General features: G+C 46.9%; 99 protein-coding genes, 3 tRNA genes and 1 pseudogene (2 of these 103 running past the window's edge). 58 read left to right on the top strand and 45 right to left on the bottom strand.

What is annotated here, in order from left to right; translation table 11 throughout:
* The 4 genes in view from pdhA to fliG are tightly spaced (at most 21 nt apart) and all read left to right on the top strand, a layout consistent with a single transcriptional unit that may run on beyond the window.
* Positions 1 to 744, top strand: partial view of a pyruvate dehydrogenase (acetyl-transferring) E1 component subunit alpha gene (gene pdhA / locus EHQ17_RS05985; protein ID WP_135590415.1) — the 3' portion only. The gene continues 240 nt to the left of window position 1, outside the view; the window shows 744 of its 984 coding nt (coding positions 241-984); its start codon lies beyond the left edge, outside the window; its stop codon occupies positions 742 to 744.
* A complete protein-coding gene (locus tag EHQ17_RS05990; RefSeq protein WP_135590414.1) occupies positions 744 to 1718 on the top strand; it encodes a pyruvate dehydrogenase complex E1 component subunit beta in 975 nt (324 codons plus the stop codon). The genes pdhA and EHQ17_RS05990 overlap by 1 nt, the downstream gene beginning before the upstream one ends.
* A gap of 21 nt (positions 1719 to 1739) precedes the next feature.
* Positions 1740 to 3176 carry a dihydrolipoamide acetyltransferase family protein gene (locus EHQ17_RS05995; protein ID WP_135590413.1) on the top strand — a complete coding sequence of 479 codons (1437 nt, stop codon included), beginning with the start codon at positions 1740 to 1742 and terminating at the stop codon, positions 3174 to 3176.
* A 13-nt stretch (positions 3177 to 3189) separates the two neighbouring features.
* Entirely contained in the window at positions 3190 to 4209 is a 1020-nt protein-coding gene (fliG, locus tag EHQ17_RS06000; RefSeq protein WP_135590412.1) for a flagellar motor switch protein FliG, read from the top strand.
* Positions 4210 to 4266: 57 nt separating this feature from the next.
* Here the strand turns inward: fliG and EHQ17_RS06005 are convergent.
* Positions 4267 to 4340: transfer RNA gene (locus EHQ17_RS06005), tRNA-Asp, on the bottom strand.
* 146 nt (positions 4341 to 4486) lie between these two features.
* Here EHQ17_RS06005 and EHQ17_RS06010 point away from each other — a divergent pair.
* The 6 genes from EHQ17_RS06010 to lysS all read left to right on the top strand — a co-directional run bounded on the left by EHQ17_RS06010 (position 4487) and on the right by lysS (position 11212).
* On the top strand, positions 4487 to 5161 hold the full coding sequence (locus EHQ17_RS06010; RefSeq protein WP_135590411.1) for a CDP-alcohol phosphatidyltransferase family protein: 675 nt from the start codon (positions 4487 to 4489) through the stop codon (positions 5159 to 5161).
* Between the two features lie 53 nt (positions 5162 to 5214).
* Positions 5215 to 5297, top strand: a tRNA-Leu gene (locus EHQ17_RS06015).
* A gap of 434 nt (positions 5298 to 5731) precedes the next feature.
* Positions 5732 to 6559 carry a polysaccharide deacetylase family protein gene (locus EHQ17_RS06020; RefSeq protein ID WP_425460682.1) on the top strand — a complete coding sequence of 276 codons (828 nt, stop codon included), beginning with the start codon at positions 5732 to 5734 and terminating at the stop codon, positions 6557 to 6559.
* Positions 6560 to 6666: 107 nt separating this feature from the next.
* Entirely contained in the window at positions 6667 to 8895 is a 2229-nt protein-coding gene (locus EHQ17_RS06025) for a glycosyltransferase family 2 protein (protein WP_135590410.1), read from the top strand.
* Positions 8896 to 9057: 162 nt separating this feature from the next.
* Positions 9058 to 9708 (top strand): hypothetical protein, encoded by a 651-nt coding sequence (locus EHQ17_RS06030; RefSeq protein ID WP_135590409.1) that lies wholly within the window; start codon positions 9058 to 9060, stop codon positions 9706 to 9708.
* A gap of 7 nt (positions 9709 to 9715) precedes the next feature.
* A complete protein-coding gene (gene lysS / locus EHQ17_RS06035; protein WP_135590408.1) occupies positions 9716 to 11212 on the top strand; it encodes a lysine--tRNA ligase in 1497 nt (498 codons plus the stop codon).
* Between the two features lie 10 nt (positions 11213 to 11222).
* Here lysS and EHQ17_RS06040 read toward each other — a convergent pair whose 3' ends face one another.
* The 3 genes from EHQ17_RS06040 to EHQ17_RS06050 all read right to left on the bottom strand — a co-directional run bounded on the left by EHQ17_RS06040 (position 11223) and on the right by EHQ17_RS06050 (position 13590).
* Entirely contained in the window at positions 11223 to 11915 is a 693-nt protein-coding gene (locus EHQ17_RS06040; protein ID WP_135736156.1) for a DUF1640 domain-containing protein, read from the bottom strand.
* Between the two features lie 149 nt (positions 11916 to 12064).
* Positions 12065 to 12889: a WecB/TagA/CpsF family glycosyltransferase gene (locus tag EHQ17_RS06045; protein ID WP_135590406.1), complete on the bottom strand. Its 825-nt coding sequence runs from the start codon at positions 12887 to 12889 to the stop codon at positions 12065 to 12067.
* A gap of 44 nt (positions 12890 to 12933) precedes the next feature.
* Positions 12934 to 13590, bottom strand: coding sequence for a thiamine phosphate synthase (locus EHQ17_RS06050; protein ID WP_135590405.1), 657 nt, complete (start codon positions 13588 to 13590; stop codon positions 12934 to 12936).
* Between the two features lie 152 nt (positions 13591 to 13742).
* Between EHQ17_RS06050 and EHQ17_RS06055 the strand changes: the two genes are divergently transcribed.
* Positions 13743 to 14027 carry a hypothetical protein gene (locus tag EHQ17_RS06055; protein ID WP_135590460.1) on the top strand — a complete coding sequence of 95 codons (285 nt, stop codon included), beginning with the start codon at positions 13743 to 13745 and terminating at the stop codon, positions 14025 to 14027.
* Here the strand turns inward: EHQ17_RS06055 and EHQ17_RS06060 are convergent.
* From EHQ17_RS06060 to guaB, 3 genes are read right to left on the bottom strand one after another with little or no spacing between them, the layout of a single operon-like run.
* Positions 13990 to 14715 (bottom strand): 16S rRNA (uracil(1498)-N(3))-methyltransferase, encoded by a 726-nt coding sequence (locus tag EHQ17_RS06060; RefSeq protein ID WP_135590404.1) that lies wholly within the window; start codon positions 14713 to 14715, stop codon positions 13990 to 13992. The two genes, EHQ17_RS06055 and EHQ17_RS06060, sit on opposite strands and share 38 nt — an antisense overlap.
* Positions 14716 to 14725: 10 nt before the next feature.
* Positions 14726 to 15508, bottom strand: coding sequence for an outer membrane lipoprotein-sorting protein (locus EHQ17_RS06065; protein ID WP_135590403.1), 783 nt, complete (start codon positions 15506 to 15508; stop codon positions 14726 to 14728).
* A gap of 2 nt (positions 15509 to 15510) precedes the next feature.
* A complete protein-coding gene (guaB, locus tag EHQ17_RS06070) occupies positions 15511 to 17037 on the bottom strand; it encodes an IMP dehydrogenase (protein WP_135590402.1) in 1527 nt (508 codons plus the stop codon).
* 80 nt (positions 17038 to 17117) lie between these two features.
* Between guaB and EHQ17_RS06075 the strand changes: the two genes are divergently transcribed.
* On the top strand, positions 17118 to 18281 hold the full coding sequence (locus EHQ17_RS06075) for a DUF1577 domain-containing protein (protein ID WP_135590401.1): 1164 nt from the start codon (positions 17118 to 17120) through the stop codon (positions 18279 to 18281).
* 65 nt (positions 18282 to 18346) lie between these two features.
* Here EHQ17_RS06075 and EHQ17_RS06080 read toward each other — a convergent pair whose 3' ends face one another.
* Positions 18347 to 19633, bottom strand: coding sequence for an EAL domain-containing protein (locus tag EHQ17_RS06080; RefSeq protein ID WP_135590400.1), 1287 nt, complete (start codon positions 19631 to 19633; stop codon positions 18347 to 18349).
* A gap of 117 nt (positions 19634 to 19750) precedes the next feature.
* Here EHQ17_RS06080 and EHQ17_RS06085 point away from each other — a divergent pair, with 117 nt between their 5' ends.
* From EHQ17_RS06085 to EHQ17_RS06095, 3 genes are all read left to right on the top strand, one after another.
* Complete coding sequence (locus EHQ17_RS06085) at positions 19751 to 21538, top strand: hypothetical protein (RefSeq protein ID WP_135590399.1); 1788 nt, start codon at positions 19751 to 19753, stop codon at positions 21536 to 21538.
* A 111-nt stretch (positions 21539 to 21649) separates the two neighbouring features.
* Positions 21650 to 23641 carry an O-antigen ligase family protein gene (locus tag EHQ17_RS06090; protein ID WP_135590398.1) on the top strand — a complete coding sequence of 664 codons (1992 nt, stop codon included), beginning with the start codon at positions 21650 to 21652 and terminating at the stop codon, positions 23639 to 23641.
* A 4-nt stretch (positions 23642 to 23645) separates the two neighbouring features.
* Complete coding sequence (locus tag EHQ17_RS06095; RefSeq protein ID WP_135590397.1) at positions 23646 to 25271, top strand: LA_3751/LA_3752 family putative glycosyltransferase; 1626 nt, start codon at positions 23646 to 23648, stop codon at positions 25269 to 25271.
* 212 nt (positions 25272 to 25483) lie between these two features.
* Here the strand turns inward: EHQ17_RS06095 and EHQ17_RS06100 are convergent, their stop codons facing one another.
* From EHQ17_RS06100 to EHQ17_RS06120, 5 genes are read right to left on the bottom strand one after another with little or no spacing between them, the layout of a single operon-like run.
* Positions 25484 to 26617 (bottom strand): glycosyltransferase family 2 protein, encoded by a 1134-nt coding sequence (locus EHQ17_RS06100; RefSeq protein WP_135590396.1) that lies wholly within the window; start codon positions 26615 to 26617, stop codon positions 25484 to 25486.
* A gap of 19 nt (positions 26618 to 26636) precedes the next feature.
* Positions 26637 to 28112 (bottom strand): glycosyltransferase family 39 protein, encoded by a 1476-nt coding sequence (locus EHQ17_RS06105; RefSeq protein ID WP_135590395.1) that lies wholly within the window; start codon positions 28110 to 28112, stop codon positions 26637 to 26639.
* Between the two features lie 4 nt (positions 28113 to 28116).
* Positions 28117 to 29670: an FAD-binding oxidoreductase gene (locus tag EHQ17_RS06110; RefSeq protein ID WP_135736157.1), complete on the bottom strand. Its 1554-nt coding sequence runs from the start codon at positions 29668 to 29670 to the stop codon at positions 28117 to 28119.
* 32 nt (positions 29671 to 29702) lie between these two features.
* Complete coding sequence (locus EHQ17_RS06115) at positions 29703 to 30431, bottom strand: SDR family NAD(P)-dependent oxidoreductase (protein ID WP_135590821.1); 729 nt, start codon at positions 30429 to 30431, stop codon at positions 29703 to 29705.
* A gap of 57 nt (positions 30432 to 30488) precedes the next feature.
* On the bottom strand, positions 30489 to 31256 hold the full coding sequence (locus EHQ17_RS06120; RefSeq protein ID WP_135590820.1) for an arginyltransferase: 768 nt from the start codon (positions 31254 to 31256) through the stop codon (positions 30489 to 30491).
* A 127-nt stretch (positions 31257 to 31383) separates the two neighbouring features.
* Between EHQ17_RS06120 and EHQ17_RS06125 the strand changes: the two genes are divergently transcribed.
* The 6 genes from EHQ17_RS06125 to EHQ17_RS06150 all read left to right on the top strand — a co-directional run bounded on the left by EHQ17_RS06125 (position 31384) and on the right by EHQ17_RS06150 (position 36193).
* Positions 31384 to 31701, top strand: coding sequence for a hypothetical protein (locus EHQ17_RS06125; RefSeq protein WP_135590826.1), 318 nt, complete (start codon positions 31384 to 31386; stop codon positions 31699 to 31701).
* Positions 31698 to 32084, top strand: coding sequence for a ribonuclease HI family protein (locus EHQ17_RS06130; RefSeq protein ID WP_135590819.1), 387 nt, complete (start codon positions 31698 to 31700; stop codon positions 32082 to 32084). The genes EHQ17_RS06125 and EHQ17_RS06130 overlap by 4 nt, the downstream gene beginning before the upstream one ends.
* Positions 32085 to 32247: 163 nt before the next feature.
* A complete protein-coding gene (locus EHQ17_RS06135; RefSeq protein ID WP_135590818.1) occupies positions 32248 to 32586 on the top strand; it encodes a hypothetical protein in 339 nt (112 codons plus the stop codon).
* Positions 32579 to 33922, top strand: a complete 1344-nt coding sequence (locus EHQ17_RS06140) for a CCA tRNA nucleotidyltransferase (RefSeq protein ID WP_135590817.1) — start codon at positions 32579 to 32581, stop codon at positions 33920 to 33922. Before EHQ17_RS06135 ends, EHQ17_RS06140 begins: the two co-directional genes overlap by 8 nt.
* A 346-nt stretch (positions 33923 to 34268) precedes the next feature.
* Positions 34269 to 35912, top strand: a complete 1644-nt coding sequence (locus tag EHQ17_RS06145) for an outer membrane beta-barrel protein (RefSeq protein WP_210412880.1) — start codon at positions 34269 to 34271, stop codon at positions 35910 to 35912.
* Positions 35913 to 35989: 77 nt separating this feature from the next.
* Positions 35990 to 36193 (top strand): hypothetical protein, encoded by a 204-nt coding sequence (locus tag EHQ17_RS06150; protein ID WP_135590815.1) that lies wholly within the window; start codon positions 35990 to 35992, stop codon positions 36191 to 36193.
* A gap of 357 nt (positions 36194 to 36550) precedes the next feature.
* Here the strand turns inward: EHQ17_RS06150 and EHQ17_RS06155 are convergent, their stop codons facing one another.
* From EHQ17_RS06155 to EHQ17_RS06195, 9 genes are all read right to left on the bottom strand, one after another.
* Complete coding sequence (locus tag EHQ17_RS06155) at positions 36551 to 39883, bottom strand: efflux RND transporter permease subunit (protein ID WP_135590814.1); 3333 nt, start codon at positions 39881 to 39883, stop codon at positions 36551 to 36553.
* The gene (locus EHQ17_RS06160) at positions 39880 to 40578 is read right to left on the bottom strand and encodes a hypothetical protein (RefSeq protein WP_210412879.1); all 699 of its coding nucleotides are present in this window, start codon (positions 40576 to 40578) and stop codon (positions 39880 to 39882) included. Before EHQ17_RS06160 ends, EHQ17_RS06155 begins: the two co-directional genes overlap by 4 nt.
* Positions 40579 to 40621: 43 nt before the next feature.
* Entirely contained in the window at positions 40622 to 41620 is a 999-nt protein-coding gene (locus EHQ17_RS06165; RefSeq protein ID WP_135590812.1) for an efflux RND transporter periplasmic adaptor subunit, read from the bottom strand.
* Position 41621: 1 nt separating this feature from the next.
* The gene (locus EHQ17_RS06170; RefSeq protein ID WP_135736158.1) at positions 41622 to 43040 is read right to left on the bottom strand and encodes a TolC family protein; all 1419 of its coding nucleotides are present in this window, start codon (positions 43038 to 43040) and stop codon (positions 41622 to 41624) included.
* A 139-nt stretch (positions 43041 to 43179) separates the two neighbouring features.
* A complete protein-coding gene (locus tag EHQ17_RS06175) occupies positions 43180 to 43545 on the bottom strand; it encodes a hypothetical protein (protein ID WP_135590825.1) in 366 nt (121 codons plus the stop codon).
* Between the two features lie 95 nt (positions 43546 to 43640).
* Positions 43641 to 44072: a hypothetical protein gene (locus EHQ17_RS06180; RefSeq protein WP_135590824.1), complete on the bottom strand. Its 432-nt coding sequence runs from the start codon at positions 44070 to 44072 to the stop codon at positions 43641 to 43643.
* A gap of 41 nt (positions 44073 to 44113) precedes the next feature.
* Positions 44114 to 46834, bottom strand: a complete 2721-nt coding sequence (gene secA, locus EHQ17_RS06185; RefSeq protein WP_135590810.1) for a preprotein translocase subunit SecA — start codon at positions 46832 to 46834, stop codon at positions 44114 to 44116.
* A 114-nt stretch (positions 46835 to 46948) separates the two neighbouring features.
* Positions 46949 to 47689: a type 1 glutamine amidotransferase gene (locus tag EHQ17_RS06190; RefSeq protein ID WP_135590809.1), complete on the bottom strand. Its 741-nt coding sequence runs from the start codon at positions 47687 to 47689 to the stop codon at positions 46949 to 46951.
* Entirely contained in the window at positions 47686 to 48264 is a 579-nt protein-coding gene (locus EHQ17_RS06195) for a TlpA family protein disulfide reductase (RefSeq protein ID WP_246057426.1), read from the bottom strand. The genes EHQ17_RS06190 and EHQ17_RS06195 overlap by 4 nt, the downstream gene beginning before the upstream one ends.
* Before the next feature lie 239 nt (positions 48265 to 48503).
* Between EHQ17_RS06195 and EHQ17_RS06200 the strand changes: the two genes are divergently transcribed.
* The 8 genes from EHQ17_RS06200 (at position 48504) to EHQ17_RS06235 (ending at position 54334) form a co-directional block, all read left to right on the top strand.
* Complete coding sequence (locus EHQ17_RS06200) at positions 48504 to 49073, top strand: DNA primase (RefSeq protein ID WP_135592300.1); 570 nt, start codon at positions 48504 to 48506, stop codon at positions 49071 to 49073.
* Positions 49074 to 49238: 165 nt separating this feature from the next.
* Positions 49239 to 50522 carry a 6-hydroxymethylpterin diphosphokinase MptE-like protein gene (locus tag EHQ17_RS06205; RefSeq protein WP_167881239.1) on the top strand — a complete coding sequence of 428 codons (1284 nt, stop codon included), beginning with the start codon at positions 49239 to 49241 and terminating at the stop codon, positions 50520 to 50522.
* 109 nt (positions 50523 to 50631) lie between these two features.
* Positions 50632 to 51120 carry a response regulator gene (locus EHQ17_RS06210; RefSeq protein ID WP_135592496.1) on the top strand — a complete coding sequence of 163 codons (489 nt, stop codon included), beginning with the start codon at positions 50632 to 50634 and terminating at the stop codon, positions 51118 to 51120.
* A complete protein-coding gene (locus EHQ17_RS06215) occupies positions 51056 to 52357 on the top strand; it encodes a HEAT repeat domain-containing protein (RefSeq protein ID WP_135592498.1) in 1302 nt (433 codons plus the stop codon). Before EHQ17_RS06210 ends, EHQ17_RS06215 begins: the two co-directional genes overlap by 65 nt.
* Positions 52358 to 52392: 35 nt before the next feature.
* The gene (locus EHQ17_RS06220) at positions 52393 to 52860 is read left to right on the top strand and encodes an LIC_11959 family protein (RefSeq protein WP_246057434.1); all 468 of its coding nucleotides are present in this window, start codon (positions 52393 to 52395) and stop codon (positions 52858 to 52860) included.
* The gene (locus EHQ17_RS06225; RefSeq protein WP_135592502.1) at positions 52844 to 53461 is read left to right on the top strand and encodes an acyltransferase; all 618 of its coding nucleotides are present in this window, start codon (positions 52844 to 52846) and stop codon (positions 53459 to 53461) included. The genes EHQ17_RS06220 and EHQ17_RS06225 overlap by 17 nt, the downstream gene beginning before the upstream one ends.
* 56 nt (positions 53462 to 53517) lie before the next feature.
* Positions 53518 to 53591: transfer RNA gene (locus EHQ17_RS06230), tRNA-Ile, on the top strand.
* A 260-nt stretch (positions 53592 to 53851) separates the two neighbouring features.
* On the top strand, positions 53852 to 54334 hold the full coding sequence (locus EHQ17_RS06235) for an LIC11966 family lipoprotein (protein WP_135592504.1): 483 nt from the start codon (positions 53852 to 53854) through the stop codon (positions 54332 to 54334).
* Positions 54335 to 54396: 62 nt separating this feature from the next.
* On the opposite strand, the gene EHQ17_RS06240 is transcribed toward EHQ17_RS06235, so the two are convergent.
* The 4 genes from EHQ17_RS06240 to EHQ17_RS06255 all read right to left on the bottom strand — a co-directional run bounded on the left by EHQ17_RS06240 (position 54397) and on the right by EHQ17_RS06255 (position 59077).
* Positions 54397 to 56079, bottom strand: coding sequence for a nitric oxide reductase activation protein NorD (locus EHQ17_RS06240; RefSeq protein WP_246057428.1), 1683 nt, complete (start codon positions 56077 to 56079; stop codon positions 54397 to 54399).
* A 94-nt stretch (positions 56080 to 56173) separates the two neighbouring features.
* Positions 56174 to 56995, bottom strand: a complete 822-nt coding sequence (locus EHQ17_RS06245) for a CbbQ/NirQ/NorQ/GpvN family protein (RefSeq protein ID WP_135592508.1) — start codon at positions 56993 to 56995, stop codon at positions 56174 to 56176.
* A complete protein-coding gene (locus EHQ17_RS06250; protein WP_135592510.1) occupies positions 56992 to 58359 on the bottom strand; it encodes a cbb3-type cytochrome c oxidase subunit I in 1368 nt (455 codons plus the stop codon). Before EHQ17_RS06250 ends, EHQ17_RS06245 begins: the two co-directional genes overlap by 4 nt.
* A gap of 31 nt (positions 58360 to 58390) precedes the next feature.
* Positions 58391 to 59077: a c-type cytochrome gene (locus tag EHQ17_RS06255; protein WP_135592512.1), complete on the bottom strand. Its 687-nt coding sequence runs from the start codon at positions 59075 to 59077 to the stop codon at positions 58391 to 58393.
* 167 nt (positions 59078 to 59244) lie between these two features.
* On the opposite strand from EHQ17_RS06255, the gene EHQ17_RS06260 reads away from it, so the two are divergent.
* From EHQ17_RS06260 to EHQ17_RS06290, 7 genes are all read left to right on the top strand, one after another.
* Positions 59245 to 59931 (top strand): Crp/Fnr family transcriptional regulator, encoded by a 687-nt coding sequence (locus tag EHQ17_RS06260; protein WP_135592514.1) that lies wholly within the window; start codon positions 59245 to 59247, stop codon positions 59929 to 59931.
* A gap of 89 nt (positions 59932 to 60020) precedes the next feature.
* Complete coding sequence (locus EHQ17_RS06265) at positions 60021 to 61292, top strand: ankyrin repeat domain-containing protein (RefSeq protein WP_135592516.1); 1272 nt, start codon at positions 60021 to 60023, stop codon at positions 61290 to 61292.
* Between the two features lie 151 nt (positions 61293 to 61443).
* Positions 61444 to 61782 carry a DUF6968 family protein gene (locus tag EHQ17_RS20380; protein ID WP_425460680.1) on the top strand — a complete coding sequence of 113 codons (339 nt, stop codon included), beginning with the start codon at positions 61444 to 61446 and terminating at the stop codon, positions 61780 to 61782.
* Between the two features lie 411 nt (positions 61783 to 62193).
* On the top strand, positions 62194 to 64065 hold the full coding sequence (locus EHQ17_RS06275) for an alpha/beta hydrolase (RefSeq protein WP_135592518.1): 1872 nt from the start codon (positions 62194 to 62196) through the stop codon (positions 64063 to 64065).
* Positions 64066 to 64127: 62 nt separating this feature from the next.
* Positions 64128 to 64700 (top strand): bifunctional nuclease family protein, encoded by a 573-nt coding sequence (locus EHQ17_RS06280; protein ID WP_100783932.1) that lies wholly within the window; start codon positions 64128 to 64130, stop codon positions 64698 to 64700.
* A gap of 100 nt (positions 64701 to 64800) precedes the next feature.
* Entirely contained in the window at positions 64801 to 65157 is a 357-nt protein-coding gene (locus EHQ17_RS06285) for a phasin-related domain-containing protein (protein ID WP_135592520.1), read from the top strand.
* A 92-nt stretch (positions 65158 to 65249) separates the two neighbouring features.
* Complete coding sequence (locus EHQ17_RS06290) at positions 65250 to 66557, top strand: MFS transporter (protein ID WP_135592522.1); 1308 nt, start codon at positions 65250 to 65252, stop codon at positions 66555 to 66557.
* Between the two features lie 145 nt (positions 66558 to 66702).
* Here the strand turns inward: EHQ17_RS06290 and EHQ17_RS06295 are convergent, their stop codons facing one another.
* The 7 genes from EHQ17_RS06295 to EHQ17_RS06325 form a co-directional block, all read right to left on the bottom strand.
* Positions 66703 to 67314, bottom strand: coding sequence for a hypothetical protein (locus tag EHQ17_RS06295; RefSeq protein WP_135592524.1), 612 nt, complete (start codon positions 67312 to 67314; stop codon positions 66703 to 66705).
* 253 nt (positions 67315 to 67567) lie between these two features.
* On the bottom strand, positions 67568 to 68722 hold the full coding sequence (locus EHQ17_RS06300) for an Lsa36 family surface (lipo)protein (protein WP_135592526.1): 1155 nt from the start codon (positions 68720 to 68722) through the stop codon (positions 67568 to 67570).
* Positions 68723 to 68764: 42 nt separating this feature from the next.
* Positions 68765 to 69895 (bottom strand): acyl-CoA dehydrogenase family protein, encoded by a 1131-nt coding sequence (locus EHQ17_RS06305; RefSeq protein ID WP_135592528.1) that lies wholly within the window; start codon positions 69893 to 69895, stop codon positions 68765 to 68767.
* Between the two features lie 17 nt (positions 69896 to 69912).
* Positions 69913 to 72072: a cAMP/cGMP-dependent 3',5'-cyclic-AMP/GMP phosphodiesterase gene (locus tag EHQ17_RS06310; protein WP_135592530.1), complete on the bottom strand. Its 2160-nt coding sequence runs from the start codon at positions 72070 to 72072 to the stop codon at positions 69913 to 69915.
* A 17-nt stretch (positions 72073 to 72089) separates the two neighbouring features.
* Complete coding sequence (gene trxA, locus EHQ17_RS06315) at positions 72090 to 72404, bottom strand: thioredoxin (RefSeq protein WP_100747069.1); 315 nt, start codon at positions 72402 to 72404, stop codon at positions 72090 to 72092.
* A gap of 50 nt (positions 72405 to 72454) precedes the next feature.
* Positions 72455 to 73267, bottom strand: coding sequence for a hypothetical protein (locus EHQ17_RS06320; protein ID WP_135592532.1), 813 nt, complete (start codon positions 73265 to 73267; stop codon positions 72455 to 72457).
* A 130-nt stretch (positions 73268 to 73397) separates the two neighbouring features.
* Complete coding sequence (locus EHQ17_RS06325; RefSeq protein ID WP_135592534.1) at positions 73398 to 73583, bottom strand: hypothetical protein; 186 nt, start codon at positions 73581 to 73583, stop codon at positions 73398 to 73400.
* 337 nt (positions 73584 to 73920) lie between these two features.
* Between EHQ17_RS06325 and EHQ17_RS06330 the strand changes: the two genes are divergently transcribed.
* From EHQ17_RS06330 to rktP, 3 genes are read left to right on the top strand one after another with little or no spacing between them, the layout of a single operon-like run.
* Positions 73921 to 74181, top strand: a complete 261-nt coding sequence (locus EHQ17_RS06330) for a Sec-independent protein translocase subunit TatA/TatB (protein WP_135592536.1) — start codon at positions 73921 to 73923, stop codon at positions 74179 to 74181.
* A gap of 11 nt (positions 74182 to 74192) precedes the next feature.
* Positions 74193 to 74987: a twin-arginine translocase subunit TatC gene (tatC, locus tag EHQ17_RS06335; RefSeq protein ID WP_167881238.1), complete on the top strand. Its 795-nt coding sequence runs from the start codon at positions 74193 to 74195 to the stop codon at positions 74985 to 74987.
* A gap of 1 nt (position 74988) precedes the next feature.
* On the top strand, positions 74989 to 76086 hold the full coding sequence (gene rktP, locus EHQ17_RS06340) for an Arg-Lys translocation region protein phosphatase RktP (protein ID WP_135592540.1): 1098 nt from the start codon (positions 74989 to 74991) through the stop codon (positions 76084 to 76086).
* 45 nt (positions 76087 to 76131) lie between these two features.
* On the opposite strand, the gene EHQ17_RS06345 is transcribed toward rktP, so the two are convergent.
* The 4 genes from EHQ17_RS06345 to EHQ17_RS06360 form a co-directional block, all read right to left on the bottom strand.
* Positions 76132 to 78096 carry a TRAP transporter large permease subunit gene (locus EHQ17_RS06345; protein WP_135592542.1) on the bottom strand — a complete coding sequence of 655 codons (1965 nt, stop codon included), beginning with the start codon at positions 78094 to 78096 and terminating at the stop codon, positions 76132 to 76134.
* Between the two features lie 21 nt (positions 78097 to 78117).
* Entirely contained in the window at positions 78118 to 79125 is a 1008-nt protein-coding gene (locus EHQ17_RS06350; protein WP_135592544.1) for a putative solute-binding protein, read from the bottom strand.
* 46 nt (positions 79126 to 79171) lie between these two features.
* Positions 79172 to 80059 (bottom strand): hypothetical protein, encoded by an 888-nt coding sequence (locus EHQ17_RS06355; protein WP_246057429.1) that lies wholly within the window; start codon positions 80057 to 80059, stop codon positions 79172 to 79174.
* A gap of 784 nt (positions 80060 to 80843) precedes the next feature.
* Positions 80844 to 82430, bottom strand: a complete 1587-nt coding sequence (locus EHQ17_RS06360) for a BTAD domain-containing putative transcriptional regulator (RefSeq protein WP_135592546.1) — start codon at positions 82428 to 82430, stop codon at positions 80844 to 80846.
* A gap of 620 nt (positions 82431 to 83050) precedes the next feature.
* On the opposite strand from EHQ17_RS06360, the gene EHQ17_RS06365 reads away from it, so the two are divergent.
* The 5 genes from EHQ17_RS06365 (at position 83051) to EHQ17_RS06385 (ending at position 88055) form a co-directional block, all read left to right on the top strand.
* Complete coding sequence (locus EHQ17_RS06365; RefSeq protein WP_100765185.1) at positions 83051 to 83326, top strand: RNA recognition motif domain-containing protein; 276 nt, start codon at positions 83051 to 83053, stop codon at positions 83324 to 83326.
* 130 nt (positions 83327 to 83456) lie between these two features.
* Positions 83457 to 84566 (top strand): AraC family transcriptional regulator, encoded by a 1110-nt coding sequence (locus EHQ17_RS06370; RefSeq protein ID WP_246057430.1) that lies wholly within the window; start codon positions 83457 to 83459, stop codon positions 84564 to 84566.
* Positions 84567 to 84682: 116 nt separating this feature from the next.
* Complete coding sequence (locus EHQ17_RS06375) at positions 84683 to 85762, top strand: fatty acid desaturase (protein WP_135592548.1); 1080 nt, start codon at positions 84683 to 84685, stop codon at positions 85760 to 85762.
* 100 nt (positions 85763 to 85862) lie between these two features.
* Positions 85863 to 86729 (top strand): DMT family transporter, encoded by an 867-nt coding sequence (locus EHQ17_RS06380; RefSeq protein WP_135592550.1) that lies wholly within the window; start codon positions 85863 to 85865, stop codon positions 86727 to 86729.
* 663 nt (positions 86730 to 87392) lie between these two features.
* A complete protein-coding gene (locus EHQ17_RS06385; RefSeq protein WP_135592552.1) occupies positions 87393 to 88055 on the top strand; it encodes an MORN repeat-containing protein in 663 nt (220 codons plus the stop codon).
* An 18-nt stretch (positions 88056 to 88073) separates the two neighbouring features.
* Here the strand turns inward: EHQ17_RS06385 and lsa20 are convergent, their stop codons facing one another.
* Together lsa20 and EHQ17_RS06395 are read right to left on the bottom strand one after the other, a co-directional pair.
* Positions 88074 to 88679 (bottom strand): LIC11469 family lipoprotein adhesin Lsa20, encoded by a 606-nt coding sequence (gene lsa20, locus EHQ17_RS06390; protein WP_135592554.1) that lies wholly within the window; start codon positions 88677 to 88679, stop codon positions 88074 to 88076.
* Positions 88676 to 90163: an NADase-type glycan-binding domain-containing protein gene (locus tag EHQ17_RS06395; RefSeq protein ID WP_135592647.1), complete on the bottom strand. Its 1488-nt coding sequence runs from the start codon at positions 90161 to 90163 to the stop codon at positions 88676 to 88678. The genes lsa20 and EHQ17_RS06395 overlap by 4 nt, the downstream gene beginning before the upstream one ends.
* 412 nt (positions 90164 to 90575) lie before the next feature.
* On the opposite strand from EHQ17_RS06395, the gene EHQ17_RS06400 reads away from it, so the two are divergent.
* Both EHQ17_RS06400 and EHQ17_RS06405 read left to right on the top strand, forming a co-directional pair.
* The gene (locus EHQ17_RS06400; protein ID WP_135592558.1) at positions 90576 to 92105 is read left to right on the top strand and encodes an RCC1 domain-containing protein; all 1530 of its coding nucleotides are present in this window, start codon (positions 90576 to 90578) and stop codon (positions 92103 to 92105) included.
* A gap of 51 nt (positions 92106 to 92156) precedes the next feature.
* A complete protein-coding gene (locus EHQ17_RS06405) occupies positions 92157 to 93593 on the top strand; it encodes a di-heme oxidoreductase family protein (protein ID WP_425460681.1) in 1437 nt (478 codons plus the stop codon).
* A gap of 44 nt (positions 93594 to 93637) precedes the next feature.
* On the opposite strand, the gene EHQ17_RS06410 is transcribed toward EHQ17_RS06405, so the two are convergent.
* A complete protein-coding gene (locus tag EHQ17_RS06410) occupies positions 93638 to 95077 on the bottom strand; it encodes a M20/M25/M40 family metallo-hydrolase (RefSeq protein ID WP_246057431.1) in 1440 nt (479 codons plus the stop codon).
* A gap of 304 nt (positions 95078 to 95381) precedes the next feature.
* Here EHQ17_RS06410 and EHQ17_RS06415 point away from each other — a divergent pair, with 304 nt between their 5' ends.
* The 4 genes from EHQ17_RS06415 to EHQ17_RS06430 all read left to right on the top strand — a co-directional run bounded on the left by EHQ17_RS06415 (position 95382) and on the right by EHQ17_RS06430 (position 97963).
* Entirely contained in the window at positions 95382 to 96008 is a 627-nt protein-coding gene (locus EHQ17_RS06415; protein ID WP_135592563.1) for an adenylate/guanylate cyclase domain-containing protein, read from the top strand.
* Between the two features lie 125 nt (positions 96009 to 96133).
* Positions 96134 to 96442, top strand: a complete 309-nt coding sequence (locus EHQ17_RS06420; protein ID WP_135592565.1) for a hypothetical protein — start codon at positions 96134 to 96136, stop codon at positions 96440 to 96442.
* 66 nt (positions 96443 to 96508) lie between these two features.
* Positions 96509 to 96871: a hypothetical protein gene (locus EHQ17_RS06425; RefSeq protein WP_135592567.1), complete on the top strand. Its 363-nt coding sequence runs from the start codon at positions 96509 to 96511 to the stop codon at positions 96869 to 96871.
* A gap of 144 nt (positions 96872 to 97015) precedes the next feature.
* Entirely contained in the window at positions 97016 to 97963 is a 948-nt protein-coding gene (locus EHQ17_RS06430) for an alpha/beta hydrolase (RefSeq protein WP_135592569.1), read from the top strand.
* Between the two features lie 8 nt (positions 97964 to 97971).
* Here the strand turns inward: EHQ17_RS06430 and EHQ17_RS06435 are convergent, their stop codons facing one another.
* The 5 genes and pseudogenes from EHQ17_RS06435 to EHQ17_RS06455 all read right to left on the bottom strand — a co-directional run bounded on the left by EHQ17_RS06435 (position 97972) and on the right by EHQ17_RS06455 (position 105564).
* On the bottom strand, positions 97972 to 98529 hold the full coding sequence (locus EHQ17_RS06435; RefSeq protein ID WP_135592571.1) for an NADPH-dependent FMN reductase: 558 nt from the start codon (positions 98527 to 98529) through the stop codon (positions 97972 to 97974).
* A gap of 51 nt (positions 98530 to 98580) precedes the next feature.
* Positions 98581 to 100806 (bottom strand): sensor histidine kinase, encoded by a 2226-nt coding sequence (locus tag EHQ17_RS06440; protein ID WP_135592573.1) that lies wholly within the window; start codon positions 100804 to 100806, stop codon positions 98581 to 98583.
* A gap of 237 nt (positions 100807 to 101043) precedes the next feature.
* Positions 101044 to 103797, bottom strand: coding sequence for a PAS domain-containing protein (locus tag EHQ17_RS06445; protein ID WP_135592575.1), 2754 nt, complete (start codon positions 103795 to 103797; stop codon positions 101044 to 101046).
* Between the two features lie 346 nt (positions 103798 to 104143).
* A pseudogene (locus EHQ17_RS06450) lies at positions 104144 to 105062 on the bottom strand (catalase); the annotation flags it as partial.
* Positions 105063 to 105252: 190 nt separating this feature from the next.
* Positions 105253 to 105564, bottom strand: a complete 312-nt coding sequence (locus EHQ17_RS06455) for a hypothetical protein (RefSeq protein WP_135736160.1) — start codon at positions 105562 to 105564, stop codon at positions 105253 to 105255.
* Positions 105565 to 105711: 147 nt separating this feature from the next.
* On the opposite strand from EHQ17_RS06455, the gene perRA reads away from it, so the two are divergent.
* The 8 genes from perRA to EHQ17_RS06495 form a co-directional block, all read left to right on the top strand.
* Positions 105712 to 106149 carry a peroxide-responsive transcriptional repressor PerRA gene (gene perRA / locus EHQ17_RS06460; RefSeq protein ID WP_135592579.1) on the top strand — a complete coding sequence of 146 codons (438 nt, stop codon included), beginning with the start codon at positions 105712 to 105714 and terminating at the stop codon, positions 106147 to 106149.
* A 283-nt stretch (positions 106150 to 106432) separates the two neighbouring features.
* Entirely contained in the window at positions 106433 to 108628 is a 2196-nt protein-coding gene (locus EHQ17_RS06465) for an Lcl domain-containing protein (RefSeq protein WP_135592581.1), read from the top strand.
* 14 nt (positions 108629 to 108642) lie between these two features.
* Positions 108643 to 109239, top strand: coding sequence for an Lcl C-terminal domain-containing protein (locus tag EHQ17_RS06470; RefSeq protein WP_167881237.1), 597 nt, complete (start codon positions 108643 to 108645; stop codon positions 109237 to 109239).
* Positions 109240 to 109287: 48 nt separating this feature from the next.
* The gene (locus EHQ17_RS06475) at positions 109288 to 109746 is read left to right on the top strand and encodes a hypothetical protein (protein WP_135592585.1); all 459 of its coding nucleotides are present in this window, start codon (positions 109288 to 109290) and stop codon (positions 109744 to 109746) included.
* Positions 109747 to 109929: 183 nt separating this feature from the next.
* Positions 109930 to 111975, top strand: a complete 2046-nt coding sequence (locus EHQ17_RS06480) for an acyltransferase family protein (RefSeq protein ID WP_135592587.1) — start codon at positions 109930 to 109932, stop codon at positions 111973 to 111975.
* 268 nt (positions 111976 to 112243) lie between these two features.
* Entirely contained in the window at positions 112244 to 113452 is a 1209-nt protein-coding gene (locus EHQ17_RS06485) for a hypothetical protein (RefSeq protein WP_135592589.1), read from the top strand.
* A gap of 397 nt (positions 113453 to 113849) precedes the next feature.
* Positions 113850 to 114137 (top strand): hypothetical protein, encoded by a 288-nt coding sequence (locus EHQ17_RS06490; RefSeq protein ID WP_135592651.1) that lies wholly within the window; start codon positions 113850 to 113852, stop codon positions 114135 to 114137.
* Positions 114138 to 114904: 767 nt separating this feature from the next.
* Positions 114905 to 115343, top strand: the 5' portion of a protein-coding gene (locus EHQ17_RS06495) for an LA_1841 family salt-regulated protein (protein WP_135592591.1). The gene runs 26 nt beyond the window's last position; only the first 439 of its 465 coding nucleotides appear in the window; its start codon is at positions 114905 to 114907; its stop codon lies off the right edge, out of view.

Raw genomic sequence — 115343 nt, forward strand, 5'->3', positions numbered from 1 at the left:
GGATTGGATCCCAAGGCTCTCATGGCGGAACTCTTCGGGAAAAAAACCGGAATCTCCAAAGGATACGGTGGCTCCATGCACTTCTTCGACAAGGACAAACATTTTATGGGAGGCCACGGAATCGTAGGAGGTCATATTTCTCTCGCGGCAGGAATCGCCTACGCGGCCAAATACAAAAAAACCGACGCGGTCACGATCTGTTTCTTCGGAGAAGGTGCGGCCAATATCGGCTCCTTTCACGAAGGAATGAATCTCGCCGCGATTTGGAAACTACCTCTCGTGATGATCTGCGAGAACAATCACTACGCGATGGGAACCCCCGAATACCGCGCATTGTCCGTAAAGGACGTATCGGTCCGAGCGGCAGCCTACGACATAGCGAGGGACCATATCGAAGGAGACGAGGTTCGCAAAGTACGCGATCATGTACACGTCGCGGTGGAGCGGGCGCGGAGGGGTGAAGGCCCTACTCTTATGGAAATTTCCACGTATCGCTTCCGAGGCCATTCCATGTCCGATCCGGCAAAATACAGAACCAAGGAAGAATTGGATCGTTACAAAGAAAGCGATCCGTTGTTGCGCGCCAAAAACGATCTTCTTCACGCGGAATGGACGGAAGAAGAATTAGAAAAACTAGATACGAATTTATTGACTCAGGTGGAAGAAGCGATCGCGTTTGCCGATGCAAGCGACGAACCGCCGTTAGGTTGGTTGTACAAAAACGTCTATGCGGAGGATGTCTGATGGCGATTCTCACATACCGGGAAGCTCTCAACAGAGCGATGTGCGAGGAAATGGATAAGGACCCGAATATCTTCCTCATGGGAGAGGAAGTCGGTCACTACGACGGGGCCTATAAGGTTTCTCAAGGAATGCTCGCCAAATACGGAGAAAGAAGAGTGATCGATACTCCGATTTCCGAAAACGGTTTTGCAGGCGTGGGAATCGGTGCTGCCATGGTCGGCCTTCGTCCCATCATAGAATTTATGACCTGGAATTTTTCTCTCGTAGCGATCGATCAGATCATCAACTCCGCGGCTAAGATGAATTATATGAGCGCCGGACAATTCCCGATTCCGATCGTGTTTCGAGGAGCCGGGGGCGCCGGTGGAAGATTGGCGGCTCAACATTCTCAGTCGTTCGAAAGTTGGTACGCGCATATCCCCGGTTTGAAAGTGATCGCTCCGTATACGCCCGCGGACGCGTGTGGTCTTCTCAAAACGGCGATCCGAGACAACAACCCGACGATCTTTATCGAAAGCGAGGTTTTATACGGAACCAAAGGAGAAGTTCCCGATCAGGAATACTCGATTCCGTTCGGAAAAGCGGATCTCAAACGGGAAGGTTCGGATATAACGATTGTTAGCTGGTCGAGAGCGTTGCAATACGTTTTACCCGCCGCCGAACGGCTCTCACGAGAAGGAATCTCCGCGGAAGTTTTGGATCTGCGTTCGATCCGTCCCTTGGACGAGGAAGCAATCTACGCGTCGATTCGTAAAACCAACCGAGCTTTGATCGTAGAAGAAGGTTGGGAAGTGGCCGGTTTCGGTTCTCAGATCGCGTATCTGATCCAAAAAAACGCGTTCGATCACCTGGACGCCCCCGTGGAACGCGTCACGCAAGAAGACGTTCCGATGCCCTACGCCGCCAATTTGGAAAAGGCGTCCCTTCCGAGCGAAGAGAAAATCATCGCGAAGGTTCGGGAGATGTTGGAATAACGCACGCGAGGAACATTCAAAATGGCTAAAATTGCAGAGATGACTCAGCTCAGCCCGACGATGTCGGAAGGGAAAATCGTCCGTTGGCTCAAACAAAAGGGAGACGCGGTTTCTCCCGGAGAAATCATCGCGGAAGTGGAAACGGACAAAGCCGTGATGGAAATGGAAGCCTTTGAAACAGGAATCCTTTTGGAAGTCCTCGCACCAGAAGGAAGTCTACTTCCGGTCGGGGCACCGGTCGCCATCATCGGAAAATCGGGAGAGGACGTTTCCGCGTTAGTCGAAACCGCAAAAAAATCCATTCCTGTAAAAAAGGAAGGTTCGGCTGCGCCCAGCCAAACCCCGACCTCTGCACCGGGCTCGTCGTCCGCGACAACTCCGACTTCTTCCGCACAAACGCAAAGCGGAACCTCCTCCTCATCCGCAACATCGAGCGTAGGCGCAGGAAAAATTCCCGAAACGAAAACGAACGTTTCTCTTTCGCAAGGCGCGGAAAACAAAGGTATAACAGCAAACGAAGAACGATCTTCCGGATTCAAAACGCCCTCTTCGTTCGGCGCGGAAGAATCGGAGTATTCTCCCGTTCGAACCGCACGCGACGGGCGTCCGATCAAGGCTTCTCCGTTGGCGAAAAATCTCGCGATTCAAATGGGAGTGGATTTGGGAGAAGTGATCGGCTCCGGACCCGGCGGAAGAATCATCAAACGCGACATTCTTTCGTATCAGGAATCCGGCGGAGGCAAACAAGGTTCTTTGGGAGCGCGACAAGACCGAAAACTCGAAATCACAGGAATGCGCAAAACGATCGCCTCCAGACTCGCGCATTCAACTTCGACGATCCCTCACTTTTATCTTACGATGGAATTGGACGCAGGTCCGATCAGCGATCTTCGAACTTCCTTCAACAAGGATCTGGGGCTCGAGGGTCACGAAAAAGTCAGCGTCAACGATCTGATTCTCAAGGCTTGTGCATTCAGTTTATCGCAAGTTCCGGAAGTCAATTCCTCCTGGAGAGAGGATCATATTCTCCAGCATGGAAGAATCGACGTGGGCGTCGCGGTTTCGATCGAAGGAGGTTTGATTACTCCGTATATCCGCAACGCAGATCGGAAAACCGTACTCGAGATCAGCTCTGAAATAAAAGAACTTGCTTCCCGGGCAAGAGACAGAAAACTCAAACCGGGGGAATACACGGACGGAACCTTTACCGTTTCCAACCTCGGAATGTATGGAATTTCTTCCTTCACCGCGGTTATCAATGAACCGGAAGCCGCCATCCTTGCGGTGGGAGCGCTCGTCGAAAAACCGGTTCTTAAAAGTGGAAACGTCGTTCCCGGAAAAATTCTGAACGTCACTCTTTCCTGCGATCACAGGGTGATCGACGGAGCGACGGGTGCGAGATTTCTTTCGATCTTCCGTGATTTTATAGAACATCCCCTTCGCCTACTTACAGGCTAAGGATTTTATTTTTGTGGAAAAAGATTCAGCGTCCGCCACTCGAAAAGAAAAAATTAGAAAATCGGCACTCCTCCTTCTCTCTTTAAACAAAGAAGACGCAGCGAAAGTCTTATCGAAGTTAGACGATTCCATGATCGAGGAGATCATTTTGGAAATGGCTCAGATTCGGAGCGTTTCCAAAAAAGAAAAAGAGGACGTACTTCTCGAGTTCAAGAATTCGCTTCGACCCGAAGACGGTGAAATCAAAGGTGGAATGGACGCGGCTCGGGAAATTCTGCAACATTCCCTGGGAAGAGAAAAAGCGGAGAATATCTTAGGCAAACTTTCCCGCAAAGACATAGAAGACGATTTTTCTTTTTTGAGCGAAGCGGAACCCGGTGTTTTGGCCGGTCTTTTACAACACGAATCCCCGCAGACGATCGCGGTAACTCTCGCGTTTATGACTCCGAAAAAAGCGGCGGACATTCTGAAATTTTTTCCCGGCGAATTACAAGCCAACGTCGCTTATCGTTTGGCGAACACGACCAAGACACATCCCGACGCGATCAAGGAAATCGCGAGAGTTCTCAAGAAAAAATACGAACAACGAGACCGCTCCGAATACAGCGAAGCGGGAGGCGCGGAAGCTCTTGCGAACATCCTGGGGCATATGGATAAATCCCAAGAGGAAAATATTCTGAAAGAACTCGAGGCGAATTCTCCGGAGCTGGCAAAACAGGTAAAGGAAAAGTTATATACGTTCGAGGACGTTCTCGGATTGGATCAAAAAGAGATGAGGATTTTGATCAACCGATTGAACGACGACGAATGTTTGGGCGTCGCCCTTCGGGGAGCGGGAGAGGAATTGAGAAGTCATTTTTTAAACGCGATGTCCCGCAACCGAGCCGCGGAAATTATGGATTCGATGGACATCCGCGGAAAACTAACGTTACGCGAAATCAGCGACGCAAGAAATGGAATACTCAAACTCATTCGCGAGTTGGAGGAAGAAGGTACGATTTTCGTCAAAAAAGACGGAGAGGAATACATTTAACCGCTTATAGTCAAATTTTCCGAACTTGAATGTTATTGATTTAGAAAGGGAAACAACCGGAGCTGACGGGACTCGAACCCGCGACATCCTGCGTGACAGGCAGGCACTCTAACCAGCTGAGCTACAGCTCCTTGTTTGATAGATACTTTTTCAAAGGAACTCGTACGGTCAATCCCTTTCAAACAAATTAGTCCGAAAAATTCTGTTCCGGAAATCGTTTCTTTCATTTCTTGGAATACGGAATCATCTTTCTAAAAATATTGGAACCCGCACACGAATGATCGTACAGGAAAAAAAACCGAAGGAACTTTTGGAAGACCGTATCTTTACCGTTTCCAATTTCCTTTCCGTAAGCAGGGTTTTTCTTTTGCCCTTCTTTATCACGTTTACGAAAACATACATGGAAAATCCGGAACGAACCGAATTTCTTTTGTACGCAATTTTAACCTGTTTGGGAGCGGTTTTGACCGATTACCTGGACGGCTTCCTCGCCAGATTATTGGATCAAGAATCGGTACTCGGTCGTTATTTGGATCCTGTTTGCGACAAGATCGTTACGGTCGGCGGTCTTTCCGTTATCGTTCATTATTTTCGATTTCCGATTTGGATCTTAATCGCCTACATCATCCGCGAGATTTTAGGGATTTGGCTCGGGAGCTTTTTGTATTTGAAACGGGGAATTCAAGGGAAACCGAATTGGTGGGGAAAGTTCGGAGTCGGCTTGGTTGCAATCGTCGTCCTTTGGTATATGTGTATTCCTCTAATAGAACGCAATATCGTCGGAGAAAGCCTCTTGAAAAAACCGGAATTATCGGGTTACGTTCTGGTTTTTATTCTTTGTATCGGAATCTTCGCCTATTCCAAACGTTATTGGAATATCGTATTTCATCCGGAAACAATCCAAATCGATCCTGAGGATAAAAAGACGAAAAAGAAATACGAACTTGTATAAACGTAACTTCCTTGACGTGCAAACCGGGTTTCACATCCTGTCTTATGCAACCCGCTCGGGTGGTGGAATTGGTAGACACGCAAGCTTGAGGTGCTTGTGCCGTTTAGGTGTAGGGGTTCGAGTCCCCTCTCGAGCAAAATCCTTCCTTTTTTAAATCTTTCCCCGCCAAAACAAAACCGACTCGAAGCGAGAGCTGAAAGATCGTTCTAAGCGACTCCGTCCAGAAGCGTAAAGAACGTTGACCGGAAACCGGGATTGACGTTTCTCGTAGGAATTACGACGGAAGAGGGAAATATTTCGCTGGCAATGAGCGTGATTTTGTGATAGGAAAAAAACATCCGATTTTTTCCCGCCACCTCTCCTCCACCACCCAATCAGGGTGGGGCGCGCGTTTCACGGACGGATCGCCGGAATTACGACAAGACACCGATTACAAACAAAACAGCTCCGAAAAAGTCTTCCTTCCGTACGGCTCCCTTCGATTTTATGAAATTAACCCCTATGACCGACCCGAAAACCAGGCTCCTCTCCTTCTTCATTTTCCTGTTTTGTCTTTTTTCATTCGGTTGGATCCTATCTTTCGAAAATTCCGCAGAAACGGTAAAGCCGATCTCGGAAGCTCCGGACGCAAACGGTATCCCCGTTTTGATCTATCATGAAATCGTAATGGATGAACGTGCACCCGGCGAAACGGTGATTTCTTTGGAGAAATTCCAAGAGCAGATGCACTACCTTCATACCCACGGATATCAACCGGTAACGATGAAGGATCTCCTTCAATACATGCGCGGCCAAAAACGACTTCCTCAGCGTTCCGTCGTACTCAACTTCGACGACGGATGGAAAAACGTCCTCAATGCGGTCCCGGTCTTGAATCGTTATTCCTTTCCGGCTTCCTTCTGGATCATCTCCGGACCGAAGGGAATCGGCAACGGAGAATATCTGGAATGGTCCGATATACGAGAACTCGCTCGCAATCCACGTTTCGAAATCGGATCACATACTTACAGTCATCCTTGGGATCCGAAAAATAATTTGGTGACTTGGGTGGACGGACGCAATCCCGGAAAAGGTCCCCAAGACGCGCTTTTCGAATTGAAAGAATCCAAAAAAATCCTGGAACACAACCTGGGAATACCGGTGGATTACCTCGCCTGGCCCTGCGGATGGTACAATGAAACCCTCCTACGACTCGCAAAACGAGCGGGTTATAAAGCGATCGTAACTACGGAAGACGGAAGCAACGTTCCGGGTGGAGATCCGTACAAAATCAAACGGATCTTCATAGACGGACAATGCGATATCGACTCGTTCGTAGAACAATTGGAAAATCCTCGCTACATCGTTTGCCAGAAAAAACAAAAGTCCACGCAGGGAAATTCCCCGTATTCCCATTAGCATTTTCTAAACTTACCGCTTTTAAAAAATTTCGGGAAAGTTTCGAGTATTGTGGTATCAAGTTGACCCCCGTTCTTCGTTATAGGTAGAAAATCGGCACAAATTCGATGTCTACTGCTTCCGCAACGAACCCGAAGTTTTCGGAAACGAAAACTTCCTATTCCCGCCAACTCTGGCTTACACGAATCTTTTTGATCCTAACCGCGGTAGCCTGCGTCTTCGCAGGTTATGAAATGTTCCAAGTGTTGTTGGAACAGATCGAGGACGATCGACCGTTCGCAGCCATCGGACAAATATCGTTCTTTCTCATCATCGCATTACTCACGTATGGCAACTTCGTTTATCAATTTACGAGAATCGGATATTTCAAACGTCTCTTGTCGCATTCCCCCGCAAACCGCGACCGCTTGGAAGAAGCCGTTTACCAGGGAGATGCCGCTCCTCTGGCCATTTTGGTTCCTTCCTATAAAGAAGAATTGGATATCGTCCGGGAAACGCTTCTATCCGCCGCGCTCCAGGATTATCCGAATCGGCGGATCGTACTTTTGATCGACGATCCTCCGCAACCGAAACGTTATGCGGACTTCGAAGCGCTGCGGAACATGAGAAATTTACCGCAGATTCTGCAGAGCGAATTCGACAAAGCGGCGTCTCCTTTTTTGTCGGCCAAAACGGAATACGAGAACCGGAAACGGAGCGGAATCACCGAATCGATTTCGGAAATCGGTCGAATCGTGACCTTATACGAAACCGCTCTTTCGTGGTTCGAGACGAAACTCGGCGAATACGACGATCCCTCCTTACGCAAGGAACTTCCGGATCATACCCGGATCTTTATGCGGGACCGGGTGTTCGAAACCTGGTCCGATCTTCATCGTTCCAAAATCGAAGAATGGAATACTCTACTTGGTTCAAATAACGATTCGCCAAACCGGGAAAATCCCGCTCTGGAAGCAAAAATCGAACGGGAATACAACCGACTTGTCAGTTTGTTCTCGGTGCGTTTTTCGAGTTTCGAACGAAAGAGCTATGTAAACCTCTCCCATCTGCCGAATAAGGCGATGAATCTGAATAGTTATATCGATCTTTTGGGAAAACGATTTCGCGAACGAGAGGACGCACAGGGAATCCATCTGGAAGAAACGTTCCGCGAAGACTTTACTTGGGAAGTTCCTGCTGCGGAATTTTTGATCACCTTGGATGCAGACAGCACCCTACTCCCGGATTACGCGATCAAACTCGTGCAAGTATTTTCCCGACCGGGATTCGAACGAATCGCGGTGGTACAAACTCCGTACAGTTCGGTTCCAGGCGCACCCAATGGCTTGGAACGGATGGCGGGAGCCACGACGGACATACAATATCAAATTCACCAAGGTTTCACACATTTCGGAGCCACGTTTTGGGTCGGGGCCAATGCCATGCTTCGTCATCGAGCGCTTTTGGATATTTGCACCTTCCACGAGGAGCGCGGATTTAAAATCCGCAAATACATCCAAGACAATACGGTCATCGAGGATACGGAATCGAGCATCGATCTCTTGGACGTACATTGGAATCTCTTCAACTATCCGGAACGTCTGGCCTACAGCGCGACCCCTCCCGATTTCGGTTCTTTGTTGATTCAAAGAAGACGATGGGCCAACGGAGGATTGATCATTCTTCCGAAACTGATCCGTCACGTATTCTCGTTTCCTTGGCGTTGGGCGAAATTCGTGGAAGGTTTTTTTCGAGTGCATTATCTGGGATCGATTGCGGCGGTGAACGTGGGTTTGGTGATACTTATGGGAAGTCCATTGGGAGAAGGGATCGAAACGTATTGGATCGCCTTGTCTTCGATTCCGTATTTCGTTCTTTATGGAATGGACTTAGTCCGTCTCGGATATCGATGGATCGACGTCGTTCAGATATATTCCTTAAATCTTTTGCTGATTCCGGTCAATCTCGCCGGGGTTTTTATGTCCGTCAATCAAGCGATCACGGGAAAACAAATTCCCTTTAGCAGGACTCCGAAGGTGATCGGCAGAACGGCCCTACCCGGTTTGTATGTGATTTCCGAATTCGCACTTTTCGCGCAACTAGTATTCGGATGTATCATCAATTATCTGCATCGCAACTGGATCTATTCTTTGTACAACCTATCCAACGCCCTTCTTTTGGGATATGCGATCGTAAAGTTCATCGGAATCAAGTCTTGCTGGGAGGATCTCCTCCTTTCCCTCGAAGAACCGCAGGTGGAAATCGTGGAAACGGTCGCCCACCTGGTTGAACCCGGAGTACAATTAGAACTGGAAAGTGCGATCGTATATTCCCAGGAAACCGAGACTGAGGAGTAAACGGGCCGAATCGGAACAGTACTCGTTCGTAAGATTCGTCGTTTCCTTTCGAACGGATGATCCCGTTCGTCTCGAAACAAACCGATTACGCCAAAAGGACGCTCTCTAAAACCGGTCAAATTCCTCTTGTAATTTGATTCCCGCGGAAAACTCTCGTTCTATATGTCTGCGAATCAAGGACCGGTATCCGTACAGGAGGTTTTGTACAAAGCCAGGTTGTTTTTTTCCGGATTTTTTCTCTGCCTATTCTTGTTGTTCGGAGCGTTTTTTCTTTCCCCACTGTATTTGATCCAGGACAAACCCTTCCCGAAAAGCGACGCCCTCGTTTTGGAGGCGAAAGAAACGATTCCGCGGGAAGTTCTTAAAAACGCGGCGGACGGATTTAAAAAAGGATATGCAGGAATTCTAATCATCTTATATTCTCCCGCAACCTCGAATTCCGCATTGGGCATCGGAACGGATCTTACGACGGAGATGCAAAACTCTCTTGTAGCGTTGGGAGTGGACGAATCAAAAATCCTCATCTATAAACTCGATCCGTATCCCGTAGGCGCAAAAAACTTCTCCAAATCGCTTTTGAAAATCTGCCTGGATCGACAATTAAAAACGATCTTAGTGCTTTCCAAACGATTCGAATCCGCACTCAATCAGACGACATACGAATCCGTGCTCGGACCGGCCGGCTTGAAAATTCAGGTCGTCGCGTTATCCGATAAAACGAACGCTTCCAATTGGTTTTTAACGGAAGAAGGATTCGAACTCGTCTTCTCGAATTTGGCCAGAACTCTTTATCAAATACTCCCAGGAAAATAAAATCGGAATGTCAGACGCAAAAGAAACCAACGAGTTAGTTCAACAAAGAATTCAAAAGATAGAAGAACTCAAAAAACAGGGGATCAATCCGTATCCTGTGCGTTTTTTTCCGGATTCAAAGGCAAAGGAATTGATCGACAAATACGGGGTTTCTCCGACCGGGTCCGACGTCAAATTCAAGTTAGGCGGTAGACTTCATTCCAAACGTGTGATGGGAAAGGCGAGTTTTGCGCATCTAAAGGATTCCAGCGGAATCATACAACTCTACGCGACCCGAGACGATCTCGGAGAAACGGAATATTCCGTATTTAAGTCTCTGGATCTCGGAGATATCGTCGGTCTGGAAGGTTATCTTTTTACGACTCAAAAAGGGGAAATCACGTTGCACGTCACCGCAGTTCAGTTGTTGGCGAAGTGTATTCGTCCGCTTCCCGTGGTAAAGGAAAAGGACGGCGTGGTATACGACGCTTTCTCGGACGTGGAACAAAGATATAGAATGCGTTATGTGGACCTCGTCGTAAACGATTCCGTAAGGGAAACCTTCATCACCAGGAGCAAAATCGTATCCGAAATACGGAGTTTTCTAACGGGCGAAGGTTTTTTAGAGGTGGAAACTCCGATGATGCAACCGATTGCGGGAGGAGCAGCGGCGCGTCCGTTCGTCACACATCACAACACGCTCGATATGCAATTGTATTTGAGGATCGCACCCGAGTTGTATCTCAAACGTCTGATCGTGGGAGGGATGGATCGTGTTTTCGAACTCAATCGTAATTTTAGAAACGAAGGAATTTCAACGAAACACAATCCGGAATTTACGATGTTGGAAGCGTATATGGCCTTCGGTGATATGTCTTCCATGCTCGATCTAACGGAACGTCTTATCACCTACCTCGCTTCTAAGATTTGCGGATCGTTGAAGATTCAATACGGAAAGGATTTGATCGATCTATCTCCTCCTTGGAGAAGGGTCACTTACGTGGACATCATCCGAGAATACAGTGGAATCGATTTCAGTCGAATTACGTCTTTGGAAGAAGCCAAAAAAAAAGCGGCCGAATTGAAAGTGGACGTTTCCAAATGTCAGACGATTTGGAAAGTCGCCGACGAGGTATTTTCGGAGAAAGCGGAACCCAATCTGATTCAACCGGTTTTTATCACGGATTATCCCAAAGAACTTTCTCCTTTGGCCAAATCCAATCCCGATAAACCGGACTACGTAGAACGTTTCGAACCGTACGTCGCCGGACGCGAAATAGGGAACGCCTTTACGGAGTTAAACGATCCATTCGATCAAAGGGAACGTTTCGAAGAACAGGTAAAACAAAGAGAGGCCGGAGACGACGAAGCGTTTATGATGGACGAGGATTATATTCGAGCTTTGGAATACGGAATGCCGCCTACGGGAGGTTTAGGGATAGGAATCGATCGATTGGCGATGCTCTTGACCAATTCACATTCCATTCGAGATACGATCCTGTTTCCTTTGATGAGACCGGAATAAAACGAAACCTCTAACTTTGAAATCTTCGTTTGGTCCGTGTTAGGTCTTCCAAAAAACGGAGGGCCAGCGAATCCACCAAGATATCCACGCGATTTCGAAGATCGGTGATCGATCCGTCGGTGACGTCCAGACGACGTTCCAAACGGTGAATCGACGCTTGGAATCGGTTATCGAAATTGCGAAATTCCTCTTTCACTTCCGCGCGAAAACCATCTAGGTCGGACTTTATTTCCGCACGAAGCCCCTGATGATCTGCTTTCATCTCCGCACGAAGTTCCTGTCGATCGGCTTTCATCTCCGCACGAAGTTCCTGATGATCGGCTTTCATCTCCGCACGAAGTTCCTGATGATCGGCTTTCATTTCCTCGCGAAGTTCCTGATGATCGGCTTTCATTTCCTCGCGAAGTTCCTGCTTGTCTATTTTCATTGCCAAGCGCAGGCCCTCTAGTTCGGATTTCATCTCCGCACGAAGCTCCTGTCGATCGGATTTCATTTCCTCGCGAAGTTCCTGCCGATCGGCTTTCATTTCCGATCTCATTTCGACTCGAAATTCTCCGAAGTTAGATTCCAAACCGCGGAACTCGCTTTTCAGTTGTTTTAGCTCCGAAAATAAATCTTTCCAAAGAAGTCTAAGGAATCCGAATAAAGAACCGAACCCAGCGAGTGTGGAAAGAAATAAAGCCCAAAAAGGAAAGTCGGACATAGAAGGAAATACCGGGTTTCAAAAAAGAAAAATCAAGAAGAAAAAAGACGAGGGTGAAAAATAAAAATAGATTCTACATATTTTTACCTACAAACGAAATCACATGCAAACTAACGAATATGATTTTCAGACTGTTTCGAAGAGACTTTCTATTTTTTCTGAAAGAGTGACTTAAAAAATACGAGAGTGAAAAACTGAAACATACGGAAGAAACGGAAGATTCTCCACGGTTTACTCAAAATTCTCCAAAGCCAGATCAAACCTCTGAGTTTGAAAAAATTAGGCGCCTTTCTCACCTTGCCGGAAAGAATATCCAAGGACCCCCCCACTCCGATAATGACGGAATGTCCGAAGAAGGCGGTGTTGTTTTCGATCCAGATTTCCTGATCCGGAAAATCCATCGCTAAAAAGATGATGTTGGGACTGGTTTTGCGGATCGATTCCTTGACCATCAATTCGCGCTGCGGATTCATATAACCCGCGTGCCGACCCACGATCCTCACTCCTGGAAAATGCCGGGACAACGTGAAATACACTTTTTCGATCACGTCTTCCTTACCCCCCAACATAAAGATGGAATAATTCCGCAATTCGCAAAGACGAACCAAATCCATCATCAAGGCAATGGGTGAAATTCTTTCTTTCAGATCCTTTCCCATACGATGGGCGGCCCACTGCAGACCCGCACCTTCCGCTAAAATCATCGTGGATTTTTCCGTGATCCGATGCAACTTCTTGCCCTTTCGTACGGAGAGGATCTTGATCGGATCCAAGAATAAGACGTGATGAAAGCGTTCTTTTTCCTCCAGCAGACGATAGATCTTTGCGACCGCTTCGTCCTGGGATACGTTGTCGAACGGAACCCCGAGAATATCCGTTTTTCCTAATGTTTCCGTTTGTATCACTTGATAATCGAGAAGGTAATCCCGATCGTCTTTGGCGGATAAATGTATGATTTCCCCGGGCTTTTTCATCCTAAAGACATCCTATACGACATAAGCTCAGAGTCAATTGAAACTTAACTGTTTCGAGTCCGGATTTTACGAACCGCGCTCCTAAATTCGGATTCCAAACAAGCCATAGAAATGCCGGAAAGGAGGAACGGCCCTTGGTCCAAAATCGAATCCAGTTTGGAAACTTGAATTCCTCCGATCAAGGTCACCCGTATCGGGGCCGCGCGGGCGACCGTCTTCAGAATTTCCGTTCCGATCGCGGACTTTGCGTCTTCCTTATTTTCGGTTTCGAAAACCGGACCCAATCCGACGTATTTCCACAAGGTAGGATCCAAGGACAAAACCTCCTCCAACGTATGCGCGGACGTTCCCAAAAACAAACCGCTGCGAGCCAATTCGTTTTTTTCCGTTTCCGTCAAACGTTCGAAATCCTCCTTACCGACGTGTGCACCGAAACAATCGGAACGAATCGCCAAACTCCAATGATCGTTCAAAATCCAACGCGCTTTCGGATAACGTGTTCGTAACGTTTCGAGAGAACGCGCTATTTCGGATTCAGTCAATGTCTTCGCTCGAATTTGAAAAAAGGGAACCACATCGGAACAAGGAAGCCAAAGTTCGGGAACGGAATAAAAGTCCAGATTCTTTTTTTCGCAGAAGTCCCAATCCAAAATCGGATAAATTCCCGGGCTTCTCCAATCGGACGTTTGCAACTCAAACATCCTCGTCGTTTCCCAACAGTATGATTCGATTCCGCAGCGCAGTCATTGTCCTTTTTTCTCCCGGTTTTCTTTGAGAAAGTTTGAATCAGGAATCATTCAAGGTCGAATCTTTTTTGATTTACGCGAAATTCACGGATCGGGAACATACACATATGAGGAAATTCGCGTTCATTCTTCTTTGTATTTTTCTTTTGTCTGCCCTCTTTTTAGGATGTAATTCCAGAAAAGACGAAACCACGGACAAGGCCATTTTGAATTATATGCTTTCCTGCGGTCCGGGCGGAACAATCGAATCCTGCAACGCGAGTTGCTCAGATCGTTACGGAGCGACCGTCACAAGCGCGAATTTGCAGGCGCTCAACAGTTGCACCAGCGCTTGTGCGACCAACTGCAATCTCGTCAGTTTGTTTCTGACGTACAGTTCTTTGAATAAGTAAAAAACCGAAATAAAGAGGCCGCAAACAAACCGGCGGTCTCTATCTTTAAAATCGAATTTCCTGCCTGAACCCCGGGAACGTCTTTTTCATCCAACAATTCCAATTCCGCTTTCCGAAATCCTCCTTCCGGACCGATCAGCCAAATCGTGTTTCTAAAAAATTCCGGTTTCAGGTTCGATTCTCCCCGCGGATCCAAACGATACAAGGAAACACGGTCCTCGTTTCTCGTTCCGGGATCTTCCAAAAATTCCCGCAAAGAAAGAGGTCCGCGTACCGAAGGAAGAAAAATCCGTTTGGATTGGGCGGCGGCTTCTTCGGTGATTTTAAGAGAACGTTCCAAATTGAAATCCCTTCGATCGGATTGTTCGAAATTCAAAAAGTAAAAATGGGTCAACCCGAGTTCGGTCCCTTTTTGCAGTAACCATTCCAGTCGATTGCCCTTGGGAATCGCGGTCGCAATTCCCGCAACGAAACGTTCTTTTGGGTGAATTTCGGTTTTTCGTAGAATTCCCCGATCGGATCCCGCCTTAACTTCGTAAAAACAATCCGCTCCGTTTCCGTCCAAAATTCTAAGATTTTTTGTTTCGGAGAATATACGAAGCGCCCTCAGGTGCGCGACCTCTTCCTTGTTTAAACGAAGCTCCTCTTCCGGTTTCCATCCCCTTCTGAAAAAAATCGTTTCGCCCAAAACGCCCTTCCTACCGGTTCAAATTGGCGAGTTCGAAAAGGGAAGGGTCGGGTTTTACTTCCTTATCTATTTCAGTATATTCTAAAACACTAATGGATCCCGTATTTAGATCCAACATTTCAAGACGGCTCGCGTGTTCTTCCTTGGCCACTTTCTGGTTCTGTTTGACTTTTACCGGACCGTATTTGATGTTCATGGTTTTGAACAGAACACCGTCCCGATCGTGAAAATCCAGACGGGATGGTTTTAAAGTTTCCAGATCCAAAAGAAGAATCAGTTTGGAATAAAAATACGGAATGATCGGTTTTAGGGAGACACGTTTGTAACTGCGGTCCGCCGTTTTGAGATCGTTTTGTACGATCGGATTGTAGTTGGCCTGATACGAAACTCCGGATAAATCGATAAAGCTGAATCCGGTCGCGAGATGCGATTCGTATTTTTCCTCGTCCACCTTGCGGAATATTTTTTTGGAAAGAACGTTGAAGGCGTAAATTTGTTCGCCTTCGTCCTTTACCAAAATCTTATATTCCAAACCTCTTCCGCTACTTTCGAAAAGATAAAGAGTATCCTCCTCTTTGCGGAAAATGCTCACGTCCCAACTCCAGGTTTCTCCGGTTCTCCGTATGAGAATGAGATTTCCTTTGATCAAACCTTGGTTGGATTTTACGAGGGCCTGGTCCAAACGTGCGACCAGTTCCTGCGCCACCCTCGCTCCGGACCCTTGCGAACCGGTTTCTCCGCTGGGCAAGACGGCCGCGAAAAAACAGAAAAAGAACGCAAGGATCCGAATCAAACTTACTCCGCCCTCATCGTGGGAGCGCTGAAGGAATAAAGTCCGTGAACGGAACCTTGCGCTTGTGCGGATTCCGAACGTCTTTCAAAACGTATCTTTCCGTCCCGAAGCGCTTTGTGGATTTCGGGAATGGATTTAAATCCCATATCCTGAAAGGAAAGTCTCAGTCCTTGGGAAAGATACGGGATGAAGTTGAGAATGGAACCTCGGTCCACGACCGATCCGCTCACACCTTGCGCGACCTTTACCTTTTGTCCCTCGTTAAAATAACGTTTATCTCCGCCTGCTTTCATCGCTTCGATGGAAGCCATTCCTCTGTATTTTTTGAGGCGAATTCCGTTTTCGTAAAAGTAATCTCCCGGAGCTTCCGTAGTTCCGGCGAACATAAATCCCATCATACAAGTGGACGCTCCAATGGCGAGCGCGTTGGCGATGTCTCCGATGTTGGAAATTCCTCCGTCCGCGATCACAGGCACGTCGTACTTCGCCGCGTGCCTCGCGGTTTGAAAAACTGCGGTAGCTTGCGCCCTTCCCACGGCCATCGTATCCTGAGTGATACAAATCGAACCCGGCCCCATTCCGATTCGAAGTCCGTCCGCCCCGGCGCGGATCAAATTTTCCGCTTGTGCGCGAGTAACCACATTTCCGCCCACCACTTCCAGATTTTTGAATTCCTTTTTGATAAATTGAATCATCTCGATTTGATAATTAGAATTTCCCTGCGCGGAATCGATGATGATCACATCCACACCCGCTTCATACAAAGCCGCTACTCGATCCCGCGATTCAAGAAGAGTGGAAACCGCGGCTCCACAACGAAGACGTTTGTTTTCGTCTTTGGAAGCGTCCGGAAATTCCTTGTTCTTCTTTAGGTCGGAACGGCTGACCAGAGAAACTAATTTGCCATTGGAATCAACAATGGGAAGTTTCCCTATTTTCGATTTTTTTATGATATCGTTTGCTTCCTGAAGAGTGATACCCGCTTTGCCGGTGATTACGTTCGTGGTCATCACCTTATCCAATGTGATTTCTCTGTTCTTTTCGAAATCTATGTCACGGTTTGTCACAATTCCGACAAGTTTAGAATCTCTCGAACCGTCTTCCGTCACCGGAATTCCTGTAAACCCTTTGTGTTCTTTGATCCAATCCAAATCACGAATCGTATTCTTCGGTCCGAGGATAACGGGATCCGTGATGAATCCGTTTTCGAAACGTTTTACTTTGGCGACGTGCGCTACTTGTTCTTCGATCGTGTTGTTGTAGTGGATGATTCCGATGCCTCCCATCAAGGCTTGTGCGATCGCCATCTGGGATTCGGTCACCGTATCCATAGGCGAACTGATAAACGGTCGTTTTAATTTTATATTTCGAGTCAGTCTGGTTTCCAGCTCAACTTCGGAGGGATGGAAGTCGATAAATCCAGGGAGGACGAGAAAATCTCTGTAGGTTAGACCGATCTGAAGACTGAATAGCTCGTCTCCGGATAGTCCGTCTAAATATTCGGAGTCGCGGTAAGTTTGGTTTGACATTCTTATTCCTTACCTAGTACATAAAAGGTAAATAGAGAACTGAGATCAAGAGAATTTCCCCTCCTTCGCTTTGAAAAACTATGGAAACGATCCAGCGAAAAAAAAGAGAGAAAGAAACCGTAACCGATCCGGCGAAGAAGTATCACATCATCTCCAAGTTTCTGGTGAAAACGGACATCGCCGCGCAGACAAAAGGCTCCGTAATACAGATCGTAAAAATTCTACAAGTGTCCAAGGACGCTACGAAAATTCTGATCCAAACCCAGACCCCGAACGCGTTTCCTCTGAACAGCCACGTTACCCTCACCAAACTTCTCGCCAAATACGTGGAATTGGACTGCGAGGTTCTGGATGAAAAACCGGGCAATCAGCTTGTTCTCGCGGTTTCCGATATTTCGATCGCGAGCAAGGAACGAAGCCTCAATCGTATCTCTCCTCAGGAAGGAATGGTCTGGATTACCAATATCCGTACGAGCAAAACCACGATCGACGCGAATCTGTTCAACATTCCCACTTCGGTGAAGGTGAATTTCGCGGATTACGAAACGAAACTGAAATCCAAATACGACCTTCTCAAAATAGACGTATTCCAAACGATCGGAGACAAATTCGATCTCGTCAAAAAAACGAGAAAGATCCTCTTTATTCCAAACACGCAGAAGGAGGAAAGTTATGCGCCCTTTGACAAGGACGGCTTCATCGACTACGCATCGGAAATCGGGGACTCGGACGACATCCGCAAAAAAATCATAGAATATGCCAATCAAAAAATCAAATCGGAACTCATCGTTCCCGTAATCTACCTCAACCACGAAGAACAAGCCATTCCGATCGGTTACGTGCACGCGCAAAACAGAACAAGGGAAATAGACATCCTTGAAGTGATGGAGATAAAAACGCTCACCTTCGAAATGGTGGACCGAATTCGGGAATCGAACACGGTCCTCGTTAAGGAACGGTTTCCGATCGTGAACATTTCCACCGGCGGACTCAAGGTTAAAATCAACCACCCGGATCTCAACCACGACCTGACCAAACGCGCCGGTTTTACTTTCGATATTTTCTTTAAAATGCAGGCTCCCCTTACCGCATTCGGAGTCATCCGTTCGGTTACGAAAGACAGCGAAGGGAATCTTTACGTCGGACTTTCGATCGAGGGCAATTCCTCCCGTCCGGGAGAAAGGAAAAAATACATAGATAACGTCAACCGTCTTTTGGCCGAAGCAAACCAGGGACCGGTGTAAACCGAATCAGCGCCCACGAACACCGTCGCATAAAACGATTTCAAAATCCAAAATATTTAATTTTTCTAATATTCAGGATTTTGCACATCCACGAACAGAACGTTTCCGTCAGAAAGACGTTTGCTATAAGTCACGAGAAGGATTCCGTAGCTTATGTCGTAGTACGGATTGCTTATGATCCATTCGGAACGAGTGTCCTTCATGGATTTGTAAAACTGTTCCAGAAAATACGGTCTCCAACTCCAGTTTCGCCCGATAAAGGAAAAATCCGTGTCCGCGGAAATTTCTCCGATCCTCATGTAATTGGGAGAAACCTGACTACCGATCTGGCTCGTCACGTAGATGCGGAAGACGAAATCGCTCAATACTCCCGGGTTTTCGATTCGAACACCGTAACGATCTCCCTCCTCCGGAAAAACCGAAATCCCGGAAAGATCCAACTTCTCCTCCATCTCCTTTTCGCGTTTGATCTGCTTCATCAACTGATATCGTTTGTAGTTGAAAAAGAGTTCGTGTAACGTGGAGAAGCGGAGTTTCAATTCCTCCTGACCGATCATATCCGGCAAGGCTTCCGAAAAATAAAAACCCTGCAAAAATCGCGCGCCGTACGTTAAGGATTGAAAGAGTTCGGTTTCGTTTTCTATTCCTTCGAATAGAAGGGAACAGCCCAGAGATTCGGAAAGCCTGGATATGGTGAATAGGATCTCCTGAAAATTTCTCGAAGTAACGGAATGACGCAACATCTGAAGATCCACTTTCAGAATATCAGGATGAAAAATTCCGATCCGATCCAAATTGGAGGAACGCGAACCGAGGTCGTCGATCGCGACTAAAAATCCCTCTTCTTTGTATTTGGAAATCAAAGGACGAAGACTTTCTATACTTCCGTCGAAATGTTCCTCGACGATTTCGATCACGATCTTGGAAGGATCCAGACCGAGCTCCTGTACGAGCCGAATCGTATACGGATCCTTTTCCTCTTCTTCGATATGATCGCGCATATAAGCGGGAGATATATTCAAAAAGAGTTTCGCATCCGGAAACGAATTCTGCTTGTTCAAAAGATGAAGGATGGCTTTCCGACGAAGGGTCCGGTCGATCTCTCGTTTGAAAAAATAAATTTCCCTACGTTCGTTCGGATCCAATACTCCTGTTTCTGCGTCCAAGAAAAAAGGACCGAGACTGTATACATTTCCGGATTGATCCCTAAACCTTCCCAACGTTTCATAACCGTAAATGGAATCCCGTTCGACGGATAAAATGGGTTGGAAAAAAGGGATGATTTCTCCCGTCTGGAACCAACGGTTCCATTCTTCCTTGGTCTTAGGAAACGTGCCGGAAGGCGTAAACATTCAGTTACAGATTTTTTCTCCGTCTCATTCCTACAAGGAAATTACGCGCCTTCGAAAAAAACGAATCCGCTTCGACTTCCGTTCGTTCGGAAAACCCCGCCTAGGAACTCTGTCATTTTGAAACACATTTTGTATTTCGGTTTCGGCATTCTGCTGATTTTGTTCGGGGTCATTTCCGCGTATTCGTTGCGTTGGATGGCGGATGACGCGTTCATCAGTCTGCGTTATGCGAAAAACCTCGCGGACGGACTCGGTTTGGTTTTTAACGAAGGGGAATTCGTAGAAGGTTATACCAATTTTTTATGGACGATTCTTTTATCGTTGGTTCATCGTTTCGAACAAATCGACCCGATGAACGCGTGTTATGTACTGGGAATATGCTCGTTTGCGGGAACCTGTTTTTATCTTTTGATTTTTACGGCGCGAAAAAACGGCGACAAACTTCTTTTTCCGGTTTCCCTTTTTTGTTACGTCTCGATCCACCACGTACGGGTTTTCGCGACGAGCGGTTTGGAAACCTCTTTGCACGGGTTCCTTTTCGTCGCCGCCTCGTATCATTTGTTAAACGGTGCATCGACCTTCGCGAATCCATTCGGCACAAAAACTTCGAACTCTTCCGAAGAGGGTAAAACCGATCCGAATCCTAAATTTCCTTTCGAATCCTCCTGGATTTTCGGAATTTTTTTGTCTTCCTTAAGCGCGTTGAACCGCCCGGACGGAATCCTCTTTCACGGATTGGCCGCGTTGTCCGTACTTTTTAGGATCGATTTTTTCTCCAAAAAAGGTTTTTCCTCCGCGGTTTTGGAGAAAAGATTTCTCTTTTTCTTCGTCTCCGCTTCACTTCCTATTGCGTTCTATATTTGGAAATTAGAATATTATGGAAATCTACTACCCAACACGTTTTACGCGAAGTCGGGAGGAACTTCCTATCTTTCCCAGGGAATCGTATATCTGCGTCTTTTTTTCACGATGTATTACGGGTTGATTCCCGTTTTCGCGGCCGCTTTTTTTTTCGGAATCCGTGCGGCGGTCTATTTCCGGCACGACGCGGCCAAAACGGTTTTACGTTCGGATTGGATTCTTCTATTTTTATTTCCCGTTTCGTATTTCGGTTATTATACCTGGATCGGCGGGGACTTTATGTTCGCCCGATTTTATCTTCCCGTCCTACCCTTGTTTCTTCTCTGGGTCGAATCGAATCTACTCGTTTCGATCCGAGGAAATTCCTCCGATTTCCGATCGGCAAAGACCCACATCGCCTTGGTCCTGATTCCGTTTTTTTTGTTGATGCGTTGGGACGTATACAAGGGAACCGAATATCCCGTAGTAAACGAAATCGCGGACGAAAATCAGATCTATAAACGCGAAACTTTGGAACGGGTAAAGACGGTCGTTTCTCCCTGGAAAAAACATTTCGAAACTTCCAAGGTGCGTGTGGCGTTCGCCGGTTCGGAATGTTTTTTGATCTATTATCTCAATCCGATTCTGGCGATCGAAACGGAAGCCGGTTTGACCGATCCCTTCATCGCCAGAATGGAAGGGCAAATCGCGGGCAGGATCGGCCACGGAAAATCCGTCCCTTTGGAATACCTAAAAAGCAGAAACGTACAACTACTTCTCTATTCCCACGGGCTTCCCGAAAAAAAGGAATACGACGAATTCAAGACCGGATCTTTTTCCGCTCCTTGGAGAATCCTCTCCTATTCTCCCGAAACCATGCGCGAACTCGGAAAGATCGAAGAATTCTCCTTCGTAAACTTCGAAACCTTTTTGGACGAATACAAAGAGGATTTTAAAAAATTAGAGCCGGAATCCAGAAAAAAAAGATACGTAGAGTTCGAGGAATATTACTTTCGAAACGCGAAGGATAAAAATAGACGGGAATGGTACGAGAAGAATCTTTGATCTTCCTTTTTTGTCGGCTCGCTCCCTGTTTCAGAAACTTGATTGCTAAAATGCAGTAGAACGAATAGCCTGCATATTATCCCTTTGCGGTCGGATTCTTACTTTAACGAAATGAGTCGGTATCTCAATTTAAGAACATTTCCTCTTTTGATTCTCGTTTCGGTTCTGACACCGATCTTTTTTTTCGATCCCTCCAACCCGGCGCTTTCCAGGGATTCATCGGTATTCACTTTTTTCATCTGGGCCTGTTGTATCGCAATCAACCGATTCCGAAAACGATCGACGATCCATCCTTTGTTTTTGCTCGCCTGTCTTTTACTGATCGGCCTTTCCACCATCAACGGAATCAACCGCGCGCCGGTCGTTTATTTCCCGCAAAAAGTGAATCTAAAGTTGATGTATGTGGCGTCTTTGGCGTTCGCTATTTTTCTATTTTTCAAAAACGTTCCTCCGATTTTCCTGTTTATCCATTCGATCGCGTTCGCTTGTTCTCCTCCTTTGTTTTCAAGCATCAAATCGATTCCACTTCTACTTTTCGTATTGGCTTCTCTTCCGTATCTCGTAAGGAAGCGGTTTCGGTGGAACCTACTCCACACATGGATCGCCGCTTTTTTAGCGGTGGTTTGTATTTCTTCGATACTTTCCTACAAGTCTCCGTCCGCCTGGATGCAGTCTTGTTTACTTTTGTCCGCCGTAACGATTTTCTTTTTGCTTTCCAGCTTTCCGGCAAAAGCGTTCAAAAAATATATGCTGTTGATTTTGTCGTTCGACCTCCTTTTGAACGTGATCAACCTTTTGTCCGCGGTTCACACCCTGATTCCTTTCGATCCGTTTCATCCTCCGATTCTACTAACCTACGCCGGGTTTCCCGTTTCCTCGATCGCGGTGATATCTTCTTTTACCGCGTTGACGTCCTTATATACGGGTCTTCAATACAGACGATACGCTTGGATCCTCTTTCCGGGCGGTGCGGGCGCGGCGTATCTCGTATTTTTCAATCAATCCAGAGCGAGTATGCTCGCTTTGGGAATCGGATTTGTCGTTTTATTTTTGGCCGCCCGTAGAAGAACGTTTACGATTCGAATCGCCGCTACAGGAACTTTCCTAATTCTGTCGGCTGCTGTGTTGGGATATCTGATTCTACCGAAAGAAGAACTCGCAAAATATTTTGATCCAAACACGTTGTACATCCGGTTTTCACTTTGGACGTTTCACTTTCAATCCGTGGCGCATAACGCGCCTTTTTTTGGACTCGGACCCGATGCGGATTCTTTGCTCGCGCATCTTCCCGGAGTGAGTCCAAACCGGATCGGCTACAGGGATTTTTACGATTTTTTACATTCGTTTCGATCGTATCCTCAAGCGCATAATTTATACTTGGAAACGTTTACCAGTCTAGGTTTTTCCGGTTTTTTTCTTTTTCTCTGTATCGCCTTATATCTCGCCAAAATCTCCTTCGTCATGGTCTTTTCCAGAAACCGGACGACGTTTGAATCAGCAGGCTTGGTTTTCGCGACTCTGGCTTTTACGGCCGTTCACGAGTTTTTCGATTTTAATTCCGGAGAACAACACTTCCTGATTCCTGCGACGATCGCCCTTTCTCTCGTCGATATGCGATCCGTCCGTAAAATCGTGTCATTTAAACTGGAAAGATATTACATTTCCTTTATCTACGTTTTGTTCGCCGGAGCGATCGGTTTTTTGTCGTTCCAGTTGATCTGGGAACAAAGACTCAGAAATCTCATGTTGATTTCCACACAAGGAGAGATCGAACTCGATAATTTCCTCGTCTACAAAGAAATCACTAAGAAATCGCATTCGAAAAAACGCGAATACCCGATAGCCGAAATTTTAAACGACAAGGTCTGGATTCGCTCCGAGGACAATCTCGTACTCGCTGCGTTCCTTTTGAAAAAAAGACCCGATCTGATTCCGGAGGCCGCAACGTTTTTGGATCGTTGTGTTCGCGAGAATCCGTATTCTTCGGTTTGTTGGAAGGAACGTTCCGAACTTTTCGTCGATAAAAAATTTCAAAAAGAAAAAGAAGCCGACCGCAAACGGGCCGAAACTACGGACCCGTTTCATATCATCGTCAGGGAATAAACCTATGCCCAACAAAATCCTACGTTACACGATTTATCTGATCGTCTTCTTTTTTTTAGCCTTCAACCGATGGCAATTGGACCGTTTTGTCCCGTTCGTATCCAGCGATTCCGAAATCAAATATTACCAAACCATGGACTTTGCGGAAAAGGGATTTTCCGCCATTTCTTCATCCGAATGCTTCTACCCCGGTAAACGATACGATCCAGACTTCCGCAATTTTCCGTTCGATTATCCCTGGGCGTTCTTAAAAAAAAACGGAGATAAGGCCTGTTCGTTTCAATATCCTCCCGTATTCGCTTTGTTATTCGGAATTCCCGGATACGTTTTCGGAAAGGCGATCGTCACGTTTCTTCCCTTGTTTTGTATGTTGGGTTGTATGTTTTTGTTCGATTCCCTTTTATCGAAATTCGTTTTAAAACCCTGGACGATTCTTGCGGGAACGATCGTTCCGTTTTGTCTCAGCTTTCCGGTATTATCCGCGGAGGAATTTTCCGAAGTTCCTTTGAACAATCTATTACTTTTCGGATTCGCTTATTCCGTTACGCTTACTCTGTTTCGAAACATCGTTACCGTAAAAACTCAAGATCCGGAAAAACATTCGTATTTTAGAATATTATCGTTTGCTTCCGGTGTGTTCGCGGTGACCGCTTTTTTTCTTAGGACTGAATCCGCTTTTCCAGTTTTTTTATTCGGATTCATTTCGTTTTTTAACGCGGATTCCAGAAGGAATTTGCCGGGTTATCTACTTTTCTCCGGATCGGGAGCGGCGGCCGCGTTTTGTGTAATCGGAACTTTGAATTTTTTTCATTCCGGACATCCTATGGGAATCCGGTTTCTGATCAGTTCGGGAGACGCGGTGAGTCAGTTCTCCCTGGCAAAACAGATCGGTATATTCAGCGGATATTTTTTGGGAGACGCCACCAAAACCGGCTTTCTGAAAGCGGCTCCCTATTCCGTTTTGATCCTGGGAATTTTTTACCAACTGTTCCGAAAACGCAGCCTAACCGCGGCTTCACTCTTCGGCTTTGTAGGTTTCGGAACGTTATGCGCCATCTCTTTTTTGAGTCCGTATACGGCGGGAGTTCATCATTTCGGTCTCCGTTATTTGGAATCCGGATTTCTTTTTTTATCGATCGGAATTTTCATCCTTATGTCGGAGCTCGCGCGAAATTCGCGAAAACCCGGAGCGACGGCCCTCTTCCTTTTGGTCGTATTGAGTCTGTATTTTAACTATAAGTTCGTACGGGAAGGATTCAAGATATTGTTCGCGTCCGTCGATGCCTATCGAGAAATTCAAAACGAATTTCAAAAACGTAAAATCGTAGTACACAAAGGGCAATTCACCAATTATCTGATCGGTTATTCCTATTTGAATTCCGTACATCTTTCGGTCATTTCCGATAAGGAAATGGAAGACTTGGAAAGGCGATTCGTTGAAAACGGGGTAACGTCGTATTCCACTCTCGAATACGATCTCGAACCTGCGAGAGATCCGAACCTTCCCGAAAAACAATACAAAGAAAAGATCGCGATCCGAATTTCCGATCCGAAACGTTTTTCCGAAAAAACCGAGGAACGGAAAATACTCGCGTTTACACTCAAAAGTTTCCGACTCTTGTCCCGATAACTTCGAACGAATTATCCCGCACGATAACTCCGGTCGCAACGGTCTCGAACACTTCCGACCGAAGCAACGGGCCGGAAAGCTCAAACTCACTTTCCAGGGACCTATCTCCGCGTTGTATTACCCGTGTCTGATTACCCGTCTCTGCGGACGAACGGCACCTTCGACGAGCGGTCCTTCCGATTTCGGTTAACGCACGTTTTAAGGGTCCGGAATTACGTCCGTTTCAAAAGATGGGCGGTGATCGTTTGTCCTATGAGATTCAGGATCTGAACGCTCAAAAAACTGATCATCAGAATTTCCTTTTCCAGATCCAGTACTTGAAACGAGTTTCTCCACCAGCGAAACAGAATAAAACAGAAAAGAAGGATCACAAAGAGAATCATTCTCGCGGAATACCAAAACAACAGATCCTCGGACAAATGATTGAGTTTGGAATAGAGCGTCAGCTCAGGCGTTTTACGCGCGGCCAAAAACAAACCGATGGCCCAAATCGTCTGCCCCAAAGTGGCCACGAGCAAGGATACGGTCATAGAATGGATTCCGAAGATATGAAACGGTCCGACGGTTACGATTCCGGTCGAATATCCTAGAATCGTCACCGACCAACCCAATGCGAACAACGTCCAACCGCTATAGTAAAAAAGCTGCTGGGAATGGATCAATATCTGCAATAGATGACGCATTCCGTCACGCCAGGTTCGCAAATGAGGAACTCGTCCTTCCACGTCCGGATGTAAACTTACCGGAACGTGGGACAACTTCACTCCGCTTCTGAGAGCCTTTACGAGCATCTCCGACGCGAATTCCATCCCCGTACTTTCGATCTCCCATTCGAGATATCTGCTTTTCAAAAAACAGCGGAACCCGGAATTGGAATCCAGGACACGATTGCCTTTTTTTGAATATAATAAATTAATAATCCAATTGATGACCGGGGTACCTAGATATCTGTGCAAAAACGGCATCGCACCTTTTTGGATGTTTCCGCTCAATCGCGAACCGATCACAAACTCCGCTCCCTTTTCCATCTCCGCCAAAAGGGACGGCGATTCTAAAAAATCGTAGGTATTATCCGCGTCCGCAAAAATCACGATTTCGCCTTTTGCGTTCGTGATTCCGAAATTCAAGGCGGCTCCGTAACCGCGTTCCTTACAGTGAACCACCCGGGCTCCGAATTTTTTCGCGATGGATACGGACGCGTCTTCGCTCCCGTTGTCGGAAACGAGTATTTCCACTTCGTATCGTTTTAATTCTTTTTTCAAACGTACGAGTTTTTCGAGCACCAAAGGAAGGGTCCGTTCCTCGTTGAGACAGGGGATTACATAGGTTACGCTTTTTTTCTTCATTCTATTCAGATTCCGGAATTTACTTTTTACGGATCAACACAACCCGCATTCCGTAAAACAATCGATCCTCTCGGTCGAATCTGTTTTGCGGAAACGACGCCTTCAATTCGTCCGAATCCAAATGTTTCCAGGACGTTTCGAGAATCACGAGTTTTCTCCGTTTCGAATCGGAGACAAAACGATCCGCTTCCTCTTTGGAATAAATTCCGGGAGCGATCGTAACGATCCCGGCGGTTTTTAAAAAATACTCCAAGTTATACGAATGTGAGGAACAATAAACCGTATATTCGGAAGGGGTTTCACGGATCGTGGAAATAATAAATTGAGAACTTTCCCTCCATTGTTCCTTGAAGGGTTTGTAGTAGTGTCGAGAATAATAATACAACGAAACGAGGGAAATTCCGATCAACAACGTTTTCAAACGATTTCCGCGATATACGCTAAAACGCGAGAACGCGGTGACCACCAAAAAGTAGATCGCCGGTGCCGCCACAAGAAGATTTCGGTCCGTAAGAATGGGTTGTTTGATCGATAGAACCCCGATCACGACCGCAAAAACGAGGAATACTACGGAGATGAGCCGAATCGATTTTTTATGGGAAAACTCCAACTCTTCGAAACCGTTTTTCTCCTTTCCTTTTCCGTAATATTGTGTCGCGAATCCCACGACCAAAGCAGCGGACGCGAGTAATCCCGGAACGAACTTATTCAGAAATCCGGAATGAAAGATACGATCGAAGAACACGATAAAGACGATGATTCCCGCCTCCGGAATCCAGGACGCGGTTTTCATCTTATCCGAACTGAAGAGCATATAAACGGCCGGTAGAAAAGAAACCGCCAACACGGTTCCGCAAAGAAATTCCCTCTTCGGAAATTTTTTTTCTGCGATCCATTCGGTAAGAAACAACCCCAAAAACGTCGAAGCGGCCCAAAGAAATCCGAAGAAGTGCGTATAAGAAGCGAGTAACGCGACGGCCGTCAACTTCCAAAGCAGGAAGGAACGTTCCGATTCATCCCTCGCATAAACGATACGCAACGTAAACGCAAAAAGAATCGTACAAAAAAGGACGAGCAAACTGTACGAACGGAGTTCCTGAGAATAATAGATCAGTCCCGGAGAAAAACTCAAAAGCGCGGCCGTAACGATACGAATCCGGTCCGGTAACTCTTTCGGCGTGAAATACAAGAACACAATCGGTACGAACATTCCCGCGATCGCACTGAACAACCTTCCCCAAAAAACCGTGGCTCCGAAAAGCTGAAACCAAAAATACAAAAGGGTTTGGTATAAAGGCGGATGCGGATCGTTCTTCATCCAATCCCAAAGTTTTTCCAGAGAAGTTTCCGAAGACGCTCGTATGGAAAAAAGTTCGTCTTCCCAGGGACTTTGCAGATCCAATCGAAAAAGACGGACAAAAATTCCGAGCGCCAAAACGAACCCGATCAGAAGTAAGTCCTGGTGTTTGGAAAAAAAGGATTTTATCCGGGACATCGGTTTACCAAATCCCCATGATTCTTCTGTAAAGGTCCGTTTCCAAAATTCCTTTCGGATCGTATTTTTTTTTGAGCGAGTGAAACGTATCCCAATTCTTTTTCGGAAAGGCGCGTTCTGCGATCTCGGGCCGCAAGGTGCTGTCCTTCGCGAAATAAAACTTACCGCCGTATTTCAGAACGATCTCGTCCAATTCTCCCGCGAGTTCCCAGAGCTTTTTTTTATTGCGGGATGTCATCGGAAAATCCATCGCCATCGAATAACCGTCGAGAGAATGGGTCAGCAAAAAAGGATCCGGTCTGTGTTTCTTAAATACGGCGAGCCAGGTCACGATTCCTCGTTTTTGACAGATCCTCAGAATTTCGGAGAATCCTTCCACTGCGTTCTCTTTGGGAAGAAAACTCTGATACTGGATCATCGCGCCGGGTTTGTACATAAATTTCCAATTGGGAACGTAGTCCAAAAGAAACGCGTATTCGGCGTGCCCTTGTAGATAGGGTTTGTTGTCCGTTAAAAATCCGGAGATATATTTGGCGAAGTTGACTAGCCTCATTCCCAACTTATTAGAAAACGGAAGCATGAAGATCCACATCCATGCCTTCGGTATGACTCCCAAAAACGTGCTCGGTAAATTCTGTTTTTCTAATGTAGTATTGGAGGGGAAATCGGGATCTTCCCCTTTTTTTAGATGATTCGCTTTGTGGATTTGTCCCCTTCCCAAAGAGGAACCGCTCGCAAACGCGTCCACCCATCCCACGAGGTAATCGGAATTCTTATACTCTCGTTCGAAGTAGTCGTACATTTCCTGCAGATTTTTGGAAACCACGGGCCATACCCGCATCTTCCCCGCATAAATCTGTTTGAGTTGGATCGTTACCGTAAGAAACGCTCCGAGCATTCCGAAACCGGAAATCGCTCCGTAAAAGAGATCCTGATTTTTTTTGCGGTTGCAGGTAAGAATCTTACCTTCCGCGGTCAAAAAGGTGAATTCCAAAATATGGTCGCCGATCGGCCCCACCGCAAAATTGTTCTTTCCGTGGATGTTCATGGAAAGAGCTCCGCCTAACGTGGGATACATGGTTCCGCTTACCACGGGAGGCCAAAATCCTTTTTGAACGCCGAATTCCCAGAGTTGTTTGATCGTAACTCCAGACTCCGCCTTGAGAATTCCCTTTTGGGAATCGAACTCCAGGATCCGATTGAATTTCGAAATATCCACGACCGCACCTTGTGTGTTGGTGGCCGCGTCCCCGTAGCTGCATCCTCCGCCTCGAAAGGTGAGTTTGAGTTTGTGTCGATTCGCGTAGGAAAAAATTTCCTGGAATTCCTCCTGCGTTTCCGGAAACAAAACGGGGGAAAGGGAAAAATGGTTCATCCCCCAGGCTTCCACCTTACTCGGAGCGGGAAGTCGTAGTTCCGCGGAAGCGGAGTTCGGTTGGGAGGATGCGCGTGAACGTGCGGTCGTCTTCTTTCGGGAGGCGGAGGAAGAAGTCGTTCCCGCTTTCTTTTTGGAAACTGCCTTTTTTGCGGTCGATGCGGTTTTCGTTTTGTTGGCCATGTTTGTTTTCCCTTACGATCGTTCGGATCGAATTAAATGGAAAGACGTTTGAAGATAAAAGAAGGAATCCAACGGATGATCAAACCCACGAGTCCCCAACGAGCGGGCACGTAAACGTTTTCCTTTCCGGCGGCGGCCGCCTTGAGGATCGCGGTCGCGGCTTCCTTTGCGGAGATGAGCCAAAAAAGTCCTTTCAACCCTTGTGTCATCGCCGTATCGATGAACCCGGGTTTTACGGTGAGAACCTGAATTCCCAAAACTCCGAGACGATTGCGGAGCGCTTCGAGATACGTGTTCATTCCCGCTTTGGAAGTATTGTAAACGGGGTTTCCCCTTCTTCCTCGATCTCCTGCGATGGAGGAAATTCCTACGATCGTTCCTCTTTTTTGAGTTTGAAAATACGAAGCAGCCGGATTGAGCCAAGCAACACAACCGAGAAGGTTGGTATTGAGCATCGAGATATCCTTTTCGGTGTCGAATTCGTCCGGCTTCGTCTCGTACATAATTCCGGAAGCGTAATAAATTGCATCGAGTCCTTTCATGGACTTTACCGCCTTTTGAAACGCGGCTTCGGCTTGATCGAAATCGGTGACGTCGTGTTTGATCACGAACGCATTCGTCTTAAACGGAGCGGCGATATTTTTGAGCTCCTTATCCCTGCGAGCCACGAGCGTGACCGTGTTTCCTTGTTCGAGGAGAAGAAGCGCCAATTCCTTTCCCACTCCGCTGGAAGCGCCTACGACGATGATTTTTTTTGCCATATTATTCCGTTTTACGGGAAGAAACGGAACTGACAAGTATGATTTGGACGGATTCCCTTACCAGGAAAAGTTTGGAAATCTTCTTTGAAATTCCTCCGAAGGAATCCAAACTTCCGAATTCGGTTCCTTGATTTCCGAAGGAGTCCAATTCCGTTTGTAGTCCATGTCCGGATGTCCCGGAAGAAAATAGCCCAGATGAAAGTATTTCATCCCGGATTCCCTTGCGTATAAAATGGAACGCAAAATGGCGAAACTTCCGAGACTACGTTTGACTTCTTCGGGATCGTATACCGAATACACCGCGGACAAGGAATCCGAGGCGCGGTCCAAAATCATAAATCCTAAAAGTTTGGATCCGAGTCTGACCGTTAGTTCCAAGGAATTTTCGGGGGACTCGAAAAGATTCCAGCGCATTCCCTGTAAAAGTTCCGGATCCGATTCGTGTCGAACAAAACTTTCATACCGTATCCTTTGATACTTCAGATAAAGAATTTCCTTTTCTTCGGAAAGTTGCGGCGCGGACCAACTCAGTTCCAGATCCTCGTTTCGTTTTAACAAACGTCTTTTGTTCGAACTCGTTTGGAACCGTTCCAAGGGAATCCGATAACTCAGACAATCCGTACACGTTTGGCAACTGGTTCGATACAGGATATTCCCCGTTCTTCTAAATCCGGAATCGAAAAAGAACTGAAGCGCCTCCTTCAAAATTTCTCCTTGGAACGGAAGATATTGGATCCTGCTCGGACGATCCGGATAATACGAACAACTCCTTTCTGGACTTACGGGTAGGGATTCCACGAGTTCCTGCAATTTATTTCGGATCATTCCGTTAAGTGGGAAGGATCGATGCGAGTACGTAAAGTTTTTTAGGGAAAACTCGACGAAAGACGGGGATGTTTTCAGTATGGCAGGAAATTCGAAAAAGAATTTTATAAAAAGAATTCAGGAAATCATGCGCGGTATTTTTCTCAATTTCGAACTCAAAAAACGGGGACTTCGTTTCGCTTTATTTTTCACTTTGCTCAGTCTGGTTTCCTTCTTTGCGGGAAACGCCTTATTCCAATTCCTCTGTTTGTCGTTCGGAGTCGCTTCGTTTGTGTTCACTCTTTTGTTTCCAGAGGAATTTTATTCCCTCACGAATTGGGGTTTGGAATTCGTACTTAGGATTTTCAGCGGAATCGCAAAGGGGGCCTTGCTCTTGTGTTATCTCCTTCTTTGGAAACCGATCCGTTTTTTTGCCAACCTCTTTGTAAGGAAACAGGATCCTTGATCCGAATTTTTTGCGACGGCGCTTCCAAAGGAAATCCGGGGCCCGCATCGATCGGAGTGATCGGTTTTATCCAGGACCGGGAAGAGTTTACGATTTCGGAACGGATCGGAGAAACCACGAACAACGTAGCGGAATGGACCGCACTTCAAAAAGGTTTGGAGGAATGCAAACGACGCGGTTATGACACGGTGCACGCGTTTTTGGATTCGGAGCTCGTGGTCAAACAGGTTGTCGGAAAATACAAGGTAAAACAACCGCATCTTTTGGAATTCAAAAAGGAAGTGGACAAGTTGATTTCCACCTTGGAGAGTTTCCAGATCACCCATGTTCCCCGTGAAAAAAATAAACGCGCCGATCAACTGGCCAACGAAGCCTTTCGTTAGATTTTTGATTCTTTCTTTCTTCGGAACGGAGTTTGTTTCCGTTTCAAAACGAGGTTCGGCTTCCCGTTTTTGGAATTTCCGCGTTTCGGGTTCTCGCGTTTCGGCTTCCCATTTCCGCTCGTCCGAAAATTCGTATCCGCGTTTCCCGAGGTTTTCGGTTTGGTTGACTTTGTTCGTTTTACTCACAAACGGATGCGGTACCTCCCTCAAAGACAAACTGAACCAACTTCAAAAAAAAGAACGTTACGAGGAAATGCTCCTCCTTTGTCTCTCCGAACCGAACGTGCAAACGACGGAAGAAATCAAACTTCTCTGCCGAACCGCAACGGAAAAAACCGCGGTCGCGATCGACAAAATTCTTTCCGAAAAAACGGAACTTCCGTTCAGCCGAATCAGCGTAGATCCGGAATGGAAACAAAGAATAGAAACCATCCTCCAAAACGATCCCGAGCTCAAACTCAGATACGGGAATCTCTGGAAAACGATGATTCAAAATGACTGAACGAAACGCAGGCGCATGGATTGAAAACATCCCGGAGCCGTTTCGAGAAGAAATCGGAATCATCACGGAAACGATCACAAAACACGGAGGAGAATGTTACGTCGTCGGAGGAGCCGTACGCGATCTTGTCCTCGGCAAAACTCCCGACGAATTCGACCTGACCACTTCCCTTCTTCCGGAAACGATCCTAGGACTTTTTAAACGAACCGTTCCCACGGGGATCAAACACGGAACCGTGACGGTTCTTTTTCAGGATCGCGCCTACGAGGTGACGACGTTCCGCAAAGACGCGGACTATCTGGACGGAAGAAGACCCGAAACCGTGGAATTCGGAGTTTCCCTGAGTGAGGACCTCAAACGAAGGGACTTTACGATGAACGCGTTGGCCCTCGATTTAAAAACGAAAAAACTCACGGACGAACACGGCGGTCTCGAGGATATAGAACGGAAACTCATCCGCACCATCGGAGATCCCATCGGAAGATTTACGGAAGACGGACTGAGGCCGATCCGAGGAATCCGTTTCGTAAGTTCTTTGGGATTTACGTTGGAATCGAAAACCGAAGCAGCCATTCGTATCTGTAAAAACGTAACGGCGAAAGTTTCCAAAGAGAGAGTTCACGACGAACTCAATAAAATCCTAAAGTGTCCGGATCCGAGCCCTTCTTTACTTCTTTTTCGAGACTTCGAAATTCTGGAGTTGTTCACGGAACTTCCGCCGAACGTGAATCCGGACCAAACAATTCTGTCGAGGATCCGGGAAATTCCGACGAGCCCTCTCGGTTTGCGATTGTCGTTTTTGCACGAATGGTTGTTCGGAATGTTCGCGGTAAACGAAACTTCCAAACGATTTTTCAAAGATCTACGATATTCGAATCAAAACACAAAGGACGCTTTGTTTTTTTCGGGTATGTTGGATTCCGTTCGAGAAAAACTACGTTCCCCCACCGTAGTAACGGACGCCGAAATTCGACGTTTGATTTTACATCCGATTTGTATGCACGCCGGGCGGGAGAATTTGGGTCGTCTAGCTGCCCACGTATTCCTGCTCGTATCAAAACGGTTTCCGGAAATCGGTTCCCACATTTCCTCGGAGCGTCTACAAGAACTTTCCTCTCGTCCCGATGCGCTCCTCGTAACGGAACTCGCCGTTCGTGGAGAGGACATCCTACGAAATTTTCCTTCTCTTCCCTCCAAAGAAATCGGAAGGATTTTACAGACGTTGTTACGACTGGTTCTGGAACACCCGGAACAAAACCGAAAAGAAATCCTTCTCTCGTTGGTTTCCGTCGGAAGTTTTGGACCGGATATCCCCGGGATCACGGAAACTTCCTAACAAACCGACGCTGCTTAGGATTTCTGCCGGATCCTCCCCGGGAGAAACACGTGTAAAAGCACCTCGTTTGTCCCTCGCACTGAATTTCCTCGGACCTGTCCGAGAGTCCTCTCGGTCAGCCCGCTCGGTCGGGAAACACAGGGACCAAACAAGGGGACAAGAATGATTTTTGCCCATTTTTAAAGCAACTTCTCCAATTAAAGGCAATTTTCATCCTTCGACCTCATTTTATAAGCACCCTGAATCCCTGTATTACGTCAAATTCGCCTATTTTTTAAGTAAATTTCAGAATTTAGGCATTGGCATACATCTTGCATAAGATGGGCATAGGAGATTTAGGAGAATGATGAGAGTAAAAATAGCAAGCCTCGTCGCTTCTGTTCTCTGTCTCGTGAGCGCTTCGCAAACCTTTGCCCAGGCTGCGAAAAAGACCACGACAGAAGCGACAGCAGCGCCCGCGCCGGCTCCGAAGGCAGCCGAGCCTGAAGACAAGAAATGGTATGATCAGGTCGAATTTTCCGGGTTCGTAGACGTGTATTACATGTACAACCTCAACCCCCTGCAAGGAAACGACATCGATACCACTCGTGCGTTCGAAACCAACAACAAGAACTTTGCGGTGAACGCCGCCGCGCTGACGATCCAGAAAGCCGCGGAAAAAAGTTCACCTTGGGGATTTCGTGTGGATTTCCAAAACGGACAAAACAACGCGTTTCAGGAAGCTCCTTATGCGCAGTTTAACGGAATCTACAACTACAACTTGTTAAAACAAGCCTACGTAAGTTTGTATTTTCCCGTCTTGAAAGGGATGACATTGGACGTCGGTAAAATGGCGACTCATATCGGATACGAGTTGATCGAATCGATGAACAATCCGAACTATTCGATTGGGGCCATATTCCAAAATACGATCCCCTTTATTCACACCGGTGCTCGCTTGACTACGCAGTTTACCGATAAATGGGCGGGAACCCTTTATCTCTACAACAGCGGAGCCGGTACCGGTTACGTAAATCCATCCACTTCCTACGACGGATCCGATCCTGCCAATCCCCAGATTGTGGGCGGTTTGAACAACAGCCCCGCGGGTAAAAATTACTTCGTGGAAGGCGCGACCGAACGAAAAGCGATCGGAACGCAGATCAAAGGCCAGATCATCGAAGATAAATTATCCGTAACCTGGAACACCTTGTATTCCAGCGATTTAGCTTCGGCTCGTGTCGATCCCACCAAGGCCGCGCTTGCGACCGAACTCGGAGTCACCGATTACAACGCGGAAGCCAGACGCGCGAAATACAACAAGGACTATTGGTTCATGAACCACGCCATCGTGTCCATCAGCCCGACCGACAGAATCACCATCGACCTCGATTACACTTGGAGTGAAAAGAGCGGAGGTTTGGCCAACGGAGGTTTGGATCAAAGACGATACAACGTGGACACGGACGGCAACGAGCAGTTCAACTTCACTACCTTGGCTTCCGGGATGAACAACAAACGCGACGTAAAATCCACCTATAAGGCGTACGGGATCTGGGCTAAGTTCAAGCTGACCGAATCCTGGGGAATCAACGTTCGTGCGGAATACATCGACGACAAACACAACAACGGAGCTCTTACTACCTTCAACCCGTTTATGGGACCGAACCAATATTTGGGAAGTTACAAAAAAGCGGAAGACGAAGCGAAAGCCCAATTCCTTTTGGACGCTCTGAACACCGACGCGAACATCGCGGCTTTGGGTTTGACGACCGCACAAGTAAAGGAAGCGTTTATCGACAAGGATAACTACAAGGACTACAGCGGAACCGCGAACTACGGTCAGTACAAGACCTTTACCGTTACTCCTGTGTGGAACTTCACCGAAAACCTTCTGATCAAATTGGATCTTCGTCGTGACTGGGCTGCGGGTAAACAATTCGTGGACCAAAGCGGACAAAAACAAGACCACCAATACGGTGCTACGTTAGGGGTCGTTGCGAAGTTCTAAGAACCTCGTTCGACATCGCAAAATAAAAAAAGGCGCTCTTGCACAGGGAGCGCCTTTTTTAGACAAAGAGAAAAACCATGAAACCAAACGACCTAATTTCGGAAAAAAGAAACGGAGAAACCAAAGTCGTCGTTCCCACCTACTCCCCGTTCGGTGCTTCCCTCAAATCAGAATCCTCGTTGGATACAAAGTATGGAGAAGCGACAAACCCTTCTTCCGAACACAGACTGACCGAACAACAACGTTTGTATATCTCCGAATACTATCTCGTCCTCCGATAAACCGATAAACCGATAAACCGATAAACCGATAAACCGATAAACCGATAAAAACAAAGAACGGAGTATTTTCCGTTTTTCACGCAAACTTTTTTTGTATTCCGCTCTTTTCTTAAAACGAAAAAAGAACGTAGGTTCGAATCCGATCGGATCTTTGTTTACTCAGAAAGTTTACTTCCGTTCCAACGAAAAAATCATCTTCGGAAAGAATCGAATTCCCGTTGTGCGAAATCCGTGCTCGCTCCTTTCTTAGGTTTGCGAGCGGAAAAAAAACAAAAGTCCTGCCTTCGCTCGCAGATCGGGTATCGACGATTTCCCCCGCGAACACCTGGCGGCCCCGGTTCGGACCGCCTATTTCGGTTAACGTTTCTTGCGGGGCGCCTTTTTCTTAGAAGATTTGGAGCCCGTTTTTCTACCGGAAAATTCCTCTTCTTCGGGGGAAGACTCCACTTGGTATTCTTCCAAGGGAAGCGTATCGATGTAGGAAAACGGGGGAAACGAATCGTTCTTACCTAAATTCGACTGGGAACGTCCTCGTCCGTAATCACGTTCTCCAACGAGGATGAGATACAGAGAAGGCAACACAGTCAAAACCAAAAGAAGAGCCGAGAACAATCCACCTACGATCACCGTAGCCAAAGGACGTTGTACGTCCGAACCGACTCCCGAGGCCAACGTGGCGGGAATCAATCCTAATAAGGCCAATAACATAGTCATCAACATAGGACGTAGCTGAATGACCGCCGCCTTTTTGACCGCCTCTTTCACGCTGATTTCGTCGTCTTCGTGCAGGAGGTGATTGGTTCGGGAAACGAAAAGAACCCCGGCCATCGTTGCGATTCCGAAGAGGGAAATAAAACCCACCCCTCCCGATACGTTGAAATAATACCCGCGCAACAAAAGGGCGTAAATTCCGCCGACCAAAGACAGAGGAATACAAGCGAGAGCAACGTAAACATACTTTAGATTTTTATAAAGTAGATACAATACCCCGAAGATGATCGCGATCGTAAGGGGAATGACCATCGCCAAACGGGTTCCGACCCTCGCCAGGTTTTCGTATTGTCCTCCGTATCGAATTTCGTAACCTTCGGGAAGTTTGACCTTCTCCTGTACTTTCTTTCTCAACTCCGAAACGAAACCGCCTTGGTCCCTTCCCCGGATATTGGTTCGAACCGTAACGGTTCTTCTACCTTCCTGGCGAAAGATCATCGTAGGTCCGTCTTCCAAAGTGATCTTGGCCAACTCGGAAAGCGGGATGCGTTCTCCTTTAGGAGAAATGATCGGCATATTTTCGATCGCTCGTTGAGAGCTTCGGTAGTCTTTGGAGAAACGAACTACGATTCCGAAACGCGCGGGGGTTTTCGGAGGAATGTCGGAAGGTCCCTCGTACAACGTGTCGATTCGTTGCATCCCGATGGCCGCTTCCACCATCTGCTGGATATCGCTGACGTTGATTCCGTAACGCGCGGCGGCTTCCCGATCGACTCTAATCGTCAACTGAGGGCTATCGGCTTCCTGTTCGATACCGAATTCGCTCGCACCTTTCATATCTTTCACGATGTCCAGAATTTCATTCGAGATATGGCGCATCACCTTTAAGTCGTTTCCGGAAACGAACACGGCCAAGTCCGCGATGGTTCCCATGATCGCCTCGGAAAGATTGTCCATAATCGGTTGAGAAAAACTCACCCTCGCTCCCGGAAGCGCCGCTTCGAGGTCGTTACGCATCCGAATCAATAACTCTTGTTTGGTGATCTTCTCCTTCCAAGCGTCGTAATCCTTCAAACCAACGAGAACCTCCAATCGGTTCGGAGGAAGAGGATCGGTTCCGTCGTCGTTTCTTCCCAACTGGGAAAGAACCACGTTGACCTGTTCGTTTTTATAGATCAACTGACGGATTTTAGGAATGAACTTCCTGGATTCGGGAAGCGAGATCCCGACCGGGAAAAAGATCCTCAGGTTAAAACCGCCTTCGTCCATCTCCGGAAGAAATTCCGTTCCGAGCGAAAGGCCTCCGATGACGAGTAACGTTCCCACGACGGAGAAACAGACCGCGACCACTCGTTTTGAGCGATCCACCAGCCATTCTATCAAACCTTCGTATTTTCGTTCCAACCATTCGTAAAACGGATTGTGCCACTCGATCGGACCCGGATTGGGCGATTCGAAATAGTTTCTATAAATATACGACATCATTACTGGAATGGTCGTCATGGCGAAAATCAACGCACCCATGATCGCAAAGGAGATCGTAAAGGCCATCGGCTTAAACAGACGGCCTTCGATCCGTTCGAACGAAAAGATCGGCAAATAAGCGAGGACGATGATCAGGATCGAGAATATGATTTCCGTTCCCACTTCCGAAGCGGAATCCACGGTAAAACGTATGATTCCTTTTTTCTTATCCACGGGAGAAGCGTCCCGATAACGCCGCATGATGTTCTCCACCATAACCACCGCGCCGTCCACGATGATTCCGAAATCGATCGCACCGAGAGAGAGCAAACTCGCGGGAATTCCAGTAAGGTTCATGAGTAAAAACGCGAACAACATCGCGAAAGGAATCGTAGCAACGACCACCATCGAAGCCTTGACGCTTCCGATGAAAAAAATCAGGACCAAACTGACTACGACCACACCTTCTATGAGCGTTTTGCCGATGGTGCGTAACGTGTAGTTGACGAGATCGGTTCGATCATACGTGGTCCGCATCTGAACCCCGTCCGGAAGATAATTTTCGTTGATCTCCTTTACCTTGGCGCGAATCCGTTCACCCATCTGGTTCGGATCCCCCCAACGACGGATCGCAACCAAACCTTGAACGGAGGAATCCACGTCGATCAAACCTTCCTGATCGTTTTGAATCGTGTATCCCAAAACCCCGCTGGGAATCGGATGAGAAACTTCCACCGAACCGAGGTCGCGAATAAAAACGGGAACTCCGTTTACGGTTTTTACCACGATATTTTCAATGTGTTTCGGATCGCGGATCGCTCCCAAAGAACGGATCGGAAACCCTTGTTCCCCCTGCAAAAGAAGGTTTCCGCCAGTGTTCAGATTATTTTTTTGAATCGCTTCGATCACGTCGTTGATCGTAAGTTTATAACGGATCAACTTATCCGGAGTGGTAACCACGTGAAACTGTTTCGGAAGACCTCCGAAGGTGACGACGTCCGCGATCCCCGGAATCTGCAACATCTTGGGCATGATGATCCAATCTTGGATCGTCCGGAGTTCCATGGACGTATGATTGGTTTTGGATTCCACCACGTATCGGAAAATCTCTCCGACCGGTGAACTCATCGGACCGAGAGCTGGTTCCACTTCTGCGGGAATATCCGCGTCACGCACTCTTTCCAAAAGACGCATCCGTGCGAAGTAATCGTCGGTGCCGTCCTCAAAGACGAATTGAAATACCACAAGACCGTTGATAGTTCTCGAACGACGCACCGCCACTTTAGGAATCGCATTCAACACCCTTTCAATGGGAAGTGTGACGCGTTCCTCGACTTCGACCGCCGCCTTACCGGGAAATTTCGCGATCAGACGCACCTGTGTGTCCGCAATATCGGAATATGCTTCTTTTCTAATATCGATCCAAGCCCAGGTCCCGAACGCAACCGAGGCCAAAGTAGCCGCAATGGTAGCGACACGATAACGGAGAACCGCTTCGATTAAATTGCGAATCATTCGGAAGACCTCGTATCAAATAAATAGCCGACTTGAATCAAAAGTTGGGGATTTCTGTAATCTCCTTGACCGATTCCTCCTCCCAATTGAAGGAAAAAATTTCCCAATAAAAGATCGTAGGTCAATCCGACGTAACTTTGATGAAGATTGACCTTGCGGTCCTGACGATACTCGTATTCCAAATAAGTCGCCGCCAGAGGAGAAACCTCAGCGATATAAGAACGGATGATCAGATCCTCGTAGGTGGGGTTTTGATTTCTATAACCCGGAGGACCGTCGTATTCGTAACGAGTTTGTCCGCCTCTACCGACCTCTGGATTTCTCGGATTAACTTCGAAATAACCCGCTACGAGAGAAACGCTATGGGCGATCACGGGAGTTTTCCAAAAACTATAACCGAAATCGACCTGACCGCCGAACCAACTCTTCCCCCAATAACCCCCTGAGGCGCGAAAGACGAGATTCTTGTAATACGCACCGACGTTCAGATTGATACTCCCTGGAGATCCGACCGAAGCGCCGTAGACGAGAAAATTCGTGGATTTAGGAAGCGGTTTTCCTTTTAGGGAATTTTCTTCCGCGTTCTCCTTACCGAATTTCGTCTGCCGGTCGGAGTCGGGGGTCCATTCCGGTGCGGAATCTTTTGCGGATTCCTTTTCCCCGGAAACGGGTTGAGACCAGACCGATACATTCATAAATAAGAATATTAAAATTAACTGATATTTTAAAAAATTCATCTTAAAAACCGAAACTCAAACCTTTCAGGAGAATCGTACCTTCCACGACGACACGATCCCCTTTGCTCAATCCCTCCAGAACCGTTACTCGTTCTTCTCCGGAGGTTCCTAAAATTACTTCCCGTTTATAAAATTCGCGGGGGGCTTCTTCGACGAAAACGTAGTTTTTTCCTTCTACGGTAATGATCGAAGTGAACGGAATGACGACGGTTTCTCCGTTTCGGTCCTCCGGAAAACGTACGGTCGCGAACATACCAGGTTTCAAAACATAACCTTCGTTTTTGATAAGAATCCTGACCTTAACGGTCCGAGTAGTCGGGTCCACGTTGTCCCCCAAGGCTTCCGCGGTTCCGGTCCAAGGTTTTTCGGGAAAACTGGAGAATTTGAGCTTCACCTTCTTTCCCTTTTTCAGACTTTGTAATTGTGATTCCGGAACGTCGCAGATGATCCAAGCGCTCATCGGACCTGCGGTCCGTAGCTCCGCCGGATTGAGACCGACCGCTCGTAATTTTCCTTCGAATTCCGCCAATTCGGCCGCGTCGTTTTCCGCTTCCGTTTCGGCTTCGATCAGATCCTTTTCCGTCGCGACCCTGTGTTTGAACATGTCTCGGATCCTTTCTAAATTTTTACGGGAACGATTCAGGCTGTTTTTGGAATGAATATAACCAACATAGAGATCGTTCAAATCCGCGGATTCGAACAGGATGATTTTTTCACCGCCGGTCATGGAAGGAGAAGCGGAAGCTATCAAACGAGCCGGCGCCTCCACTTCCACGAATTCCCCTTCTTTGCCGATTTCGGAGGATTTAACGATCTCTAAACCGGGACTGTTTTCCTTAAATTCGATCCATTCTCCTTTGTCGTGAACGATCGCCTTGGTCGGAGGGAGAATCGTCGGTTTGGAACGTCTCGATAAACCCCAGATTGCCAGGGATACGATGGCGATGATCACCGCGGATCCCGCGATTAAAATAGTGCGTCTGCTAAAGATCAGCTTCATATCATTCTCCTTTCTTTTCTTCCGCGGGTTGAGCGCCGAGTTTCGGAATCAAAACCCCTTGGCCAACGGCGAAGTTCACGCCTTCGATGGCGTCCATACGATCGGTCTGTAATTTCAGCATTTCCACGACGCTGGAACGATAGGTCTCGAAGAAATCCGCAAATTCCAAAATCGTAATATAACGTTTTTCGTAACTGAGAATCATGTCTTTGGAGAGATCCGTATATTCCCGAGTATATGTGTTTCTGAACTTTTTGTAAAGTTCGTCCTTGATCTTCGCGGTTTCGATGGATACGGCGACCTCGTTCTCCACTTCCAAAAGGGTGTTTTTCAATTCCTGCTTTTTGGAAAGAATTGCTTTTTCCGAAGCTCGAATGTTTCCCTGATTTCTATCGAAAATCGGAATATTCAACTGCGCAGTGATCCCCCAATAGTTTTGGAACGCGGTTCCTCCCCGGTTGTACATCGGACCGAAGGCCAAATCGGGGATGGCATTCGCGTGTTGCAGTTCCAAATTCGCCTCTTCGTAACGAAGCGCCTGGATCGCCTTTTTTAGATCGGGACGTTTGTTACGTGCCAATTCTAAAAGATCCTCTCGTTTCAGTTTGCCCGGTTCCAGAGTCTCGAGTCCGTCCCCGTGGATCACCGGAACGATCTTGACGTCGGCGCTTCTAAACGAGTCGTCGTTTAACAAAACGCGGAGATCCGCTTCCCGTTCCAAAATCTTAATATTCAGTTCTTCTCTTTCTTTTTTGAGGAAAAAATACAACGCCTTCAAACGGAGAACCTCGGCTTGGAGGATCGCCCTTCGCTTGTAACCCATCTCCGCCGAGGAAACGGTCCTTCCCAGTGCTTCCAAACTTTGATCGTAGAACGTGATCGCCTGTCTGTAGTAGTGGATCCCGTAAAAAAGTTTTCTCAGTTTGCTCGTCAGCTCACGCGCGAGGTCGTAAAATTCCTGTTCCCCCATACGCGCGTTCAATTCGGCGACGCGGACCCGTTTCCCGATTTTACCTCCGAGCAAAAAGAGCTGTTGGATTTGTACGACGGTTTGTCCGGATCGGGTAAAATCGAAATATCTCTGCGTGGGTTCGGCGAAAATACTCTGGTCGATGAAGATGTTCGGATTCGCGTAAAGCCCCGCCTGTTCGATTCCCGCCTTACGCGCGTCGATATTGAACCGCGAAGCCAGAAGCAGAAGGTTGTTTCTCCAGAGTTTTTCCTCCGCGGATTTGAGATCCAAAATCCTTTCCTTATCGGGGGAGGACGCGGATCCTAACTCCGGGGAAATCGGATTGGACCGAGGATCAAACTCGTTCCGTGTTTCCGCCGAATCCGGACTTTTTTCCGGAAGTTGGATCTCTTCCGGAAGAATCGGATAGAACGAAAGTAGAATGAATAAGGTAAGGATCTTTCTCATAGTGGTTCCGGTTGAATGTTCGAGTAGTACGTCTTGTCTCCGAAGTCGGTTTCGTTTTAGAATTCCGATCGGAAAAAGTACGAACGAACGCACTCGGCTCCGCCGGAATCTTGAATCATGGAATGGAATTCAAAAAAACTTATACGATCGGAGGAGGAAGGTTGAGGAGTAAGGAGGAAAGTAGATAGGAATACTGGACCGTGGAAGCGAAGAACTTCCGGGTATAAAAATGGATTTCATGTTTCGAAAACTGAAAGATTCCGGAAAACACAAGATCCAAAAAATCGTAACGACTTCGTAAAAAGATCCCGAAGTTTTGATCTTCTAATTGTGTTTGGAATTCGGACTTGTTTTCTTTTTTTAGAATCCGTTTCGCAAGATGATGGATTTCCTTTTTGCCGAGATCCAAAAACGCAAGATCAAACGCCCCGTCTTCTTCGGAGGGAAGTATGATCACCGCGCTCAAACTCAGGAGGAGCAGTCTGTGAATCCATCGGATCTGCATTCCATCCACGATTCGAATCCGTAGTTGCAATTACAATGTTTTTTTAATGAAGCTGCTTAAAAAAAGGGCAATCTTGTAGAATGTGTTGGGTCGGATTACGGAGCGACGTGCTCGACGCGAATGACGTTCCCGTGACGAAACAAAACACGGATCTCACGATCGGGTTTGGCTCCCGGCTTGAATCTACTGACCGGCCTCGTATAAATAAAGGCTTCTAGGTTGTTGGTTCTGTATTGGATATCGTCCGGGTTTCCTAAAAACTGCTTCACATACAGACGGTTTTGTCCCTGCAACGTATCCTTGATTTCCGAACGAAGACGGAGATTTTTTTCGATTTCCGGATCGAGGAGCGGCTCCGCGGAAGTTTCCGCGGTTCCTGTTCCGGAACCTTCCGAAGATTGACCCGAACCCAACAATTGTTTGAGAACGAGTTGTTCGCACTTTTCCTTATCCGCAAACGTTTCCATACAATCCGCATAAATTTGTTTTGCGGATCCTTTTGCGGGAGGAGTGCTCAGACAGGACAAAAACGTCCCAACCGAAACACAAAGTGCGAACGTTTTCGATGTCAACGTTTCCTTCTCCGACTCGTTTTTCGTTCGCTTCCACCACCCGCGCTCGTGGTGATCGAAACCGAGGCTCCGTTGGAACGGGCCGAACTTCCGCCTTGGAGTTGTTCGAATCCTCCGGTGATCTCCTGTCCCACTTTTTTATATTCCTTTTTTTCCTCGGGAAGTTTCGAGTTCTCGGTCACTTCCACTCGGAAGAGAAAGTTGACCACTTCGTTTTTGAGATTTTCGATCGCGGTGTCGAACATTCTAAATCCCTGAAGTTTGTATTCCACGAGAGGATTGCGTTCGCTGTAACCGACGGTCCAGATCCCTTCGCGGAGATGATCCATCGAATAGAGGTGTTCCTTCCAACGATGATCCAAAATATCCAGGAAAATATTTCTTTCCAAAAGTTTCCAGATATCCTTGCCGACACGTTCTCCCCGATCCAGATATCTTTTTTTCGCGGCTTCGTTGATCGTTTCAAAAAGGGCGAGTTGCGGATTTTTGGTCTTTTTGAAATCGTCCAACACGACGGTAACGTCCAGATCCAAACCTTCCAACCATTCGCGGAGGGAATCCAAATTCCAAGCGGAAGGATTGTTTCCTTCGCAAAAGGCGACGACCTGGGTTTCCACGGCTTCTTCGATAAAGTCGTAGATCAGAGGAGAGATATCCTCGTTTTCCAGAACGTCGTTTCTCATTTTGTAGATCACGATTCTCTGACGGTTCATCACGTCGTCGTATTCGAGGAGATGTTTTCGGATGTCGAAGTTATGACCTTCGACCCGTTTCTGTGCGCGGGCGATCGCGTTACTCACCATCTTACTTTCGATCTCTTGACCTTCGGGCATGTTGGCCCATTTCATCAGACCGGAAATACGATCCGAACCGAAGATGCGCATCAAATCGTCTTGAAGAGAAAGATAAAAACGGCTGGAACCTGGATCTCCCTGACGACCCGAACGACCCCGTAGCTGGTTATCGATCCTTCTCGCTTCGTGGCGCTCCGTTCCGAGAATATGAAGACCTCCGGCCGCCAAAACTTCCTCGTGGTTTTTTTTCCAAATCCGAACGGACTGAAGAATTTCGGACGCCCGTTTTTGTTTTGCGGCCGAATCCAACTTGGAAACGATACTTTCCGCGACATCGAGATTCTGTTTTAAAATCGTTTCCTTGAATTGACGTACGAGTTCGTCCTCATCCTTCCAGGATTCGAGATTTTCCTTATACAGTTGCGCTCCACCGAGAACGATATCGGTTCCACGACCGGCCATGTTGGTCGCGATCGTTACCGCACCCGGTTTTCCGGCGTTGGCGACGATTTCCGCCTCCCGCTCGTGGAATTTGGCGTTTAATACGTTGTGCTGAATTCCAGCGGAGGACAACATTCTCGAAAGTACTTCCGACTTTTCGATCGAAATCGTTCCTACGAGAACCGGTTGTTTTTTGGATTGAAGATCGCGGATTTCGGTCAGGATGGCGTCGAACTTTTCCTTTTCGGTGCGGTAGACCCGGTCGGGAGCGTCCTTTCTCTGCACTCCCACGTTAGGCGGAATCACGATCACGTCGAGGTTATAAATCTTTTTGAATTCCTCCGCTTCGGTGTCGGCGGTTCCGGTCATACCGGCCAACTTGTCGTACATCCTGAAATAATTCTGGAATGTAATCGATGCGAGGGTTTGGGATTCCTTGGCGATCGTAACCCCTTCTTTGGCTTCAAGGGCCTGGTGAAGTCCGTCCGAATAACGGCGCCCCGCCATCAGACGTCCCGTGAACTCGTCCACGATGATCACCTCTCCGCCTTGAACGACGTAGTCCACGTCTTTTTGAAAAATACGATGCGCCTTGAGAGCCTGATGGACGTGGTGGACCAGATCCACGTTTTCCGGCGCGTAGAGGTTTTCGATCCCTAAAATCTCCTCCACGTGAGAAACCCCTTTTTCCGAAAGAAGCACGTTACGCGCCTTTTCATCGGTTTCGAAGTCTTCTCCTTCCACGAGTTTGGGAATGATCTTGTTGATACGAACGTATTTGTCCGTGGTTTCGTCGGAGGATCCGGAGATGATCAGAGGAGTTCTCGCCTCGTCGATGAGAATCGAATCGACCTCGTCCACGATGGCAAAAAAATGGGAACGTTGCACCTTATGATCCTTATGCGAAACCATATTGTCCCGAAGATAATCAAAACCGAATTCGTTGTTCGTTCCGTACGTGATATCCGCGGAATAAGCGACCTTTCTCTGCTCGTGATCCATGTCGTGTTGGATTACTCCGACGGAAATGCCCAGAAAATCGTAGATCGGTTTCATCCAATTCGCGTCCCGTTTGGCGAGGTAGTCGTTGACCGTGACCACGTGGACTCCTTTTCCGGCGAGAGCGTTGAGATACACCGCGAGCGTGGAGGTCAGCGTTTTCCCCTCGCCCGTTTTCATCTCCGCGATGTTTCCTCCGTGGAGCGCGATCCCGCCCATCATCTGTACGTCGAAGTGACGCATTCCCATCGTTCGAAGGGAAACTTCCCGGACCGTCGCGAACGCTTCCGGAAGAAGCGAATCCAAGGATTCTCCGCGTGCGATACGTTCCCGAAAACGGTTCGTCTGAGAGGAAAGATCGGAATCGTTCAAGGATTTCATTCTGTCCTCTAACGCATTGATCTGTGCGACCACCGGGATGAGTTTTTTGAGATCACGTTCGAATTTACTTCCGAGAATCACTCGAAGAATACTTTGAATCATATTAATTTTCCGTTTACTTTCGTTTGAATCATTTCTGTTTTATCGATCCGATCCTCGTCCGTAGTATCGATTTTTTACTCGGAGAAGGACCGGGAATCGTTCCGTTTTTTTCGTTTAACCCGCAGCCGCGGAGCCGGTTCGTTCCGAAACCGAGTTTCGAAACTGGGAAAACGGAAGATCCAGGATGGCTCCGAAAATTTTTCGTCCGGCGATTTCCATTTGAGACCTGAGAGATTCCGTTTCGGGTCCTGGAACCCAACCCGAGTTGCGCATAAATTCCGCGTGAACCGTCTTCCAAACAGAAAACATCGCTTCCGTCACCTCGAGATGACATTGAACTCCGAAGATACGATTTCCTACGGAGAACATCTGGTTGGGATAAAGATCGCTTTTCAAAAGTCGGATTCCTCCCTCGGGTATCGTAAATACGTCCTCGTGAAGGTGGAACGCCGGGAAAGAGGAAAGACCCTCCAACACGGAATGCGACTCTACGATTTCCACGTCGGAAAACCCGACTTCCGGCCCTCGTTCCCCAAGGGTCACTTTTCCGCCGAGCGCTTTGGAAATAATTTGTGAACCGAGACAAATCCCCAATAGCCTTCGGTTCGGAGTCAAGGACGCATAACGCACCAAGTTGAACCAAGGCTCGAAAAATTCCGTAAGAGAAGGATCCGTCACTGACTGCGGACCACCCAAAAGTACGATCAGATCGAAAATTAGGTGCGCGTCGGGAATCGGTCGAATACGCGGGTCGTATGCGTTGTGATAGGTGATTCTATAATTTCTTTCCTTGAGAAGGTCGAGTAGTATTCCCGGTCCTTCACAATCCTTAAAACGGACGATCAGACTTCTCATGAAGAACCGGCCATTCGTTTGAAGAATAAAATCTTTTGATCTGTGGCGAATTTGGAAGGATCGGTTTCTTCGCTGATCGGTCCGATAAAATTATAATACAGAACCAACGGTTTGGTTTTGAACAAAAGCGTTTCCGGAGTTCCCGTTACGATCGAATCGGTTCTACTGACTTTGAACGGTCGTTTCATCAATAAGACGGGAACTTGAATTTTGTAATTTCGGATTTCTTCTTTGACCAAGGGAATCGCCCGTTTCAGAAGTTCTTCTTCCGATAAGGAATCCGGATCGTCGAAAAAAAGAGAAGGATCCACGACCATATAAAATTGAATTTTAGGATCCTTTTGGATTTCCGCATTCAAATAATTTAAGGCAGGAATTTCCTTGATACAAGGCACACAATTGGGGCCGTAGACGTTGAGGATCAAACGAGGACTTGTGGATTCGGAAAGACGGACCAGTTTTCCGTCTTCCAAAGAGATTCCTTGAAAATCTTGAACGCCCAAATTCGGCTGTTCCGAGGGCGCGCAAACCCCGAAACAAAAGGTTAAAAAAAGCAAACGGAGAATTCGATTCATCAGTGATACGGTATTCCTGTCAAAAGGAGGAAACTTGGACCGAAACCGATGTTCGATCCGCAAACAAATACCAAGGAACGGTCTTCCTACTGTAAATTCAAGGATTAATCTCCCCGTGTGGGAACTCTCACAAACCAAGATACAGCCCCGTGTGGGAACTCTCACAAACCAAGATCCAGCCACAGATTTTTTTTAGAAAGGCCAAAAAAGGTTTTCCACCAAAGTAAGCAGAGAACGGATTGACAACTTGCTTTCCTCCGATTTCCTGGTATTTTGAAGCTCCTTTCCAATCTACCCAGGGAATCCGAATGAACCAAAATTCTGAATTTGACATCGTCACTCTAATCGAATTAGCAAAACGCAATAAGTATGAAAGAGCGGTAGCCGGATTCCAAACCCTGGACCGCATCGAGCGATTAGAACTCCCCAAAAAGATCAAAGCCAGAAAATTAGCCGTTCAAGCGATGTATGCGCTTTCCAGCGAAGAAGTGCAGTATCAATACTTTTCCCGCGAGGAAAGAATCAAACTCGATCAAGAAGCCAATATCAGCAACGCGTCCTACTCTAAATTCAACGGATTGTTCGAATCGCCGCAGGCCCCGATCGCGGAAGAAGACACCGAAGAGGATTTTATTCCGGAAGAAGCTCCTCGGCCGATCCTGGACGGAGACGAGGACGAAGACGGACTCGATTCCGATGATGACGACGAGGATGAGGATGATGACGACGATGAGGAAGACGAAGATGACGACCTCGACGAGGATGAGGACGAAGAAGAGGAAGAAGATTCCGAAGAGGAAGAGGACTAAAAAGGTCTAACTACTATCTACCGTCTCGTATCCAATCCCAACGGAACGTTAAACATAGAGGAAACCCGCTCGGGTTTCCTTTTTCATTCCAGATTCGATCCTTCCTCCGAAGGAGAAAGAATCGCGGAACAAATCCCTCTCCCAAACTCGCAGCAAGAAATAGTTTTGATCTTCGGACTCGGTTTAGGATATCATATCGCGTCTTATCTTCAAAAAGCGACCTCTCCGATCCGTCTTCTTTTGATCGAACCCCTCTCCGATCTCAAGCCCCTTTCGCATCCCATCCTCGAACGAATGTTGCACAATTACTCGAAAAAAGGCCACGAGATCACACTCGTCTTCGGATCGGATCAATTCCTGACCCGCCCCGTAACGGATTGGATTCCGAAGGATTCATCCCGCGTCCTACCCTTTTTACATCCGGTATATACGAGAAAGTTTTCCGATCTGAGTCTAACGTTCTTGGATTCTCTCAAATCTTCGTCTTCCCAGAATCGCGCCGCACAAACCTACTTCCAAAAAACATGGATCCGCAACGTTTTCCGAAATTTGGAACGCCTTGGAGAATCGCCTAACAACGACAACGCGGACAAGGGCGGCGCCGAATCCCGTCCGAACGACGGGATCATCACTGGCGCCGAACCAGACTTTTTTTCCGATCAGACTCTCTTGTTTACGGGCGCCGCCCCTTCTCTGGAAACAGAAACTCCTTGGATAACAAACAACCGAAATCGATTCCATCTCCTAGCGTCGGACACTTCCTTGGGTTGGCTGCTTTCCTCCGGGATCGTACCGGATTGTGTGCTCAGTATCGATTCTTCCCGAGGCACGTTATTTCACGTTCGAAAACTTTTACCCGAAACGGTTCCGATTCTAACCTGGTTGGGAGGAGCGGCGTATCTTTTCGATCTTCCCAATCCGAAGTGGATTTATTTTTCCACACACCCCTTGGATCAAACGGCGGCGTCCCTCTTCTTCCCGCAGGCGCCGATTTTGGAAAATCCGTCCTTGAATATGGCGGGTATCGCGTTGTCCTTCGCCAAACGATTTCACTACGGAAGAACGATCTTCCGAGGAGTGGACTTCCGACGTATCGGAGGGAAAACGCATTGCAGAGCGAGCGGTTACGAAACGTTCGATCGGATATTTCTTTCCCGAAAAACGACTCTCTTTCAAACCAGATTTCAAAAAAAAGAAAGGTGGGAGAAACGAAATTCGATTTTAGAGATCTTACAACGGGAAGCCCCGGAACGTTTCGATCTCGAGGGAGCGTTTGTCGATCGGGCGTCGGATTGGAAGGAAACAAAAACGAAACCGATGAACCTGGGAATTCGTTTCTCATCTCCTCGATCGATCCGCAAACAGGAGTGGATCCGATTTTGCGTCGCACATCCGGAATTGGATCTGAGAGAGTACATAACTTCCCGTATACGAACCTTCGTTCGATAAAGAATTCGTTCCGTCGGACGAGTTATTCGGGACAAAACCGATATAACCTCTTGACATTTCCAAGGAAACCGACGCAATTCTCCTTCGGACGGTTTAGGGAAACGCGATTATGAATAAAGGTTATATCATTTGTGTCGATGATGAAGTATCGGTATTGGAAACCATCCAGCAGCAACTTCGGAACGAATTCGGACTCAGCCACGAGATCGAAACCGCCAGCAGCGCGGAAGAAGGACTGGCGCTGATGGAGGAAATCCAACGTTCCGGTTTTGTGATCGAGGTGATCATCGCGGATCAGGTGATGCCGGGTATGAAGGGTTCCCAGTTTTTGGAAGAGGTTCACAAACGTCTTCCGGACTCGATCAAGATCATGTTGACCGGGCAAGCGGGACTCGACTCCGCGATTCATGCGATCAACTACGGAGGCTTAAGCCGTTATGTGGAAAAACCCTGGAACATCGAAGAACTTACCCAAGACATCCGATTTTTGATCGAAAAATTCCGCCAAAATTTAGAGAACCAGCACTTAATCAATGAACTCAATAGAAAAATCCAAGAATTGGAAGAACAAAATCAAAAACTCCAACACGAATCCTAAAACGATCCGGTCCGTTTTCAAAAACACAATCGCTCTCGTAACGACGGTCCTCCTTTTTTTCGAAGCGGTTTCGGTCTTGCTCGGAGCACCCGTCTCCAAACCCGTAAAACTTTCGGAAGAACAGATCCAAAAGAAAAAGGAAATCCTTCTCCAAGTCCTGAAATTCGGAACGACGAAGGAACGGGCCATGGCCCTGCGCGAACTCGAGGATTTTCCTCCGGAACAGGCGGGAGTTCTCATCGAGCAACTGGGAAAAATCCTGGATAAGGATCCCGACTGGTCGATGAGGGTTTACGCGGTCCGTACCGTGTCCGCTCTCAAGTTGACCCAGTTCGGAGACTCGATCGTAAAACTACTCAAAAGCGAACAACCGGACGTTCAAAGGGAATGTATCTACGCTTCCAAAAAGTTGAAATTGGAATCGGCAAGTCCGATCCTATTCGAAATCCTAAAGACCCAGGACTTCACCAAAAACTCCAATCTCACCGTGGGACTTTTGGACGCGTTAGGCGAATTCCCTCCCCGGGAAGAAACCTCTTCTTTTTTACTCGCAAGACTGAACGAAGGGTTTAACGATCCCGAAATCCGCGCGCAGATCGCCCTGTTTTTCGGAAAGGCGAAGGATAAAAAAGCGGAATCCGTTCTTGTGGAAATTTACAAAGACGTAAAGGAACCGATCACTCTCCGAAGTTTTTCCGTCAGCGCATTGGGAAAGATGAAATCCGTCTCCTCCATGCCCGTTATCAAAGAGGAACTGGAAAAGATCCGCAACATCAAAAGCAAAAACGAGATCAAAGACTTTCAACCCCTAAAGATCCATTCGATTACCGCCCTGGTTTCCATGGGTGACAAGGAAATATTAGAAGAATTGTATGCGTATGCGAGAGACGACGATCCAGTCGTTCGACTTCGTGCAATCAAACATCTGACGGACACCGGAGATCCCGCCGTTTTGGAAATTTTAGAATACAAAGCGCAGAGGGATCCGAGCGAAAAGGTGAAAAAGGCCGCCAAAACCGCGATCGAAAAATTAAAAAAAGGGGAAACTTCCTCGGATACGGATTCTAAGGAAAACGAACTTCCCAAATTCAAACCGGGATCCAAAGACCGTCCCAACCGAACGGGTGATCCTTCTCCGTTACCCGGAACCTCTTCTCCGAATTCGGGAAACCCTTCTGGAGAATCCCCTTCTCCCGGATCCAAACCGGAATCGGAAGAACTGGAGGACGGGATTTGAAATCCAGATTTTCGAACCGAGGACGAGCGTATCTTTTGTTGCTCGTTTCGGTTTGGTCCTCGGAAATCCCGTCTCAGGAAGTAAACAGGGCTGCGGCTACGTATCGCGGTTCCATTTCCTTTTCGGAACCGAGGATTTCCGATATTAAGGAATCCTTAAACGATAATTCGCCCGATTTTCCCGCGACCTGGAAACTTTTTTTTCAGGAACTGAAAGGCAACTACGCCGTCTTTTACGACTGGAACGGAGAAAACGTATATTATAAATATCGAATCAACAAATTCGATCGTTCACGGCTCAAACAGGTCAAAAAACTAGCCGAAGGAGCCGCTTACGAAATCCGAGGCAAATGGGAGGGAATATTCCTTTTTTCGAATTCAGTCGTTCCTTCCTACAAAAAGGCTTCCGAAACATCCCTCAAAGACAAGAGGGAAAAAAATTCCATACCGGTTTACGAACTCGAAGAATTCAAGGAATTGGCCTTGGATGAAATCCTATATTAGAAAATTAGAATTCGATTTTTCGAGGAAAAAAAAATCGGAACGCGTATCCGAAATCTTGCGACGTCCCTTCCGTTCGACTTCCTTTTTTCTTTTCGTTTCGTTGACCATTTTTGTCCCGGACTTTCGAAATCTAAACGCAAGCGATCCGTTGGATCCCGATCTGCAAATCGTAGCGAAAGACGACACGTTTCCGTTTTATCTCGGAAGGATCCGCTTCCCGCAAAAAGCCGAAATTCGTTCTCTGGGAAACGGAGGACATTGGAGGGCGGTCCCTACGCAGGGAAGAGCGTGGATGTTGATTCTCCGGGAATGGGAAAACCAAAACGTCCCGGACCAATCCTTAAAAAAATTCTTTCGGGAACTGTTTCCCGATTCCAAGGACTTACCCGCCTTCGACGTCGCAGGATGGGAAACGATCGGAGGGGAAAAAAAAGAAACCGTTTCAGGAAATCCGCTTACGATCCGTTATTATTTATTCCGGCGAGGAGGTAAAATCGTTTCGATCTATCTCTGTTTCGATTCCGAAAACGCGCTCGTTTCTGAATTTTTCGCAAACCCTTCCTCGTTTTTACGAACCACTTCCTCCTCGAATTCTTTCTGACATTCGAAGAAATTCACTTGAAGAACAAGACTTCGTCAAAAAACTGGAACCACTCCGGGCCTATAGCTCAGTTGGTTAGAGCGGCAGACTCATAATCTGCGGGTCGAAGGTTCAAGTCCTTCTGGGCCCATGCGAGTACACGATTCACAGGCTGAATCGACAAATCCATTCTCCTCGATACGATGGTTCAAAACCGTTCCGTAAATTTTCCCCCGATCGATTTTACTTTCGGATTCCAACCAAGAAACTCCTCCGTACGATCGTTCTCTTCTTTGTAGTCAAAACCGATGAGTCTTAAATTTACAAAATGACGAATAGGATTATAAGTTCGAAACTTAGGATTTCTCTTTTTCGTTGCATTTTCATAAACGCCGGTCGAACCGTGTGCTCATGAAAAAACGAAACTTACCCATCGTATGGATTGCGACTATCTGTTGCATTTACAGTTTAGGAATCGGATGCAAACAGGATCCGATCGAATACAACAACAAGATTATGGACGTCCTCAACGGATCGATCGCGGATATGGATGCCCTAAACGCCGCTATGGAAAAGGAAGATTATTCCGGTGCGGAAAATCTTAGAAAAGCCTGGGAAACGAAATTGAACCAATCCGTGGAAACTTTAAAGTCTATCGGCGATTTCAAAGGGGATGCCGCTTTTAAAAACGCCGGAATCCAAGGACTCGAAATCTATCGCAACGTCGCGACACAGGACTACAAACGTCTCATCGAATTACGTTCGTTAGGCGATAAGGCGAACGTGACCGAGGCGGATCGGCTCCTCGACCAAATCAATCAGAACTTCGAGAAAGCCGCCAACCTTCTCAACACCGCATCCGATGCGTTCGCCAAGGAACACACAACGCAGTGATCTCCCCGTAAACGGTCAACTTACCCTTCCGAAACGGCGACGCTACGTCGTTTCGGAAACTACTATCGTAAAAGTTTCATATAAAAATCCGTCAGCGCGTCCGGTAAATACGAAGGATTCGGAAGAATCCGATACGAGCCTTGTCCCAACATCGCGGGAAGAAATTGTTTCGCTTGTTTATCGATCGCGAGCGCGTAAAAACCGACTTTGTCGTTTTCACATTCCCGGATCGCGCGTTTTACGTCCTCCATTCCGTAACGACCTTCGTACCGGTCGTAGTCGTTCGGTTTTCCGTCAGACAAAAGAAGAATCCAACGTTTTCTACTCGTTTCCCTTTTGATTTGCGCCAGAGCATGACGGATCGCAGGGCCGATTCTCGTATAACCGCTCGATTGGACGGCTCCGATCCTATTTTTCGCCTTCGACCAAGAGTCGTCGAACTTTTTGATCGAGGAGTAATCGCAGTGATTCCTAGTTCTGGAGGAAAAAGAATCGATCTGAAATCGGTCCCCGAACTCCGAACAGAGTTGACCGAACAGAAGTAGGGAAATCTTTTCGACGTCTAAAATTCTCCGATTTTCGACGAATGAATCCGTAGAAAGACTCGTGTCCGTCAGAACAAGAATGGATGTTTCGCGTAACGTCTTTCTTCTTGAAATATAAATTCTTTCCGAAGGACTCCGAGCGGAGAGAAGATCCGTAAAATAATCGACGATCGAATCTAAATCCAAATCTTCACCGTCTAACTGGCGTTTGACTGCGGTGCGTTCATTTACGAATCGATTAAAACGGGATCGTAGTACGTTTAAAACCGAATTGTTTTCCGAAAGCGCTTTAGAGCAAAAAACCGGATCTTCTTCGCCGAGTTCTCCCGGAAAAACCCTACAATGCCCCCTTTTATATCGTTTCTTAAAAACGTCCCATTCGTCGTAGGGAATCGAATTTCGATTCGGCTTCGAATCCCGAATTTCGGGAAGTATCGAACCGATTATAAAATCCGTACGAAAGATGGAATGTGTCGGATCATCGGATCGGACCGTATGCCTCAAATCCAATTCTTCCAGCGCGTCCTTTTGTTCCGAAAGTTCGTCGGTTCCGTCAAAGTCCCTCCAATTTCCGTTGAACTCCTCCACCGTATCCACCTTTTCAAAATGATGTTGAAGGGTATAATCCGCCTGCGACTTTTTATCGATTTCGACGGATTCGATCTTTTCCCTTGCGATTCCTTCGATCTCGGTTTCGATCCGATCCTTACGTTTCGACCCGGTTTCCCAAGAAGCCTTGTCTTTCCGTTCTTTCGTATTCGACGACGCGGACATCCACGATCCGTGTAAATAGCTAAGGTCTGGTTCGATTTTAGAATTCGGAATATTCCTTTTTTGGAATTCGATTTCCGTTTCGATCACGGAAGAAACGGTGTCCCAAGATTCCGGATAAACTCTCCGGACAGTTTCCAAAACCGAAGAATGGTTTTCCCTCGCTTTTTTCAGAGATTCGTATTTTCCTTCGTCAACTCCTTCCTTCCAGTTTAAATCGAGACTCTTCTGAACACTAAGATATAATATTCTGAAAATATAAAATTCTAAATTATTAATTTTGTTAGAACCGTGGGAATATTCGTTCGGAAGAAAAAATAGATTCTTCTGATAACCGCCCACTTCTTCCGCGGTAAGAATTTCTATATTCTCGCCTGTGATAGCCTTTGCCAGAACCGAAAGCCGGTCTTTTATTTCGGAAAGCGTCACTCGATTCTCGGTCGGATCGTCTTTTTCTCCGATCCATCGTAGTACGAATCCATAAAGATGTTTGAATGTAAATTCTTCCCAGCCCACCCGGAAATCACATCAACAAAGAGACCAAATCTTTGAGTCCATTTACGATATCACGGTCGTCCGACAAAGGTTGTACGATCGCGACTTCGCAGGACAAACGGGCGGGAAGTCCGCTTGCGATCATCTTCCCAGCGTCCACGAGCAAACGTGTGGAACAGGTTTCCGTAAGACCCAATTCGGTTAGATTTCTAATCTTCTGCCCCAGTCTTACCAGTTTGCCCGCGAGCTCCGATGAAATTCCGGTCTCGCCTTTTACGATCGTCTCTTCGACGTCGGACTTCGGATAATCGAATTGTAAAGAGACGAACCTTTGTCTTGTGGAAGGTTTCAATTCCTTCCAACCTTTTTGGTATCCCGGATTGTAGGAGGCGACGAGCATAAAAGAATCCGGAGCTTTGATCGATTCGTTTCTGCGATCCAGATAAATTTCCCTTCTATAATCCGTAAGAGGATGAATCGCGACGATCGTATCCGGTCTTGCCTCGGCGATTTCATCGACGTAGAGAATCGCTCCCATTCTTATACTTCTTGTCAGAGGACCGTCTTGCCAGACCGTCTCGGTTCCCTGGATGAGATAACGACCCAAAAGATCCACCGCGGAAGTCTCTTCATGACAAGACACGATCAGCAAGGGAAGTTTCATTCTCGCAGCCATGTATTCCACGAATCGAGACTTTCCCGAACCAGTGGGCCCTTTGATCAAAAGCGGAAGTTTGTTTTTATGAGCGTGTTCGAATGTGACAACCTCGTGTCCCGTTTCTTTGTAAAAGGGCAATTCAACCGCTTCGAAAAGCTGAATCGTGTCTTCGTTATTCGGAGAATTTTTCATTTCAACTTAAGAACGATATCCCCCGAAACGTCCTCCGCATTCAACGCCTCGTCCGTCGGTTGACCGAACCGGATAAAATTGACGATAAAGGCGATGATACCCGAGGTGAACAAGGTTGCGGCTAACGTGAGTCCCAGGAAGTGGACTTGAATCTCTTTTTGAACCACCAGAAAGTCCAATCCGAATTTTCTTTCCAAATAAACCTGAGCGATCCCCGCGACTGCGAAAGCACCCGTCATTCCCAACATACCGATGTTAGACGCCCAGAACGCATAAAGACCCGTCGGGTTATTCCAGAGTTTTCTGCCCGTCAACAAAGGCATCGCGTAAGTCACGATCGCAAGCACGATCATCGCGTAAGCTCCCCAGAACGCGAGGTGTCCGTGCATCGCCGTAATCAGAGTTCCGTGGGTGTATAGGTTCACTTGCGGTAGAGTATGCGCGAATCCTAAAAACCCAGCTCCAACGCAGGATAGGATCGCACTTCCGATGGTCCAATAGAGGGAAATCGCGTTCGGATGATTTCGACCGCTTTTACGATACATGGAAATCGCAAACATCGCCATCGCCAAAAACGCAAGCGGTTCGAGCATGGAAAAAAAACCTCCGATCCATTTCCAGTATTCTGGAACGCCGATAAAATAGTAGTGATGTCCTGTCCCTAAGATCCCGGAAAGAAACGTCAAACCTACGATCACGTAGAGCCATTTTTCGATCACTTCACGATCCACTCCCGTCAATTTTATCAGAAGAAAAGAAAGAATACCTCCCATGATGAGTTCCCAAACCCCTTCCACCCAAAGATGAACGACCCACCAGCGAAAGTAGGAATCCACGGTCTGACTGTTAAACTGAATCATTCCCGGTAGATACAAAAGAGCCGCGGAAAACAAACCGAAATACAACACAAGACCCGTTGTGGAACTTTTAGTCCCTTTCCAAACGGTCATCCCTATGTTGAAAAGAAACGTGAGAACGTTTATCACCACGAGATAATCGAGAGGTCTCGGTATTTCCAAAAACTTTCTTCCTTCCCAGATATTAAAATGAAATCCGATGATGGAAACCACTCCCACGATGATAAGCGACACGAGTTGGGCGTAAGCCAACTTTTCGGAATAGAGCTCCCTACCCGATTCTTCCGGAATGATATAATGCGCGGCCCCCATAAAACCGGTGAGAAGCCAAACTACCAGAAGATTGGTGTGAGTCGCCCTCGCCGTGTTAAACGGAATCCATTCGTGTAATCCGTCGAAACCCATCCGCGCAAAAGCCATTAGAAATCCGTAAACTAATTGTAAAGTTAATAGTAACATACAAGTTGCAAAAAACCAGTAGGCTATTTTCTGAGATTTATATTTCATGATCGCTCCACTTATGAATCCTTTTTTTCGATTATCTTAACTGAGATAAATACTTCGTAAGATCCTTGATTTCCAAGTCGCTCAGAGGCAACTTAGGCATCGCGGTTCCGGGTTTGATCTTCTGAGGATCCTTAAGCCAGCTTTCAAGATAAGCGACGTCGTATTTATTACCGACCGCGTCCAGGGCTGGCCCGACGTTACCTCCCGCGCCCCCGACCGCGTGGCATGCCGTACAGATCTGTTTGAATTTTTCGGGAGGAGTGATACTCGCGGACTGAAGATCGACGGTCTTTGTCTCCTGTTTAAATTCGGGTTTAGGAGGAAATCCTTTCAGATCCAAGTCTCCATTCCATTTTAAGAATGCGATGACGTCTTCTATCTCCGTTTCCGTAAAAACGTATTTCACCATCTTTCTTTCGCCCGGATACATCGCCTCCGGATCCTTTAAAAACACCCGGATCCATTCGACTCCCCTTCGTTCGTATACTTTCGTAAGATCCGGAGCATAGTAGGCCCCTTCTCCCAGGATCGTGTGACAGCCCATGCAATTATTTTTTTCCCAGATTTCCTTTCCTCGAACCACGGCGGGAGAAAGGTTCCGATTCGAATCGTGCGTATAAACGTATCTCATGGAATCGAAAGTGAGAAATAAGAATACGGCGGAAAACAAAGCGGTTCCGAGTAGAAAAAATATTTTTGCCTGGAACTTAGTGAGCATGTTTTATTCCTTTTTTCGAAGTGATGGATCTTCGAGATTCCTTTGAAAGGAATCCGCAGGCAGGTAGGATAACAAAAATTTATTTTTTGTCCTTGATCTAGATCAACTTTATAGTATTTTACTATACTCATCTTGGAAATCGAGAAAGCCGATACTTGGGTAACACAATGCGGACAACAAAACCGATACTCAGATCCATTCGAAACAAACACTGGACGGAAATTCAAAAGAAATTCAGAAACGAAATCGCGCTCATCGGAGTTCGGAAAAAATATAAGAAGACGGATCGGGTCTACGATGCAAAAGATCCTTATTTAGGTTTTTTTGAAGTAGTTTCCGGAATTTTTAAAGTATATTCTTTGAATTCCGAGGGAAGAGAAATAATATTAAAGATCTTCTATCCCGGAGAATTCATCGCTACGCAACTTCTATTTCAAACCGAGGAACCATGTTTTTATCCTCTGTTTTGCGAGGCCTTACACGAAGGGGAATTGATTCACTTTCCGAAGAAGGAATTCAAATCCTTTTTGCTCAAGAACGTGGACGCGCTTTTCTCGTTTTCTGCGCTCGCCATCGAACACGTTAGTTACTTTCGCGGCAAGGTTTTGGAAAATCAACTCTACTCGGTGAAGGAAAGGATTCTCATTTTTCTGACTGAATCGGGAGCTTCCGATAACTTCATCTCCCTATCGATCACCAAACAACAATTAGCTTCTTTGCTAGGAACGACTCCCGAATCCATCAGCCGCGCGTTTCGGATCCTTTTGGAAGAATCCGTCCTACTGGAAAACGAAAATTCCTACAAAATCGCCTCGACGGAAACCGCTCCGATATTCAAAAATCGATCCGCTTGAAAAACGTCATCACTCCGAGGACGAGGTTTTTTCTTAATCGAATTATCGAATGAAATGACAACGGATTCTTCATTTTATATCCTCTTCGCATGGATACGAATCCTTTCAACACCCGCCTACTTAAGGAAATCGCTAAATACAAAGCCGATCTGAAAAAGATCAAAGATTATTTAGAACAAGGCGCAGAGCCCAACTGCAAAACCGGAGAATTCCGAGGCAGAGACGAATGGGGTAATTCTCCCCTTCACATCGCGGTGAATGAAAATCGAATCGATATCATCGATCTACTTTTAGAACACGGCGCCGATATCAACGCAAAAAATCGCGAAGGTTATACGCCGATCTACAAGATCCCATGGAAACAAAAGGAAGGATTCGGATTATTCGAACTTTTGAAAGATAAAGGAGCCGATCTGAAATCCTTAACCAATTCGGGAATTTCCTTAACCCATTATGCCGCACTCCAGGAAAACATTCCAATTCTTGAATATCTTGTCCAAAACGGACTTGAATTAGACTTACAAAGCGAACACGGCGAAACGCCGTTACATTGGACGGTTCATTATCATTGCATCGAGAGCGCTCGGTATCTGTTAGAGCAAGGCGCAAAGATCAACCTGCAAAACCGGAAAGGAAATACGGTATTACACGAAGCCGCTTTAAGAGATTACGATAAACTAATATCGTTATTTCTCAAATTCGGCGCCGATCCATCGATTCACAATAAAGAAGGCAAAACCGCTGAAAACCTTGCGGAAAAGAAAAAAACAAAAGAAATACTTCTGGGTGATTATACGCCTACTCAAGACCCCGAACTCCAAAACTTGGTTCGACAATTGCTGGTCGAGCAAAAGGATTTAGTTACAGGGCTTGGAGAAGAAATTCGAAACGCGATCGAAAAAACCTTTCTTGCGATCGATTACAAAAATCTAAAACTCACTACCTTAAAATCGTTACAGAGTTCAAAACAAGAGTGGGAATCGAATTTTCCAGGGACGACTGCGATCGTTTTTGAATGGGGCGGAGATTCTCAAATGCCCTACGGAGGTTACGCGTTTGCACGCGGATACTCTCAATTCGAAGTTTCAAAAGATTCGTTTCGTTTTAAAACCGAACACTGCGAATTCGAAGACGATGAAAACGGAATCGATTTTTCGGATGCGTTCGAAGGAATCGAATCATTATTTAAGTCCTGCAAAGACAAAGAATATCAACTCGTTAAAAAACTGTACGGGGTTTTTCTTGCGGTCTTGTTAAACGAAGTCTTTTCAGAAGTATTTCCTGCTAATCCTCTTGAATTTTGGTATTTCTTCGGCTGCGAACACGATCAAGATCCGTTTTTACTCTTTCGCTCCGAATAAGATTCCGAATATTTTTATGCAATCGAACGTAAAATCTTCTTACAAGTTAGGAACCGTTATCGCCGAACGAAAACTTTCTCTGAAAGTAGATCGCAAAAAACAAACCGTTCTTATAAAGATCGGATAACCGAAAATTTCAAACGATCCGAAAATGGATTGGTACTGTCCTTTTCAAATTTCTGGAATTGGCTCGGATAAGATCAAAGTAACTCACGGAATCGATTCGATTCAAGCGCTTCTACTTGCCATACAAATAATCGGAACCATTTTAGTAGTTCATTTTCAAAATTCTAACCCCGGCAAATTGACCTGGTTGAATCAGGAACAACTCGGCTTTCCTTTCTTCGATTCTCCTGAAACGAATCCCGAAAAAGTAAAAGCACCACATCCAATTCTAAAAAAAGGAAAAAGTTTCCGTTTAAACGTCCGGAAAGAATTCCTAAATGCAGATCTCCGTCTCACATGCGAGTTTTTTCAAATTTACGTTTGAGACCGTCTCGAAATTGTTATGCGAAGACAAAATTTTTCCTTCATCCCCTACAATCCCCGCGTGAGCGGTTCGGAAGGCGCGAAGCGTCATCGAAGATGACGAGCGCGAATGCGCGAGCCTGGAGAGACGCGACCATGCGACATTTCAATCTTCTTTGCGATCGATCGGACAAGGGAAAATTCGAAATGTTGCATGGTCACGCCCGCATCCTTTATATGTTTTTCCGAAATCCTGCTTCGTAATAATTTTTTAAAACGACATCGAATCGCTCAATACACAAAGGCTCGGATTTTCATTCGACTCGGAATTATTTGAATCCTTTTTTAGAAAAATATTCGGTTTAAAAAAGGGGAAAATCCCTCTAAATCCAGGTTGGCAGAGAAGTTTTTACCAACAATCCTGGCCTTTAGTATGGCTGAAACCCTGGAAAAAAAACCTGCGACTCGTAAAAGAAGAGGCAAAAGCGGACTTAACGTAGCGGCTGACGACATTTTTATTTTTCCGATTCCCAACTTCACCTATAAGTTTTTGGAAAAGGTATGGTCTTCGTTCGTAAACAAGATCGTCGCGCTTACGTTTACGAACAACCAACCCATGTTCAACTACGCGGTCTTCGAGGCGATTCAGGACAAGAATCTCAAGATCGTAACTTCTTCCACACACTTTAAAATGAAAGAGGTCGCGACCCGGATCGGCCTCAAAGACATTCAAGAATTTATCAACCGAACCCTCCCCGTTTCCATACAAGACTCGGAAAATCTTTCTGCAAACTTTATCCGGGAAGCGATCATCTCCGTAGAAACGAAAAAACGTCCCGACGTGGTATTCAGTAGTCTCAAGGACGAAAAAATTCACCCGAACCTAAGACATCTACTTTCGGGTACGATGAACTACGCGGCCGGAATTCCTCTTTTCGTAAAAGGAAATCCCATCGGTATGATCTGGGGAATCCGCAGGGATAGAATGACCGACGAACAAAGAGAAGAAGTCCGCGAACAACTCAGTTCCTTTTACGACGTCGTAGACTTCGTCATCGCTCGGGAAATGGACAACAAAGCGGACCCCTATATCGCGAGAAAAAACATAGAAAAAGCGGACCTAAATTCCTACGCGAAACACCTCTATTACACGCGAACCGGAGGACAACAACACCCTGTCACTTCGATCATTTTCGATTGCCATACTTACAACTGTTCGTATCGATTGGACGCGAGTTATATCATTCCGTCTAACAACGGTTTTTCGGTGAGCCTCAAACGTTTCGAGCCCGAAAAAACGAACGACACCGGTAAAATCCTTCTGATGATTCCGGGATTTTTCTGTAGACGTTCCGTGATGGACAAGGTCGCGCGGGAAATGGCGCTCAAATACGGATACCGCGTTTTTTCGATGGATATGCGGGGACGTTCCCGCCAAACACTTCCCTACAACGGAATCAAGGAAGGTTGGACTATCGACGATTTCATCCAGGAGGATTTTCCCGCGGTTCTCAACTGGATCCGTGAAAGTTTTCCGAAAGAAAAGATCGTAGTCATGGGACACAGTATGGGCGGAATGATTCCCCGCTACTACGCTTCCGCGTACGAAACCTTCGTCGCCAAATATCCTCAGAACAAGGTTCCTCTGCCCGATCCGAAAGAAGCGATCTCCGGAATCATCTCCGTAACCTCTCCCAACTTTGTGTCCGTGGGAACGAACATTCCGGGTATGAGCGCGATCAAAACGGGACTCAGTCTTTTGCCTTCGAAATCGATCTCGGACTTCATCTTCGACCTCACCACATTCTCCCTTCAGTCCACGCTTCCGACGGTGGATCTGAATAAGTTTTTCAAATTCCTATTGGGGCTTCACTCTTCCTTGCGGACCGTCTCCTTCGAACTCAGCACCAAGGTGGTCAACCTCCGCGATTTCGTCGGTTACAGACAAATTTCTCCTCCGGAATGGTATTTTCTGATCGAGGATATTTTCTGCGAGGAATCGACCAAGGTAATTCTACAATTCATCCGTTCCCAACTCAGCAAGGACCATGCGTTTTTTTCCTTCGACGGTTCGATCAATTACACCGAACTTCAAAAAAATTTCCAACTTCCGATTTATTCCGTTTTGGGAACTCTGGATAAGATCGTTCCCGTGGATTCCGTCGAAGAGGAGTTGAGAGCGCTTCCTTCCAAGAACAATCAAATCGTAAAGTTCGACCAGGGACATTTGGGAATTTTATTTCATATGCCTACGGTTCGGGAAATGTGCTCGGGGTTTCACGATTGGATTCAGAATCTGGATTGAGTCGAGTCTACCGTAGGAAAGCATTTGACACCGTAGGTTTGGAAAGATAGCCTCCAAAGGGAATGGATCTCGTAGAAGCAAAAATTTCAGACATTTCCCTGACAAACGTCGGTTTCGCGGTTTTTTTAAAAACCAAGGACGATTCCGATTCCAGAGTGGTTCCGATTTTTATCGGTCCTCTCGAAACCCATTCCATCACCTCCGTTTTGGACGGAACCAAACCTCCCAGACCGATGACTCACGATTTGATGACGGTTCTTTTGACGACCTTAAACGTAAACATCGTCAAAATTTCGATCGAGGAAATCATAGACAATACCTTTTACGCCAAAATCACTCTGCGAAAAGACGAGGACGTAATCATTCTGGACGCAAGACCCAGCGACTCCATCGCACTTGCGTTGCGGGCCAACGCTCCGATTTATCTCGCCAAAAAAGTGATCGAAGAGGCGGGGATAGAAATGAAGGACGAGGAAATTCCCGGAGAATCCATCGCCCGGGAAAAAATTTCGCAACTCCCGAAAACACAACTCGAAATTCTCCAGGAATCGCTGAACAACGCACTCAAAACGGAAGACTACGAAAGCGCCGCTAGGATCCGGGATCAGATCAAAAAATTGATCGAAAATTCCTGATCGAATAGAATTTCCGTTTCGTTTCGGAATTCCATTTTGATCGGGACACCCGGCGTCCCGTTTTTACATTCTAAGTTAGAAAAAAATAAGGAGAAGAGAAATGGAAAAGTTATTGATGGACATCTTAAACGCGGGCATTGCCCTCTTCCAAAACGGCGAGGACAAACTCAAACAGTCGCTCGCCGACTTGGAGAAAGTCTACCGGGAATTCAAGGAAAAAGGAGAGGCCAACCAAACCGACCGAGCCAATCAGGTCCGCGAACTTCTAAACAAGACGGTCCAGGACGCGACCGAACTTCTTTCCAAAACCGGAGAGGAAAGACAACAGCTCCTGGTAAAACTCCAAGAAAACTTCCTCCGGCTTTCCGCGGAAATCGAATCGTCCATCCCGGAACAATTTAAGGCCGCGGCGAAAAACACACTCGAAGAGTTGAAACAACTCTTGCGCAGAAAATAATAATCGCGTTTCTTTACGAAAATGTCGGGACAATCTGTAAGGCTTGAAAGACTGTTGTTTTCGAGCCGACCTTCCGTTACTGCCCCTCCGAAATGAATCGATTATCCTTCGTATTATTTTTTACGGTTTTTATAGACATGATGGGGTTCTCCGTGATCTTTCCCATCTTTCCAGAAACGCTTAAAATTTTTCTGGCGAAATCCGGAGATCCGGTCCTCGATAAATTCACGGATCTCACGAGAATTCTCATGGAAACGTCCTCCGGAGATTGGTCCTTGTTTGTGGCGCTTTTCGGAGGAATCGTAGCGAGTTTGTATTCCCTACTTCAATTCGTGTTCGCACCGATTTGGGGGAAGATTTCGGATCGAGTGGGAAGAAAACCGATTCTAGTCTTTACGAGTTTGGGAAGTTTTTTCGGTTATGCAGTTTGGCTTTTTTCGGGAAGTTTTTCGCTGTTCGTTTTTTCCCGAATCATCACAGGAATGATGGGCGGAAATATTTCCGTGGCCTCGGCGGCGATGGCGGATATCACGAACGAAAAAGATAGGGCAAAAGGAATGGGTTTGATCGGCGCCGGAGTCGGCCTCGGTTTTATCGCGGGACCTCCCACGGGAGGATTGTTCGCGAAGTTGGATTTGAGCTCCTTAGAACTTCTATTTCCGGGAATCACACTCACCGTATTTCCGGCCTCGGCGCTTGCGGCGGCGAGTATCGCATTCGTCAATCTTCTGATGATTTTATTTTGGTTTCGGGAAACTCTGCCGGTTCGGCCCGTTTCGGCAACTCCCGTTCCCAAAAAAGGACACCCGATATTCGGAGTATTTACTACGGAAAACCGGGCCGTAGTGTCGTATTCTCTATTGTACTTTCTTTTCGTATTCGCGTTTTCGGGATTCGAGTTTTCGATCAACTTTTATCTCAGTCAGTTTTTGAGTTATTCTCCGAGCGAAATCGGATTTACGTTCGTTTACATAGGTCTTGTGATCGTATTGATCCAAGGCGGCGTGTTTCGCCGTCTTTCGGGAAAAATCAAGGAAACCAGACTGGTCCGTGCGGGTTCGATTTCGTTGGTCTTGGGTTTCGGACTTCTCTATTTCGTTTCGAACACCTATCAACTTTTTATAGCGCTCACGTTTTTGGCGTCGGGAAGCGCCCTACTTCATCCATCCCTGTCCACCCTGGTTTCCCTGGTTTCCGGAAAGGAAGAACAGGGAACCAATCTCGGAATGTTTCGCAGCCTCGCTTCCTTAGGTCGCGGTTTGGCACCGTTCGCATTTTGTTTGATCTATTTCAGCAAAGGTCCCGCGATTTCCTTTTTGACATCCGGGGTGATCTGTTTCTTGTTTTTGGCGGCGATTTGGAAATTAAAACAACCGCACTCACACAACGAATCTCTTTAAGTCGCTTTAGATTTTTTGAATATAGTTAGAACCCGCCGGAACACGGTTCCAACCTTGAATTACAGCAAGTTGGTGTTCCTACGGATTCGGTTTCTCGGAGCAAAACGTGTTCCCCTCTTTCTCCCAGCCGGATTTTGCGGAGGATTCAAAGAATGGTTTTGAGGGCGGAGGTCAAACGTTCGAAATGAAGGGATTCGTCCAACTTACTTCCGTTTTCAAGACGGAGCAAAAACGTGTCCCGCACTCCGCTCGAATTCGTGATCGCCTTAAAGGAAAGGATATCGATTCCGTACAAAAACAGAAGTTGTGAAACCTCGAAAATGATACCCGGTCTGTCCTTCATTCTCAAATCCATAACCGTACAATCGCTTCCCTGAGAATTGAACAAAAATAATTCGATCGGATGCCGTTCCTTGTTTTTCAGATCATCCGCTTTTTCCGGAAACTTCTCCAAATAACTCAGAACGGAAACACCCTGAAAAAACATCTCCTTGAGATCGGAATGGATCGTTTGCAACATTTCGTCCGTCATCGGAAGTTTGTCCAAGTGTCGAATCACGAAGATATCGCTGATGTAACCGTCCTGAGAGGTTTCCGCCACTGCCTCCTCGATGTTCCATCCGTGTACGAACAAGGCCGCCGTAACCCGGTAGATGATTCCGATTTCGTTGTTGGAAATATTCACCTTAAGAGCGTACGAATCGTCCCTAGGAATACAAGAGATATGAATGGAAGATTCTGCGGACGTTTGAATCATAACGGTTTCCTCGAAAGCATTGTGTCTATTTCTAAAGCAAAAGTTCCGAAACACGGAGAAGCCGCGTTTTTCGGAGAATCTCTGGAAAACGGGAATCCGTTCGTAAGAGCGTTCTTGGATTCCGGGAAAATCAAGGAAAGAAGCCGAAAACAAAAGGTTTCGGAATTCGATCCGAGAAAAACTTAGATCCTGAGAAACGAGAAAACGGATTTACGCATTCCTTACCCGGAAGGAATGCAAAAACCGTACCGTGTCAAAGTGCGAACTTAAGTCCTACGTTTGCGGAATAGAATTTTTCGGAAACAAGCCCTTCGACCAGAATTTTAAACATAAACAGATTGATTTCCACACCGCCGATCGCGTAGTTCACGGTGTCCTTCGCTCTTGCTTCTCCGCCGGTACGGATCGAAAGAGTCCCCGTGGAAGTGTTGGAATATCCTTTGAGAAAGTCGTAGGGAAGTCCGGCGGCGGCGGCGTCCAAGGTCAAAGCGAACGGACCGGAAACCAGAAGATTGAGTTGGGAACTACCGGTGTTCTGGCTAATTCCGCCTCCCACAAAAATCGTAAAAAGATAAAACAAACGAACCCCGGTACGGATATCTATGGGAAGGGATTCGGAACGAGCCCGGTAGTCCATCGTAAAATCCGCGTCCCAACGACCGGCTGCCGGTCCGAAGGAAACCTTGGGGAATTGATTCGGAGTATAACCGAATGAAAGATCTTCCGTCTTTCTATGAAAACCGATTCCGAGACTCAAACCGGTAAACCCGAACAGGTCCAAACGCGTATAACGTTCCCGCAGAAGTTGAAAACGCACCGTCGCTCCGAGAGAATTGAACTTACTCGAAAACCGAAAATCCTCACCCGGATCTCCGGCCAGACGAAAATCGCCCATCCCCAATCCTCCTTGGAATCCGTGCACGTAAAAACTGATCCGATGTAAAAAGGAACGTTTTTCATCCTCTTGATCGGATTGTCCCTGCATCAACAACCAACCGAGGTTTACGGCCGCCATCAGATTGGGACTGAGAGAAACCCCTCCGTTGGGAAGATTGGGAAGATTGATTCCCGCATACTGAATTTGAATGTCTTCGTTTTTGATCCCGGCGACCCCCATGCCGCCACCGATCTGAAACCGATTGACCGTTCCCGGTCCCATCATCGTGGAATTGATCGTAGTCAACACCGCAGAATCCGTCATGGATTTAACGACTTCGTTGAGATACTTGGTGCGTACCTCGTTTTCCAATCCGGCGAATTGGGAATAAATATTGCTCGGTATGACGGAACAGGCCTGTCCCGTACACGTTACCTGAGAAAAAAGGGAACCCGCCGGAACCAGTCCGACGAAGGATACGATTAAAATGGGAAATATCTTTCCCAAGAGAGAGTTGCGGCAGGTGTTCATTCTTTTCCCGTTTTATCAGACGGGAACGCTTGGAAATTTATTTCAGAGTCCGAGGCTCCTGCCTATGATCTCCTTCATGATCTCCGTCGTTCCCGCGTATATTGTCTGGATTCTCGCGTCCAGATACGCTCTGGCAATCGGATACTCCATCATATAACCGTAACCGCCGAAGAACTGCAAACATTCATCCGTGTGACGTTTTTGCATCTCCGTGGAATACCACTTCACCATTGAAGCCTGAGCGGTATCCGATTTTCCGGCCATGGTTTCCAGAGTAACCTTATCGGCGAAAGCACGGCACATTTCAAGCTCGGTGGCCATTTCCGCCATCTTAAATTTGATGTGCTGGAATGAACCGATCTTTTTTCCGAACGCGTGTCTTTCCTTGATGTATTGAAGGGTAATTTTCTGAACGAGTGCGGTAGCTTCCACGGCGGCCAATCCGAGAACCAGACGTTCCGTAGCCAACTTCTGCATCAAATACCGAAAACCTTGTCCTTGTTTGCCGATCAGGTTTTCCTTAGGAACGATCACGTCGTTGTAATAAAGTTCCGAAGTATCCTGCGCTTTCAGACCGAGCTTTTCGAGCCTTCTACCCCTTTCAAAACCCTTCATTCCCTCTTCCACCATGAGGAGGGACATCGTGCCATTATCATGTTTAACAGCCGTAATCACTAAATTTGCCAATTGTCCGTTGGAAATGAAGGTTTTTTGTCCGTTGACCACGTAGTGATCGCTCTTTTCCACTGCGGTGGTCCGGATTCCTTTGAGGTCGGAACCTGCCCCCGGTTCGGTCATTGCGATCGCAAGAATGCTGTCTCCGGTCGCACAACCGGGCAACCACCGTTTTTTTTGCGCTTCGTCCGCGTAAGACGAAATGTACGGCGCGATTACGTCGTTGTGCAAAGAGATGAAAAATCCGCTGTTACCGACTTTGGAAGATTCCTCTATTATGATTACATTGTATAGAAAATCGGCGTCGGATCCGCCGTATTCGGAAGGAATATTCGGACAAAGAAGCCCGCTCGCTCCGGCTTTCTTCCAAACTTCTTTGGGAACGATTCCCACTTTTTCCCAGGCTTCGTGATGCGGAGCGACTTCCGTCTCGAAAAACTTTCTCGCCATTTCGCGGAAGGCTTCGTGTTCTTCCGTGAATTGAAGGACTCTTTCCATTCTAATCTCCCTAACGTCTACGAATAGACAGTGTTCATTCTCATGTAAACGCCGGGATTCTTCTTTACGTAATCGATCAGATCATTTTGCCGAATGGAATATAACTCCGTATCCACTTCGGCTCTAAATGTATAATTCGACACAAAGTTTTTAGAGATATTATAGATCTCTCCCACGAAGTCTCCGTCGGACAGTTCGGCCAACAAATTGCCGTTCTGATAGACGTTTACTTTTCCATTCCGAATGATATACGCATCACCGTAAAATTCTTTTTCTTTCACAAGAATTGAACCTGCGTTCACTTTGTGCAACGTCATGATCAATTCCAGCTGCGTAATCTGGTGACTGGTCAGTCCCCGGAAATGTCTGGATTCTGCGAGAGCCTTCCAGGAATTGGAATCCCGGATTTCGTTGAGTCTTGTTAGGTTATTTTTCAGATCCGAATTTCGGATAAATTGTAAGAACTTATTCTTTTCGATGGTCAACGCAAGCACGTCGGTCTCCGCATACACGTCGGCGGCGCGTGGGAGATCCAACACGAGAGAAGCCTCTCCGAAATACTCGTAGGTTCCGTATCGTTTGACCGGTCCGCCGGCGGAACCATCCTGATTGAGTCCTTCGAATTTCACGTTCCCCGAAGCGATGATATAAAACTTATCTCCGGGAGTTCCCTTTCGAATGATCTGATCCCCTCGTTTGTATCGCTCTTCGTTGACGATGAGTAGGAACTCCTTCGCCTTTTCGATCGGAAATCCGTGGAAAATATCGATCTGCGTCATCACATCCAAAAGGTTGTACGCCTCGATATGCTTCGGCGGTGTGATTTCCGGATACAACGTGTTTTCGATTCCGAAACGCGCCAACTTGAGTTTGGTTCCGGAAGGCATATCCTTTCTCGCGATATGATACACTGTGATCTTTTCTTGAACTTCTTCCGGCAAGGAGGCAAGGTAACTGACCCTCGTATGCAAAGGAGGAATTCCCGCTTCGTGATAGATGATTCTGCGTTCCCAGGGAAACTCCTTAAAGAATTTCCATCTCGACTCGGGAAGAATTCCCGCCGCATACATCTTATCGTGAATTTCCGGTTCATTGAGATGATCCGAAGTATAAATAAACGATTGATCCTGGAAGAAAAACTCGAATCCCACCGAAGGAATCGAATGAAGCGCATAATGAAAGCTGAACTCTCCTCCGTTGATCATCGTTGCTTTTCCGATGATGATCGGTTGGAAATGGAAGAGTTCCTGCAGTTCCTTTTTGGGAATTTTGGTAAGAGCCGAATACTTTCGTAAAAAACTTTCCATCACGGTTTCGGTCGCGTGAATCGTAATTTTGTTTTCTTCCAGAATTTTTTGGAAGGTTCCGGCGTCGTGATCCGCGTGGCAATGCGTCAAGATTACATGGTTTATGAGTTTGGGATTTACGTTCGATTGACGCAACCACTCCGTAGAATTTACCGGCGGGTCCACCATAATTCCCTGATGATTGAGCCAGATGATAAAACCGGAAGTGTTGTCCTCCGGATCGAAACCATGCGAAGGTCCGAGACAGGTGATTCCTATGATCGGAGCTTGGAACGGTTCCGTCGGTCTTTCGCCGATATCGTATTTGATGTTGAATCCGACTTCTCCCGGAACTTCGATCTTGCGATCCCCGTCCTCGATGAGAAAATCACCGGACTCGAGCTTTAATATTATTACATTTCCGTAATATACTTTATTTTCGCCGTCGAAAACCTTGAAATCAACGACTTCGTCGAGCGCCTTGTATCCGCGGAAATACGCCATCTCCGCTTTCATATCCGGAAAGCCGAAGGATTCCTCTCCGTTTAAAAATTCGCTCTTTAAGCTGATGTTCTCCGGGCCCATTAAGGATTCCTTAAGAACGGTGATCAACTGGACCCGTTGTTCTTCCGTACAAACGATGAAGGTTTTTTTCTGACGCAAAAAGAAGTTATAATAGATGGGAAATTCCAGCTCCGCAGTGCTGATCCCTTTTTCTACGTGAAAGAATTTATTGGGAAGAATGAAAACCAACGGGGTCTTCTTTTCGAACCCCATCGTGTCTTTGATCGTTTCGGGCGGAGAGCCGATCTGAAGGTATCCTTCGGTGGTATCGATTAGATACCCTCCTCTCGGCAGTTCCGTATAACCTTTGTATGTTTCTTTTAGCATAAATGGAGAAAAAAGAATTATTTGTGTCTTTCGATAAAATTCTTAATTTGTGCTTTTGGAAGAGCTCCGATCACCTTATCCACGAGTTGTCCGTCTTTGTAAAGAAGAAGAGTCGGAATCGACGAAATTCCCAGGCTCTGGGCCGTGTCCTGATTGTCGTCCACGTTCAGTTTTTTGATCTTAACCGTTCCCGCCATTTCTCCGGAAAGTTCTTCTAAAACCGGTCCCACCATTCTACAAGGCCCGCACCATTCCGCCCAGCAATCGATAAGAACCAATCCTCCGGATGTCTCACTCTTAAAATTTGAATCGTTGACTTCTGCCAATGCCATCTTTGATTCAGTCTCCTTTTTTCCTATAATATATATCAGACTCGTTCGGTCTATTTTTTCTTTTTCTTTTTCTCTTTATCCGCTTCTAAGGATTCGACTTTCTCTTTGAGGGATTCGATCAACGTTTTTGTTTTTTCTAGATCGTCGGTGGCGTCCCCTGTCGTCTGAAGAATCTTCCGGTTTACCTCGAGCATTCCGATTGATTTCTTGAGATCGCCGACGTCTTGGGTGGATAGATCGAACTTGGCCCGGTATTCGGAGGCGGCGTAGTTGCACAGTTCAAGGACCAAATTAAAATGTTCCTGTCGTATGTAATAGTTTGGATTTTCCAAATCTCTTTCTTTTTCAAAGGCGCGAAAGTCGAACAAATTCTTACAAAGAACCGCGATCTTAAAATGGATTTCCGGAAAACTCCACTTCCATTTGCTATTGGTCCCGAACGCCTCGATGGTTTTGCTAGTTACCTGACGAATGGCTTTTACGAAATTCAATCTCTGCACCGGAGTAAATTCCGGAATTTTTGCGAGTAATTCCTTATTTTCCGCTAAGCTGCCCTCGAAATCGACTCCTACGATCTTTTCCATGACAGAGATCGCGTTGTAAATTTCTTTCCGGCCCGTATTCAAGTACGTATCGCTTTTGATGTCTAAAATCGCGACACTCAAGTCGTTGACTAAAAGACAGGTATTGATCGTTTTGATGGCGTTTACGGAAAGGGCGATCTGGTAATAGGGTTCTAAACGCGGATCCTTTCGCAGTTGTGATTTGAATAGGTTGCTCTCCTTTTTCAGATCATCCAAAAATACTTTGAAGTCCGTCAGTTTTTCCGCGAATTCCTGTTTTTGTTCTTTGGTGATTGCCATACGTTACGTCTAAACCAACTTCCAACCTGATATAGTAAAAGTATCGGTAACTTCCAAAGTTCAAAAGATTACAACAGACCGGAAACCCGCGTTTTTCAAAGAATTTTGGAAGACGAAAGAAACAAAACGATCAGGCTTGTGTGTCCAACAATCTTCCTGTGGAAAGGGTCGGGTCGGGAGGATGCGCGGTCACAATTCCTTCGATTTTTTCGGAGGTTCCGGCGTCGGACGCGGATTGGGTTTCCGGAGAAGTACGGACAGAAACCGCTGCCTCCGCACCGGAGCCGAAATCCGTCGAAAGAGAAGAAATTTCCATAAAATCCGTTTTGGATCCGATTTGAAAAAAAGAAACCGTTTTCCGATTTCTCCGGATTCTCCCCGGTTTCAAACCGTCCGTTTCCGATCCGAACCGGTTCCCGCCCAAAACGAATTGCCGAATTGTCGCTCGATTGGAAACAGAACCCATTTTTGACAGAGATCTTTCCGACTCGGAATCGTTTTCCCCGGAAACAAGCGAACTGATTTCGATCCACTTACTATTTGACAGATAAAAGCGAGGGGAAAGTCTAACTAAGAGCGGAGTTTTCTTGTTCACAAAACGATTTGTGTCTTGTGAAAAGATCGAACTTCAAACATCCGCTTGAGGTATCACTATGATCGCACCATTGGCAGTTTTCGGTTCGCTCGGTTGGACGGAAATTCTACTCATTCTTTTCATCGCTCTTCTTCTTTTTGGAGGCAAACGATTGCCTTCTTTGGCGAAGGACTTGGGCGACGGGATCCGCCAATTCCGCAGATCACTCACGGGGGAATCCGAAGATTCTTCCCAACAACTCGGCCAAAATCAACCGATTTCCAAAGAAGAAGATGCTCCGGCCAAGGGTTCTAAATCGAAAAAATCCAAATCCGTCTGACCATCCGCGGAATGGCAGGAAACAAAAAAACCAAAACGAATCCCCTTCCCGCACCGGAACGATCTCCTGAATCCGTACCTATAGATCGGGAGAAGTACATGACCTTGGGAGATCATCTCGAAGAACTCCGAATGGTTCTGATCCGTTCTCTTCTTGTGGTTTCGGTCATCATGGGAATTTCTCTTTTTTACGGAGAGGAAATCCATAAGATTCTCGCCCAACCGTACAAAAACGTGTTGGGCGCTCAAGCCTCCTTTTATCAGATCAAATTGATGGCGCCCTTTATGATTTATCTAAAGAGCTCCTTTATGATCTCCATCCTTCTGGGTCTTCCTTTCGTCCTTTTTTTTCTTTGGAGTTTCGTTTCTCCCGCGCTCGACCCGAAGACGGATCGTTACGGAAAATTTCTGATCCTTTTTAGCACCGGTCTTTTTTGGTTCGGTGTCTGGCTTTGTTGGACGGAAGCCTTTGAAAATCTTTTGAGGATTTTTTTGATCAACTTCCGTCCGCCGGACATCGAAGCGCGACTTCCCATCGACGAATACTATGAAATTTTTTTTAATATCCATTTGATTTTCGGTTTATCTTTTCAGCTTCCCGTTGTACTCATTCTCCTTGGTAGTTTGGGAATCATACGGGCTTCGTTTCTTCTTTCCAAATGGAGGGAAGCGATCATCGTTCTTGCGATCGCATCCGCGGTCCTTTCTCCCGGGCCCGATTTGATTTCGATGTTGTTCCTGTTCGTTCCGCTCACGATCCTATTTGCGGTTTCGATCGTTCTCATGAAACTTATAGAGAGAGAATAAATTGCTCGCACGAATCCCTTCCAAACTCAAACTTCCGATCGCGGTTTTTGTACTGAGTTTTCTTTTTTTTCTGCTTTATACGGTTCTCGACGACATCATTCTCAAATCGCCTATGGGCGAAAACAAGGCGGTTTCCCTTTCCATCCGTTTGGCTCTTTCGGTTTCGTTTTCCCTGTTTCTTTCCTCTTTGGTTTTTTATTCCGTAAAACTCATCTACGCTTCCATGCGCGGACTCGTGACCTTGGTCCAAGACTGGGGCAGCGACGTATACGAGGAAACTCCCGTCGCGGAACAGGACGATGAAATCGGGGAATTGGTTCGTGCGTTTCGGATCAAGTTTTTTCAACAAAAACAACTGGAAGGAAACGATTCCCAAGAGCTTTCCCAAACTCGTTCCCGCGAACTTTCCGACGGAATTCAACGGGCCTTTTATCGGATCCAACTTCCGAAAATCCGCAACGTGGACATTTCCCTTTTTCCGAGAATGAGCAGCGAATCTAACTGCGATTATGTGAACGTAATTCCTACGGGGGACGGTTGTGCGGGGGTTCTTGCCGGTTTTTCCTCTCCGGGAGTTTTGGAATCCGCGTTTAAGGCCCGTTTGGAGGGTATCGTTTCGTTGGCCGCGGAAACCCCGAGTATTCGCGGAGAGGAACTCATATTCAAAATAGCTAAAACTCTTTCCAAGATGCCCGTCCCTTTTCTCAACCTTTCGCTCTTTTATTTAGAGACGAGAACCGGAGATTTGGGTTACGTTTGTTTTCAGGAACTGTCTCCGTTTCTTTTCCGCAACGACGAAGTAATCGTTCTGGAAAAAAAATCGAAGTCGAAATACTTCGACTACAAACCCGGCGACATCAACCTTCAAAAAACCACGCTCCGCTTCGGGGAAATCCTGCTTTTAACGTCCGATCGTACGTTCTCGGCGATCGGTATTCCTTCCGGAGAATTCGTCAGACAGTTTCAAAACTCGCTCAACGGAAAAAAATATCCGAATTCCCGGGACGTGATCCTCGATTGCGGACGAACCTTAGAACGTAGATACGGAAAAAACGTCCTCGAAACCAGCGCGCTCCTGGCCGTCGGACGCAAGCACTAAATTCATCTTTTTGAATATTCTTAAAATAGAATCCTTTCTTTCGGCCTACGAATTCCAACTCTGATACAGAATCGGTCCGAATGCCGTCAATAACAACGTCAAAAACAGGACGATAATCGGAACCACAACCCGCTCGTATCTCGCGAAAAACGTTTCGTGACCGATCGGGGTTTCCTTTTCGAGATAATCGCGGACCACGTGTTTGGTCAAAAGATGATTGAGGGCGACGGGCGGCGTCAGATATCCCAACTCGAAGGAAACGAGTGCGGTCATCCAAAAATTCAGAGGATGGATCCCGTTTGCCTTCGCGATCGGATACAAGGTGACGGAAACCAATATCACAGCTCCGTACGGATCCATCAACATACCGATGATTACGAGCGCCACGGTCAAAACGATCATCGCGGACATCGGAGAACCCAGTTGCGAAGGAAAAAGATGTACGACATCGGATCGTTCGAACACTCCCCCCATACACGCCGAGAGTCCCATCAGCATCAGGAGCGCTCCCAAATGGGAGCCGGTATCGTACGAGGTTCTGGAAATTTTCACCGCATCCCTCGCTGCGGAAGCGGGATGGTGTTCCTTACGACTTTGTCTATGATCCCAAAAAATCAGTGCGAGCATGGCGATAGGAAGCATATACGGAGCGGTATGTTCGTCGAAATGCGTGTTCAGTCCGAAAACCAACGCGGACACGATGATCACAGCGATCAATATGTAAAGACTGAACGGTTTAAAAACCGACCAAGTGTTTTTCAGAGCGTCTTTCTCGGGTCGAATCTTCCAGGATTCCTTTCGTAAAAACCAACTTACCGCCAAAAACAAAGTGGTGGAAACGCCGAAAACCCTCCATCCCCAATGAAACAATTCGTCGGTCGTCACGTCCAAATTGAGCGAAGCGACGATGACCACCAAAAGACAAGGAGGCAGAACGACTCCCAGGCTTCCGCTCATCGCCGTCGCGGCCAAAGCCCTTTCCTGAGAAGCCCCCGCCCTTCGGAGTTCGACGAAGATCGTGGCGCCTAACGCAAGTACTACGATTCCGGACGCTCCGCTGTATGCGGTGGGAAGAGCGGCGGCGACGACCACGATTACCGCCAAAAGTTCCGCGGGAAGTTTCCAAGGTTTAAGTAGGTCGAAAAATCTCCGTCCCAAGGAAGTGTCCCGAAGAAGAATTCCCGTCCAAACATAAAGGCCGATCTGTATATACAAGGTGGCGTGTGCGGTGAGTTTTTGGAGATAAATCGCAAGCCCTGCGGGATGTTTTTCTATAAACACGAAATAAACTCCGCAGACCGCCGCCATCCAGCAGTAAAGCGGAATCGAAAGGAGAATTTCCGAAATCCCGCCTTTTTCCCGAGGATCAGTAAATTCGGATTTTAGAATATTATAAATATTCAATAGACTCAGAACGGCGAGACCGACGATCCACAACACCTGGATCTGGGCTTCCACACCTTTGCTAAAAGGAAGCATATAGGAAGCGGAAAGGATTAAAATCAGATTCGCTCCGATCTGGCTGATTTCGGAAGCCAGTTCCTCCGATCGGTTTTCCGGATTTTTGAGCGCGATATGGTATCGTCTGGTGGTGGATACGATTCCTGCGATCAACAGAAGAATAACCATGGTCATCGGAATATATTCGATGGCGGCGATCGTGATCGTAGACAGTCGTCGTTCCGTTCCGCAATAGAGTTTTTGTCCGAAAGTCAATTCCATCGGAGCAAAAGCCGCCGCGCCCGTTTTCGTTTCGGGCTTTGTTTTGTTCGTTTCCGAGCCTGCTCCGAGGTCCAATTCTTCGAGAAGTGCCGAATCGGACGCGTTCACTTCCACCTTTTGGAGGGAATCGATCTCGGAGGCGATACAATGGATCCGGATTTCCGCATAACGCGGCCAGATACTTTCGCCTAACTGCAGCATACGAGCCTGCACCAATTGACCGAAACTTTGGATCAACGGAACGAATAGAAAAAACAATACCGCCCAAGATACGATCTTTTTTGCCATAATGATTTACACTCGCCTAACTTATTCCAGCGATTCAGAACATTCTTCCGCGTTCGCGTCGGCCTTACAACGGACGCCTTTCATCAATTTTAGAATCGAAGCGTGATAGACGCCCTTGTCCCTGAGTTTGATGCGGACCTCGCGGAATTTTTCGAAATATCCTTTGATCTCCTCTTTCGGAACTTCCAACCAATATTTGGAAGGGACTTCCTTTTCCGCTTTTCGAGTCAGCTCTAACATCGTTTCAAACTGAGTGGCCGCCCATTGTCTCGATTGATTTCCGTAATCGGCGGGGAAATCGGAGCTTTTGCCGACAATCTGAAACGTAAGTTGTCCGATCGGGAATTTGACGATTCCTCCGTTAGGCGAAATACCTTTCATCAATTCCAAAGGTTTAAAACCGACTGCGGGCGAATAACAAGCGTCGGCTCTTCCGTTGTTGAAAATTCCGGCAAAGGTCGCGATCTCCGCGGGCACCATCGAGGAACCGACTACGTCCACCATAGTAGTCGCCGCTTGATCGTAGGTCAGCGTTGCGATTTTTTTTCCGGCAAGATCCTTGATGGATCGGAGAGTTCGATCCCTCAAAAGAAGATACACCGCTCCACCGGGGAACATCGCCATGGTTTCGTATTCTCCCGCGACGTTCAACTGTCTCGCCTTCGGATTAGAAAGCACTTCGATCGTACGTTTGAGAAGATCGTAATTAGGAAGGGCTCCGATCGCTTCCAGTGATCCCGATTGTGGAACATATCCTCTCACGCGCAAACTGGTCAAAAAAGCGAGGTTACATTTACCCGCTTTAAAATCGGAATTGGCTACTACCTCGTCGGTGTAGGCTTTGAGTTCGAGACGAATTCCCCAATGAAGCGCTTGCGCTTGGTAACGGACCGCCGACTTATAAACGTCTCCATGAGTTCCGGACGGGTCGAAGACGCACATCGTTTTGTTGATCGGATCGGCCGCTTCTAACACGAACGCCGACAACAGACAAAGGATCGAAAATAAACGGAAACGGATTCCTTTCATGGAAAATTCTCCTTTCAATTGAATTCTAATTTAGAACGAACGAATATCAAAGACCTTTGAGAAGATCGTCGTCTTCTTTTAAATCGCGTTTGCCCTGAGGAAACGAGCCGAGAAGAAGAGGACCACGATGTCCCTTTTCTTTGATCCAGATCTTATCGGATTCGTGTCTGGAGAGTTGTTCGGAGTATGCTTCCAGGAGTTGATACTCTCGACGGGAAACGGATTTTTCCAGGTGTTTGGCGTGATCTTGAATCGCCTTTTTTATCGCGTTCTGATTTCCTCTACCGGTCAATGCCTGGATTTGAAACGCCCTCGAAAGCGAAACACCGGCTTTATCACCTAACGCGACCGCACGATCCAATTGTTGAAAGGGATCTTTTCCCGCGGGTGTCGCTCCTGGAATGGAAAGCCACACCACCGCTTCCAGAGCAAGAGGAACTCCCCACCAACGTTCCGGGTCGAGACATCGAGATGCTCCCGAAACGATGGACGGAATATCGGTGGACACGTTAGCCGCTCCTTGCGCGGCCCGATCGTGAAGTATGGCGAGTAAACTCGATGAAAGCCCGATCAGATAATAGAATTGTTCCTCTTCCGAAAGAGAAGGGCATTTGCCGTTCCACTCTCCGAAATATGATACGAAACGTTGGTAGGCTTGGCCGAAACGTTTTGCGGCAAGTGCATGGTTACGAATCTCGACGGCCTGATAATCCGTCGCTTCTTCCGCTTTCCCCTTCCGAACGGAAACGAGATAGTGAAGTTCGGCCTCTTGAGCACCGCGCTCCGCGCACATTCCCGCACCAAGAAGAGAAACCATTACGGGAAGATCGGGACGTTTGCCTACCCGTTCAAACGAAGCGATCAAAGGAGCCAAGCTGACTCCCGCATTGCAAACGGAATCCAAATCATCCGATTCCAAAAGAAAAGGAATCAAATGATCTTCTGAATAGGACGAGATCGTTCTTCCGGTAATCTTATAAACCACCGAACAAGAAATTAAATTTATTGTAACAATCGTTACAAATAAAGGAGTCAAAAAACGGAAGGAGAACATTTTCATTTTGAACTGCAGTTTGTAGGGAGATTTTGATGCACCTTACTCAGGTTGTCTCATTCGTCCATGATTTTTTTTTGAATGTTCGTTTTATTTTATTGGAAAGTAGGAATTCCGGGAAGCATTCGAGAGTTATTTTTTCCCAAGCGACCTCCCGGGAGTTTTTTGCGGCGGCACAACCCCCAGAATTGTTCCGCAACTGCCGCTTACTTTAAATCGTGCAGGTTGAGCCCGGAGAGTTCGCGTTGCGTTTCTACGAACTTCGCAAAAATCCAGAGCACGAACCCGCGCACCGCCAATCGCGTGCGTTTATACGAACTTCGTAAAAATCCAAGGCACGAGCCCGCGCACTGGCAATCGCGTGCGTTTCTACGAACTTCGTAAAAATCCAGAGTGCGAACCCGCGCACCGCCAATCGCGTGCGTTTATACGAACTTCGTAAAAATCCAAGGCACGAGCCCGCGCACTGGCAATCGCGTGCGTTTCTACGAACTTCGTAAAAATCCAGAGTGCGAACCCGCGCACCGCCAATCGCGTGCGTTTATACGAACTTCGTAAAAATCCAAGGCACGAGCCCGCGCACTGGCAATCGCGTGCGTTTCTACGAACTTCGTAAAAATCCAAGGCAACAACCCGCGTATGGCAGGATCTACTCCGTTTCTGATCAGGTCCGAGTGGAAATATCCGAACGAATCCGATCGATCAAACGAAGGGTTTCCGCTTCGGGCTCCACGCCGAATTCTCGTCCTAGATTCTTTTGGAATTCCTCGAACTTACGGAGCGCTTCCTTCCTACGATCCAGGCGCGATAACGCTTCGAAATGAAACCTCCACGCCCGTTCATCCCAATCATCCAGACGAATCCAATCTCCGGAGTCCTCCAATAGAATCCCCTCCTCTTTCCGATCCTCGTCTTGTTCGCAAAGAAACGCAAAAATCTCGATCAGGTTTTTGCGAAGATACTCCCTCCGCATCTCTGATTCCGGAAAGTAAGGATCGAATTCGAAAAAATCCCCCCGATAAAAAGAACGCGCAACACGGAACTCGAAAATCGCACGTTCCACATCACCGTTATGAATCGCATGGACGCCCGTTTCGAAATGTTTTTCGAAACGTTGAAAGTCGGTCAGAACCAGATCCCGTCTGAAGAAAAGGCGGTTCTCCCGAAACGAAAGCACATCCGGAGTACCGAGAATTTTCCCCAAACGAAAGCAAAGTGCATGCAAACTATTGAATGCGTTTCCGTCGGCCATTCCGGAACAGAGCGACTCCGTCAATTCCTCGATAGGAATCCCGTCTTCGAAACGGATCAGAAGCAATTTTACGAGTTGGAGCAATTTCTTTTTGTGAGTTATTTCCGACCTCGGAATCCGGATCCCTCCTCGTTCGAACTCAAGATCGCCTAACGTGCGAATCAAAAGCCTCTCCTGGACCAGGTTTCCTATCGAATTCTCTCGGTAAGCCGTTTCGAAAACGATCGAGTCCTTTCCGGTCAAGCCACCCTTTTTTAACGTCGCGAATTTCCCCGGAGTTTGAAGAACCCGTTTCAATTCATCTCGGATCTCTCTTTCCGATTGGTTTACGTTCAAAAAAGAATCCACACAAAACGACAAAATCAGAAAACCGAACGGAGAAGTATACGGAAAGGGAACTACATCCATAGCCGACAAAAGATCCAAAAATACGTTCACACAAAATACGATCAAACCGGCGAGTAAAAGCTGGTGCCGAAAAGGATTCCGGAAAAACTTCGAGATCACTTGGAACAAAGTCCAAACGATCATCAGAATTCCGGAAAGATAAAAATACTGAATCAAAAGGGGTTGGTCGGTTTCGTGAATCACGATTCCGAGCGTCGGGAAATCCCTCCGATGAGCCGTTCCGATCTGGTAAGAATTGGGATCCGCCAGAATCATCCCGGACAACAATACGTTCAAAAGAACATATAGATAAACGAAATCCTTACTGAAAATCCGCCGATAACTATTGACGAAAAGAATCAAACCCGATCCGAAAATCGGGATACAGGCGTTCTCCAACCTTTCCCAAAAAAGGGCTTCCTGAGGAAAAGAGACGTTGATCGTTTTGGTGAAAGAAAGCAGATAAAAAACATACGTCGCCTGCAAAAACGCGAAGTAAAAAAGATATTTCCTTTTTCTACTTTGATAGAATCGAAAAAGGCAATGTAACGTTCTACACGAAAGAATGACCGCGACCGAATAACAAAAAATCTCATACAATGTCACGTTCATCTTTTTGGAATCCTTACCTATCCCGTCGTCGAAGCCGGATCTCGCGTATCAATCTACGCTCGAAATTCCCGCGGAGTGATAAGAATATGCAGAATCTAGAATTTTAAATCCGTTTTCGGTAGGTTCGACGTTTTTTTCATCGAAATCCATTCGAAAAACGACACCGACCGTCGATCTCCTCTTCGAAAAACCGAGTCCGATCCGAAGCGAAAACATTGGAAAATCAGAAAATTCTTATGTTCTTCCGAACCGTATTCCCGATTCGAGAAGGTTTTATCGCAAAGAAAAGGTCACGATTCCGATCCGGAAAAATAAGAGCAATTGCTCGTTTTAACCCGCGAAGAACGCCGGAAAACCCGATCCAGAAAAACCGAAATCCAAATTCGATTTTTGTGCGACCACGATAGAATTTCCGAGAATTTGTTGACATTTTTTTGACTCTGAGTAGCGTAAGCGCGACTGGAATCTTAACCTGCCTTTTCCCGGGTCAGTTGAGAATTTTTTGAATGATGTTCGTATCCAGGAAAGGTTATCTCTCTTCTTCACTCCGCTGATGGATGGATCTCCCTCGTACCGATTCAAACTTCAAAACCAGTAATTTTTTGTAAGGACCTTTTCTCATGAACATTTACATAGGCAACCTCGCCTATCAGGCAACCGAAGACGATCTCCGCAAAGCATTTGAATCTTTTGGAGAAGTAACCTCTGTACGAATCATCACAGATAAACTTTCCGGAAAATCCCGGGGACTCGCATTTGTGGAAATGGCGAACAAGGACGAAGGCAACGCGGCGATCGACGGCTTAAACGGAACACAAATCCGTGGAAGAGAAATCAAGGTCAACGAAGCCCTTCCTAAAAAACCGTTTCCGGAAAAATCGAAATCCAGATATTGATTTCCCCAAGGGAGAAAGGCAATCCGCTTTTCTCCCTTGTTATACGTACGTTTTTATCGTAACGTTCGCAGTCGTGCCTTTCTTCGGATTGTTCTTTTCCGATCCTAATTCCTTTCTTCCTAGTTCCATTGTGTATTTTCTTTTCTGGATGGGAATCTTCGGTTCCTCGTTGGGTTGTTTGATGTTCTTCGGACAAATCGTTCTTCCCCACAAAAGCCGACTCAATTATCTTTTAGGAATTCTTTTTCTGGGAATGTCCGTGTTACAGGCCGGTTCGATCCTGCTCTTAAACGGAAAACTTCCTTCTTTTTCCTGGTTCGTATTTTTGCACATCCCGGTCTTGTATTCCGTAGGACCGGTCTTGTACGGAATCCATCGTATCAGCGTCGGAGAAATTTTCCCCGTTTCCATCCGCGACGTTTTGGTACACGCGTCGTTTCCTTCGGCCGGATTGTTGGCGTATGCATGGATATCGTTCGTTTTCCCGCATTTTTTTTTCGACCCGATTCCTCTCATCGAAACCGCGTTCGTGAAAAGAATTTTTCCAGGTCCTTTGGATTGGGTTCTCGGACCTGCGTTCGTCGAAATCGGAGGATACGTAATTCTCGTATTAAAAAACTCCAGGGATTTATGGCGTTGGGAGGTTTGGAAAAACGAACCCACCGCGAGAATCCTGAGTTTTCTCGTGATCGTTACCGTAATTCACCTAAGTCTGGGGTTTTGCTTCCTAACCACCAAACGAGGAGAATTTTTGATTCTCGCCGCCGGAGGAATGGGAATCTCGCTTTGTGCGGCGTATCTGATCGGTCATCGATATCCCGGTTTTTTCCAGAAACTGCAGGAAGTGACCCGGGCCACGAAGGCCAAATACGCGCGTTCGCTTTTGGTGGGAATCGACCGGGATGTCCTCAAGGAGAATCTGCTTCAGTTGATGGAGAAAGAATTTTTTTACCGAAATGAGGATCTGAGTCTCGGCGATCTTGCGGACGAACTGGCCTTGTCCACTCATCAGATTTCCGAATTTCTCAATCAGGAACTCGGAAAAAGTTTTTCGGTTTTCGTAAACGATTATCGAATCACGGAGGCGTGTAAACTTCTCGCGGAAGAACCGAACACGAACGTATTGGATATAGCTTACTCCGTGGGATTTAGGACGAAATCCTCTTTCAACCGTGCGTTCCAAAAAATCACCGGACTCACACCGAGCGAATACAGGACCAAGGCGGCGTCGAAAAACTAAAATCCTCCGGTTGCAATTTATCGATTCGGTCGATCCCCTACGTCGAAATCGATAGAATGGGACGACGTTTCTTCTGATCGGAGTTACAATCCGCGGGAAACAATCGAGGAGGCGACATGAACGCCCGACAAACAGCGAAAAACGAAATCGAAACATCGATCGCAAAAAAAACGAAACGACTACTAAACCTGAATACGAGAGAAAAAAACGTACGGATCATACGTTGGATCCGCTTTCGCGATAAAAAACTCAGAAAAAAATTTCCGATCCTCGAACGTCAGAATCTTTGGGGAGCGTCGATCACCGTCGGATCGGCGGGAATGATGTTCCTAACCGCAAGCGCGTATATCGCGGAACTGATCCCTGCCTGGGTCGCGATCGTAACCAACGCGGTCTTCGCGTCCTTCTTACACGAGATAGAACACGATACGATCCACAATCTGTATTTCAAAGACGATCCAAAAAAACAGAATCTGATTTTCTGGACGGTTTGGATTTTACGAGGAAACACGATCAGTCCTTGGTATCGAAGAATGATTCACATTTTGCATCACAAGGTCTCCGGAAACAAGGACGACATCGAGGAACGATTGATCGGCAACGGAATGAACGCCGGTTGGTCGAGATTGTTCGCGATGATCGACGGAAACGTATCCGCAATTCTGAACTTTAGAAAGTTGGCACGTGACGCACCCAAATTCAAACGTAAGGAAATCGTTCGAGAAAGTTGGCCGTGGCTCGTACTTTTTTACGCGCTTTGGTACAATTTTCTTCTTTGGAACGTGTCGTATTACGCGAACCATTGGATGGGCTTTCCGATTTCCCTGCCGTTTTCCGAAACTTTGGAGACGATCCGCTCCTTTCTCAACTTAATCGGAGTCGTTTACCTTTTGCCGAACTGGATCCGTCAGTCCAGCATACAGATCGTATCTTCGAACATGCACTACTACGGAGACGTACGCGGAATCCATCAACAGACACAAGTATGGAACGCGTGGTTCTTGGCGCCGCTGCACTTGTTTTGTTTTAATTTCGGGAGCACTCACGGAATCCATCACTTCGTGGTCAATCAGCCCTTTTATCTCAGACAGATGGTCGCGCCCTTCGTTCATCCCGCGATGAAACGATACGGGATCCGATTCAACGATTTCGAAAGTATGTTGCGCGCCAACCGATACGATCCGGAACCCACTTAAAGAATCAATTTTGTTTTCAAGTCTAAGAGATATATCATTCTTTGGTCGATAAGACGTTTTTGCAGTTACCGAAACGGTGACTACGAGGGAAAACAACTCGATGCCTTCAGAAACCAAAACCAGAATCTTTTTAGAATTTCAATTCGCGATGATGCTCATCAGCGGAAACATACTCTTCGCCAAACTCGTGGATGAAAGCGTTTGGATGATCACGTTCGGAAGGACTTTTTTTGCGAGCGCGGGTTTGTATCTTTTTTTGAAGTGGAGGGGCAAGCCGGTGTTCTTTACCGAAACAAAAGAAAACCGGGCCGGTCTCGGAAGCGGAATCCTATTGGCGTTTCACTGGATTTTCTTTTTCGCATCGGCCCGATTCGCTTCTCCCGCCGTCGCCGTCCTGACACTTTTCACACATCCGGTTATGACCGTATTTTTGGAACCTTTCTACTTCGAAACGAAACCGACCGGGAAGGACGTCGCGTTGGCGATCCTCGTGTCCATCGGAGTGGCGATTCTTATACCCGAATTCGGACCTGGAAACGATCTTATCTTAGGGATCCTTCTCGGAGTTTTATCCGCGTTTACGTTCGCTCTGCGGAATTTGATAGCGAAACGGTATCTTTCGCATCACGGAAGCGCGCAGGTTATGTTTCAACAAACCCTGAGTTCGGCTTTTATACTCGCCCCGGTGTGTTATTTCGAACCAATTCCGACAAACGCGCGTTCGCTGGGATTGATTTTTCTTTTGGGAACGTTCTTTACCGCGTTCGCACATACGCTTTTCGTAAAGTCCATGTTTCGTCTAAAACTCAAAACCGCCGGAATCCTTTCCGGGATTCAACCGGTGTATTCCGTCTTGTTAGCCTGGTTGATCCTCGGCGATATCCCCGGCGTTCGGGAAATCATCGGAGGAACCTTGATCGTAGTCGCAGGAACATTGGAAACGATCCGATACAAAAAGGATTCGTAAATTATGAAATTTGAATTTACTCTTCCCATATTCGATCCTCTCCCTTTTTCAAAAGGACAATCGTATATACAAATCCGGGACTTTTCCGTCTTCCCGAGAAAACCCCGTGAAAATCCAGACGTACGATCGTTTACGCAGAAATACATTCCGTTTTTTGCAAGAACCTAAAACGTTCCGGACAAGGCGCACGAGGTAGCGCGCCGCGGAGCCGTAAAAAATCAAAGGAAGGGAATCGAAGAAAGGTATTTTTTTTCCGTACAAATTCCCGTTTTACCGCGGCACGTTTTCTTCGTTCGTGTTCCCGGTAGAACGGAACGTATCCTCCCGATCCAAAACGGAAACGATCTCTTAGGCAGGCGACGATTCACAATCGGAATTTATACGAGAAAAATTGATCCGTGCGTTGATAAATTTAAGAATTTCTCCGAAAAAAAAGAACTCCCCGACTTATGTCCGAATCGCTGTATAAAACTTTCCTCCGCAAAAGGAAGGAACAAGAAAAGTCTGACAAGAACTCTTTCCCGTACGACTTCGGGAAAATCTTATCCGACATTATAAGAAAAAATTGGATTCGCACTTTCTTCGTTTATCAATCTCCGTCTCCGAATCCGCGGGTTAGAATTGGATTTGACAGAAGTAAGCTGTATAAATAATATTTTGACTATGGCCACCTCCGAAATGTATTCAAAAATTATAATTCTATTGAAGTCGGCGGACCGAATCCGAAACGTGAGAAACGGATCCGTTCTTATGTTCCTTTTTATTTATATCTCTTGTTCTTCGGGAGATAAAAAACTTTCCCCGGACGAACCGGCGAATACCGCGAGTCGTTCCGCAGCTATGGAAGAGCAGACCGCATCGGACCGATCCACGATCGCAGATCCGGGAAACGCTCCCGGCAAGGGTTGTATCCAGGGTGACTGCGTGAACGGAAGAGGAACTTATGTCTATGACAACGACGACGAATACTCGGGCTCTTTTCAGAACGATATGCGCAACGGTTCGGGAAGGATGAAATACGCAAACGGAGACAAATTCGAAGGAACGTTTAAGGACGACGTAAAGGAAGGAAACGGAACGTATATCTTTCGGAACGGATCCATCCTGGAGGGTAACTTTCAAAACGGAACGATGATCGGCATGGGAAAGGTACGTTTTCCGGACACATCCGTTTACGAAGGAGAATTTCAGGACGAAAAGAATTCCGCTTCGGGAACGTTGAGTTCCTCGTTTGACGGTTCTAAAAAACAATGTAGGGTGGAAAATAAGATCGTACTCTGCGGAGGAACCCTCGGCGAAACCGGGAACATAGATCCACTGCACTGAATTTCAGAAAAGGCCGGCTTACTCCAAAACGTCCCCGGCCGCATTCTCTCCGCTCAATCCCTTTTGGTAAATTCGAATCCTTTCCTCATCCATACCGATCAAAGTATGTTTGATCCTGAGGTCGCGGCTCAACGCCTCCCCTCCGGTTCTGAGCTCGACGACACGGTACCAGATCTCGCGCGCCGGCACGTAAAACGCGTGGTTGATACACAGGCATTTGAATTTGAAACCAAGGGAACCTTCCGCCGGTTCCATGGAATGCGGAGCCGCAAAAAAATAAAAATCCCTGTCGCTATCGTTTTTCACGACGAGCACGAACTTTTTTTTGGCTCCGGGTTTGAGGAAAAGATCGTTACCTTCGATTCGAATCGAAACGGGAGCGTCTTCGATGTTTTTGACGCTACCTGTCGCCCAAAGATCGACCGGTCTTTGGATGGCACCTTCGTACAATTCCATTTCGAAGGGAAACTTCTTTTTTTCCCACAGGATTCCTACTCGGATCGAACGATCCGGATCGAAATCCACAGGTTCCAAACTCTCCTCCGAAGCGGATCCTTTTTTTCCGCAAGAGACGAGAAAAAAGTATATTAGAAAAAATAAAATTATTTTTTTAGAATGTATCATTCTAAAGCCATTTCTAAAACGCGGAAATCCAATTTCCGATTCGGACTCGTGTTTTGTACGTAGACGTTCCCGTTCAGTTTTTTTATGGTCACGAAGTCCTGGAAGATGATCTCCTTTTTATCCGGATCGGATTCTCCCATGTTACAATCCCTTCCACAACCGTTACAATCCATGTCCATGTCCGAGTATTTCGTTTCGAAGGAGGAGGAATATTTCCTCATATAACCGAAGACTCTCAGTTTCAGTTCCTGCGGAGTGGATTCCTTTACTTCGTAGTTGCCGATCGCGTAGAATTTGCTCGTCTTGTTGATCACACCTTCCTCAGAAGAGGCCGTGTCTTTCGTGTCCCCTTCCATAAAAAAGGAACCGTCGGAACGAATCCGAAGCGACCAATTCGATTCCACACGATACGAATCGTCCCGTGTCTCGGAAGGAGGGGCCGCTTCCGCGGAGGAGAGCGTTTCCGTACTTTGGATTTCTACGGGAAGAGAGGAAATTTCCGAGCCGCGGAGTCCGTGATTCAAAACGGAATTCAGATCGGAAGCCGTAAATTGAAGGTGATTGGCGCGTGCGATACTCTGGGAGCGGACGATCGGATTGATCAATACCCAATTCTTATCCTGTCCGAAACGGATTTCGCTTAACACCAAACCCTTATACATCTTTCCCGCGTAGATATCATCCACCGTCAGACGAAGAGAAACTCCCTCGAACGTTTTTTCGAGTTCTATTTCCTGAGGACCGAGTATGTCCTTAACTTGAATCGTTTGTTTATAACCGTTATCTCCGGTTAAAGTCGCCGTTTTGAGTCTTCCGTTAGAATAGCAGTGTTGATCGGATCTTTGATAGCCGTTCCAGATTTTGAGTTTGGTGATTTTTTGCGGTTGGGAAAAACGGAAATCCAACGTAACACCTTTGCCTTTTTTATCGGAGGCCCAAGCGTATTCGTAACGGGAATCGAAAAGATTCATAACGTCGTAGGACAAAACCGGGCTGGCCGTTTCGGAAGCCTTAGCGGAACCTTCCACGATCTTAGGTAATTTCAGGGAGAATTGTTTGTCCCCTTCGTCGTAGAAACGCACGTCTCCGATACAAAGATCTTTGTTCTTACGGAAGTTGATCGTAACCGAACGCGCAAAAACCGCCTGCTCGAAAGCGACCGTCGCCTTTTTTCCGTTCAACGTAGCGGAAGCTCCGATCTCGTCGAAATTGACGTAAGCCGTAACCGCGTCGTTGAATTCTCCTTTGCAGGAATCCACTTCCACCCGTTTCAGCTGAAATCCCTCGTCCGGATAAAAATGCATCTTTACGAATTCGGCCCCTTCTTCCGGTTTCCAATTTCCTCCGCCTAACGCGGCGAATGCGAGCTTATCGCTTAGGGAAGTGGAGGTAGCCATCGAAACGCTGAGTTCCTTTTTACAAGAGGAGAGCAGAACGCTTACGAACAAAACTATGAAAATCTGTCGGAGATACGATCGGGTCATCAAATGGATTCTCCCAAAAAGAATTTCCACGATGATAAGAATCCTCGATTCGATGTCAAATGGAAAGAAACCGGCGTTTCGGGGAAGAAAACCGGATTCAAAAAACGATGTGGTCCTTGATTCCGCCGTTTACTTTTGTTTCGTCACGACCGATTCCGTCGGTTTACTCTCTTTTTTAACCTGCCCGATCGGACTTCTGATTGTATTGTATACGATTCGATTCTGCGCAACGCCGATCGAGAATCCGAGAACGTTGGATTGGATGCTTCGTTCCCCGCCTCCCTGAATTTGCTTCCGGCTCAAGGAAACGATCCTTCCAGAAAATCCTTGACCAGGAGAACGATGGACTTTGTATGGCTAGATTGATATTGAGAATTAAACTCATTATCAATCTATTGAGGAACCCCATTCTATGAAGTGTAAATCCCCGTTTTTCCTTTTTCTACTCTGGTTTTTTGTCGCTTGCGGAGAAAAACCGACCGATCCCTCCTCTCTGGCCGCTTTGGGACTCTCTCCCGCGTCCTCTCACTCGGCCGAACCGACGGAACCAAACGAATTTCAAATCGTTTCTCCTCGGGAAGGAGAAATTACGACCGTCTACCGTTTGGAAACTACCGTTTCCACGGAGTCTGCGGGAAAATTTTCCGTTTTCCGCAATGGAGAAAAAATGGAGGAATGGATCGCGACTCCCTCTTCCACACATACCTCCCGATTTTTTCCCGAAAACGGAGACAATACGATTGGGGTCGAACGAACCGGTTCCGACGGCTCGATAACCAAAAAAGAAATACACGTTTACTTCGGAACCAAACTGACCGCGGGAGGAGCCCATTCCGGTTTTTTAAAAAACGGATCCGTTTATACGACCGGTCGGAACAACTTCGGCCAATTGGGAACCGGACATTCGACAGGCGACGGGATCAACGATACGATCACTCAACTCGATTCTTTGCCGGAGATATCCAGCATTCATTTTAATCAGAACAGCTCGATGGCCGTCGCCAAAAACGGCAAGGTCTACGCTTGGGGAACCAACGCCAACGGACAACTCGGAATCGGGAACAACAACACGGACCCGACAACTCCCGCAAATGCCGGTCCAAGACAACCTCCTACCGAAGTTCCCGGAATTACGAACGCGGTGATGGGCGCGTACGGTTTCGATCACGCCCTCGTTCTCAAAGCGGACGGAACAGTCGTGTCGTTCGGTCTCAATAACGTCGGTCAATTAGGAAACGGAGCCACCGGTTTGGGCGCAAACAGCATTTCCACCTCGCCCGTTGACGTCGTAGGTCTGACGGAGGTAATCCAGATCGTCGCGGGTTCGCAACATTCCGCCGCATTGACCGCCTCGGGAGAAGTTTACGTATGGGGAAGAAACCAATACGGCAACCTAGGAAACGGAAGCGTGGAAACCGGGACGACGGTTCACTCGACCCCGGAGAAGGTCCCCGGTTTAACGGGTGTCATACAGATAGCGAACGGACGCGATCATATCCTTGCTCTCAAAGAAGACGGAACGGTTTTTTCCTGGGGATTAAACGCGAGCGGTCAGTTGGGAATCGGAGGAACCGGCTCCCCCGCCCCCACGCCAACTCCAACACAAGTTTTGAATATTACAAATGCCGTATCCGTTTGGGCCGGCGGAACCCAGAGTTTCGCCGTCATTTCCGACGGAAGCGCCCGAGGTTGGGGAGCCAACGGCGCCACGGCCAATCTGGGAATCGGAAACACCACCACTACGAAAGTCTACGAACCCGGAGCGGCGGTGATCGGAATCGACGGACTCGTCCACTTCGGATGCGGAGCCACGCATAACTTCGGGCTTTTACGGGACGGATCCGTTTACGGATGGGGTTGGAATTTCAAAGGTTCCCTGGGACGTCCGGACCTACAGAACAGTTGGGGAGCCGCCACTCCCGTACACATAAATATTCCATAATATTCAGGTAATCGAATGCACTTTATCCGTCTTTTCCTTGCGATAGCGCCATTGATTCTGGTTTTATCCTGCGTCCGAATTCCCGATCTCGAAATCGAAACTAGATCCTGTTTCGGAAATTCTGAAAAAACCTGTATTTCGGCCGCCCTTGTCGCAGCGGCAGGTTTGTCATTTACGGAAGAATGGAAATACGAAGAAGGTGAGGAATACCAAGGCGGTCCGGATATGACCAGCTTTCAATTTGGAACCGCCGCCTTTCGACAATTCGCGCAGAACGCTCCTTTGAGTTCCATTTCGGAATTTACGGTAGGACAAGCCGTGTTCGAAGTTCCTTGGACTCCTGGATTTTCCGCGTCGCTTCCGGATCGAGACGGACTGGGTCCGTTGTTTCACGCCAATTCCTGTCTTTCCTGTCACGTAGGAAACGGTAGGGCCTTGGAAGAAGACGGCGAAAACCTAACGGTTAGTCTTGTTCGTCTGAGCGTCGGGGCGGATTCGCGTTCTCCCGAACCGAAATACGGCGGTCAGTTTCAGCCTAACGGCGTCGCAGGAGTCGCGAAGGAAGGCGACGCCTTTCTCACGTATCAGGAAATAAAAGGGAGTTTCGACGACGGATCCGAATTTAGTTTACGTTTTCCTAATTTAAATTTTTCGAATTTAGGATACGGGGCAATGTCTTCGGGAGTTAAAACTTCCGTTCGTATTCCGCAACAGGTGATCGGGTTGGGACTTTTGGAGGCGATCTCGGAAGCGACCCTATTATCGTTGGCCGACCCGGAGGATTCCGACGGAAACGGAATTTCAGGACGACCCAATTACGCGATCAATTCAAACGGAAGCGGTCGGACATTGGGAAGATTCGGCTGGAAGGCCGGCAACTCGGATCTAGTCCGACAAAATTCGGCCGCGTTTCTAGGCGATTTGGGAATCACGTCTCCTTTGTTCCCGACGGAAAATTGTTCTGTCGCCCAGACACAATGCCAAAACGCAGCAAACGGAGGTTCGCCGGAGGTTCCGCAGGCGAAAATCGATTCGATCACGAATTACATGCGTCTTGTCGCGGTTCCCGCACGGAGAAAGGCGGACAATCCGAGCGTCCTTCTCGGAAAGAAGATTTTTTTTAGGTCCGGTTGTGTCCACTGTCACGTTCCCAAACTCGTCACCGGTGCGGCAGCCTTTCCGGAACTTTCGGAAAAGCTAATACGTCCGTATACCGATCTGCTTTTGCACGATATGGGGGAAGGACTTGCCGACAATAGACCGGAGGAAAACGCCGACGGAAGGGAATGGAGAACCCCGCCTCTTTGGGGTGTCGGTTTAACGGAAACGGTAAACGGACATACCCGTTATCTTCACGACGGAAGGGCGAGAAATTTGATGGAGGCGATTCTTTGGCACGGAGGAGAAGCCGAGGAAAGTAAAAACCGAATCCTCAAACTGGACGTCCGTCAACGAACACACCTTATCAACTTCCTACAATCCCTATAAATACGGACGCCAGCGGAGAAGGAAATTCCGCCGGCTTTAATCGTCTATGGTCCGGCGAACCGATACAAGGTTTCGAAAAGGATCATAGAACCTAATTTAAGATTTTCTAAACTGATATTCTCGTCTTTTCCGTGGAGGGTTTCCGTATCCTTGGCCTCCAAAATCGCGGGATTGAGTCCGTAACAACGGATTCCGATCCTACGAAAACGCGCGTTATCCGTCTTTCCGGCGGACAAAAACGGAGCCGCGACGCTTTTAGGAATTTTAGATACGGAAACGTTCGCGAGAATCTGAAACAACTCGTCGTCCAAAGGGGAAAGATCGGGGCCGATCTCGTCGAAAATTTCCACTTCGATTCCGAACGGTTTTGCGATCTCCCTGATTTTTTCCGCGTATTCCAAAGTATCAAAGCCGGGAAGAACACGAACGTCCAGTTTTCCGAACGTTTCCCCCGCGAGCACGTTGTATCCGTCCCCTTCTCCCGTACGGATTCCGGTGATCGCTTTGGTGTTGGTCGTCATTGCCGAAAGGTGTTTGTTCTTACGCAGAGTTCCGGAAAGTAAAGGTCGAATCAGAGGATTGGAAGCGTTCTTTAAAAAGAAGGAAGTGGGAAACGGGGCCGCGGAACCGAGTTGATAAAAATAAGTGCTCGTTTCGTCCGTAATCCGTATCGAAGTGTCGAACTCCAAAACCTTTTCATAAAAGCGGATTAGATTGAGGGCCGAATATTCCGCGATCGGAACGCTTCCGTGACCGCTCGTTCCTTTCGCCTTCAACTTCAACCAAAGATTTCCTTTTTCGGCGTATTGTATGTTGAAGATCGTCGCACCGGGAATCCCAACGTCTTTCGTCGCAACTCCTCCTTCGTTTAACATCCATTCGTAATCCTTAAAAAGATCCGAGTGTTCCCGTATCATATAACGTGCTCCGAACATACTTCCGCTTTCCTCGTCGGCCAAAGCCAAAAACATCACCTTACGATCGAGTTCTATCTTGGAACGTTTCAATTCCAAAAAGGCCGTCAACTGCATAACCGCGAGACCTTTCATATCCAAGGCTCCTCTTCCGTAAATTCTAGAATCCACGATCCTTCCTTCAAACGGAGGAACGCTCCACTCGGACGCGTCCGCTTCGACAACGTCGATATGATTTCCCAAAATGATTCCCTTACGACCGGAAGGACGGGAAGGTTCCAAAACCGCCACCAAGTTGGCACGGGTTGGATGTTCTTTGGAAGCGTAGATTTTGGAAGGGATGCCTTCCTTTTGAAGAAGTTTCTGAAGATACAAAACCACTTCGAGTTCGTTCGAACGAACCGATTTGATTCGGATCAAATCCCGAAGTATTTTGGCCGATTCTTCGTTCCTTCGGTTCCAATCCACGGAAGAAGGGATCGGCTTTAACTCCATCATTCTGATCGGAGAGGAAGAAAAACAACCGATCACAACGTAAACGACGATACAACTAAGAAATAATTTTTTCACCGAACTCTCCTAACGTTCGCCTCGGGTCCGTTCGATCCGGATCGGCCGAAGAACCCCCCGCAAAGAAACCAGTGATACGACGAGATCCGAGGAAATCGATCCAAAAAATCGAATTCTATCCGTAACCACTCCCTTACGGAACTATACGAAAAACGAAAAAACACTACGTCCTCAAGTGTTCCGCTTACGGCAAAACTCGTTTCGTAAGATTCACCTTGACAGAAAGAAATTCTTTCCTAAAACTTCGGATTCCTTCGAAGGGAAAATTCATCCTAAAACGGAAGTTCAACAAAAGAGGTAATTCATGTCGTTTCGCAGAACCATCGGAACCGGAGCATCCGAAGACCGATTGGAAAAATTGATTCAGGAAAGACTCAAACCCGGCGCTGATAAAACCAATATCGATCAGAGGATCTGGGATCTTTTCGGAGAAGAATGGTGTGTGATGTTCACCGACCTTTCGGGATTTTCCAGAGGTGTGGAAAAGTTCGGCATCATACACTTTTTGCAAACCATCCACGAGTCGGAGCGTATTCTAATTCCGGTCATAGAAGAGAACGACGGAATCCTCTTAAAATCCGAAGGGGACAGTTTTCTGGTCATCTTTCGAAACGTAAGCAAGGGAATCGACGCAGCCATCCGAATGCAACGAAGTCTGATTTCCTACAACGCGGATAAATTACCGGAGGAAAAAGTGCTCCTCTGCGTGGGACTCGGTTTCGGAAAAGTGTTAAAGATAGGAGATTCGGACGTTTACGGTTCGGAAGTAAATACCGCGAGCAAACTCGGAGAGGACACCGCCGAAGCGGGCGAAATTTTAGTGACTCAATCCGTTTTTGAAAGAGTGCTCGATCGCAATCTGAAATTCGTCGAAATAAATGATCCTCCTCCGGGAACGCCGAAAAGTTATCGTCTCATCTACGGAGATTAAATTAAATTTTCATAATATACTAATCAAGACCAGTTGCGCTTCGTAGGGTGAAATACCCTACGCCGTTTCGCACCGTTCGATTCGATATCCCTTGACCGAAACCGAAATCCGTTTCTCTTATTCGTATGTCCCCGAAGGTTTTGGTCCGTTTCGTATTGCCGTTGGTCCTTCTCTCGGCGTTACGTTGTAAAACCAAACCCGATTCCCAATTACAAACGTTGATACAACACGCGACGGTCCTCGGAGAAACCAAATGCGAATGCGAAACGTTGGAACGCTCTTCGGGTGCCGAGTCGGAAGAGGTTTCCATTTGTCTTGGCAAACTGGAAGCGGCGGAAAAAACCTATAAGATCAATATCCGTTTGTATCGGGAACTGGCGGGTACGGGAGAAACCTTGGTGCGGAATTCCTACGAAAAAAAATGTCCCCGCTAACGGCGAAACGAAATTCCGTTTCGATTTTGTATTGTCTCGTATTTAGAATCCGAACAAAACTGATCCATGAATCCGTTTCGAATTTTCGGAAATTCCTCCGAACAGCCGCGTTATAAACAGAATCCTTCCGTTTTTACGAGCGGCCCCTTACCCGATTTATCCGGTTCGTACGAAACCCGGGTGCACACCTCCTCGGGAGAACTTCCTGCGACGATCCGAATCGAACAGAACGGGGACGAAATTTTCGTCACTGCGTCGTTATCGGAAACTTCCGATTCCGGGTCTTTCTCTTCCCCGAAATTATTCGGTAAACTTACCGATCGGAATCGACATCACGTGATCGTAACGTTCGAAAACGGAACATCGGAACGGTACGTATTTACGGAAGGACGTTTTTCACGGCACGAATTCCTATTCCCTTCCGCCTAAACGATGTTCGGCGGAACCTGGAATCGTATCCTAGTTCCGGTTCGTTTCGGAAGTTTTTCCTTCCTATACATTTTTGATTCCTTTCGGGAATCGTTTCGTTTTTTCGTTGATGAACGGAGCGTATCGGCGAAAATCCGATCTCCTATGGTGCACTACGAATTCCATCCCTCTTCCGTCAAATCGCAGAAAGGCTCGGAGAACGTTCCGATTCTTTTCGTTCACGGCGCTTGGCACGGGGCCTGGTGCTGGAAGGAGAATTTCGTTCCTTACTTTCAGAAGGCGGGATTCGACGTGTATTCCCTGGATCTGAGAGGTCACGGAAAAAGTCCGAACCCTGGATCGTTCCGATGGAACTCGATTCGCGATTACGCGGACGACGTAAGGGAAGTGCTCGATCAGCTTCCCGATTCGACCGTTTTGATCGGCCATTCGATGGGCGGTTTTGTCGTTCAGAAATTTTTGGAGACCCGTTCCGTACCGAAGGCCGTCCTTTTGGCGAGCGTTCCGCCGCACGGGGTTTTTCGAATCACTTTCGAGTTGTTGCTCAAACATCCGATCCGTTTTTTCCGGATGATCGGAACACTCTCCCTTTTTCCGATCGTGGAAGAACCCAAACTCGCACAAGAACTTTTATTCTCTAAATCGTTAAGCGAAGAGAAGGCGTTCTATTACGCTTCTCTAATACAGAACGAATCTTTCCTCGCTTTTTTGGACATGCTTCTTTTCCGTCTACCGAAAACGAAACGGATAAAAACTCCGTTTCTCGTACTCGGAGGAGAAAAGGACCGTCTTTTTCCTCCTTGGGAGGTGAAACGGACTGCGAAACTCTACGGAGCCGAAGCGGAGATTTTTCCGAATATGGGACACGATATGATGTTGGACGTAGGTTGGGAAAACGTCGCGAATCGTATCCTACGTTATCTGAAACCGTCCCTTTCTCATGAGCGAAGCGACCTTTCGAAACGTAAGGAATATGGAAAATCCGAAAAAAACAAATCTTCCAAAAATGTCGCGAAACCCAAAACCGCAACCTCCCCTTCCGGGAAAAAGAAGTCCTTCAAAAAGGAAATTCGGGGTTCGAAACGGAAATAGAAAATCTTCTATACGTTTTCCCGATCTCGGATCGATTTTCGAATCTCTTCGGCAAAGGCGACTAACGCGTCCTTGATTTTTTTACGCATCTCTTCTTCTTTCCACTCCTCGCGTTCGTCCAATTGTCTTCTGGAAAGCGGGATCGGAAACGAACATTCCTCAGCGACGCCGGCGTTCATGGCGCGTAACGTGGTAAGCAGAGACCGAAGCGCCTTTTCACCTCCCTGATAGGAAGGAGAGGACCCGAGCGCCATCACCGGTTTGTTCACGTATTCCCCCGAACCCACGACCCAATCCAGGGAATTTTTTAAAACACCAGGCAGATTGTGAGCGTATTCGGGGGTGCAGAGAATGACTCCGTCCGCGTTTTTAAGCGCCTCGCGATATACTTTCACGGATTCCGGCGATGAATCCCCATCCCGATCCGGGCTAAAATGCGGTAAATCGTCTAACCCCGAATAGGTGATTATCTCCATTTCGGGCGGGGCTATTTTGGCGATCGCGCGCAAAAGCGCCGACGCGTTCGATTCAAAACGAATACTTCCGGAAATGGAGAGAATTTTCATACGTAAAGATTAGAATGGAATCGAAGAAGTTCGGTTTAAAAAAAAAGAAATTTATACGAGAATAATCCTAAACGTCGTCCCTAAATTCAACCGACTTTCCACTTCGATTTTGCCCCCCATCGCTTCGACTTGGTTTTTCGTAATGAACAAACCGATTCCTTTAGCGTCCCGATTGTTGTGAAAGGTCTTATACATCCCGAACAACTTTTCGCCGTACCGATTCATATCGATTCCCAATCCGTTGTCGGCGATACTCAGGATCAGACGGTTTTTCTCGTAGGAAGTGCTAAGGGTGATTTCCGGAGTCCTATCCGGATGTCTGTATTTGACGGCGTTGGTCAAAAAATTAAGAAGAATACTTTCCATATAAGCCGCGTTATAGAAGATGCGGATCCGTTCCGGAACCAGATTGTTGATCTTCACCTTATACCTTTGGATTTCGGCCGAAATGGAACGCAACGCGCCTTCGATGTAATCGCGGAGACCGATTTCAGTGTTCTGCAGATTTTTGTTCGTCTGAATCGAAATGACTTCGTTCAGATTAAGAACGGTTTCCATAAGACTGTCGGAGGCTTTGGTGATATAACCGATCACCTCCCCTTTTTCCGTTTCGTTTTGGGATTCCTCCAAAATTTTCAACAACATAGTTATGTTTCCGGCGTGCGACCTGAGATTATGCGAAACTATATGAGCAAAATTTAATAGACGCTCGTTTTGCTCCTTGACTATATCCAACGTCCTCTGGAGCGCCAACTCTTTCTGCTTTTGTTCTTGGATGTTTTGGAAGGTTCCCGAAATCCGGATACAAACTCCGTCGGGTCCGTATTCCGGTTTTCCGATCGAGCGGGTCCATACAAAATTTCCCTTGGCCGTTACGATTTCGATTTCCAAATCGAACGGCTTTCCCGTCCTGATCGATGTTTCGATCGCGTCCGTCGCCTTTTGTCTTTCCTTTTCGTTTTTAAAAAAACGGGCTCCTTGCTCCGCAGTGGGAACGTAATCTTCGGCGACCTCGAAGATATCCTTGGTAACCTTACTCCATACACGCGTGTTCGTCGCAAGATCCAATTCCCAGGCGCCGATCTGCGCCGCTTCATTGGTCCGATTGAGGATCTCTTCCAGTTTTCCCTTTTCTAATTCTTTTCGTTTTAACGCGGTGATGTCGGCCGTATACATCAGAATGCCGCCGACTTTGTTCTGGGAAACATACCAAGGCCGAACTTCCCAGATGATCCACTGAACGGTTCCGTCCTTTCTTACGAAAGCCTCCTCTTCCTTTCGTAAAACTTTTCCTTGAAGACATTCCCTATGAATCGATTTCCATTCCTCGCCGATTTCAGGAAAGACGTCGTAATGAGATCGACCGAGGAGCTCTTCGTCCTCCAGATGATAATCGGTAAGCCATTGTCTGGAAGCAGCCAAGTAACGCATATCCGTATCGAACATCGCGATCGCGGAAGGCGCCTTTTCGATAAAAACGCGGTTGAGTTCGTGACTTTCTTTGAGTGCCATTTCCGAATTTTTATGTTCGGTAATGTCCCAATTCGTACCGATCATACGAAACGGTTTGTCGGCGGCCGTTCTCTGAACGATCGCGATCGCCTTGATATGATGGATCTCTCCGTTGGGCCACACTACCCTAAACTCGGTGTCGAATTCCGCCTCGCCGTCCAAAGCCGCCTTCAATTCCAGTTTACAACGATCCAGATCTTCTTCGTGCAAACCGGATTCCCAATCCTGGTAACGACCCGAAAAAAATTTCGGATCCATACCGTACAATTCGAACATAGCGTCGTCCCAAACGAGACGATTTTCGATAATATCAAAATCCCAAATTCCGACCTTGGCGATTCGAGTCGCCAAGGCGAGACGATCCGCCGTATGTTGTAGATCAGCTTGCGTGCGTTTGGATTCGGTGACGTCGAAATACGTGCCGAGCATGAGGGTCGGTTCTCCGGACGGGTCACGCTCTACTACCTTACAAGTGCACTTGAACCAGACGATCTCTCCGTTCTTATGCCGTAAACGGACGTCCACTTCATAAGGACGTTGTGCGTCTTTACAAAGAAGATAATTCTGAAACTCGTTTTGATAGGTCGAAAGATCTTCGGGAAGGATATGATCCTCCCAATCCAGGATGGAATCGTTCAATTCTTCGTTCGTATAACCGAGCATCGACTTCCACGCCGGACTCAGATAACTCCGGTTTTCCCTGATATTTCTTTCCCAATAACCGGCGCGCGCCTGTTCTAGGATCGTTTGAAGAATATGAATCATGAAACAAAGATGAAAGTATTCTCGAACCTGCGCAAGGCTCGGTCAAGCCGAAAAGGAGAAGGAGTTTAAGATCCGCATATAGGCAGAATTTTCCTGAATCGGAAAAAATTCCGCCGATTTGACAAAGGAGACGCAAAAATCCCCCGATCCGCCGGAACTCACACTCGTTCGATTTCGATTCGAATTTCGAACACATTCCCGATCGGAGGAAAGGATTCCGCGGACGGATCGGATTTTTTAAACGGTGACGTGCGATCGCAAACCGTTCTGAAACAGTTTAGAAAATTCTGAAATACAATACGGTCTCGGAATAGAAATCGATTTTCCGCAATTTTCCTTGCCAAATCGAATCAGACGAACGGAAGGATTTTCGGAAAGACGTTCTATCGCGAGATCAGCGTTGGGAACGGAAGCGTCTAACATTACGCAGGTGATCGGCGAATTCTCCTCGATGAGGGGAAAAATTCTGGCCGCGTCCCCCGTAGTCCAAAACTTACAACCCATACGTTTCAGAAATGCGGACGCGATCTCCGAATAAACCGCGTCGTCGGAAACGAGGATCACCTTTTCGGAACGCGCGCATCCGAAAACGGTAGGATCGTCCCCTCCTAAAATCACGGGAATTAAAATTGCGAACGTCGTTCCGCCTTCCGGTTCGAAGAGGATTTCTATCTTTCCCTTGGAACGTTTTACGAAAGAATAAACCATCGGTAGTCCCAAACCCGTCCCCTTTCCTCCTTTCGTCGTATAAAAAGGTTCGAACAATCTATGTCTGGTTTCTTCGGACATTCCGCTTCCTCCGTCGGTAACGGTCAAAAGACAGTAACTTCCTTCTTCCAAGTCGGCGAAGAAAAAATTCGAAGAGGGCCCGACCTTTAAAAATTCCGTCCTTATACGGACCACACCTCCCTCGGGCATGGCATCCTTGGAGTTGATTACGAGATTCAGAAGGGCGTTTTCCAAACCTCCCCTCTCCAAACTGCATAACATCGGTATCGGAGAAAGATCGTATTCGATACGATGATTTTCAGTCCTCGCTTTCGATAAAATCGGCACGAATTCGCGGATCAGATAATTTACGTCGAGTGTTTCCGGATTAACGGGTTGTTCCCGAGCGAAAGAAAGAAGTCTTCGGTTTAAATCGACTCCCTTCTGAATGGCGTCTAACGCGGATCTCACCCACCTCAAAAGTTCCGGCTGAGTTTTAAGATTGACCTGCAGGATCTCCAAATTTCCGAGTATAACGTTCAACAGATTATTAAAATCGTGCGCGATTCCTCCCGCGAGCTGACCGACCGCTTCCATTTTCTGCGATTGCCTTAACTTGTTTTCGTGAACTCGTTTTTCCGAGATGTCCCGTATTATGGAAATAAAATGTGTTACGGAGCCGAACTCGTCGCGTATCGGATAAATACCTATATCGACCAGAAGATCACGACCCGCCTTATCGTAGATGACGATCTCCTCTTTCAAAGACGTCATCAATCCGAGCGAAGCCTGGATACGCTCCACGATCCTAGGATCGCTTTTGGGTCCTTGCAAAAGGGTGGCGCTTTTTCCCAACACCTCATCGCGTTTGTAACCAGTAAGTTTCACGAACGCTTCGTTTACGTAGATGATCTTGCGTCCGATTCCTTGAGTCCAAACCGATTCGGAGACGATATAAGCGTCCTCGGACATTTCCACGCCGGTTTTGAGAAATTTAAGACTTTCCTCGGAATTCCTTAGACCGGTGAGATCTTGAAACGTACCCTCCAAACGCACCGCCTTACCCTCGCGATTCCTATATACCCTGGCCCTTTCGGCGACGCGAAAAGTCCCCCCTTCCTTATTGACTATCCTGTATTCGATCTCATAACATTCTGAATTTTTAATATAATATTTTCTTAATTTTTCGACCCGATCCCGATCTAAAACGAAAACGAACGGATCCTCCCGTTTTTCCGGATCGAATTCGTAGGACTGTTCCAACCCGAAGATCCTTCGGGTATTTTCGGCGCAGACGAAATTGCCGGTTTCGAGATTCAAACTCCAATTTCCGATTTTGGCGATCGTTTGGGTTTCGGTGATCGAAAGGTTTTTCTCTTTTAATTCCGCCAAAAGCCCTCGCTCATAAAGGATCCCCCCCGTGATGGAAGACGCAAGTTCCAGGATTTTGACGTCGTCTTTCGAAAACGTATAGGCTTCGGAGGAAAAAATTTTCAGAACTCCTAGAGGGCGATCCAAAAAGTAAAGAGGTAAGGCGACTCCCGATCTTCCTGTCGCGAGTTTAGTCTGATCACGGTTCAATCTGGGATCCGTTTCGAAATCCTCGATACGAATCGTGGAGCGGGATTCGATCACACCCGACGAAAGATCGTTTTTATACTGGAATTCGAAACCGCTAAACCTTGTCCCGTTTCCCGAACCACCCGCGCATACGAAACGATCCTCCTTTAGGATCTCGACGAGTACGGATTGACAGTCGCAAAGGTCCCGGATGTTATCCGCGATGAAGTCGTAGAACTCCGGAAATCCGAGCTCTGAGGAATTCAGTTTCGACTGAAACGACAATAGATTATCAATTTTTTTTGAATATTCAAAAGACTTTATGCTCGAATCCATTACCTGTGTGCAATGGCGGACCGTTCTTTCCAAAACTTCAGGAGTCAACGTTTCGTAGCGAAGGTAATCCGATACTCCGAAGGAAAACATACTACGAAGAAAGTCAAGGTCCGAAAAGTCGGTCAACAACACAACCTGGCTTCCTCCTCCTTCGAGACGATATCGTCTCAACCTTTCGAGTTCTTTCGGATCGGAAACACGATCGTCGAAAAAAACGAGATCGTATCCGCCGCATCGTATTTTATCCCATACGTCTTCGTAGGATGTCACGTTTTCCAAGGAAAAGGCGAGATACGGAACGGAAGATAGGATCGTTTTTAGCTCGTCCGCGCGTGCGGCGCGAATCTCCACCTGTAGAAATTGCCTAGGTCGTTTTGACGTATACATCGTTAATCCGTAAAGATTTTAGATCGAAAAAAAAATCCGTATTCCATCGGAACAAGCACAAACGTACAAAAGTGGAGCTTTAGAAGGGAACGAGAAATGAGACTCTGATTGACTCCGTATTCTAACATTGATTTTACGATTTTCTAAAATCGATTCCGGTCGTGATGTAGGCGGAACGAATCGGTGAAAGTTGTATCGGATCCAAGAAATAACTCGTTCAAAAGTATGACAAAACCGCTCGCGAACACGAAAAAAAGGTATTACTCCGCCTTCGAAGAAAACGGAGTAATACGCCGACAAAGATAGAATTCGATTTAAATCATTTCGCTTAACGATTTTATCGAGGATCCTCGTCTCCCGAAATTCTAAGCGGAGGTTCCGTCCACGTAGGTGACTTTAACGGGTCCGCCGAATCCGTTCGGCCGATAGTTATCGTAATCCCCGTCGTGAAGGAACTTCACACTTCCGTCCCGATGATATACGTTCGTTTCGTTCTTAGGTCTATCGACGGGAAGCCGTTGATACTGGACTCCCAGTTTATATCTTTGCGCATCCGGATATGCGAACAATCTTCCCTGTAACATCGTATCGGGAGAGGCTCCGATTCCGGGAGTATGTTCGAAGGAGAGAACGCCGCTTGTTCGACTTCTTCGAAATAATTTTTCGGATTGGAATTCAACTCCGGCACGCCCGCCTCTACCGGAGATAATCCTTGTGCGACCATACGTTCGTCAGCTCGAACGGATTGAATCGGTAGTTTTCCGCATCCTTTTCCGGCCTGATCCGAACGCAGAACCTCCATCTCGGATATTCTTTCCGTTCGATGGCTTCGAACAGATTCCTCGTCGCGTAGTCCGGATCGATTCCGGCTAACGCGGCCGCTTTTTCTCCGGTTAGATTTTTGATTCCCTTCGCCGATTTGAAATGAAACTTCACCCAAAAACGTTCTCCTTGGGATTTCAAAGTCCGAACGTATGCCTTCCGTAACCGTTTAAAAAACGATATCAATCCGTAATTTCTCTGTCGCCGAAGAGAATCGTCATCGGATGTAAGTCTTCCGGAGATTCGGCCCAATCATCCCACATACGGAAAGGATTTTTATAACCGGAAATCGGATCGCGTTTTTGGGAATGAATAAAATCGGGAAACTTCAGAGGATCTCGTTCGAAAAAAGCGGGAGTCTTGTTTCCTACAAGATTTCACATTCCCTGTTCCGTATAAAACTTAACCGCACAACCTCTCGGATCTCGTTCCGTATCGAAGGAAACTTAAACGCTGCCGTCCTTCCGCGGCGTCGTTCTCGGGAATTCCGGAGAAGATCCGAAATTTCGGTTCGACCAAACATTAAGAAAAACTAATATTTCGTCTGTCCCTTTGGATTTCGATAATTCGGATCCGCTCCGTTTTCAATAAGTAACTTTAATAGATTATAATATTCTTTAAAGTATGCTCCCTTCAGGATCGAGTTTCCGTTTGAATCCGTTGAATTACGTCGTCCCCCAGGGAAATCAGGCAACGAACCGTCTCGCAGTGACCGTGGTTGGCTGCCAAAATAAGAAGCGCGTATCCTCCGGCGTCGATTTCCTTCAGACATACGGGAAGAATGTTCTTTCTCCTTAGTTCGAAACGTTCCCCTCTTCTCACTAAATCGAACTGAAAATCCCCTTTTCGAAAAACGCTTCGATCCAGTTCCCAAGCGGACCAAACACCGCTTGAAGCCGGATCGTTTGGATCGTTGGAAGAATACAAAGGAACGAAATATTTCATGAAACCTCCCGAATTGTATTTCTGTTTCACTTTTAAATCAAATATCATTTTAGATTCAATCTAATACCGTAAAAAATTAGCCCGAGTCTTTTTTTAGAATTAGTCTAATTTATAGACAAAAAAAAACAAACTGGGAACCTGGAAGATATGAAGGATTCATACGAAAGAAGCAAACGCATTCTGGAAAACGCCGGGATCAACGTCACCGTCCAAAGACTGCAAATGGCCAACCTTCTCCTTTCCAAACCGCAGCATTTGACCGCGGATCAGATTTTTCAGTTGATCAACGAACACATTCCGAACGCGTCTCGCGCCACAATATTCAACAATTTGAAACTGTTCGCCGAAAAGGGAATCGTCAACCTACTCGAATTAAAGTCCGGAATCACTTTATACGACTCGAACGTGGAAAACCACCACCACGCTATCGACGAAACCACGGGAGAAATCTTCGATATAGATCTGAGTTTACCACTTCAGGAAAAAGTTCTTTCCGAACTAAAAAACGATTTCAAAACCAAAACCGGTTCGTCTTTGGATCAGTGTAGTCTTTTGATCACACTGAAAGGAAAAAAAAATAAATAGGTCCGCGCCGTTTTTTTCGATTCGCCCGATTCCTTTCGCTCGTTCGGTTTTAAAAATCGTATCTACAAAATAACAGAATCGCCAAACTTCTACCCTTCCTTCCTTCCGACAAGGCTTCCTCGTTTCGGAAGTTTCCGTTTCAAAACGATAAACGACGGTTTTCCAACGTTAAGTTCGTTTTGTTATAAACATGGATTAGCAACTTATAGCGGGCGACGCAAAAGGAAGTTTTACGGAGTATATTCTCTCAACATTGACGGACGAAAATGTTGTGGGGGTTTTTATGAATCATTTCGCTTATCAAAGACAACATTCGAAACTGATTTTTTACGCTAACTATTTTGGATTACTTCTCATTTTTTTTACGATGGGTTGTCTTCACAAAAGTAATAAGAAGCCTTTTTTCTTTTTGTTCCCCGGTTTCGAAATGGAAGATTCGATCCCATCCTCCCCTCCTACAAGCACGGTCGCTGCCGTCGTACCCGCCGTTCAATGGAATTCTTCGGAGACTTCGTACGTAAGCGCGAACACAGGAGCCGTCAACTATCAGGATATAACCTGGTCCTCCAATGTGAGCGGAGACTATACACTTCGTTTGAACGCGACGAGTTGTACGGACGGAACGGTTCTCGCACAGGGACCGGTGGTGAAGTCCACGTCGATGACACATCGGATTCAGGCGGATGACGGAGTCAATCCCTTGACGATGGGTTCGAACCGTATGTTCGTTTGTATCCACAAATCGCAATCGCAGACCCTACTCGCCAAGAAGGAATTCGAGATCGTTCGGGATGAAACCCCTCCTTCCTCGCTGACCTTCACTCCCGGAACCGGGGTCTACGGAAGCGCCGTTCCGAATATCGCGATCAGTTGTTCTGATCTGGGAGGTTCGGGTTGTTACAAAATCGCGTATCGAACCGGTGGTTCCGATCCGGGAATCGCAGCCGACGGTACTCCGGACGCCAATTCCGTTCTTTATACGAATTCGTTTTCCGTTCCCGACGCCGCGACCACCGCCGTGAAAGCGATCGCGGTCGATGTTGCGGGTAACGTAGGTTCCGTAAGCAGCGCTTCCACATATACGGTGAATACCGCGCATCCCAACGTTACGATCAATTCGATCAGCACCTTGTATCTCAAGGCCATTGCGGGATCCAGCACTCTCAAATTTCTTTCCAACATGGCGGGGACCTTCAGCATCCGAAAAAACTCAACGAATTGTACCAATGGAACCGTTTTGCTCTCCGGTCCGATTGCGGCCAATACTCTCAAAACCACGACTTTGACGAGCACGATGTTTTCACCGGACGGCAATTATACCGTCCACGTATGTGTGGCCGCCTCGGTGACGGGGAATATCGGTTACACGACCTACACGATCACCAAGGATAGCGTGCTTCCTACGATCACGTCCATCACACCGACTCCGGGTACGATGAACCTGAGCGTAAACCAACGTTACTTCACGTTCAAATTCAGCAAGGACATGGATGTAAACTACCAAACGACGGCAAAACCCGGTATTTACTATTTTACGGACCCTACCCTTGTGGGCGTGTCAGGATTTTCCCTTCTCGGCGCCAAGGGAGAATGGCTGGACGCAAGAACCTACCGCGCGGACCTAAAAAGCAAACTACCGGAATTGTTTCTCTTCGAATTGTCCGTGATACAGTTTCGAGACATTGCGGGCAATTCGGCTTCCGGAGCAGGTGCGCTCCGATACGGCACCGCCGCCAACCCGGATCCGATTCGAATTTCGGATACGGGTCAAACCGATTGTTCGGACGCGGCCGGAAATACCTTAGCCGATTGCAGCAACTCGGGACAAGACGGAGAAACTACGGGAGCATTTTCCGGATTACAATTTCCCGCACCCATCCACGCCTCGTATCCGAACGATATCGTTTCATTCGATACGCGCACCGGTCTCGCTTGGAAAACCTGTCTGGAAGGGTTTACGTGGACCGGAGCGACCTGCGTGCTGGTCTGTCCCCAGGATCAACGTTGGGATGGAACCGCGTGCATTTCGGTCACCGGTTATCCATACAAAACTTGGACCGAATCTTGGAAGGAATGTAGCGCCTTGAACGCGGAAAACTCCGGCAACGGATTCGCCGGAAAAACCACCTGGAGACTTCCTTATATTTCAGAATATTATTCTATTCTAAACTATGGTGGGGCGACGGGAGACGACGCAATTCCGGAAGCGTATTTTCCCGGTCTACTTCGAAACAACTACCAAAGATATTGGACCGGCACATTAACGGCCCATATCAACGCAACCACGGTTACCGGAACGATGCTTTCTCTCTCCAACGGCCCCGTAGATCCGACTAACTCGACTACGTATTATTCCGCCGGAGCATGGGCGATTTCGGTCTTCGGAGGGGTAACACAACCCGGCCCCAACAAAACGAAATATATTTCCGACTACACGTTCTTGTCGTACAATTACACCTCGCAGTGCGTGGCGGATTGAATAAAGGAGGAAGTATGAAAAGCAGGAAAAAATATCTCTATTCGTTCGTGATGGTTTTTACTTTGATCTCTTTCGGCTCCGCGTCGGCTACCGGAGGCCCTTATGTAGATGACGGGGACGGCACAGTAAGAGACACGTTAAACGGAATCGTTTGGCAGAAATGCAGTTTCGGTCAGAACCCTTTGGATTGTTCCGGGGTTACTACGATCATGGACTGGGATTCGGCTCTCTTCTCCTGTCGAAATCTGAACTTGGCGGGAAGGACTTGGAGAGTTCCCAACGTGAAGGAACTGATGAGTTTGATCGACTACAGTCGAACTTCTTTTCCGATCATAAACATTGCGATTTTTGCAAATACCACCGGTGGTTATTATTGGTCATCGACGAGCGGAATTTCCTCGGGAATCAGTCCGGACTCGACCGTAGCGACCGACTTCAACTCGGATCCCAGAGCCTACGTCGCCACCGCGAACTCGCACCCGAGAGCGTATTCCATTCCCCGATCGACCTTGTACCGATCGATGGCGTACATCGCCGACTTCCGAATGGGAGGAAGTATCGAATTTCCAAAGGCGAATAACGCGTATCTGCGTTGTGTGAGCGGACCGTAAGTCGGCCGCGACGACCGCCCGGAGGATTTTTTTAGAAATCGCCGAACAGTGATTCTACGATTTTGTATTTCCCTGATCGTGTTGGCGGTCTGTATCGGCTGCTCCGGATCGTGGAGTCGGGAAGAAGAGGAAGATAGATTCCTACGGACCGACTCCGCCGTTGCGGTTTATCCGGATTTGACGGTTCTAAAAGATTCTCTCCAAATCCTACTCAAAACCGAAGGAAAAAAAGGACAGACCTTTTACGTTTCCCAGATAATGGATTCCCATTTTTATTTGTATTGGGAAAACGAACGGGCGATTCTCATTCTGAATCCGATCCGACCTCCGTATCAAAAGGATTACGTGACTTCCATACGTTTTCCGACCGGAAGTTCCCGGATCGAATTGAACAACGAGACGGTATTTTTCGAAAACGATATCGAAGGAAGTTCTTATCTGACGAATCGTCATTTCGTACGGAAAATTTTAGGTTACTGTCGTCGAGGAATCAGAATCGTCCTGTAGAGGACCCGCGATCCCTACCGTTTCAGCCGAGACGAAAAATGTCCGTTTTACGATCGCATCCGAAATTCACCGGATTTTTGGCCCCTCCTGCCACAGGATCGGTTGAAATATCGATCGCACAAAATGTCCCCTTCTTAAGAATGCGATAAAGTTCCAAAAGCGTAATCTTCCGCGAAAAAACATATGTATAGAAAAGAAATCGACGGTCTGCGCGCGATCGCCGTTTTGGCCGTGATCCTCAATCATTTCGATAAAAAAATCCTGCCCGGAGGATTTTTGGGCGTGGATATATTCTACGTTCTTTCCGGATTCGTCATAACCGCATCCTTGTCGGAAAAAAAATATATATCCTTTCGTGAATATACCGTGGGCTTCTGGACGAGGAGAATCAAACGTCTCGCCCCTGCGCTTTTTCTTTGTGTATCGATCACACTATTGCTTACGTTTCTTTTTTCCTCCCCGCAAATCGCGGCTTCGTTTTTAACTCTTCATACCGGGATTTTTTCCCTTTTCGGATTATCGAATCTTTTTTTATACGGAAAAGCGGCGGATTATTTTAGTACGATAGCGGAATTGAACGCGTTTACGCATACATGGTCGCTCGGCGTCGAGGAACAATTTTACCTCGTTTTCCCGTTTTTGACCTGGATCAGCGGATTTGTCACGAAAAGAAAGAACGGGGTCCGCAATTTCCTGATACTACTTTCTATTTTATCTTCTATTTCAGTAATTTATTATATTAAACTTTCCTTTACGAATCCGGTAAAGGCTTTCTACCTGATGCCGACTCGATTCTGGGAATTGGCGCTCGGTTCGATCTCGTTTCTGCTCTCTCAAAAAGTCTCGACCGAAAAAAAACGAAACGGTCTTTTTTTGGATCGAATCGTATCCGTATGTTTCGCGTCGATATTGATCCTTCTTTGTCTACCGCAGTCGGGCGTTTATTCGGAATTTTCCCCCCTCCCCGTCGTATTGTCCACCTCCGTACTTTTGTTCGCGGTCGAAAAACAATTCCTCACGGCAAGGTTTCTATCCCTGAAACCGTTCGTTTATATGGGAACCATTTCTTATTCCTTATATCTATGGCATTGGAGCGTATTATCCGTAAGCCGATGGACGATCGGAGTAAATCTCTGGACCGCTCCGTTTCAACTAACGTTCATATTTTTGTTCGCGATCGTTTCGCATAAATTTCTGGAACGTCCTCTTCGATACTCGGACTGGCCGGAACTCAGTATCGGTCCTTACTTCAAAATCGGCCCGATCGGATATTTTTTCATGACGGCGGCATTGATTTCATCCGTAACGTTATTCGTCGTTATACCGCGTTATACGACGGGGAAACTCTATTTAGGTAAGTGGGCGCTTCTTGAAAAAAAGGGAGTGGAAACCTTACAAGACGACGATTCGCACGACGGATTCGAATGGAAGGCGAAGTCCTGTATCCTTTCCTCGAACGACGAGGTCGGGAAAAAAATTCTTCCGCAAAACTGCAGCTTCGGAAATTTCAAAGAGGCAAAACGTAGATTTCTCGTGATCGGCAATTCGTTTAGCGCGGCCGAGATCGAGATGTTTAAAATTTTGGAGTCTTCCGGGGAAGGAGCCGTGATGATCACCTCTTCTTGGGGAGCGGCACCGGTTCCGAACGTGGACTATAAAGGACATTGGGACGAAGCGAATCGATACTACTGGAACGAGGTCATACCGGAATTGATCGGCAAACTTCGTCCCGAAGACGTGGTGCTCATGATCAACGACGGAGCGCCCTACTCTCCGGAAACCTTTACGAAATCCTCCGCAAAAAATCTTAACGTTTTGGAAAACGGCCTCGAGAGCTTTATCAGAAGTGCCGCACAAAAGGGTCTTTTTGTGGTGTATCAAAGCGCCAACCCGATGCTCCGGGAATCGAACTGCACCCCGGACCTGGCGACTCCGCAGAGCTGGCATGTTTTCGGAGAACCTCCCTGCAACTATTATTCACGCCAAACGAGCCTTCGCAGAAGAAAAGAATATCATGATTTACTGTTGCGCTTACGGGATAAACACGATAATTTTTTCGTATTGGATCTCTTCGACGTATTTTGCCCCTCCGAACTCTGCAGATTCTACGACGACAACGGTGTGTTCTTATACAGGGACGAATTTTCGCACCCGAGCGTCGAAGCCGGACGCCTATCCCAACCGGAACTTCTGAAAACGATCCGATCGATTCCGTTTTCGAAACGATGAATTTTACGCGACACATAGGTCCGGCTTGAAGCAAAAAGAGAATACTTATAATTACTATAATATTCGATTTTTATAAAGTTTAAAATAAGAAAGGTAGAATCGACTCCTAAGACCGCTCCGTAACGGTTTCCAAAAGCCGACCGTATCCATGAGCGAAAGATAAAAAAAGGAATAAAATACGCTCCAAAGAGAACAAGGAGCTGGAAAAAGGGAATCAATCGACTCGGGTCGAATTCCCGGAAACCGAGAAGTCACAGAGAGGATCCGCATGAAATCTTATCTTTTCGTATTTTTTCTATTGGTCAGCATTCAACAGCAATTCGGGCAGGGATACAAACAGTTCGTCCCCCAGGATTGTCCGGAATACGAATCTCACAAGGGCGTCAAAAAGGAAATCGTGACTTTGATCCGTTCGGGAAGTCCGGAAAAGAAACTCGGAATCGTTTGTTATCTCGAACACAATTTCATCGACTATGATCATCCCGATAGGCTCGATTATTCCTTCGAATTATCGTTCGACGTCGATGCGAGAATCAGTTCGGCGGCATTTCGTTATTTTACGCATCACTACAAAACGCTTAAAGAAAAATACGGATATATCAATGAATGTTATCCTACGAATACCATCAAGCACGATCAACGCCGCATCGTTATCGCCGCGAGGAATAGAATTCTTCAACTACTCAAAAACCCGGAATCGGAGATCCAAATCATAGACGCACTGAATTTGTTAAGTTACGAAAAACCGATTACGTTAGCGGATGCGGACTATTACTCCGATAACTGCAGAATCGAAGAAAATAGGACGAAACTTTTTTTCCGGAGCTTAGAGCCGCATCTCCTCTTCCTACTGGATTCAAAGAATAAGACGATCGTGAACCTGGCGAAAAGTATACTCGATCGGTACGATCGATTGACCGAAACGACGAAACAAAAACTCCGCGCGTTTCCGAATCCCACCATCGACGATATTTCCGATTTACAAAGGCGGGTGCGATCCTCGGAAGGAAATTCAGAATTCTGCAATGATCTATCGGAAGGTTTGCAGATAAAAATTTTGCGCTCGAAAGAACAATGGGCGATTCAGTGTTTTTATAGAAGTTTAAATCATCCACGAAATCAAACGAGACAAGGTCTGAAAAACGAAATCGATCGTTGTCTTGAAACTGAAAAAGAACTTCTTGGATCGGATCGTCAAAAATGTTTGGATATTCTTAGCAAAATCGCCCCCGCGGAGCGTAAAACCGCCTTCCTTTTGATCGAAAACATGAGTCGTTGTTATACGGAGAAAGGAGACATTTTATCCGAAGAATGCTCCTTTACCTCTGGATTTGGAATCGACAGATTGGATCCGGACGCTGTCCAAAAAGAGTTGTCTAAAGCATGCAAATCAAATATCCCTAATATTCAAAAAGCTGCAAACGATTTAGCGAAATGGAACCACGTCTTCCCGGATTGTACTTTCGCCAAAGAGTAAAAAAAAACGTAGAATCTTCGTAAAAACAGATCAAAAGGAACTCGTCCGATTTCGGACGAGTTATAGGACTTAGGATACGACTCCCGGATTCGATCGTTTTGATAAAGTCCGACCAAAACGGAGGATCCGTTCGTCATCCTCATTCGTTCGTTTTCGATTTTTGGGATCATGACGAGTAACGTGGACAACCTTCTCCCGTGAATTAAAAAATCCCCATACAAAACGGACTGATTCACGTTCCTTCCGGATACACTTTCGTTCCTTAAAATCAGAAATTCATTCTTGATTTCCCGTGACTCTACGAATCTATCGAATCTTTTCTCTTCCTCTTGACAGCTTCCAGGAAATCTGAACCTTGTGTGTTCGAAAAGGAGGATCATCAATGAACGATATTATTATGACGAGCATCGTCGCCGGAATCGGTGCAGCCTTGGCGGTGAGTATCGCCGCACGTCGTGGAAAAAAACTCGAGCCGAAAATTCTCAAGGAACTTCAAGACGCAGGAGGAACATTGACCTTACCCGAACTCACCAAACGAATCGGTCTCAAAGACTCTTTCTTAAACCGCGGTAAAGTCATCCAGGCGATTGCACCGATGATAGCAAGAGGCGAAGTCGTTGAAATCGACGACCCGAAGGCTACGGTTAAAAACAGGTTAGAGCTGAAACAATTCAGACTCAAATAAAAACAAAGACCAGGATATGCTTGCAGAGGGATATCTTCGGTCTACGAAAATCCCTCCTGCATATTAAACCCAGTAAAACAGCAGAACTCAGACGCCGTATCGAAACGAGTTTTCGTTTTTCAAAAAGGAGGACTTCTCGGTCTCGATTTTAGTTTAAAAGATCAAGGTCCGAGGTCGTAAGCGTGACGTTTTATCAAGAATATTGAATTCTTTTTGTTTGAGATCGTATGAAAACGAATTTTACTTTTCCGTCTCTGATTCTCGCTTAAATTCATATTATAATCAGGAATGTGTATATTTACGGATCGCTCCACCTTCCCCTGAGATCTTTGCTTCGAATACCTTGGCTTTGATCGAATATTTCGAGGATGAGTCATACTAAGATTTCCGTTTCGCAAAACACCGTTGTTGAGCGAGTCAATTGGATCAAGTTTAGCGTCATATTCGATTCTTCCTTCCGTTTCTTTGAGTGATAGGATTCTATTATAAATCGGAAAACGGCGAAGACACTTTTTCGTTTTATTTGTAAATCCATCCGCTTTTTTCAGTTTCGTTTTCACCAAGAGATAAGTGGCGAACGAACGACAATACCGCTCTTTGGCCGAAATTCCAACGTTATGCTCTTTTGGTTCAGTGTTCGCGTTAATTCTCGCGCAAAAAACCGGGAAACAACCTTCCTAATTCCGCAATCAAACTATAAAATTAATTTGACATACGAGGGCTTCTTAAAAACGCTCCAAACTCATAAAGGAGACTTAACTTATTAAATGACGACCCACTGTCTTAAGTTTGGAAAAATATCTGTTCTATTTTGTTTAATCGTATTCGGTGTAACAAATTGTGTATCGGGTACTCTTACGATGACCGGAAGAAGTTATCCACCGCTCGCCGAAACGGAACCTATCGCTGTGATCATGAGAGCGATTCCCGATTACCAAGTAGAACAAATTGGAATCGTAGAAGTTAATTGCGGACAACTAAGTGATTGTATAGAATACGTGAAAGAAAAGGCAAGGGAACAAGGCGCTGACGTGATCATACTTGCCAATTCTGAAATTGTAACTTCCGTACACTACACCCCGGGAGCTAGAGCGGGAAATACTTCTAACCCTGGCATGCTTTCAAGTCATAGCGAACAAGTTCAAACCTGGGAAATCGCCAAAAGAATCCAACGCCCTCCGGTAGAAACCAAGGAGAATAAAAGTA

This window comes from Leptospira gomenensis (genome assembly GCF_004770155.1).
Classification (GTDB): Bacteria; Spirochaetota; Leptospiria; order Leptospirales; family Leptospiraceae; genus Leptospira; species Leptospira gomenensis.

What these genes read in the sequence shown, in the direction of transcription:
- EHQ17_RS06030 (WP_135590409.1), top strand. Translation starts at nt 9,058, where the DNA reads ATGTCTGCGAATCAAGGACCGGTATCCGTACAGGAGGTTTTGTACAAA.
- EHQ17_RS06045 (WP_135590406.1), bottom strand. Translation starts at nt 12,889, where the DNA reads ATGAAAAAGCCCGGGGAAATCATACATTTATCCGCCAAAGACGATCGG.
- EHQ17_RS06365 (WP_100765185.1), top strand. Translation starts at nt 83,051, where the DNA reads ATGAACATTTACATAGGCAACCTCGCCTATCAGGCAACCGAAGACGAT.
- EHQ17_RS06445 (WP_135592575.1), bottom strand. Translation starts at nt 103,797, where the DNA reads ATGTATACGTCAAAACGACCTAGGCAATTTCTACAGGTGGAGATTCGC.
- EHQ17_RS06290 (WP_135592522.1), top strand. Translation starts at nt 65,250, where the DNA reads ATGAATCGATTATCCTTCGTATTATTTTTTACGGTTTTTATAGACATG.
- EHQ17_RS06145 (WP_210412880.1), top strand. Translation starts at nt 34,269, where the DNA reads ATGAGAGTAAAAATAGCAAGCCTCGTCGCTTCTGTTCTCTGTCTCGTG.
- EHQ17_RS06155 (WP_135590814.1), bottom strand. Translation starts at nt 39,883, where the DNA reads ATGATTCGCAATTTAATCGAAGCGGTTCTCCGTTATCGTGTCGCTACC.
- EHQ17_RS06110 (WP_135736157.1), bottom strand. Translation starts at nt 29,670, where the DNA reads ATGGCCAACAAAACGAAAACCGCATCGACCGCAAAAAAGGCAGTTTCC.
- EHQ17_RS06275 (WP_135592518.1), top strand. Translation starts at nt 62,194, where the DNA reads ATGGCTGAAACCCTGGAAAAAAAACCTGCGACTCGTAAAAGAAGAGGC.
- EHQ17_RS06320 (WP_135592532.1), bottom strand. Translation starts at nt 73,267, where the DNA reads ATGGCAATCACCAAAGAACAAAAACAGGAATTCGCGGAAAAACTGACG.
- EHQ17_RS06250 (WP_135592510.1), bottom strand. Translation starts at nt 58,359, where the DNA reads ATGAAATATAAATCTCAGAAAATAGCCTACTGGTTTTTTGCAACTTGT.
- EHQ17_RS06120 (WP_135590820.1), bottom strand. Translation starts at nt 31,256, where the DNA reads ATGATCCGAAATAAATTGCAGGAACTCGTGGAATCCCTACCCGTAAGT.
- EHQ17_RS06215 (WP_135592498.1), top strand. Translation starts at nt 51,056, where the DNA reads ATGAACTCAATAGAAAAATCCAAGAATTGGAAGAACAAAATCAAAAAC.
- EHQ17_RS06255 (WP_135592512.1), bottom strand. Translation starts at nt 59,077, where the DNA reads ATGCTCACTAAGTTCCAGGCAAAAATATTTTTTCTACTCGGAACCGCT.
- EHQ17_RS06395 (WP_135592647.1), bottom strand. Translation starts at nt 90,163, where the DNA reads ATGACCCGATCGTATCTCCGACAGATTTTCATAGTTTTGTTCGTAAGC.
- EHQ17_RS06080 (WP_135590400.1), bottom strand. Translation starts at nt 19,633, where the DNA reads ATGTTTACGCCTTCCGGCACGTTTCCTAAGACCAAGGAAGAATGGAAC.
- EHQ17_RS06285 (WP_135592520.1), top strand. Translation starts at nt 64,801, where the DNA reads ATGGAAAAGTTATTGATGGACATCTTAAACGCGGGCATTGCCCTCTTC.
- EHQ17_RS06435 (WP_135592571.1), bottom strand. Translation starts at nt 98,529, where the DNA reads ATGAAAATTCTCTCCATTTCCGGAAGTATTCGTTTTGAATCGAACGCG.
- secA (WP_135590810.1), bottom strand. Translation starts at nt 46,834, where the DNA reads ATGATTCAAAGTATTCTTCGAGTGATTCTCGGAAGTAAATTCGAACGT.
- EHQ17_RS06125 (WP_135590826.1), top strand. Translation starts at nt 31,384, where the DNA reads ATGCGCGGTATTTTTCTCAATTTCGAACTCAAAAAACGGGGACTTCGT.
- EHQ17_RS06225 (WP_135592502.1), top strand. Translation starts at nt 52,844, where the DNA reads ATGAAATCCTATATTAGAAAATTAGAATTCGATTTTTCGAGGAAAAAA.
- EHQ17_RS06280 (WP_100783932.1), top strand. Translation starts at nt 64,128, where the DNA reads ATGGATCTCGTAGAAGCAAAAATTTCAGACATTTCCCTGACAAACGTC.
- EHQ17_RS06175 (WP_135590825.1), bottom strand. Translation starts at nt 43,545, where the DNA reads ATGCAGATCCGATGGATTCACAGACTGCTCCTCCTGAGTTTGAGCGCG.
- lysS (WP_135590408.1), top strand. Translation starts at nt 9,716, where the DNA reads ATGTCAGACGCAAAAGAAACCAACGAGTTAGTTCAACAAAGAATTCAA.
- EHQ17_RS06310 (WP_135592530.1), bottom strand. Translation starts at nt 72,072, where the DNA reads ATGCTAAAAGAAACATACAAAGGTTATACGGAACTGCCGAGAGGAGGG.
- perRA (WP_135592579.1), top strand. Translation starts at nt 105,712, where the DNA reads ATGAAGGATTCATACGAAAGAAGCAAACGCATTCTGGAAAACGCCGGG.
- EHQ17_RS06380 (WP_135592550.1), top strand. Translation starts at nt 85,863, where the DNA reads ATGCCTTCAGAAACCAAAACCAGAATCTTTTTAGAATTTCAATTCGCG.
- EHQ17_RS06090 (WP_135590398.1), top strand. Translation starts at nt 21,650, where the DNA reads ATGAGTCGGTATCTCAATTTAAGAACATTTCCTCTTTTGATTCTCGTT.
- EHQ17_RS06010 (WP_135590411.1), top strand. Translation starts at nt 4,487, where the DNA reads ATGATCGTACAGGAAAAAAAACCGAAGGAACTTTTGGAAGACCGTATC.
- tatC (WP_167881238.1), top strand. Translation starts at nt 74,193, where the DNA reads ATGGCAGGAAACAAAAAAACCAAAACGAATCCCCTTCCCGCACCGGAA.
- EHQ17_RS06100 (WP_135590396.1), bottom strand. Translation starts at nt 26,617, where the DNA reads ATGAAGAAAAAAAGCGTAACCTATGTAATCCCCTGTCTCAACGAGGAA.
- EHQ17_RS06360 (WP_135592546.1), bottom strand. Translation starts at nt 82,430, where the DNA reads ATGAACGTGACATTGTATGAGATTTTTTGTTATTCGGTCGCGGTCATT.
- trxA (WP_100747069.1), bottom strand. Translation starts at nt 72,404, where the DNA reads ATGGCATTGGCAGAAGTCAACGATTCAAATTTTAAGAGTGAGACATCC.
- EHQ17_RS06375 (WP_135592548.1), top strand. Translation starts at nt 84,683, where the DNA reads ATGAACGCCCGACAAACAGCGAAAAACGAAATCGAAACATCGATCGCA.
- EHQ17_RS06150 (WP_135590815.1), top strand. Translation starts at nt 35,990, where the DNA reads ATGAAACCAAACGACCTAATTTCGGAAAAAAGAAACGGAGAAACCAAA.
- EHQ17_RS06330 (WP_135592536.1), top strand. Translation starts at nt 73,921, where the DNA reads ATGATCGCACCATTGGCAGTTTTCGGTTCGCTCGGTTGGACGGAAATT.
- EHQ17_RS06075 (WP_135590401.1), top strand. Translation starts at nt 17,118, where the DNA reads ATGGAAACGATCCAGCGAAAAAAAAGAGAGAAAGAAACCGTAACCGAT.
- EHQ17_RS06420 (WP_135592565.1), top strand. Translation starts at nt 96,134, where the DNA reads ATGTCCCCGAAGGTTTTGGTCCGTTTCGTATTGCCGTTGGTCCTTCTC.
- EHQ17_RS06245 (WP_135592508.1), bottom strand. Translation starts at nt 56,995, where the DNA reads ATGAAAAATTCTCCGAATAACGAAGACACGATTCAGCTTTTCGAAGCG.
- EHQ17_RS06170 (WP_135736158.1), bottom strand. Translation starts at nt 43,040, where the DNA reads ATGAGAAAGATCCTTACCTTATTCATTCTACTTTCGTTCTATCCGATT.
- EHQ17_RS06400 (WP_135592558.1), top strand. Translation starts at nt 90,576, where the DNA reads ATGAAGTGTAAATCCCCGTTTTTCCTTTTTCTACTCTGGTTTTTTGTC.
- EHQ17_RS06485 (WP_135592589.1), top strand. Translation starts at nt 112,244, where the DNA reads ATGAAATCTTATCTTTTCGTATTTTTTCTATTGGTCAGCATTCAACAG.
- EHQ17_RS06470 (WP_167881237.1), top strand. Translation starts at nt 108,643, where the DNA reads ATGAAAAGCAGGAAAAAATATCTCTATTCGTTCGTGATGGTTTTTACT.
- lsa20 (WP_135592554.1), bottom strand. Translation starts at nt 88,679, where the DNA reads ATGATACATTCTAAAAAAATAATTTTATTTTTTCTAATATACTTTTTT.
- EHQ17_RS06480 (WP_135592587.1), top strand. Translation starts at nt 109,930, where the DNA reads ATGTATAGAAAAGAAATCGACGGTCTGCGCGCGATCGCCGTTTTGGCC.
- EHQ17_RS06050 (WP_135590405.1), bottom strand. Translation starts at nt 13,590, where the DNA reads ATGTTTGAGTTGCAAACGTCCGATTGGAGAAGCCCGGGAATTTATCCG.
- EHQ17_RS06455 (WP_135736160.1), bottom strand. Translation starts at nt 105,564, where the DNA reads ATGAAATATTTCGTTCCTTTGTATTCTTCCAACGATCCAAACGATCCG.
- EHQ17_RS06165 (WP_135590812.1), bottom strand. Translation starts at nt 41,620, where the DNA reads ATGAAGCTGATCTTTAGCAGACGCACTATTTTAATCGCGGGATCCGCG.
- EHQ17_RS06265 (WP_135592516.1), top strand. Translation starts at nt 60,021, where the DNA reads ATGGATACGAATCCTTTCAACACCCGCCTACTTAAGGAAATCGCTAAA.
- EHQ17_RS06295 (WP_135592524.1), bottom strand. Translation starts at nt 67,314, where the DNA reads ATGATTCAAACGTCCGCAGAATCTTCCATTCATATCTCTTGTATTCCT.
- EHQ17_RS06055 (WP_135590460.1), top strand. Translation starts at nt 13,743, where the DNA reads ATGAGGAAATTCGCGTTCATTCTTCTTTGTATTTTTCTTTTGTCTGCC.
- EHQ17_RS06040 (WP_135736156.1), bottom strand. Translation starts at nt 11,915, where the DNA reads ATGTCCGACTTTCCTTTTTGGGCTTTATTTCTTTCCACACTCGCTGGG.
- EHQ17_RS06430 (WP_135592569.1), top strand. Translation starts at nt 97,016, where the DNA reads ATGGTGCACTACGAATTCCATCCCTCTTCCGTCAAATCGCAGAAAGGC.
- EHQ17_RS06025 (WP_135590410.1), top strand. Translation starts at nt 6,667, where the DNA reads ATGTCTACTGCTTCCGCAACGAACCCGAAGTTTTCGGAAACGAAAACT.
- EHQ17_RS06210 (WP_135592496.1), top strand. Translation starts at nt 50,632, where the DNA reads ATGAATAAAGGTTATATCATTTGTGTCGATGATGAAGTATCGGTATTG.
- EHQ17_RS06325 (WP_135592534.1), bottom strand. Translation starts at nt 73,583, where the DNA reads ATGGAAATTTCTTCTCTTTCGACGGATTTCGGCTCCGGTGCGGAGGCA.
- EHQ17_RS06260 (WP_135592514.1), top strand. Translation starts at nt 59,245, where the DNA reads ATGCGGACAACAAAACCGATACTCAGATCCATTCGAAACAAACACTGG.
- EHQ17_RS06190 (WP_135590809.1), bottom strand. Translation starts at nt 47,689, where the DNA reads ATGAGAAGTCTGATCGTCCGTTTTAAGGATTGTGAAGGACCGGGAATA.
- EHQ17_RS06300 (WP_135592526.1), bottom strand. Translation starts at nt 68,722, where the DNA reads ATGAACACCTGCCGCAACTCTCTCTTGGGAAAGATATTTCCCATTTTA.
- EHQ17_RS06415 (WP_135592563.1), top strand. Translation starts at nt 95,382, where the DNA reads ATGTCGTTTCGCAGAACCATCGGAACCGGAGCATCCGAAGACCGATTG.
- EHQ17_RS06105 (WP_135590395.1), bottom strand. Translation starts at nt 28,112, where the DNA reads ATGTCCCGGATAAAATCCTTTTTTTCCAAACACCAGGACTTACTTCTG.
- guaB (WP_135590402.1), bottom strand. Translation starts at nt 17,037, where the DNA reads ATGTCAAACCAAACTTACCGCGACTCCGAATATTTAGACGGACTATCC.
- EHQ17_RS05990 (WP_135590414.1), top strand. Translation starts at nt 744, where the DNA reads ATGGCGATTCTCACATACCGGGAAGCTCTCAACAGAGCGATGTGCGAG.
- EHQ17_RS06350 (WP_135592544.1), bottom strand. Translation starts at nt 79,125, where the DNA reads ATGAAAGGAATCCGTTTCCGTTTATTTTCGATCCTTTGTCTGTTGTCG.
- EHQ17_RS06385 (WP_135592552.1), top strand. Translation starts at nt 87,393, where the DNA reads ATGGCCACCTCCGAAATGTATTCAAAAATTATAATTCTATTGAAGTCG.
- EHQ17_RS06095 (WP_135590397.1), top strand. Translation starts at nt 23,646, where the DNA reads ATGCCCAACAAAATCCTACGTTACACGATTTATCTGATCGTCTTCTTT.
- EHQ17_RS06160 (WP_210412879.1), bottom strand. Translation starts at nt 40,578, where the DNA reads ATGAATGTATCGGTCTGGTCTCAACCCGTTTCCGGGGAAAAGGAATCC.
- EHQ17_RS06465 (WP_135592581.1), top strand. Translation starts at nt 106,433, where the DNA reads ATGAATCATTTCGCTTATCAAAGACAACATTCGAAACTGATTTTTTAC.
- EHQ17_RS06425 (WP_135592567.1), top strand. Translation starts at nt 96,509, where the DNA reads ATGAATCCGTTTCGAATTTTCGGAAATTCCTCCGAACAGCCGCGTTAT.
- EHQ17_RS06140 (WP_135590817.1), top strand. Translation starts at nt 32,579, where the DNA reads ATGACTGAACGAAACGCAGGCGCATGGATTGAAAACATCCCGGAGCCG.
- EHQ17_RS05995 (WP_135590413.1), top strand. Translation starts at nt 1,740, where the DNA reads ATGGCTAAAATTGCAGAGATGACTCAGCTCAGCCCGACGATGTCGGAA.
- EHQ17_RS06235 (WP_135592504.1), top strand. Translation starts at nt 53,852, where the DNA reads ATGAAAAAACGAAACTTACCCATCGTATGGATTGCGACTATCTGTTGC.
- EHQ17_RS06195 (WP_246057426.1), bottom strand. Translation starts at nt 48,264, where the DNA reads ATGAATCGAATTCTCCGTTTGCTTTTTTTAACCTTTTGTTTCGGGGTT.
- EHQ17_RS20380 (WP_425460680.1), top strand. Translation starts at nt 61,444, where the DNA reads ATGGATTGGTACTGTCCTTTTCAAATTTCTGGAATTGGCTCGGATAAG.
- EHQ17_RS06490 (WP_135592651.1), top strand. Translation starts at nt 113,850, where the DNA reads ATGACGAGCATCGTCGCCGGAATCGGTGCAGCCTTGGCGGTGAGTATC.
- EHQ17_RS06115 (WP_135590821.1), bottom strand. Translation starts at nt 30,431, where the DNA reads ATGGCAAAAAAAATCATCGTCGTAGGCGCTTCCAGCGGAGTGGGAAAG.
- EHQ17_RS06440 (WP_135592573.1), bottom strand. Translation starts at nt 100,806, where the DNA reads ATGATTCATATTCTTCAAACGATCCTAGAACAGGCGCGCGCCGGTTAT.
- EHQ17_RS06345 (WP_135592542.1), bottom strand. Translation starts at nt 78,096, where the DNA reads ATGGCAAAAAAGATCGTATCTTGGGCGGTATTGTTTTTTCTATTCGTT.
- EHQ17_RS06305 (WP_135592528.1), bottom strand. Translation starts at nt 69,895, where the DNA reads ATGGAAAGAGTCCTTCAATTCACGGAAGAACACGAAGCCTTCCGCGAA.